Raw genomic sequence first — 114,923 nt, 5'->3', positions numbered from 1 at the left:
TATTACGCGGATTAGAAGGCAGCAGCAAAAACGGCGACTTCTGGTGTGAAACCCCGGGCCACGTTTATTAAATACTGAAATAGGCTTCGTCATAAAATTCATCGGTTGCCCAGTAATTGGTGAAGAAAAAAAAGTCGAAAAAATCGAAATGATCAATTTCGACTACAATATCCGAATACAAATAATATTTTTTGTTTATAGCCAGCGGCTCCGACTTTATTGTCATGTCTGTTTTGTTGTATAAATCGTTTCTCCAATCGAGAGTTTGACTCATGATCACCCTCTCGCCGCCATTGGGAAGTAACTCTTTAAGCAGAATACGCCATTTCGCATAATAGATGTCGTCAGGATCCCTTGTTGTATGAAATTTAGCAACCGCCTTGACTTTGACGTCCCAACTGAAGTAATTAACTTGATACTGGAAATAAGTATCGACGCTTGATTTGATTCCATCGCCATAAACCGAATTGGAAAAAGAAACCAGGAAAAGCGCCATTACGGATACGAAAATCAATAATTTCTTTTTCATGATCCACTGCTCCTATCATGATTTGATGAGTCGGGAAGCGTTGCGGCAGCCTGATTGTTCGAGTCGATCCCGTATAATAGTATGAAATCGATTGTAAAAAAAGACAAAGAAAGTAAATCATTAATTGGAGCGCAGATCGAGTTTCCAACCCATGCATATTTTACCTGGCGGCAGCCCACACTAACCCGAATCCATATTCGGGAAGCGTGGGCTGATTTTATGTGTAACCGCTATACATTAACGGCAGAATTGTCGGACTTGACCGATGAGTTCGCGATCGATCGGGTACAGATCCCTTATAATCGGCGTTACAACATCGCGCCGACCCAGCTCGTTCCCGTTATCGAGAAGATGGGCGGGGGGCGTTGCTTGAACCAGCAGCGCTGGGGGCTCATGCCGTACTGGGGCAAAAGCTCGATCAATACGAGCTTGGAGACCTTGAACGAAAGACCGTATCTAGGAGCCATGCTGAAGAAAAAACGTTGCGTCGTGCCTTGCAGCGGATTTTACATCTGGAAGCAGGAGGGTAAAACCAGGCAAGCATGGCGCGTCATCCACCGCGAGAAGCGGACGTTCGCCATGCCCGGGATTTACGATATATGGCTCGATTCCGAGAAGAATGAATTTCCGATGTGCACGGTCATCACGGCCGGCATGGCGTTCGGGACCGATCACGCGATGCCGATCGTGCTCGATCGTAACGGGATGGACATCTGGTTGAACCCGGTGGAGACGAGCGCGGATGCTTTGATCGCGATGCTTCACTCGCAGCCTAAAGCGGATTTCGATATGTACCCGGTATCGCCGCTCGTTGCCAGTACGGCGCATGAATCGCCGGACTTCATCGCCGAGCTTCGCTCCGATTTTCCGCTGGTAAGAGTGTAAACGGCGCGCTTTAAGCGCATGAATGAAACGGAAGCCGATCGGGGAATGCTGTACGTGGTACGAAATGGCGAATAGGAGTGAAAAGGCGTGTCCGATGTAAAATTGGCGATCATTTACTACAGCTCCACGGGTACGAACTACCAGCTGTCTCAATGGGCGGCCGAAGGCGCGAAGCAAGCCGGCGCCGAGGTCCGAATCTTCCGCGTGCCCGAACTGGCGCCCGAAGCGGCGATCGCCTCGAACCCCGCGTGGAAGGCGCATGTCGACGCGACCAAAGACGTGCCGGTCATTAGCAACGCGGACATGGAGTGGGCCGACGCCTATATATTCTCCGTGCCGACCCGGTTCGGAAATCTGCCGGCGCAGATGAAGCAATTCTTCGATACGTTAGGCGGGCTATGGTTCCAAGGCAAATTGGCGAACAAAGTCGTCAGCGCCATGTCGAGCGCGAGCAATACGCACGGCGGCCATGAGGCGACGATCTTGTCGTTGTACACGACGATGTATCACTGGGGCGCGATCGTCGCAGCCCCGGGGTACACCGACCCGGTCACCTTCGCGGCGGGCGGCAACCCGTACGGCACGAGCGTAACCGTCGATCAGAACGGCGCGATGGTCGAGGACGTCCAAGCGGCGGTCGTTCATCAAGCGAAACGTACGGCAACAGTAGCAAGCTGGGTGAAGAAAGGTTTGCAAGGGTAATCGAATCAGCAAGATACGACAAAGCCCCCCGGTCTAATCGACCGGCGGGGCTTTGCCGTTCCTGTATTACGAATGTTCGGCTAACTTAATTGTATACGGCTTTAAGTTGATAGCTCGATGCGGCCGAGTAATTATAATTGTAAATCGGTTGGCCCAAAGGATTCGTTCCGATAGAAGTCGGCGGATGACCGTATACTTTAATATAGAATTGGGTTGAGCCGGACGTATTGAACGAGACAATGTCAGTACCGCCGGAGCCGCCCTGCGTATAAGTAGCGTTCGTAACCAGCGAAATGACGCCGTCAACTACTTTGAAAACGGCGACGTCGAAATTCAAACACGACACATTCACGTACTCATAATGCGGACCCGTATAAAAGGTCGTGCACGGACTTTTCAACGTGACTTTAACGTTCTTGTTCGTCCCGGTGTTGATTTTGAAGTAATCCGTTTCTAGAGGGACGCCAATTTGGCTGTTTACGGTAGAGCCTATCGCCATAGTAATTGCCGTGCCGGTGGAACCGTTAGGGTTCGTATAGTAGTCAGCAAATGCCGATTGTGCGAATACGATCATCATTACCGTTGCTAACAATACGGATGTTAATTTCTTAACCTTCTTCACGATTAAAGCCTCCATTGTTTAGTGTTTAAAGCTGGCCAGCTCCAAAAACAACCATATTACAAAACAAGCATAATTTAAAATAGTAAATATATACCATCTTTTACTGCAAACAAGTCAAAATATAGGTCAAAAAAACCATTTCGATGTCGAATGATATAAAAATAAATTATTTTTAATATTTTTTACCATTAATGTTTTCGGCGAGGGAAATCTTCGACAAATAACGCGAAGGCGACGAAGATAACGATTGCGGATTTAATGGCACAAACTTTAACGAGCAAGTATAATTGGGCTACGATCATCAACTTTGGAGGGAAACCGTTGGCGCAGTTATATTACAAATACGGCACGATGAACAGCGGCAAATCTTTCGAAATCATCAAAGTCGCCCACAATTACGAGGAACAAGGAAAGCCGGTCATTATTTTTACGCCCGCGATCGATACGAGAGACGGCGTAAATCAGGTAGGATCGCGAGTCGGCATGACGCGTCCGGCGATTCCGGTCGACGCCCAGACGAATTTATTAGAGAGCGTGAAGGGCTATAAGCCGACATCCGGCAACGATCGGATCTATTGCGTGCTCGTAGACGAGGCGCAATTCCTGAACAAGCGCCAAGTGCTCGAGCTGACGCGGATCGTGGACGAGCTCGGCATTCCGGTCATGGCATTCGGGCTGAAGAACGACTTCCAGAATCAACTGTTCGAAGGCAGTTATAACTTGCTCATCCAAGCCGACAAGATCGAAGAGATCAAGACGATTTGCTGGTATTGCGACCGCAAAGCGACGATGGTCATTCGGTTCCGCGACGGCGTCCCCGTCAACGAAGGCGAACAAATCCAGATCGGCGGCAACGAGGATTACAAGCCGGTATGCCGCAGATGTTGGAACAACGCGTTCAAACAGCCATAAAATAACGTCGAGCTGGAGTGATGACCCCGTGCTACTGCAAAAAGGACAAAAGCTATTGTTTATCGGCGATTCCATTACGGACTGCGAACGCGCGAGGCCTGCGGGCGAAGGGTTATTCGGAGCGCTGGGCAGAGGTTACGTCTCGATCGTAGACGCGCTGCTTCAGGCGGTATATCCCGAGCTGGGCATTCGGGTCGTGAATACCGGAATCAGCGGCAATACCGTCGTAAATCTTGAAGCGAGATGGCAGGAGGACGTTCTCGACCGCAAGCCGGATTGGCTGTCGATCATGATCGGAACGAACGACGTCTGGCGGCAGTACGACACGCCTTTCGTGAAAGAGTGGCACGTGTACAAGCCGGAGTATGAAGCGACGCTGCGCAAGCTCGTCGCGGCGACGAAACCCGTTCTAAGCGGAGGTCTCGTGCTGATGACGCCTTTCTATATCGAGAGCAACGAGAACGACGCGATGCGCCGCACGATGGACGAGTACGGCGCGATCGTCCGCCAAGTCGCCGAGGACAGCGGGACGTTGTTCGTGGATACGCAGGCCGCGTTCGACGAGGTGTTGAAGGAACTGTACGCGGCAACGCTGGCATGGGACCGCGTCCATCCGACGCAGGCCGGCCATATGCTGCTCGCGCGGGCGTTTTTGAACAAAATCGGCTTTCAGTGGAATCGTTAGTTCGGTGCCTTATAACGATATCCCCTTCGCTCAGGAGAAGTTGGCGGAGGGGATTTTTGTTCGGGTTTGGGACGCAATAGCGCGATATTATCGGGTTACCTATCGTTCGGCTTAAATCGTTCCAGTTGGCCGAACAATCCTTCGCGGCGAAGAATTTCCGCTTGCTTCGGACCGATGAGGTCGAAGTGCGGGTACGGCGGCCGGTTGTGGATATAGCGGGGGTTTAATCCATTCGCGACGCACCACGAAGAGAGCTTGGCTAAATCGGAGCAGCCGACTTTGGTCACGGTGCGTATGCCGGGGAAACGGGGGTCGAGCCAGTAATGCGTCATATAGGCGATGTCGCCGCGGCTCACCGCCGCTTTCCACGCTTCGAGCTCCGCGCGGGTAATACCGAAAGCCATGAAGCTCATCCTTCGAAAAATTTAGTAGGTTGAATTATTATAGCATGGGGCCGATAATAGATTTACCTAATCCCGCAACGGAAAGTAGACAACATGGACATCTTTTTGCACATTTTATGGAACAACGTACTTCCGCTCTCTTTCGTCATCGGCGTCGGCGTCGTGATGCAACGGATTTTCGATCTTGATATTCGAACGCTTTCGAAGCTTAATTTCTACCTATTCTCGCCGGCGATCATGTTTCAGTTGCTCTACGAGACGGATATCAAATTACATCTGCTAGGACAAGTGCTTGCGTTCTTCGTCGCGTTCATGCTGGCGCAATATGCGATCGTGGAGGCAGTCGTCCGGCTGAGGAAGCACGACAGCGGCAGACGCAGCGCGATGCGCAACAGCGTACTCTTCTACAATAGCGCCAATTACGGCATTCCGATCAACCAGCTCGCGTTCTCGGGCAATCCGTATACGCTGTCGGTGCAGGTCATCATTATGATGATGCAGTCGCTCGTGCCGAATACGTACGGCATCTACAGCGTCAACGCCCACAAGGCCGATTGGCGCAACATTCGCAACGTCATTTTGTCGATGCCGGTTATTTACGTGATTCCGCTCGCGTTTCTAATGAGAGGCTTCGAAGTGCCGCTGCCCCAATCGATCGACATATCCGTCGGTTACTTGGCGAACGCATTCATCGGCACCGCGTTATTTACGTTAGGCGTCCAGCTCGGAAGCATGCGGGGGTCGCTCAATCGCAAGCTGGCCGTCGATGTCGGCATATCCGTGGCGCTTCGGTTGATCGCCGGCCCGCTGCTCGCATGGGGAGTCGTACGGTTGATGGACCTGCATGGACTTCTGGCATCAGCACTGATCGTCTCGTCCGCGGTGCCGACTTCGCTCAGCAGCGTCTTGCTGGCGGTAGAGTTCGACAACGAGAAGGAGTTCGCGTCACAGACCGTGCTCGCGAGCACGATTCTGAGCATCGCGACAGTGACCGTGGTCATCTATTTGCTCAATATATCCTAGTTTCGAATCAATCAGGCTGATCGCGGAAAAGCTTCTCTGCGGTTAGCCTGTTTTTATTTTGTTGACTCACAGTTAAATGCGCTTCGATTTTGTATACTGGTAGTGAAGTTGACTAACGATTAATGATGATACAATGTTGTCGTAAAGCAAACAGTTCCCGAATCGAAGGAGAGTGCATGATGCAAAGCGTCAGAATCGGTATTGTCGGCTTAGGCAACATGGGCACGGGGCATGCGAGTTATTTGATTGAGGGTCAAGTCATCGGCGGGGTTTTGGCGGCGGCGTGCGACGTTAGACCGGAGCGGCTGAGTGAAGCGAAGGCGGAATGGGGCGACCGGGTGAAGCTGTTCGATTCGCCCGAAGCGATGTTTCGTTCGGGTGAAGTGGACGGCGTCATCATCTGCACGCCGCACTACGAGCATCCGAAACAAGCGATCGCGGCGTTCGATCACGGATTGCACGTTCTTGTGGAGAAGCCGGCCGGCGTGTATACGAAACAAGTGCGCGCGATGAACGAGGCAGCGGCGAAGAGCGGCAAAGTATACGGCATGATGTATAACCAGCGAACGAATCCGCTCTATCAGAAGCTGAAGGAGCTGATCGCTTCCGGAGAGCTCGGGGAAATTCGCCGCACGAACTGGATCATTACGAACTGGTACCGCTCGCAAAGCTATTACAATTCAGGCGGTTGGCGCGCGACTTGGGCGGGCGAGGGCGGCGGCGTGTTGATCAACCAAGATCCTCATCAACTGGACTTGTGGCAATGGACGACCGGCTTAATGCCGAAGCGTATCCGGGCGTTCTGCCAATTCGGCAAACACCGCGACATCGAGGTCGAGAACGACGTGACCGCCTACGTGGAATACGAGAACGGCGCCTCGGGCGTATTCGTTACTTCCACCTATGAGACGCCGGGTACGAACCGGTTCGAAATCACGGGAGACCGGGGCAAAATCGTTATCGAGAACGACAATATGACGTTTTGGCGGTTGCGCGAACTTGAGTCCGAGTTCAACGCCCGCAATACGGAGCCTTTCGCCCAGCCGGAGTGCTGGAAGATCGAGGTGCCCGTGTCGCCGAACGCGGCGGAGCACGTGCACATCACGCGAGACTGGACGCAGTCGATCCTGCAAGGAACGCCGCTCATCGCCCCGGGCGAAGAAGGCATTCGCGGCCTTACGATTTCCAACGCGATGCTGCTATCGACGTGGAAGGACAGTTGGGTCGAGCTGCCGATAGACGAGGATCTGTTCGAAGCCAAGCTGCAGGAGCAGATCGATAAGTCGAAAGCGGCCTTGCGGCGATAAGGGAGGACGGAACGGATGTCAAGAGCAAACGGCATGAACTACGCGCCGCAGGGCAAACCGCGGCCGGTGGTCGGCCCCGGCGAATTCGTCTTCGCGGCCATGGCGCTTGATCACGGCCATATCTACGGGATGTGCAACGGACTGAAAGAAGCAGGCGCGTCGCTCAAATGGGTGTACGATCCCGATCCGGAGAAAGTCGAGAGATTCATAGCGACTTACCCGGAAGCTCAAGTCGCGCGGTCGGAGGATCAGATTTTTCAAGACCCCGAGGTGCGGCTCGTCGCGGCGGCGGCTATTCCGTGCGACCGAGGTCCGTTGGGCGTGAAGACGATGCGTCACGGGAAGGACTATTTTACCGACAAAACGCCGTTCACATCGCTCGAGCAGCTTGCGGAAGCTAGAACGGTCGTCGCAGCCACGGGGCGCAAGTACATGGTCTATTACAGCGAGAGGCTGCATGTGGAAAGCGCGGTGTTCGCCGGACAGCTCGTCCAAGACGGCGCGATCGGACGAGTCGTCCAGGTGCTCGGGCTCGGACCGCACCGGCTGAACGCATCCGCGAGACCGGATTGGTTTTTCCGCAAGGCGCAATACGGGGGCATCCTGTGCGATATCGGCAGCCACCAAATCGAGCAGTTTCTGTACTACGCGGGCTGCGGCGACGCCGAGGTGCTGCACAGCAAAGTCGGCAACTACAACAATCCCGAATATCCCGAGCTCGAGGATTACGGCGACGCGACGCTGCTCGGCGACAACGGGGCGACGAACTATTGCCGCGTGGACTGGTTGACGCCTGACGGATTGTCGACTTGGGGAGACGGCCGATTAACGATTCTCGGGACGAACGGATATATCGAGCTGCGCAAATACGTCGATATCGCGAGGGATAACGGCGGCGACCACCTGTACTTAGTCAACGGGGAAGGCGAGTTCCATCTGGAGCTCGGCGGCAAAGTCGGCTTTCCGTATTTCGGAGAGCTGATCCTCGATTGCTTGAACCGCACGGAGAAGGCGATGACGCAAGCGCACGCCTTCAAGGCGGCGGAACTGTGCTTGAAGGCGCAGCTCCAAGCGGTACGTGTTTACAAATGAGGGTGAGTTAGTTCGAGCCCGACGAAGAACCAATTCTATCGAGGGTGAGTTAGTTCGAGCCCGACGAAGAACCAATTCTATCGAGGAGGAAGATGCGATGATGAAGTTATCGATCTTTACGGTCGCGACGCCGGAGCTTGGTCCCGACGAGCTGGCGGTTGCGGCCCGAGCTGCCGGACTGGAGGCAATCGAGTGGCGTTATACCGAGCTGCCGGCGGACGCGGCGAGCCAGCCCTATTCCTTCTGGGGCAACAACATCTGCACGATACAGCCCTCGAAGGGCGAGGCGGAACTCGCGCGGTTCAAGGAAGCGGCCGAGCGCCACGGGCTTCGCACGCTAAGCGTTACGCCTTATCTGAAGGCGGGAGATTTGCAAGCGACGGAACAAGTGCTGCAAGCGGCTAATGCGCTAGACGCGCCGTTCATTCGCCTCGGCGTGCCGGGATATGACCGCAGCAAACCGTTCGACGAGCTGTTCTCGCTCGGTCGCGAGTATTTGCGGGAAGCTTCGCTGCTGTGCGCGAAGTACGGCGTCAAAGGCTTGATCGAGATCCATCATAATACGATCGCGGCAAGCGCTTCGGGAGCGCGCCGCCTGGTCGAGGGGATGGATCCGGCTCATATCGGCGTTCTGTTCGACCCGGGCAACATGGTCTTCGAAGGCTTCGAGAACTATCGCTTGGCTCTCGAGATTCTGGGTCCGTACCTCGCGCACGTGCACGTGAAGAACGCCTGCTGGAAGCCTGCGGGCCATGCGCCCGACGGCAGCGGCAAGTGGGACGGCGAATGGATGCCGATCGATCAAGGAATGGTGCCTTGGCGCCAAGTGATCGAGGATCTGGTCGCGGTAGGCTACGACGGATACCTCGGCGCCGAGGATTTCAGCGGCCAGTTCACGAGTTCTCCGGATATGTTGAAGCATTTTGCCGACTACATCGGCGGGTTGGTGCGGGAGCTGCAGGGCGATGTTCACCTATAGTTACCGTCAGGATTCGCCGGTCGATCCGGCATTCCATTCGCACTCGTTCTACGAGGTTTATTACTTCCACGAGGGCAAATGCAACTATTTGATCGGCGATCAGATTTATACGCTTGCACCAGGGGATCTCATCCTCATGTACGGGATGACGCTCCATTGCGCGAAGGTCGATCCGGCCGTTCCTTATATCCGTACGATCACTCACTTCGATCCTTCGCTGTTGAAGCCGTATCTGCAGCATCCCGGGGCGGTTAACGTGCTGGAGCCGTTCCAGAAGTTCAAGAACTACCGGCTTCGCTTGCGCGGAGAAGACAAGGACGAAGCCGAGCGCATCTTCGCGCTCATGCATCGGCATCAGGAAAGACATGATGAAATCGGAGACAGTCGGCGAATGCTTGCGTTCGCCGACCTGTTGCATTTTGTCTACGATCGCTGCCTGCAGCCTCTTAGGGAGCAACGGGAATTTCCGTCGGAGAAGGAGAAGACGGTCCAAGACGTCGTCGCGCTGCTAGAAACGAAGTTCACCGAGGATCTGCATATGGAGGGGCTTCAGAGAGAGCTCCACCTGAGCAAATCGTATTTGGCCCAAATATTCAAAGAAGTGACGGGCGTTACGATATTCGAGTACGTGTACCGCAAACGGATCAACGAAGCGCGCATCCTGTTCCTGCTCGATGCCGATACGTCCGTGACGGAAGTTTGTTTTCGGCTCGGCTTCAAGCACTTGGCGCATTTCAGCCGCTTGTTCAAGAGGATGACCGGCTTGACGCCGGAGCAATTCAAGAGGCAAGCTAAAGATAAGGCGATAGTAGAGAAGGAAACGGGGTTTAGCGAATGGAAACGATAAAGACGTTAACGCTTGACAATGCGGCCGAAGCGGTCGCGCGCATCGTACGGGAGACGCCGATAACGGATATGCATACGCATTTGTTCGCGGCGGAATTCGGCGAGCTGTGTTTGTGGGAGCTCGACGACCTGCTTACTTACCACTATTTGATATCGGAGACGTTCCGCTGGCTTGATATGCCGTACGAGCGTTTCTGGAGCTTGTCCAAGCGGGAGCAGGCTGATTTGATCTGGCGGACGTTGTTCATCGACCATTCGCCGGTCAGCGAAGCGGCTTCCGGCGTGCTGAACGTGTTCAAGCAGCTCGGACTCGACACGTCGTCCCGCGATTTGGAGACGTATCGGGACGCTTGGGCGACAATGAAGGTGGATACGCATATCGACGAGGTGATGAGGGTTTCGGGCGTGCGCGATATCGTGATGACGAACGATCCTCTCGATCCCGTCGAGCGGGCGACATGGGAACGGGGCGGATACGAAGATTCCCGGTTCCATGCCGCGCTGCGCGTCGATCCGCTCCTGAACGACTGGGATAACGCTTGGCCGCAGTTGGCGGCGCAGGGCTATCGCGTCGGCGCGGAATGGACTTCGGAGACGGTCAGCGAAGTACGGCGTTTCCTGCGCGAGTGGATCGAACGGATGGGCGCGCTGTACTTGGCCGTATCGATGCCGGGCGACTTCGTCTATCCGGCGGCCGACCATCGCACGCGGATGATCGACGAAGCCATGGTGCCGGTGTGCCAAGAAGCGGACATTCCGTTCGCGCTCATGATCGGCGTGCGCCGCCGCGTCAATCCGGAGCTGCGGCTCGCCGGCGACATGAGCATGACATCGGACGTCGGATCGGTGGAGGCGCTATGCCGCGCGTACCCGAACCAGAAGTTCCTTATCACGATGCTGGCGCGGGAGAATCAGCACGAGCTCGCCGTGCTCGCGCGCAAATTCCGCAACTTGATGGTGTTCGGCTGCTGGTGGTTCCTGCACATCGAGTCGATGGTGCGCGAGCTGACGGAGCTTCGCATCGAGCTTCTCGGACTCGCGGTTATTCCGCAGCATTCCGATTGCCGGATTTTCGGACAGCTTCTCTATAAGTGGGAATACTCGAAACGGATTATCGCGGACACGCTGATCCGGAAATACAATCGAGTGCTGGAGACCGGCTGGACGGTGACGGAGGACGACGTTCGCCGGGATTGCGCCGACTTGTTCGGAGGCAATTTCTGGAGGTTCCTTGGCAAAACGAACTCAAAGAAACTTTAATGAACGCAATCAAACATTTTTATAGGTGAATCTAGTAGCACAACGGGACTCGCGGTGTTACACTATATGGCATAATACAAGGCGGAGGGCGAATCGATCGGGATTCGTCCTTGTCTGCAGAAGGAGCTTGCCATGTCATCCGAATTGATGAAATCGTTGCAACGGGAGCAAATCGTAGCCATTATCCGAGGCATCTCCGAAAAGTCGGGGGATGCGACGGCGCAAGCGCTGGCCGACGGGGGGGTCGTGTTCCTCGAAGTGACTTTGAATACGGACGGCGCGCTCGGCATGATCTCGCGTTTCCGCGAGCAGCACGGCCATCGCATGCGCATCGGCGCGGGCACCGTGCTTGATTTGGAGCAAGCCAAAGAAGCGGTCGCAGCGGGTGCGGAATATATCATCTCTCCTAACCTGGACGAGGAAGTCATCGCTTACGGCATTGCGAACGGTGTCGAGGTGTGGCCCGGCACGATGACGCCGACCGAGATGGTTCGCGCATACAAAGCCGGAGCGACTGCGGTCAAAGTGTTCCCGATGGGCTCGCTCGGCGTCAACTACTTGAAGGAAGTCCGTGCGCCTCTCGGCCACATTCCGATGATCGCGACCGGAGGCGTCAACCTGCAGAACATCCGCTCCGTGCTGGACGCGGGGGCTATCGCCGTCGGCCTTGGCGGCAATCTGGTAGACAAGCAGCTCGTGAAGCTCGGCAAGTTCGCGGAGCTGACCGAGCTCGCTAGACACTTTGTGAACGAAGTGCAGGGAGCGAAGTCGGTATGACGAAAGCCGTCGATGTCGTCACGATCGGGGAAAGCATGCTGTCGATGCAGCCGATGAGCGAAGGGGCGCTCGCCTATGCGCCGCTTTTCACGCGAACGATCGCGGGCGCGGAATCGAACGTCTCGATCGGGCTTTCGCGGCTCGGCTATAAGGTCCGCTGGATTAGCCGGCTTGGCGCCGATCCGTTCGGCGACGTGATCCAATCGACGTTGGCGGGCGAAGGAATCGACGTCTCTCACGTCGTTCGGGACGTTCGATATCCAACCGCGCTGTACTTCAAGGAGTTCAAAGGCTACGGCGATCCTAACGTATACTATTACCGCCGAGGCTCGGCGATGAGCCATGTGGCGCCGGAACACGTATCGGACGCGTGGTTCGAAGGCGCGAGTCATCTGCATGTAACGGGCATAACGCCCGCGCTAGGCGAACATTCGGCCGACGCGATCCGCGCGGCGATGAAACGCGCTCGCGAGCTCGGACTGACGGTAAGCTTCGACCCGAATTTGCGCCGCAAGCTGTGGAGCGAGGAAGATGCGCGCCGCACGCTGCTATCGCTTGTTCCGCTATGCGACGTGTTCTTGCCGGGCGACGAGGAGGCCGAGTTTCTGGCCGGCGTGATGTCCGAGGAGGAATACGGCGCGCATTTTCTGGCGATGGGACCGAAGGTTGTCGTGCTGAAGCTCGGCGAGAAGGGTTCGATCGGGTTCGCGAGCGATAAGGCTGTCCGCGCGAAGCCGTATACCGTGAAGCGCGTAGTGGATACGGTAGGCGCCGGAGACGCGTTCGCCGCGGGTTTGCTGTCCGGTCTGGTCGAATTCGGGCCGCTGGATGAAGGCGACAACCTCGCGCGCTCTTTGGAGAGAGCGAACCATATGGGCGCGATCGCCACGCAGTTCAAAGGCGATTGGGAAGGCTTGCCTAAGCGCGAAGAACTGCTGCGGCTGATCGCCGGCGGCAAAGAAGTTACGCGGTAATAGGAAGGGACGACAGAAGGGGGAGTCCTCTTTCGTCGTCCCTTTTCGATGCGCGGTCGGACTAACCCGAATGACAGCGCGCCGACCACTATATTGCGCACGTGCAGTTTGACTAACCGTAACTAAAGCGCGTCGACCGCCCTATTGGGCAGGTGCAGTTCGATCAACCGTAACTACAGCGCGCCGAACTCTAAAATCTCCCGTCGCAGCTGTTCCTTTTCATGCTCCCGTAGGAATGCCGCTTCGACTCCGTTTAGAATGAACCCTTTTATTTCTTGCGGGGTAAACTCGAATCGTTCGGCGAGAACGCGATATTCGTTCGTTAGATTCGTGCCTGATACGCTCGGATTGTCCGTGTTGACCGTCAAGAGCAAGCCTTGTTCGACATAGTCGCGTATCGGGTAGTCGCTCCATCCGCTTACTGCCCTCGTCTGAATGTTGCTCGTGGGGCACAATTCCAGCGGAATACGCCGATCGCGAAGTAGAGCAAGCACCTCGTCGTCTTCCCGCGCGCGTACGCCGTGGCCGATTCTTGCCGCCCCGAGACGTTCGACGGCTTCCGCGATATTATCCGGACCTGCTGCTTCTCCGGCATGGATCGTGATCGGAATGCCATAGCCTTGGGCGCGGGCGAATACGTCGCGGAACAGAGAAGCGGGATAAGCGGCTTCGTTCCCCGCCAAATCGACGGCGACGAGACCGTGACCGCAATAACGGCTAGCGGCTTCAACGACTTCTAAGTTCGCTTCGCCGTCGTGGTGGCGCATGCAGATCGCGATCGCTCTCGCCATGACGCCGAATTGGCGTTCGCCGAGCTTCAAGCCGCGGATGACGTGCCGGATCGCGTCGTCCGCGCTTAACCCTCGCTCGCGATGTAACTGAGGGGCGAACCGAACCTCGATATATTTCGCGCCGTGCTCGGCGGCTTGCCGAACCGTCTCCGTCGCGACGTACGCCAGCGCGTCGGCCGTCTGCAAGAACGGCAGCACGAAATCGAATTTCGCTAAGTATTCAACCAAGCTTCCGCAGCCTTGTTCTCCGATTTGCATATACGGATGTAATTGCGGCGGGTCGTACGTCGGGAGAGGGATCCCCTGATATCGAGCAAGCGCGATTAACGATTCCGGCGAGACGGAGCCGTCCAGATGTACGTGCAAATCCACTTTTGGCAATGCCGATAAAGTCTGTAGCGCATCCATTGTCATCCCTCCCTCACGAAACTATTGTTATATAAAGTAACACAATAATCTGAATATTCAAGGTATTTTAGCTACTGCGTCATTGTTATGTTAGGTATATTTAAGGAGGGGTATGATGGGACTAGGGAGTTTGTTCGATGCCGCTCTGCTTCATGGGAGCTATTCGCCGCGAATATTCGCCTATTATTATAAGCAGTGGAACGGGTATCGAATGGGCTTTCACCGCCACGACTCCATGGAAATCATGTATGTTATCCAAGGGAATTGCGTCGTAGAAATCGAACGGCAGGAGCGAAGCAGCCCGCATGCCGTAAAGCTGCAGAAAGGCGAATTTATCGTGCTGGACGCCAACGTGCCGCATCGTCTGGTCGTCGATCAAAGCTGCAGGATGCTGAATGCGGAGTTCGGATTCGCCGAGCGTGCGGGAGCATTCCCTTCCATTCGGGAATTAGCGGAGGATGAGGAGGCTTTGGCGGCTTTGCTGCGTTCCCCGGCCTTCTACTTCAAGCTGCAAGATCCGGACGACGTCTATTATGCATTAAGAAGCTTGGTCGTCGAGCTGGATAACCGGGGCGGCACCGGCGGAATGCTTGACCGTATGCTGCTCGCGCAGCTGCTGATTCGAATCGGAAGATTGCGCGCGGAAGCGAACGCGCTTCAGAATCAGCCTGCCGAAGTATACGTTAAGCAGTGTACGGCGTATATGCATCAGAATTACGACCGCGACATTCGGGTGAAAGACGTCGCCGCTGCGGTTAATCTGCACCCGGGGTACGTACAACGCATTTTCAAGACGAATACGGGAACGACGTTAATCGAATATTTGACCGCGCTGCGCGTGGACAAGGCGAAAATGCTCCTGCAGAACACCGACATCCCCGTCGCCGACGTTTCCGAATATGTCGGGATCGGGAGCCGGCAATATTTTCACGCGTTGTTCAAGAGACATACCGGACATACCCCGATCGAGTTCCGACAAACCCATCACAAGCAACTGTGGAGCTATGAGAAAAGTGATGATTTCTGACAGGCTGGTCGGCAGAAAGTCATGATATTGATAACGCCGTGACGGAACGCGAGGTTACAATGAAGCCATATTCTACTCTTTGTAACTTTATGACGGAGGGCGGTATCTATGGCTTTCAAAATCGCGTTCATCGGAGCGGGGAGCATCGGATTCACCCGCGGACTGCTGAGGGATTTGCTGAGCGTTCCCGAGTTTCATCAGATCGAAGTGGCTTTTACGGACATTAACGCGAGCAATCTGGAGATGGTCAGGGCGTTATGCCAGCGCGATATCGAAGACAATGGTTTGCGTATTCAAATCGAAGCGACGACCGATCGCCGACAGGCGCTTAGAGGCGCCAACTACGTGATATGCACGATCCGCGTGGGCGGATTGGAAGCGTTCGCGACCGACATCGACATTCCGCTGCAATACGGCGTAGACCAGTGCGTGGGCGATACGTTGTCGGCAGGCGGCATCATGTATGGACAGCGCGGAATCGCGGCCATGCTCGATATTTGCAAGGACATCCGCGAAGTCGCGGCTAAGGACGTGTTGCTGCTCAACTATGCCAACCCGATGGCGATGCTTACATGGGCGTGCAATCAATACGGCGGCGTCCGTACCGTCGGGTTATGCCACGGCGTCCAGGGCGGGCATTGGCAAATTGCCGAGGTGTTCGGTCTTAAGAAAGACGAAGTCGATATCGTATGCGCGGGCATCAACCACCAGACGTGGTACGTGCAAATTCGCCATAAGGGAGAAGACTTGACGGGCAAGCTGCTTGAGGCGTTCGAGAAGCATCCGGATTTCAGCCGTACGGAGAAGGTTCGCATCGACATGCTGCGCCGATTCGGTTACTACAGCACCGAGTCGAACGGACATTTGAGCGAGTACGTACCATGGTATCGGAAAAGGTTGGACGAAATCGAACAATGGATCGATCTCGGCGTCTGGATTAACGGCGAGACGGGCGGGTATTTGCGCGTGTGCACCGAAGGGCGCAATTGGTTCGAGACCGACTTCCCGAATTGGATGAAGGAGCCGTCTTTGGTGTACGCGTCGGAAAACCGGAGCGAGGAACATGGTTCGTACATTATCGAGGGGTTGGAAACCGGGCGCGTATACCGGGGGCACTTCAATGTCGTGAATCAGGGTACGATCGCTAATCTGCCGGACGATGCGATTATCGAAGCGCCGGGCTACGTCGACCGTAACGGCATCTCGATGCCGCGGGTGGGCGAATTGCCGCTTGGACCGGCTGCCGTATGCAACGTGAGCATTAGCGTACAACGTCTTGCCGTGGAAGCGGCGGTGCACGGCGACGACAAGTTGCTTCGCCAAGCGTTCATGATGGATCCGCTCGTCGGCGCGGTGTGCAACCCGAACGAAATTTGGCAGATGGTGGACGAGATGCTCGTCGCGGGCGAGCGCTGGCTGCCGCAATACGGCGCCGCGATCGCCGAAGCGAAGGCGAGGTTGGCGTCCGGCAAGCGCGTTCCGACGAGAGAAGGCTATCGCGGCGCGGCCCGGCTCCAGGTGAAGACGGTCGAAGAGATGCAGCAAGACCGCGAAGCCGCGACGAAGAACGCCGGCGAAGCGGACAAAGGCAAAGAACGGGCGAAGCCGGTTCATTAATCTAAAAGCCGTTTCCCGTGCCGCTATTACGGGCGAATTGGCCGTTGGGACCGGCTGCCGTATGCAACGTGAGCATTAAGCGTACAACGTCTTGCCGTGGAAGCGGCGGTGCACGGCGACGACAAGTTGCTTCGCCAAGCGGTTCATGATGGATCCGCTCGTGGCGGCGGTGTGCAACCCGAACGAAATTTGGCAGAATGGTGGACGAGATGCTCGTCGCGGGCGAGCGCTGGCTGCCGCAATACGGCGCCCGCGATCGCCGAAGCGAAGGCGAGGTTGGCGTCCGGCAAGCGCGTTCCGACGAGAGAAAGGCTATCGCGGCGCGGCCCGGCTCCAGGTGAAGACGGTCGAAGAGATGCAGCAAGACCGCGAAGCCGCGACGAAGAACGCCGGCGAAGCGGACAAAGGCAAAGAACGGGCGAAGCCGGTTCATTAATCTAAAGCCGTTTTCCCGTGCCGCTATTACGGCGTGCGGGAACGGCTTTTTGGGTTTTAGCGTTACCACACAACGTTACTGCGGCGCACCAGGGGACGGAGTTGGATTAGCGTTACCACACAACGTTACTGCGGCGCACCCGGGTGATTGAGTCGGATTAGCGTTACCACACAACGTTACTGCGGCGCACCCAGGGGACGGAGTCGGATTAGCGTTACCACACAACGTTACTGCGGCGCACCCAGGGTGATTGAGTCGGATTAGCGTTACCACACAACGTTACTGCGGCGCACCCAGGGGATTGAGTCGGATTAGCGTTACCACACAACGTTACTGCGGCGCACCCAGGGACGGAGTCGGATTAGCGGTTACCACACAACGTTATCTGCGGCGCACCCGGGTGAATTGAGTCGGATTAGCGTTACCACACAACGTTACTGCCGCGCACCCCGGGGAACGGAGCCGGATTAGCGTTACCACACAACGTTACTGCGGCGCACCCGGGTGATTGAGTCGGATTAGCGTTACCACACAACGTTACTGCGGCGCATCTCCGGGAGAGAGTCGAATTAGCGTTACCACACAACGTTACTGCGGCGCACCCAGGGGACGGAGTCGGATTAGCGTTACCACACAACGTTACTGCGCGGCAATTTCGGAGATAGGCCATCTTTCGATATAATGTGACATTTTATCCATAAGTCTCGTTTATTACACTCATAATTAATTATTTATTGTGTCATAAATAGGATTGTGGTATACATTACTTATGCAAAAAATCGAATGAACTTTCCGGGAGGTTTAAAAAAGATGAAATTTTACTTGGATACTGGTAATGTGGAAGAGATTAAAAGAATCGTGAAACTGGGCTTGGTGGACGGCGTTACGACGAACCCGACGCTGATCGCGAAGGAAGGACGCGTTTTCAAAGACGTGATCCAAGAAATTTGCTCGGTCGTAAGCGGTCCCGTGAGCGCGGAAGTCATCAGTCTCGACGTCGAGGGCATGCTGAAGGAAGCCCGCGAAATCGCGACATGGGCGCCGAACGTCGTCATTAAACTGCCGATGACCGAGGCGGGTTTGGAAGCCACGCACCAACTGTACTTAGAAGGCATCAAAACGAACGTTACGCTCATTTTCAGCGTCGCTCAAGGACTTATGGCGGCTAAAGCAGGGGCGACCTATATTAGCCCGTTCGTCGGCCGGTTGGACGATATCTCCGTCGACGGCATGAAGCTGGTCAGAGAGCTTCGCCAAGTGCTCGATCAATACGGACTGAAATCCGAGATTATCGCGGCGAGCATCCGCAACGTCGGACACTTCGAACAAGCCGCGCTCGCCGGCTCGCACATCGCGACGATTCCAGGCTCCTTGCTGCCTGCGTTATGGAAACATCCGCTTACGGACATCGGAATCGAAAGATTCCTTAAAGATTGGGAGAAAGTGCCGAAGCCTTGAGGCTGCTAGCTTTACGCTTTGCGACAGCGGCTCTCTCCCGAAGGAGGCTACGAGTATCGAACTCACTTCAAGACAGCTGACGATCGTTGAGCTAGTAAAGAAGCATGCGCCCATTACCGGCGAACAAATCGCGGAATCGCTCGGCATTAGCCGTCCGACGATAAGATCGGATTTATCCGTCCTCGTGATGCTGGGCTACATCGACGCGAAGCCGAAAGTCGGTTATTTCCTAGGCAAGGTGATGACGTCCGACGGGCAGCTGAACGAACGGCTTAGACAGTTGAAGGTTAAAGACGTCATGAACCGGCCGGTCGTCATTCAAGAGAACGCGACGGTGAACGACGCGGTTATCGCCTTATTCATGGAGAACACCGGATTTCTAACCGTAACGGACGAGTCGGGAGTGCTATCCGGAATGGTGTCGCTTAAGGATTTGTTGAAAGTTACCCTAGGCAATCCGAGCGCGGCGACGATTCCGATCAGCATGGTCATGACGCGATCGACCCGGATCGTCACGGTGTCGCCCGACGAGTCGGCGCTCGATGCCGCCAAGAAGATGCTCGACCATCAAGTCGGCGGCATGCCCGTCGTCGAGACGGTTAACGGTGACCGTAACCGTTACGAGGTCGTCGGACGGATTACGAAAACCAATATGACGAATATACTGGTGGAGTTGACGTCAGGCTATATGGCCGAGTAGGGGGACGGATCATGCCGGAGGAACGCCAGAAAATCATTATCGTATGCTCCGACGCGATCGGCGAGACGGCTGAAGCCGTAGCTCGGGCGACGACGCGCCAGTTCGCGACGGAACAGGTGAAAATCAAGCGGTACGGCAACATCAAGCACGAGGACGAGATCAAGGCGATCATCGCGGAAGCGGCCATAACCGGAGGCTTCATCGCCTATACGCTCGTGCAGCCGGAGCTGCGCGACACGATGCGCGAGGAGACGATCCGCCACGGCGTGCGCGCCGTAGACGTCATGGGGCCGATGATGCAAGCGTTCATCGATACGTTCAACGATTCCCCGAAGTATAAGCCGGGATTGCTGCACGAGATGGACGACAACTATTATCGCAAAATCGAAGCGATCGAATTCGCGGTGAAGTACGACGACGGGAAGGACGCCCGAGGGCTGCTGCAGGCGCAAGTCGTGCTCGTCGGCGTTTCGCGCACCTCGAAGACGCCGCTAAGCATCTTCCTCGCGCATAAAGGCATCAAGACGGCGAACTATCCGCTAACGATCGAAGTGAAGCCGCCGGAGGAGCTATTCATGAAGTCGAACGGGCTTATCGTCGGATTGACGATGAATCCGGAGCGCCTGCTCAAAATCCGGACGGAGCGGCTGAAAGCGTTGGGTCTCCCCGGCCGCGCGCATTACGCCTCCATGGAACGAATCGTGAAGGAGCTCGCTTTCTCGGACGAGATGATGAACCGGTTGCGATGCCCGGTCATCGACGTCTCGGAGAAGGCGATCGAGGAAACGGCCGGACTTATTATGGATATGTTGGTCTGAATAACGAAAACCCTCCATGCTTATGGAGGGTTTTCGCGTGCCAGCCGTATATTCCGTTACGCCAGCTTCTCTCTGATCATATGGATTTTCCGCCCGGAACAGGATACCCTCTTGGAGGAATCTCCGAAGAAGATGTAAGAATCGCCCATCGAAGAGATGTTGCGGAGGTTCACATAGCAGTCGGACGATACTTTGAAAAACGTAGAGGTGTCGGAGATCAACTGTTTTCTTTCCTCGGCGGACATTCTCTTTTTAATATTATAGTTCCGTCCGTGGAAGCTGATCAGCCCATGAGTCCCGACTTTGAAATACAACGTGTCCGATTGCGGATCGAAGTCCTCGTATACGTTCTTATGCTGCAGTGCTACGGTCATCGTTCCAATCCCCCTTAGAAAGATGTTTGCTTGGTAGCGCTTACAGTATAGCATAGATTAACGGGGATTGGTAGATGTTCTAAGAATAACTATAGGAAATTACAAAGAACCCTCGCCCTGTCCGGCTATTCGTGGAAGGGCGAGGGATTCGATTAGTTCAAGCCGAGACGAATGACGTTCCAGGAAGCTTTGCTTAACGTCGCGGACACTTTAGCACCGTCAGCCGCGGCGTTGCCGCCGTTATGAGGGACGACGCGATTCGGATTCGCGGCATCGTTCACGGCCTTCAGATCTTGATTCTCCAGCACGATATGCTCGATGACGCGGCATTGGCCGAAGCTGCGCAGATCGACCTCGAGCGGGAGCGGATTCGCAAGGTCGCGGTTGACGGCGAATACGGTCACTTCGTTCGCCTCTTCGTTGAAGACGGCGATCGATTCCAAGTAAGGAACGTCCGTAATCCCTTTCGCATCGTACTTCGGCGACTGCACGAGCGGAACGAGCGCTTTGCCGCGGCCGTGCACGGAAGCGTGCATGTACGGATAGAAAATCGTCTGCGCCCAAGCTTGGCCGCCGTTCTCGGTCATGATCGGAGCGATGACGTTAACGAGCTGGGCGAGGCAAGCCATTCTGACGCGGTCGGAGTGTTTGAGCAGCGCGATGAGCAAGCAGCCGACGACGAGCGCGTCCTCCATCGTATACATGTCTTCTAACTGCGGAGGCGCGATTTGCCAAGGCTCCAGCTTTTTGTCGGCGTCGTTGGAATGGAACCAGACGTTCCATTCGTCGAAGCTGAGCATCATCGTTTTCTTGCTGCGCTTCTTCGCCTTGATGTAGTCGCAGGTCGCGGTAACGCTCTTGATGAAATCTTCCATGTGAAGCGACCGGCCGAGGAACGTAGCCGTATCGTTCTCGGGGTTGCCGTAGTAGCTGTGCAGGGAAAGGAATTCGACTTGGTCATAGGTGTGATCGAGAACGGTCGCCTCCCACTCCGGATAAGTCGGCATCTCGCGGCTGGAGCTGCCGCACGCGACGAGTTCGATCGTCGGATCGACGAGCTTCATGACTTTGGCGGATTCATAGGCGATGCGTCCGTATTCGACCGCCGTTTTCTGGCCGATCTGCCACGGGCCGTCCATCTCGTTGCCGAGGCACCACGTCTTAATGGCGTGAGGCTGCCGATAGCCGTGGCTGGTGCGGAGGTCGCTCCAGTAGGAGCCCGCCGGGTGGTTGGCGTATTCGACGACCTGACGGGCGTCTTCGACGCCTTGCGTGCCGAGGTTGATCGCCCACATGACGTCGGTGCCCGCTTGGCGGCTCCAATCGACGAATTCGTTCATTCCGAATTGGTTCGGCTCGATCGTGCGCCAGGCAAGCTCGAGTCTGCGCGGGCGAAGGTGCTTCGGTCCGACCCCGTCTTTCCAGTCGTATCCGGAGACGAAGTTGCCGCCGGGATAGCGGATGATCGGTACTTTCAACTGTTGGATCAGCTTCGTCACGTCTTGCCGGAAGCCGTTCTCGTCTGCTTGCGGGTGCCCGGGCTCATAGATGCCGCCGTACACCGCGCGGCCGAGATGCTCGATGAAGGAGCCGTATAACCGATTGTCGATCGTGCTAATGATGAAGTCTTTGTCTACGATCATGGATGCGGCGTGTTTCATTCGTCGGGATTCTCCTTTAGGATTAATATATTTATTAACTAAATAACAAATCGATACATCCATCCTTATTAAACCCGAAAAGTTGCCCGATTTCAATGAGTAGTTTACGCAAAAGTTGCTTTCTCTTGGATTTATAATTATATTAATCTAAAAGCGAGCCAACGATCGAAGGAGAATCAGCGCATGATTAAAGCGAATACGGACCGGCGATGGCTGCCGCTGTACGAAGCGCTCGCCAGCGACGTCAGGCTGCGCATTATCGAGTTGTTAGCCGGTGCGCCGCTGAACGTGAAAGAAATCGCGGAGCGGATGTCGCTAAGCAGCGCGATCGTGACGATGCACGTACGCAAACTGGAGACCGCCGGACTCGTGCAGACGAAGATGGTGCGCAAAGCGGGCGGCACGCACAAAATGTGCGCGCTCGCCGAAAGCGGAATCGAAATCGCGCTGCCGCAATCCTCTGCCGAGGAGCGGGCTTACCAAGAGCAGCGTATCCAAGTCGGCCATTATACCGCGTTCGAGGTTTATCCGACGTGCGGACTGGCTACTCGCGAGAAGCTGATCGGCCAATACGACGACCCGAGATATTTTCTGAACCCGGAGCGCGTCAACGCATCGATCTTATGGTTCGGCCGAGGATACGTCGAATATACGGTGCCTAATTATTTGTTAACGAGCCAACGTCCGACCGAGCTCGAGATTTCGTTCGAGATCGCTTCCGAGGCGCCGGAAATTAACGAGCAATGGCCATCGGACATTCGATTTTACTTGAACGGAACGCGACTGGGTGAATGGACGAGTCCCGGGGATTTCGGCACGAAATCGAGAGGGCGGTACACGCCGGATTGGTGGGGGGACCGGCTCAATCAGTACGGCTTATGGAAAGTGCTTCGGGTGAACGGTTCCGGCACCTATATGGACGGACAGCGCATCTCGAATACGACGTTGGACGATCTGAGGCTGGAAGAGAGGTTCTGGACGCTGCGGTTCGCCGTCGAGGAGGACGCGGCGCACGTCGGAGGGCTTACATTGTACGGGGCGGGGTTCGGCAATTATAATCAAGATATTCAGTTGCGCGTCTATTACGGCAAGAGGAGAGCAAGCGATGATTAACCGCAAAGTAACGCCGTCCGAGAGCGGCAAGAGGCTGCACCGGTTCCTTCGTAACCTGATGCCGAACATCCCGCTGGGACAAATATACAAGATGATCGACAACGGCAAGGTGAAAGTGAACGGCAAGCGCAAAAATCAAAACTACGAGCTCGCTGCGGGAGACGAGCTGACGATTTACGTCGAGGAAGAGGCATACAAGATCGCCGCCGTCGGCCAGAAAAAGACGAAGTACGTCGGCGTGAACGCGAATATCGACGTCGTATACGAGGACGCGGAATTGCTCGTCGTGAACAAGCCGACCGGCATGCTGACGCATCCGGACCAAGCGGATCAGAAGGATACGCTGATCAACCGCGTGCATGCGTATTTATACCGCAAAGGCGAGCTGGACAGTCCGATGTTCATGCCGGCGACGGCCAATCGGCTGGACCGGAACACGAGCGGACTTGTGCTTGTCGGGAAGACGGCGGGCATGCTGCACCAGCTGAACCAATGGATTCAGAAACACGAGCTGAGCAAATATTACGTGACGATCGTCGAAGGCCATCTGACCGGCGAGGGCGCGTTGTCGGGCGAATTGATTCGCGACGAGAAGTCGAACCGAACGCACGTGGTGCGCAGCGGGGCGGATGCCGAGCGCCACGGCGGCGCCGAACGCGCGAAATCCGCGCTGACCCGTTACCGCGTCCTGCAACCGGGAGCCTCTTACTCGCTAGTCGAGATCGAACTGATCAGCGGCCGCACCCACCAGATCCGCACCCATTTTCAAAGCATCGGCCATCCGCTGCTCGGTGACATCAAATACGGCGGCCGGCGCTACGGCGACGTCAACTACCAACTGCTGCACGCCTGGCGTCTCGTCATGCCGGACGGACGCGAGTACAAGGCCGCTCCGCCGGCCGAGATGAAAGTCGTCGCCGATCGGATCGGATTGCGAATGTAAGCCTTTGTAGGCTGCGGATGAATGTCGTTTGCGTTGCGCGAATGATATAATTAGACTTAACAACCTGCATGACGGGAGGTGCAAGATGGACGATATGGATGCTTTCGAAGTATTCGACCAACAGGAGCCGTACGTCACGAGGGACAGCATTTTGCAGCTTTTCGAGGAAGTCGACAAGGATTTGAACGGGCAACCGTTGATCGAAGTATTCGTCGTTGGTTACTCTGCGATCGTTCTTGCAAGGAAGAACAATCGGGGCTCCAACGATGTCGATATCATTCCGTCCAGATTCTCGCGCGTGTTCTCGGACCATGGCCTTGAAGTTTTCGACGAGCATTACTTTTACCTCCCTAAAGACTATAAAACCAGAGCTAAGGCGGTCGAAAGAGAATATCGGTCTCTTCTCGTAAAGGCCGTCGATCCTCACGATATCTGGTACACCAAATTGGCGGCTTTCCGCAGCAAAGACAAAGTGGATATGATTCAGATGATCCGCGATAAAGTGGTCGATCCGCTCGTTCTGGATACGATGTTCGCCAATTGGAACAAGCATTGGTTCAACGACAGCCCGGAGCTGGAAGCGAACTACGCAGAGGTGAGATACCATGATTCCGAAACTCCTAATCCCTGAACAAGAATACGTGGACGCCTTTCGGAAATACGTGGACGGTTTATGCTTAAAATGGCTAGGGGCTACAGACGATGAAGCGAGCATCGAGGAGGTATTGGAGCGGATTCGAAGCATGGCTAAGGTCAACCATCGCGCGACTTATTTGCGATACCTTCTCCCGCTTGCCCATCCCCGGTATGCATTAACGATGCCTGACAAGCCGTTGACTTCTATGCAGAGGGTCCTTTACGGCATTTACCTTAACGGGATGCCTTACAACGATTTCATGCTGCGCCGTTTCTGCGAGATTATGCTTCGCAATACGGATAAGGCGCGGTTGTTCGCCGAGCCGCTTCCGGAAGACTATAAAGACTTGCAGAAGCTGACGTGGACTTTTATTAATTCCTTCAAGAAGTCCGCGAATGCCCGGTACTCTTACGAACAGGATATCATGTGAAAATTAAGGGGTTCGGCGGAATAGCGAAACCGTCGCGACGATCAATAACGGCAGCACGAAAGCAGCGGTGGCCCACAGCGGATGAATGGCACCGACTGAATTGGACCAGAAGGCTTGTCCGTTTTCGATTTGCAACAGAGATAACAGGAAACAAATTAGCGTCAGCGGGAAAACGAGAATTCGATTGTCCTTGAGGTTGAATAATTTCACGACCGCTAAATTAAGCGCCGCCAAAGAGATGGATGCCTTCATGAAGGAAGCCGTAATCAAAGAAATGCCTACAAAAGACTCGATTCTTTGAAGAACGACGAGCATATCGACGGTGCGGGCGACCTCGAACATGGAGTAGCTCAGCTCTTCCGACATGGGGCCGAACACCATAATCGTGCTTAACGTTACGGCGATCAAGAATAACCCGTTGACGAGCAAGGCCAGATACATGCCTCTATGAAGATGGCCTTGCTTTTTCTTGCGGACGTAAGGGAGAAGCATTGCGATCAGCACGAGCTCGGCATAGGGAAAGCCGTATGCGAAATACGTGCCGAGCGCGATCGGCTTTATGCCGTCAGGCATGAGAGGCAACAGATGCTCAGGCTTGTAGTTCGGATAGGACAGTGCCAGAATGGCGACGATCGATCCGATCACGCTGACGATGGGGATGAAAAACATGCGGGCCATCGTTTCGATTCCGGAGCGTACCGTAAGGGCGACGACAAGAAATACGAAAAACAAAAACAGGATAATCGGAGTTTGCCGCATCATCGTTGTCGTCATAAACAATCCGATGTCCAGAACGATTCCCGACGTCATATGAAACAGAAACGAAACGAATGGGATGGCGAGCAGCGCGGTCATCCACTTGCCGACCAAAGCGTAACTGTACTCGATAAAATCGAGATCGGGATAACGTCGATGCATATACATCACGCAGGCTAGAAGCGCCATCCCTGTAGACAAAGCAAGAGCAAGGGATATCCATGCCCCCATTTTGGCATAGCCGATTAACGGTCCGGGGATGTTGACGATCGACGAGCCTGTCATGAAACAAAAAAAGACGACGGACATTTGTCCGGAACTGATCTGCTCTCTCGCGTGCATCTCGCCACTCCCTCCTGGAAAGCCAATTAAGATGGAACCGTTAATATTTTGACGAGGAACTCGGCGGGTTTGCCTAGCACACTAAAAGCGGCTTCCTCGATAAACGGCCACTTCAAATCCCAAGCGAAATCGATGCCGAGGTAAACCGTAAGCAGAAGCGCTGCCGAATATACCGCCATCTCGCGGCTATGCAGCTTTCTCAGCCTCGCGAGGTCCGCTAATCCGATGACGGCGTATACGATCAGAAGTAACAAAATCTTCCCTGCCACGAACGTTCACCTCTACTTGGAGACGGGCTTGCCAATGGTAGTCCCGCTGCTGTTATTGCGCACCTTAACGACGATATCGAATTTTGCGCGGGCAAAACGATCATCCCAGTCCGATTTCCACTTTTTCCATAACCGCGGGTTCGTTCTATATAAACGGTTACCCAATCCGAGGGCATCGAACTTTTTCAGCTGTAGCCAATCCAGGGTTTCCTCGAGCAGTTCTTTCACCCTCTCCTCAAGTAATGACGCAAATTTCCGTTCGTCTTGGATCGTCTTAATCTCGTTGCAGCCCAGTTCGACTACTGAGACATCCAGCGATACCGAGATTCGGTACCTCATCGAATTCTCCGAGAAGGCGACCGGTTTCGTCGTGCTCTTGAGCGTGCCTACTTCTACCGCTTCGGTCTTTTTGCGCGAGTTTTTGGAGGGTCCGGAACAAGCAATCTCCAGCATCCCGTTCTCGAAGTCGTTCGTCAGCATCTGTAAGCCTTCAACCAACAGAGGCTCCATTCGTCCGACCAATTTTCCCTTTCTTAGCAAAGCGACGCCGGATACCTTGATGACCTTCGGGGTATCTTCGGAGAAGTAAACATAAGGGATAACGGCGTTGCCCAATTCGCTTTCCAATTGCAAGCCCATCGTAAGTAGGTTGGCGAATAACGTCTTCCCGCCCCAAGTACTCACCTTCTCCGCGCTTTGGAACAATTGCTGGCTCGTCGTATTTTCGATAAGCGGCTGGCTTTTTAAATACTGTTCCGCTTTGCCCTGCCCGATCATGACGGAGACCGTCAGCCGAGGTTCGTGGTCTCGATAAAAAAACTCAAGCGTGTCCAAAATATGGCTTTCCCTCGCGAGCTGCTCCCCGACAACGATAAGGTGAATGTGGCTCCACTGGGCTTTGCGGCCGAGAATGATCGGGATGTCGCGGATGGCTCTGGATAACGTTTGGTTAACGGTCGAGATGTTGATATAGGCGGTTTTGGCTTTTCTTGCTCCCGCGGAAACCCCTTGCGACGGTCGGTAAATTTGCGTCGTAATCGCTACTTTGCCGTCGTCGGCTTTATCGATCGCGATCCCCATCACGAACCCTTTCTCCGGAAGCTCCGCCCGGTCCCAGCAGCCTGTCAGCGTAAGAAGCGCCGTTAGGATGAAGCTCGTCCATATTCGCCTGTTCATCGTATACTCCCCTATGCAAGAATCCGCGAAAGCATGGTTAAGGCTTGCGAGACTGCCGCTTCCGCATCGAACGCAGCAGTACTCCATGCGGCGCGCGCACGAACACATCCTTCATCTGTCGCGGAATAAACGGGCCGATCGAGTTCAGATAGGGTTGGCCCAAGCTCCGCAAGTTGGCTAGGTGCAGCCAGATGAGCAGGAAGGCGATCATGATGCCGAATATGCCTAAGAACGCCGCGAAGATCATAAGCGGGAACCGCAATATGCGCAGCGAGATGGCGAAGTTATATTGCGGAATGGCGAAGGACGCGATGCCGGTCAACGAAACGATAATGACCATGATCGGCGATGCGATTCCCGCGGTAATGGCCGCTTCTCCGACGACGAGCGCGCCGACGATGCTGACCGCGGATCCGACCGGACGCGGTAACCGAATGCCCGCCTCCCGTAGCAACTCGAAAAAAAATTCCATGATAAAGGCTTCGAAGATGGCGGGAAACGGAATGCCTTCCCGCGAGTCGATGATCGCGAGCAGGAGCACGGTCGGGATGAGCTCCGTGTGGAAGGTAGAGAAAGCGATATAGAAGCTGGGAAGCGATACGGCGATCAACAAGGCAATCAGCCTGAGAATACGGATCAGGCTGGAAACGACGGTTCGCTGATAGTAGTCTTCGCTGGATTGCAGCAGCTCTACCAACAGTCCGGGGCAGATCAATATCGATCCGGTTCCATTGACCAATACGATGATTTTTCCGTTCAATAATGACGCGGCGGCGACGTCCGTTCTTTCGGTGTATCGATACTGGGGGAACGGTGAGTACACGGAATCTTCGATCAGCTCTTCAATGTACGAAGTTTCCAATATCGTTTCGTTCTCGAGCCAGGCTATTCTTCTCCGAAACTCGGCTAACATATCGGAGTCTACCGTGCCTTCCATGTAACAGAATGCGACCGTGGTTCTTGCATCTCCGCCAGTCTCGAGCTTTTCGACCTTGAATTTCGAGCTTTTGATTCGGCATCTCAGCATACCGAGATTTTTCGATAAATTCTCGACGGTGCCTTCGCGCGGACCAAGAACGACCGGCTCGGTGATCGACTCGGTGACTTGCCTTGTTTCAAGGCCGACAGCCTTATAGCCGAGAGCATTGTTCCAACCGTCGAAGAAAATAACGACAAAGCCTTCAAGCACCCTGTCTACCGCCGTTTCGATATGGTCGATAAGAATGGCGGAGTTTTCGGTAGCGACGTTGTTGCCGAAGTATGTAATGACGTCCTCGGGGGTCACGGAAGTTCCCGGACCGACCAATTGCGTAACGAGATCCTGCAGCGAAGCTTTGAAATAGTTGTGCTCTTTTTTTTGCACGAACGTCTCGGCGTAGATGGAGAAAGCCTCGTGCTTCATCCCGGGACCGTATTGCCAGGGAATAACGACGATGTCGCTGCATCGGTCGAACGTCTGTTGCATCCTTAGCAGGTTATCTCTTAATCGCAGGGATATCGGGTGGGAGGAATTGGCGCCAGTATCCGATAGCCGTCCCATATGCAAAACCGCCTTCCTGAAGATGGTAATATTGTGGCCTGAAAAGCAAAATGATATTCCCGATGGAAGTCCATTGTTCACTTTTCAGACACAGCAATAGCCAAAGCCGCTTGCTATTATGGGAGTATCATTCCATATACATTCGGAGGGCTTGTCGCAATGGGAAATACGACAATCGGGCGATTGCGTGCGATCGGGACGGTTGAGGCGCTTTCGTTTTTGGTTTTGCTCGGAATCGCGATGCCGCTAAAATATTGGGCCGACGTCTCCGAGGCGGTTACGGTCGTAGGAATCGCGCACGGATTTTTCTTCTGTCTCTATCTACTTGCGCTGCTCAACGCTTTGGTCGTTAAGAAGCTGTCTTTCGGCCAGACGTTCGTCGGATTCATCGCCGCGTTCCTGCCGTTCGGACCGTTCGTGTTCGATCGGAAGCTCATCGGCCGGGAATAATGTCTCGGAATCAACATATAATGATGCGCGAATATAAGGAAGCCCAGGCCATCGATAACGGCTTGGGTTTTCTTCGTGTGGCGAGAATGTAAATGATGCGGCTCCCCATGAAGCGAAAACGCCGGCAACGCCGTCTATAAGGTTGGAGGTGATGTTCCCGTGAAGCCGGCCGGCTTATCAGGCAAGGACCAATTCCCGAAAGACCCCGCTCAAGCGCTTGAGCGGCTCATGGACAGCTTCGGCGCGATCGTCATGCGCACCGCCTATTTCTATACGGGCGACCGCCATCTGGCGGAAGATATTAGCCAAGAGGCGTTCCTGCGGGCATACCGCCATTGGACGTCGTTCCGCGGAGACAGCTCGGTTCGAACGTGGCTGACGACGATAACCGTCAACTTATGCAGAGATAAAATGGGCGTCCGAATGTTCTCGGAACAACCGACCGCTCCCGACCGGATCGATGCGGGGCGGACGATCAGCGTCGAGGAAGAAGCGCTGGTCAGACTGGAGAAGACGGAAGTGTTGCGGCATGTACTGCGATTGCCTTTAGCCTATCAAGAAGCGCTGTACTTGTATTATTACTTGGATTTAAGCACGAGGGAGATCGCGGCGGCGACGTCTTCTCCGGAAGGGACCGTACGCAATAGATTACACAGGGCGCGCGAAGCGTTGGCCCGTCAGATGAACGAGGAGGAGATCGGCTGATGACGAACGTAGACAACCGTTTGCGCGAGAGCTTCCGCCATGAGGCGGACAAGACGTTATTCATGCAGATGGATTTGAGCTATGAAATGAAACGTAATATTCGCCGGCAAGCGTCAGCCCTTACGGCGGGCAGACGGCCCGTGCTTCCGAGGACGTGGATAACAGGCGCAGTGGCGCTCGCGGCAGCGATCATGATTATTACGGGTTTTCCGAAGCTGCAGCATCCCGCCATTCCGGCGCCGACGGAGCAGACGGCCGAACCCCCGTCTTCGTCGAATACGGGAGCGACGGGCTCGGAGCTTTCTTCCCTGATCACGACGACGCTAGGTTCTGCCGACGAAGCGAGAGCGGCATTCGGAGACGAATTGCATGTGCCCGCGGCTCTGCCGGACGGGTTTCGATTATCCGAGATCGTGGCGGCAGGCGCGCAAGGAGAACCTGCTAGGGACGTTGTCTTCACTTACGTCTCGGGATCCGAGAGCTTTACGTTCGTGGCGAGCCGCATGGCGGCCGGATTCCCGCAGGAGCTGTTCACGTCCGCGAAGGTCGGCGGAGCGGACGGTTTCGTGTTCGAACAGCCCGAGCTCGTCGAATTGTATTGGTCGCAAGACGGCATTCAGTACTCCATCGTAGGCAACCTTTCCGCGGAACAGGCGATGAATACGGCCGAATCGGCGCAACCGTAATAAGACGCGAGAATGAACGATCTTCATAAGGGAAGAATAGGCATGAAACCAAGCGCGGCCATAGGGCTGCGCTTGGTTGCTTTTTGCAGGGGACGAAACTTCGGGTTTGCGCTTCCGTTCATGTTGCGTTCATAATAGATCTATATGATTATTTTTACATATCGAATCCGGAGATGATGCACGCGTGTTGAAGCTGTTCCGATTTCTTAAGCCTTATCGCTGGCTTGTTGCGCTCGTGTTGCTGTTAATACTGGCGCAATCGCTATGCGAGCTTTACTTGCCGACGCTCATGTCGGATATCGTGGATAATGGCGTAATTCCCGGCAATACGTCTTACATCTGGCGGATAGGCGGGTTCATGCTGCTCGTTACCGCTGTCGGTACGCTTGTCTCGGTCTGGGCGAGTTACGTATCTTCACGCATTGCAACCGGCTTCGGTCGCGACGTCCGCAGCAAGACGTTCAAGCATGTCACGAAATTCTCGTTGCAGGAGTTCGATACGATCGGCACGGCATCGTTGATTACGCGTACGACGAACGATATTACGCAAGTGCAGCAAGTGCTGATCATGATGATCCGCATGATGGTCATGGCGCCGATGATGTGTATTGGCGGCCTTATTATGGCGGTGTCCAAGGACGCGACGCTATCGCTGATTTTCGTCGCCATATTACCGATTCTGGCGTTGACGATTCTGCTCATCGCGCGGCGGGGAATTCCGTATTTCAAAGTCATGCAGAAGAAAATCGACAAGCTGAATCTCGTCCTTCGCGAGAATTTAACCGGTATCCGCGTCATTCGTTCCTTTAACCGAGGAGAGCATGAACGCGAACGGTTCGAGGAAGCGAACGGGGATTTGACGGCTACAGCGGTGAAGGTCAATCAGGTCATGGCGCTGATGATGCCGATGATGATGCTGATTCTGAACTTCTCGCAAATATCGATCATCTGGTTCGGAGGTCTGCGGATCAGCTACGGTGATATGCAGGTCGGCGATCTGATGGCGTTCCTGCAATACGCGATGCAAATCATGTTCTCGCTGATGATGGTGTCGATGATGTTCGTGATGGTGCCGCGAGCGTCCGCGTCGGCCGTCAGGATCAACGAGGTGTTGACGACGGAGCCGGTCGTTCAAGATACGGCGGCCAGCGCGATTGCAAGCGGGGAGAGAGGCGTCGTTCGGTTCGAAGAAGCGACATTCCGTTATCCAGGCGCCGAGAACGCAGCGTTGGAGCAAATCAGCTTTACGGCGAATCCCGGAGAAGTGACGGCCATTATCGGCGGCACGGGTTCCGGCAAAACAACGCTGCTCAGCTTGATCGCGAGATTCTACGATGTCGGAGAGGGTGCGGTCACGATCGACGGACAGGACGTCCGCAAGCTGCCGCTGGAGCAGCTGCGCTCACGGATCGGACTCGTTCCGCAGAAGGCGCTGCTCTTCACGGGCACGATCGCGGACAACATTCGTTTCGGCAAGGAAGACGCGACGGAGGAGGAGATCTCGCACGCGGCAAACGTCGCCCAAGCGACCGAATTCATTGGCGGAATGCCGGACGGATACGACTCGCAGATCGCGCAAGGCGGAACGAACGTCTCGGGCGGTCAACGGCAGCGGCTTTCCATCGCCAGAGCGCTCGTGCGCAAGCCTCGCGTCTATTTGTTCGACGACAGTTTCTCCGCGCTCGATTTCAAGACGGACGCGAAGCTAAGAGCGGCGCTGAAGCCGGAAACCGCGGACGCGACGGTTATTATCGTCGCTCAGCGCGTCAGTACCGTCATGGACGCAGACCGCATTATCGTGCTGGACGAAGGGCGCATTGTCGGCAACGGCACCCACAAAGAGCTGATGGCAACCTCCGAAGTATATCGGGAAATCGCATTGTCTCAGTTGTCGGAGGAGGAGATCGCATGAGCGGGCAACAGCGGCAAGGCGCACCCCAACACGGGGGACCGGGCAGAGGGCCGGGCGGTCCCGGCTTCGGCGGCATGGGCGGAATGGGAATGCCCGTCCAGAAAGCGAAAAATTTCAAAGCGACGCTTCGCAGGTTGTCCCGGTATGTGGCTCCGTTCAAGACGAATTTAATCATCGTGCTGATCACGGCTATACTGGGCACGACGTTCGCGATTTTCAGCCCCAAGCTGCTCGGTCACGCGACGACGCGTCTATTCGAGGGCATGAAGAGCGGGACGGGCATTGACTTCGGGCCGATCGCGGACATTATTTTCCTGTTGATGGGCTTGTACTTGGTAAGCTCTCTGTTCACTTACATTCAGCAATATGTGATGGCCGGCGTAGCGCAGCAAACCGTGTACCGGCTCCGCAACGAAGTGAACGAGAAGCTCGGCAGATTGCCGCTCAAGTATTACGATACGCGGACGAACGGAGAAATTCTGAGCCGCGCCGTCAACGACGTCGATAATATCAGCAACACGCTGCAGCAAAGCTTGACGCAGCTCATTACATCGGTCATCTCGATCATTGGCGTCATCATCATGATGTTCACGATCAGCTTCTGGCTTACGCTGATCGTACTGCTGACGCTGCCGCTGTCTATGATCGTAATCAAAGGGATCGCCAAGAGATCGCAGGAGCATTTCAAGGCGCAGCAGATGGAGCTTGGCAAGCTGAACGGTCACGTCGAAGAGATTTATACCGGCCATCAGGTCGTGAAAGCGTTCGGGCAAGAGGATAAATCCGTCGAGACGTTCGACGAGGTGAACGAGCGGCTGTATACGGCGGGATGGAGAGCGCAGTTCGTATCCGGGATGATCATGCCGCTCATGAACATGGTGAGCAATATCGGTTACGTGTTCATCTCGATCGTCGGCGGCATACTCGTGACGCGGAACGCGATCAAGATCGGCGATATCCAGGCATTCATCCAATATACTCGTCAATTCACGATGCCGCTTGCGCAAACGGCGAACATCGCGAATATTATTCAATCGACAATCGCTTCCGCGGAACGGGTATTCGAGCTGTTGGACGAGGAAGAGGAAATTCCCGAAGCGGCGAACGCGGTCGTCGTGAAATCGCCGAAAGGGGAAGTTGCCTTGCGCGATGTCAGCTTCGGGTACAAGTCGGACGCGCCGCTCATCGAACGGATGAACATCGACGTCCGCAGCGGCCAAACCGTGGCGATCGTCGGGCCGACAGGCGCGGGCAAGACGACGCTGGTCAATTTGCTCATGAGGTTCTACGAAATCAGCGAAGGACACATTACGGTCGACGGCGTTAACATCGCGCATATGAAGCGAGGCGAGCTGCGCAGCCTGTTCGGCATGGTGCTGCAGGATACGTGGCTGTTCAACGGAACGATCCGGGACAACATCGCGTACGGACGGCTTGGCGTGTCCGAGGAGGAGATCGTTCAGGCGGCCAAGGCGGCGCACGCGGACCACTTCATTCGGACGCTGCCGGAAGGCTACGATACGGTACTCAACGAGGAGGCGTCCAACCTGTCGCAAGGCCAGAAGCAACTGCTGACGATCGCCCGCGCGATCTTGGCGGATCCGGCGATCTTGATCCTGGACGAAGCGACGAGCAGCGTCGATACGCGGACGGAAGCGCAAATCCAGAAGGCGATGCACGAGCTGATGAAAGGAAGAACGAGCTTCGTCATCGCGCACCGGCTGTCCACGATCCGGGATGCGGATTTGATCCTGTTCATGAACCAAGGCAGCATCGTCGAGCAAGGCACGCACGAGGAGCTGCTCGCGCGCGGCGGGTTCTACGCGGATTTGTACAATAGCCAATTCGCGGCGGGCGGACTCCGCCGGAGTCCGGCTTGACTCGGACGACTGTAAATCGGACAATGTGAGGGATAGATCGGAGAGGATAGGTAGAGATGGCAGAATTGAATCGCGTGATCCGGGAGAGACGCAGCGTCGGGAGAGTTAAGCCAGATCGTGTTCCGAAGGAACTTATCGAACGAATGTTAGATGCGGCGGTATGGGCGCCTAACCATCACGGCACCGAGCCGTGGCGATTCATCGTCATGACGGGCGAGGGCAGGCGCGTCCTCGGCCAAGCTTACGTCGAATACGCGGCGGATTCGCTTAAGGCGTTCGCGGGCGAAGAGCTTCAGGAGCGGACCGCGAAGGAAATCGCGAAGGCGTATCGCGCGCCGGTCGTGATCGCGGCCATCTGCTCGCCGCCCGGCAACCCGAAGGCGATCCGGGCGGAAGAGCTTGCCGCAACGCACGCCGCCGTGCAGAACCTGCTGCTGACCGCGCACGATCTCGGACTCGCGGCGGTGTGGCGCACGGGCGATCCAGCTTACCATCCGACGATGAAGGCCGCGCTGGAGGTATCCGATCACGAGGAAGTCGTCGGCTTGATCTACGTCGGCTATCCCGAAATCGCGCTGCACGCGGGCAAACGCACGCCGGCCGCAGAGAAGACGCGCTGGATCGAATCTTAATTGACTTCGATTACGAAGGAGCCCGACGACGAGCCGCGCTTCCACCAGGCGGACACTAAGTAATAGTAGACGCCGGGCTCGGTCGGCGCTTGGATGGCGCCGTCCTCGACCGGGACGTCGGTGAAGCTGCCGTCGCCTGAACGACGGACGCTAAGCGTCTTGGGCTTGGAGCCGGAGTAGCGTATGCTGATGTCCGAGCCGGGCTCGACGATCGTCGGTGTCTCGTCCTTCAGTTGATCTTGCGGAGCGGCGTAGTCCGCGCATTTATTGCCCCAGCAGTAGCTGCTTTGCGTAACCGGGATCTTTGTCTTGCCTGCAGCGACTTTAGGCAAAGGCGGATCGCCGAACATGCATCCCGCTACCAACGCTGCAATAGCAACAAGCAAGAATAGGGCTTTCGCCTGTAACCTCACGGAACAACACCTCCGTAAGATTAGACGCGAAAGCCCTTTTTTAGTTGCAAGCGGATGAAAGCACCGCCGTCCCGCCGAATAGCGGAACCTAGTTCCGTTATGCTAGGATCGGTTACTTTTCGCGGGTTATCGCTCCTTTCGTGCATAGATCAATGTCTCCCCTAAGGGAGAGCCTAGACTGTATTTATAAGACGGAGGTAGGGATTTCCACTTCAATGTCGAAATAACATGTTTATACAAGAGGAGGTATGAAAGTGGACCATCAGCCTATCTACAAAGACGTAAACTTCACGCTTACGAAAGACCTGTTCATTACCGGCAGCGCCAGATTCGCCATGGAGCATCTGTCGTCCATCCGATTGGTTAAAAGCAAAAGAGTCGTTCCGTACACGTTATTGGTTCTTGAAGCTGCGCTCATTGTAGGCGGACTGGGGTGGGGGTATAAGTTTCATGACCTCGTCGCGCTGCTCGGGTTTCTCGGCTTGATCGGATCGGCGGCGAATTACTTCCTTCGCAAGCCCGTTCATCGGCTTACCCTCGCGTTTGCCTCGGGAGAACGGGAATCGATCGAATCGACCGACTATACGTATTTGGAGACGCTCGCTAACGCGTTCAGCCGGGCGATGGTCGAGACGAGATATCGAAGTTATGCGGGAGTCGTGTAGTTTGGCGACTACCGGTTCCATACGTGGCGATTCGCCAATATGTAGATAACGCGCTTTATAACCATATCCCCTTCGTTCAGGTGCGTGTCGGTATAGTCATCCGCTTTCGTGAGAAAACTACGCCACGGAGGTGGATTCTCATGGAATTGAACAATCAACGGCAACAAGTGACGGCGGTCCGCAAAAACGGAGACGGCGACATCGTGGAGCTGAAGCTTTCTTCCGGCCAAGTCGTCGGTTATAAGGAAGCGCAGCAGATGGCCAAGGCGGACCAGATCGAGAACGTCAACGTGTTCAAGGGCCGCGACGGTGACGAGCATTTGCGGTCGAATCCCGACGGGCGGGAAGACAACAATCTCGACAATTTGCCGACGTTCTGAGTAGCTCGCTGAACTACCTTGGTTTAGGGTAACCTTCCAAGGTAGTTTTTGTTTGACCGTGCATGAACCCGATTTTCTCGCGCTATTGTGTGCAACCACGTCAGTTGCCACCCAGCAACCCGATATTGTCGCGCTATTGCGTGCATTCCCCTCCCCTGAGCGAAGGGGATATCGATAAGAAGGGGGGATGCAGCGCCTTGCCCGGCTCAACTCGTATGTACAACATTGAAACTTAATTGTACAACGATATTGAAATGCTACAGATACGCATGTAAAATAACAGTGTAAGCATGTACGTACAAGTTGAGCAACTAATCTCATTTCATAGGAGGAACACCGATGCTGCAATTGAAGCCTTATGTATTCTGGTTCGTGACGGGAAGCCAACATTTGTACGGTCCGGAGACGCTCGAAGAGGTGGCCGGGCACTCTAAAGAGATCGCGGAGCAACTGGCGAAGGACGCCGCAATCCCGTTCCCGATCGTATTCAAGCCCGTCGTCAAGACGCCGGACGAAATCCGCCAAGTGTGCATTGACGCGAACTCCGACGAGCTGTGCGCGGGGATTATCACGTGGATGCATACGTTCTCGCCGGCGAAGATGTGGATCGCCGGACTGTCCCAGCTTCGCAAGCCGCTGCTCCATCTGCACACGCAATACAACCGCGACATTCCATGGGATTCAATCGATATGGACTTCATGAACACGAACCAAGCGGCGCACGGCGACCGCGAGTACGGCTTCATCGGCGCGCGCATGGGCATCTCGCGCAAAGTCGTCGTCGGCCACTGGCAAGACTCGCAAGTGCGCGCCCGCATCGGCGGCTGGCAGCGCACGGCCGTCGCGTCGGCGGAAAGCCGCCAACTGAAAGTCGCTCGCTTCGGCGACAACATGCGCCAAGTGGCGGTTACCGAAGGCGACAAAGTCGAAGCGCAGATCAAGTTCGGCTGGGCGGTTAACGGCTACGGAATAGGCGATCTCGTCGAGCGAGTCAACGCGGTTACGCAATCGCAAGTCGATGCGTTGCTCGGGGAATACGCGGAGCAGTACGACATCGTGGAAGAGGGACGCAAGCCGGGCCCGGTGCGCGACGCGATCGCCTACCAGGCGCGCATCGAGATCGCGCTCAAATCGTTCCTCGAAGAAGGCGGCTTCACCGCGTTCACGACGACGTTCGAAGACTTGCACGGCCTCGAGCAGCTTCCGGGCCTCGCGGTTCAACGCCTCATGCAGCAAGGCTACGGCTTCGCGGGCGAAGGCGACTGGAAGACGGCGGCGCTTACCCGTCTCGTCAAAGTGATCGCCGGCGGCGTTGATACGTCGTTCATGGAAGATTACACGTACCATTTCGAGCCGGGCAACGAGCTCGTACTCGGCGCTCACATGCTGGAAGTGTGCCCGACGCTTGCTAGCGGCAAAGCCCGCATCGAGGTGCATCCGCTCGGCATCGGCGGCAAAGCCGATCCGGCTCGTCTCGTATTCGACGGCAAAGGCGGCTCTGCGATCAACGTATCCGTTATCGACATGGGCAACCGTTTCCGCATGATCGTCAACGAAGTGGAAGGCGTGGCCGTCAATAAGCCGATGCCGAAGCTTCCGGTCGCCCGCGTGCTGTGGAAGCCGCAGCCGTCGCTGCAGCAGTCCGCAGAAGCGTGGATTCTTGCAGGGGGCGCGCACCATACGGTGTACTCCTTCGCCGTTACGACCGAGCAAATGCTCGACTTCGCCGAGATCTTCGGCATCGAGTGCGTCGTGATCGACAAGAATACGAACCCGAACCAATTCCGCAACGAGCTGCGCTGGAGCAGCATCGCTTGGAAATAAGCAAGGCCCGATCGCCAAGACCGCCCGCAGGCCGCAAGCCTGACAGGGCGGTCTTTCGTCATAAAGCAATGATTTTCGTCACAGCTAGCGGCAGATCGCGGAAGTTAGGATAGAGCTACGACGACTGGAGGTAGACAGCCATGACCAAAAGACTAGGCATCGTTCAGAAAATGGTAATCGGCATTACGGGCGTTTCGACGATCACATACGCTACGAGCGCGTTTTTCCTGCTCGTCCTCAAAGACAAGCAATCGTTCCTGCCGGGCGGTGCGTTCGTTGCCCTTACGCTTGCGCTCGGTATTTTCTGGACGGGCTTCCTAGGGTACCTTGCGGCGCGATGGTTCATTAAACCGTTGCTGGCGTTGACGGAAGCGGCGCGCGAGGCGGCTTCAGGCAACCTCGAGGTATCCATTGCCGCGACCGACAATCAAGACGAAATTCAAGCGCTTAACCGAGCGTTCTCGCACATGATCCGGCAGCTTCGCGGCACGATCGCCGGGGTTGCGGAGCATTCGCGGGCGACGGACGCCATCGCGGGGGAATTGCAAGGCGCGATCGATCAAGCAACAAGACATATTGTCAGCATGACGGAGGAAGTGAACGCCATCTCCGAGAAGACGGACCGGCAATCCGATGCCGCGGACCAATTGTTCGACTCGGTGAGCTTCATCACGGAGGTCGCGAACAACATGGCCGTCGAGGCGCAGGAGACGAGAACGATCGCCCGAACGATGACGGAGTCGGTACAAAGCGGCGAGACGGTTATTCGTACGCTCATAGATGGCATGCGTCAGTTGGCGGAACTAAACCGCGATTCCTTCAGCACCGTAGCGGAGCTGAACGAGGATGCGGCGAGGATCGGCTCGATCTCCGAAGTTGTCGGCGATTTGGCCGGACAGACCCATTTGCTTGCCCTGAACGCGTCGATCGAAGCGGCGCGAGCCGGCGAAGAGGGCAAAGGGTTCGGCGTCGTGGCGGAATCGGTGAAAGAGTTGGCCGAACGCAGCTCTGCGGCAGCTAAAGATATACGCAAGCTGATCGAACGCATTCAACGGCAAGCCGAACTCGCGACGAGCAGAATGGCCGAACAGCGGGCGTTGTCCGAGCGCGAAGCCGAGAACGGAGAAGTATCCGCCGCGGCTCTGCGCGTCGTAACCGTTGAAGTCGCTAAAGTAAACGGACGCGTAGAGACGATCTCCAATGAGCTCGTCCGGCAAGGAGAGCAAGTGGGGCTCGTATTGCGCGAAGCGCGGGCGATGGCGGCTGCGACGGCAACGATCAAGAGCGGCGCCCGCAACGTATTCGAGTCGGGCCAGCAGCAGACGGCGGTCATGGAGGAAATTGCGGCGACTTCGGATTCGCTGAAGGCAAGCTCGGAGGAGCTGCGTAGGAAAGCGGCGGTATTCGCGCCGAGACAATAAAGATAAAAAAGTCCCTTAACAACGCTTTCCGCATGAGGAAAGCGTTGTATTTTTGTTGTCGAAAAATTTATTTTTGCGGTCGACAATATACTCGTTTTTGTGAGTCGCCATTCCTGCTAATCTGTTCTAAGCGCAAAAAAACCTATCATACATCGATCGGGTCGTGGCGGTTACGTCACGGACTTTCTTGCGACTTTTTTGAAAATGGGGTGAATATTTTCAAACAACTCGCTATAATAAATGTAAGGTTTGTGTAAATTGTAATAAAAGTTAACATCTAGATGACATTAAGCAAACGAATGTTCGTTATAATGCATGTACCACGCCATATTGGTCGGGAGATGACTTCGAATGCAAGCCCGGACGGCATTGCTTTCATTAGAAGATTTGTATTTATTCAATACCGGACAATTGTTTCGAGCTTATCAGACGTTCGGGGCTCATCCGATGACGATCGACGGACAGGAAGGCGTAAGGTTCGTCGTATGGGCGCCTAACGCGTTAGAAGTCTCGGTCGTCTCCGATTCGAACGGTTGGGGCCAGGGCAAACCGGGGTACCTGCTTGAACGGGTTGGTACGACAGGCGTATGGTGCGGATTTTTGACGGAGCTGGGCGAAGGAGATCGTTACAAATACGCGATCTTGAACGCAAACGGCGATCTCGTGCTTAAATCCGATCCCCACTCGATCCATTGCGAGCTTAGGCCGCATACGGCATCGATCGTGACCGCGCTTGACCGGTACCGATGGCAGGATCAATCCTGGATGGCCCGCAAGGAAACGCAGCCGCCGTACGACCGGCCGATGCTCATCTACGAAGTCCATCTCGGCTCCTGGAGAATGGACGCCCCCGAGCAATTCCGAACGTACGAAGAGTTATCGTCAGAGCTTGTCGAGTATGTCAAATCGATGGGCTATACCCATATTGAACTGCTGCCTTTGACCGAACATCCGCTCGACCGATCATGGGGATATCAAGCGACCGGCTATTACGCGGCGACGAGCCGGTACGGCCCGCCGGAAGGGCTGCAGCTGCTCGTCGATCGCTGTCATCAAGCGGGAATCGGAGTGCTGCTCGACTGGGTTCCGGGCCACTTCTGCAAAGACGAACACGGTTTAAGGTTATTCGACGGCACTTCGCTTTACGAAAGTCCTGACAGCCGCTTGGCGGAGAAGACGACTTGGGGAACGCTGGCGTTCGATTTCGCCAAACCCGAAGTGTGCAGCTTCCTCATCTCTAACGCGTTATTCTGGCTAGATCGGTTCCATATCGACGGTTTGCGGGTCGACGCGGTCGCGAGCATGATCGATTTGCATTTCGACAAGTCGGACGACGCCAAAACCTTTAACCGCTACGGCGGAACGGAGTATATCGAAGCTTTAACTTTTCTGCGCAAGCTGAACGAAACCGTCTTCCAACACTACCCCCATACGCTCATGATGGCGGAAGATTCATCCTCCTACCCGCAAGTGACATCGCCTACTTACCTCGGAGGCCTCGGCTTTAATTACAAATGGAACATGGGCTGGATGAACGACATGCTTCGTTACATGGAAACCGATCCGACAGACAGACCCTCCCATCACACCTTGATTACTTTCTCGATGTTATACGCTTTTTCCGAAAATTACGTACTGCCCCTCTCCCACGATGAAGTCGTGCACGGCAAACGCTCGCTTCTGAATAAGATGCCGGGCTCATATGAAGAAAAGTTCGCGAATTTGCGTCTATTCTACGGTTATTGGATGGCGCATCCCGGCAAAAAGCTATTGTTCATGGGCGGCGAGTTCGGACAATTCGACGAGTGGAAGGACTTTGACGGTCTCGATTGGCAAGTGCTGCAATATCCGATGCATGCCGGAATGAACGACTACGTCAAAGATTTGAATGCCACGTATTTAAGCGACGAAGCGTTATGGGAGCAAGACCACTCGAGTTACGGCTTCGAATGGATCGACGTGAACAACGCCGAGCAATGCATGATAAGTTTCCTGCGCATGGGCAGGTTTTCGCCTAATCCGACCGTCGCCGTATGCAACTTTTCCAGACAATCGCATTTCGATTACAGAATCGGCGTGTCGGTGCCCGGGCGGTATCGCTTGCAGTTGAACAGCGACGAACGGCGCTACGGCGGAAGCGGGCAGTTGGTGCCTCTTGTCGCGCTGGCCGAACCTGTTCCGATGCACGGCAAACCTTACAGCATCGTCGTCCCCGTACCTATGCTTTCCTTGCAAATGTGGAAGTCGGAAGCAGATATAGACCGTTTGAACAGCCTGTGAGGCTTGCAACACCAAGTAGGTTTTAATTTGGGGGAGGAGTGAGGAATCATGCGCGCGAATGAATGTATCGCCATGCTGCTTGCGGGCGGCGAAGGGCGTCGTCTAGGCGTCTTGACCAAGGATTTGGCCAAACCGGCCGTGCCGTTCGGCGGCAAATATCGGATTATCGACTTCACGCTAAGCAATTGCGCTCATTCGGGAATCGAGACGGTAGGCGTATTGACGCAGTATCAGCCTCTTGTGCTGACCCAGCATCTGGGAATCGGCACGCCGTGGGGGCTCGACCGCCGGGAAGGCGGCATGCACGTGCTGCCCCCTTACGTTCGTCAAAAAGGCGGCACCTGGTATAAGGGGACGGCGAACGCGATCTATCAAAATATCGGATTCATCGAGCGTTATGATCCGGAGTACGTCCTGATCATCTCGGGCGATCACATCTATAAAATGAACTACGATTTGCTGCTCGAAGCCCATAAGAAAAGCCGCGCGGACGCCACGATCGCGGTTATCAGCGTTCCTTGGGCGGAGGCGAGCCGGTTCGGCATCCTTAGCGTGGACGAAGAAGGACGCATCGTCGACTTCGCGGAGAAGCCGAAGAAGCCTGCCAGCAACCTTGCCTCGATGGGCGTGTATATGTTCTCGTGGCAAGTACTCAAAGACGCGCTCGTTCGCGACGAAGCGGAGAAGGGTTCCTCGAACGATTTCGGCAAAGACATTATTCCGAGGCTCCTCGAGGAAGGGGCTCGCATGTACTCTTATCGTTTCGACGGTTATTGGAAGGACGTCGGCACGATCGACAGCCTGTGGGAATCGAATATGGATCTGCTCGAGGATGAGCCGCAGCTCGAGCTGAACGATCGCGACTGGCGCATTTTCTCCGCAAGTCCGAATCAACCCGCGCAATACATCGCTCCGGGCGCGAGAGTGCAAAGCGCGCTCATTAACGAAGGCTGCGTCGTTGAAGGCGAAGTGACGCGGTCGGTTCTGTTCCCCGGCGTACGGGTCGGAGAAGGGAGCGTCGTTGTGGACTCCGTGCTCATGCCGGGCGCGACCGTCGGCAAGAACGCGAGAATCGTACGCGCGATCGTAGGGGAAAGGGCTCGGGTCGAAGACGGTTGTCAAGTCGGCGCGCCGGATTCGGAAGAGATTGCCGTCGTCGGCGACGGAGAGACGGTTAGAGCCGAAATCGAACTTCAGGAGGTAGAGTCCGCATGAAAATGCCGCTGATGGGCGTCATTAACTTAATTCACGAGGCGGACGAGATGGCGTCGCTGACGGCTAACCGCTGCCTGGCGACAGTACCGTTCGGCGGGCGTTACCGCTTAATCGACTTCGTGCTCTCTTCCATGGTCAATTCCGGCATTCCGAGAGTCGCCGTGTTCGCCCATACGAAATACCGCTCCCTGGTCGATCATCTCGGTTCGGGCAGCAATTGGGATTTGCACCGGAAGCCGGGAGGCCTGTTCGTGCTCCCTCCGTCGTTCGAGGACCAGACGGATTACGGCAAAGGGGATCTCTATCATTTTTTCCGGAACCGCGATTTCTTCGCAAGAAGCCCGGCCGAGTACGTCGTCATCTCGCGCAGCCATATGGTGTGCAACGTCGACTTTACCAAAGTGCTGGAGCAGCATCGGGAATCCGGGGCGGATATAACCGCGGTGTGCTCGAGAGAGCCGGAAGGGCTGCCGGGACTCGCGCGCAAAGCGCGGGTGAACGAAGCCGGGCGGATCGTCGAGATGCAGGACCATTTCGGGCGTCTGAACACCGACGTCGTATCGATGGAGATGTACTTGCTGAGCAGGGAGCTGCTGCTGGACCTCGTGGAAACTTCGCTCGCGCAAGGACGGGATCACTTCGTCCGCCACGCGATACTGTCCAGACTACAACAGTTGCGTGTCCATGCCTACATGCATGAAGGCGTGCTTGGCGTCGTCAACAATATCGCCGCGTACTACCGCCACAGCATGGAGCTGCTGCAGCCCGACGTCTGGCACGAGCTGTTCAACCGCCCCGGCAAAATCTACACGAAGGTTAAGGATGAGCCGCCGACGCATTACCGTACCGGCGCGAACGTCAGCCATTCGCTCGTCGCGAACGGCTGCGATATCGAAGGGACGGTCACGAACAGCATTCTGTTCCGCGGAGTCAAGGTCGGCCCGGGCGCCGTCGTGCGCAATAGCATCGTCATGCAGAACGGCGTCATCGGCGCGGGAGGCGTGCTGGACAATTGCATCTTGGATAAAGAAGTGGAAATCCGCCCGGCGCAGCAGCTTAGAGGAGCGCTCGACTTGCCGTTCCTCGCCGTGAAGCGCAAAGTGATCTAGCTCGCTATTATCTACGACAGGAAGGTGACCACATGAAAGTATTGTTCGCGGCATCGGAAGCGATGCCGCTCGTGAAAACGGGAGGGCTCGCCGACGTCGTCGGCGCGCTTCCCAAGGCGCTTGCCGCCCAAGGGATCGATGTGACGGTCATCCTGCCCAAGTACGGAGAAATCCCGAAGGAAATCGCCGACCGGACGGTTACGCTTGCGGTCATGGACGTTCAGCTCGGGTGGCGCAGGCAATATTGCGGCTTGCAGGAGGTTTACGTAGACGGCGTTCGGTTCCTGCTCGTCGACAACGAGTTTTATTTCAAGCGCGGCTACTTGTACGGGTACGGAGACGAGGCGGAGCGGTTCGCGTTCTTCAGTTTCGCGGTGCTGGAGGCGCTGGCGCATCTCGATGCGCTTCCGGACATTATTCACTGCCACGATTGGCAGACGGGCCTTATTCCGTTCTTGCTTAAGACGCGGTATTCGAATCTGCCCGGATACCGGGACATCCGCACGTTGTTCACGATCCATAATCTGCAGTATCAGGGCGTTTTTTCGAGGGATTTGGTGCAGGATCTGCTGTCCACGGGCGACGAGGCGTTCACGAAGGACGGGCTGGAATTTTACGGCGGGGCGAGCTGCATGAAAGCCGGCTTGCGGTTCGCGGACAAGCTTTCGACCGTAAGCTATACGTACTCTTTCGAAATTCAAGGCGAGGAGTACGGAGAGAAGCTCGACGGCGTCATTCGCCAGCGGGCAGGCGACCTGTGGGGTATCTTGAACGGCATCGATACCGAAGTGTACGATCCGATGACCGATCCGAACGTCGTCGTTCCGTACTCCGATTCGATCCCGGATAAGCGGAAGAACAAAACCGCCCTTCAGCGGGAGCTCGGCCTGATCGTCGACGAGAAGGCGCCGCTTATCGGCATCGTGTCGCGGTTAACCCGGCAGAAAGGCTTCGATCTGATCGGAGAGGTCATCGACGAGATGATGAAGGAGAACGTCCAGCTCGTCGTCCTCGGCACCGGCGAGCAGGGAATCGAGTCGATGCTGTATGGCGCCCAGCAGCGCTATCCGGGGAGAATCGTCGTGTGGTACGGCTTCAACGAATCGTTAGCGCGAAGAATATATGCCGCTTCGGACCTTTATTTAATGCCGTCGCGATTCGAGCCGTGCGGACTTAGCCAACTGATCGCCCTGCGTTACCGCACCGTTCCGATCGTCAGAGAAACGGGAGGACTGAAAGACACCGTCGAGTCTTATAATGAGTTTACCGGAACCGGCAACGGCTTCTCGTTCGGGCCGGCTAGCGCCTACGATTTGCTGTTTACGGTGAAACGGGCTTTAGCTTTTTATCGCAAGCCTAAGCATTGGGAGAAGATCGTGGAGAACGGGGCGGCGCGGGACTACGGCTGGGCATCATCGGCGTTGCTGTACGATAAATTGTATAAAGAGCTAGTCGGATAAGAGAGAGGAGAGGAACCGATATGGCGCGCCATCTGGTCATCGGCAACGGCAAGCTGCTCGTCAACCTGGATAATCACTGCTTTGTAAGAGACGTATATTTCCCTTTCGTAGGGCAGCAGAATCACGTCAATGGGCATGCGTGCCGATTCGGTGTCTGGGTTAACGGCGCATTCGCATGGCTGGACGAACCGGAATGGACGATCGAGCTAGGCTATATCGAGGATTCGCTCGTCACCAACGTCATCGCCAGACATGAGCGGCTTGGCGTCGAGCTTCAGCTTAACGACGGCATTCACCAGCGGGAATGCATTTATCTGAAACGCGTCGTCGTCCGCAATCTCGGCGACTCGCCGAAAGACGTGCGCGTGTTCTTCCATCACGATCTGATGATCGACGGCAACGAAGTCGGGGATACGGCGGCTTTCTATCCCGAGAACCGGACGCTGTTCCACTACAAGCGATCTTCGTACTTCATGTTCAACGGCCGTTCGGAGCATGGCGGGATTTATCAATACTCGACGGGAATCAAACGGTTCCATTCGGCGGAAGGCACGTGGAGGGATGCCGAAGACGGGGAACTCATGGGCAATTCGATCGCCCAAGGCTCCGTAGACAGCACGATCAGCTTTCGGACGACGGTGCCGGTCGGCAACGAGCGGACGATCTACTATTGGATGTCCGTCGGCACGGACATGGAAGAAGTCAAACGGCTCGACCAGTACGTGCAGGAAAGCCACCCGGAGAAGCTGCTCAGCCGGATCGTCATCTATTGGAACCATTGGCTGTCCCGGGTTAGCGGACGATACGGCGATTTGCCGGCGGGCGTCGTTCGCCAGTTCAAACACAGCTTGCTCATCGTCCGGACGCAGATCGACGAGCGCGGAGCGATATTGGCGGCGAACGATACGGACATTCTGCAATACAACCGCGACCATTACAGCTATATGTGGCCGAGAGACGGCGCCTTGATCGCCGACGCGATGTCGCTCGCCGGCTATCACGGCACCGTCGCTCCGTTCTTTCACTTTTGCGCGCGCAACCTGACTCCGGACGGCTACTTGCACCACAAGTACAATCCGGACGGCACCGTCGGCTCCAGTTGGCATCCGTACGTCGTCCAAGGCGTGCCGCGTCTGCCGATCCAGGAGGACGAAACCGCGCTCGTGCTGTACGCCTTATGGAAAGATTACGCCCGGCACGGCGAGATCGAGCTGCCGCAGGCGCTCTACAACACGCTCGTGCGCAAGGCGGCCTCGTTCCTGTGCGAGTACATGGAACACGGCCTGGGCTTGCCGAAGCCGAGTTACGACCTGTGGGAAGAACGGTACGGCATCTGGACGTATACGTCGGCATCGGTCTACGGCGGATTGATGGCGGCCGCTTATTTCGCCGACTTGTTCGGCGATTACGACCGCAGCGACCGGTATCGCAACGTCTCCGAGCAGATCAAGCAAGGCATCGTAACGCATCTGTGGGATGAAGCGTCCGGCAGATTCGCGCGCGGATTGACGTGGCAAGACGGCCAGTGGGTAAAAGACATGACGGTCGAAAGCAGCCTATTCGGCTTGTTCGAGTTCGGCGTCCTGCCGGCGGAAGACGAGCGCGTCGCGAAGACGATGCGCGCCATCGCAGAGAAGCTAAGCGTCCAAACCGACGTCGGCGGCATTGCCAGATATACGAACGACTACTACTTCCGGCAGTCGGACGATATCGACAAAGTGCCGGGCAACCCCTGGATTATCTGCACGCTGTGGGTCGCCAGCTTTCAGATCGAAACCGCGCGCGCGGTCGAAGATTTGGCGGAGCCCAGGCGCACGCTCGAGAAAGTGGCGACGTTCGCGATTCCCGGCGGCAACTTGCCGGAGCAATTGCAGCCGGAGAACGGATCGCCGCTTTCGGTGGCGCCCCTGACTTGGTCGCACGCGACTTACGTGCAGACCGTGTGCAAGTATGTGCGCAAACTGGAGCAATTGTCTTCCTAGCGACAACGCTGCCTCCCGATCCTCGCGCCGGCGCCCGACGGGCATTGGCGCGGGGATTTTGCTATAATAGAATGCAGTTGGCTATAGTTGCCAAGCGCTACTGACGTAAAGGGGATATGAGGAGCATGAAGTATCGTCCATTAGGCAAAACGGGCTTGAACGTTAGCGAAATCAGTTTCGGGACATGGGCCATCGGCGGCTCATGGGGGCAGACGGACGAGAAGGAGTCCCTCAGGTCGCTGGACAAGGCGATGGACGAGGGCGTCAACTTCTTCGATACCGCCGACGTATACGGCGACGGCAGAAGCGAGCGATTGCTCGCGGTCGCGACCAAAGGCAAAGAGGACCGCATTCATATCGCGACGAAGTTCTGCAGAGCCGGGGATATCCACGATCCGAATACATACTCCGGGGAGCAAGTGCGTCAATATTGCGAAGCGAGCCTTTCGCGGCTTCAGCGGGAGACGATCGATCTGTACCAGATCCACTGTCCGCCGCTGTCGATCCTGAAGGACGGCGCGGTGTTCGAAACGCTCGATAAGCTGCAGGCCGAAGGTAAAATCCGGGCCTACGGCGTCAGCGTCGAATCCGTGGAGGAAGGTTTGTTCTGCCTGGAACAGCCGCGCGTCGAAGCGCTTCAGATCATTTTTAATATTTTCCGCCAGAAGCCGATCGCGGAGCTATTGCCTAAAGCGCAGGAGCGCCAAGTCGGACTGCTTGCGAGATTGCCGCTCGCGAGCGGGCTGCTGACCGGCAAGTTCTCGGAAGACGCCTCGTTCGAGGCGGAGGATCATCGCCACTTCAACCGGAACGGCGATGCGTTCAACGTCGGGGAGACGTTCGCGGGCTTGCCGTTCGGCAAAGGCGTCGCCTTGTCGCGGGAGCTGGCCTGGATCGGGGAAGGCCGCGGCAGCATGACGGAAGCAGCATTGCGCTGGATTCTCGATCATCCCGCGATCACTTGCGTCATTCCGGGATTCAAGAACGTTCGCCAAGTCGAGCATAATCTCGCGGCGCAGCACGTTCCGTCCTTCACCGATGCGGAGCTTGCGCGTCTGAAAGCCTTTTACGACCAAGAGGTTCATAGCCATATTCGCGGATCGTATTGATCCAAGGAGCTGATCGGGGTGCGGGGTGAAAGTAAAGGGGTTGTGAACCGTACAATCGTTGACCCGCTGTTCTATATCCTCACCGTGACATCCGTATTGTGCGCGATTTTAGTCTCGTTCCGCGCTTCGCGGGTCGAGTTTATGGACTTGCGTTTTCTGATCTGGAACTTGTTCCTGGCGTGGTTGCCGCTCGTCTTCTCGATGGCCGCCCTCGCATGGACGAGGATCGCGAAGGGCGCCTCGCTCGCCGTCGGGCTATGCGTATGCGGCGTAGCGTGGCTGTTGCTCTTCCCGAACGCGCCTTATTTGATGACGGATTTGATTCATCTGATCTTCGCCGGAAGATGGCTCGATTACGACGTGGATGGATTGCTGCTGTGGTTCGATCTGGTTCTCGTCTTTCTGTTCACGTGGTGCGGGCTGCTGCTCGGCTACGTCTCGATGAATCAGATTCACGCCATCGTGCGGCACTACTGGGACGCCGCCACCGGTTGGGCTTTCGTCTTCGCGACGTCCATGCTCGGCGGCTTCGGCGTCTATCTTGGCCGCATCGTGCGGCTCAATAGCTGGGACGCGCTTCATCCGCTGCGTATCGTCGACGACGTGGCGGGCGCGATCCACTTTAATTCGATCGCCTTCTCGATCCTGTTCGGAACGCTCATCCTGATCGTATACGTATCGCTGTACGCCATTACGCTGCAAAGCCGCAGCAACCCGCAAACGCCTCAAGATTCGCCGCGCTCGCCGCCGCTTTAAGAGGACGGGCCGTGAAGCTTGCGGTACTTCTCGGGCGTCATGCCTTCTTTCTGGCGGAAAGTCGCGATGAAGTGGCTGGCGTCCCTGAAGCCGACCGCTTCTCCGATCTGGCGAACGGTCATCTCCGGCCGCGAAGGCAGCCATTCCTTCGCTTTGCGAAGCCGCAACGTAATGAGATATGCATATGCCGGCTGACCGAACGATTCCTTGAATCGTTCATTCAGCTGCCGCGCGCCGATTCCGAGCTGCGCGGCCATTGCCGCCAATCCCACATCGGGGTTGGCGTATTCTATTTCCAGCCACGCGAGCAACTGCTGCAAACGCTCCAACCGTTTGGACAGAGAGGGGAGCTGGTTGTTCGTCCCGTGCGTCTTCAGCAGCGTCAGGAATCGATACAGTTCGGCTGAATTGCGCCATCCCGCGGGATCTTGGCCGGATTCCGCCAAGTCGAGCACGGATAGAAGCGCGTCGGTCATACCGGTTTCCGACTCGTCCCATTGGAACTTCGCCGACGCATTCCCGAACAAAGCGCTGGCGCACGCGGCGGCCATGCTTCCGGTGAACGTCAAATACGCCGTATGCCAGCGACCGTTGTTAGCGGAATATACGTGGGGTACGTTCGGATAGAGCAGAAACCCGGTCCCTTCGGGAAGCTTCCAGGTCGTGCCCAGCGCGTGCATCTCGCCTTCTCCTTCAATCGTATGAAGCCAATGAAAGCAAGGGTAACCGTCCGGCCGGTTCATGTATTCCTCGTGAGGAGTGAGGCCGACGGTCTCGATCTGCAACGGAAGCTGCTCGGCGGCGATGGGGGCGACGAAACGGCGCAGCATAGGTTACCTCCAGATTGTTATATCCTTGGTCCATTATATTATATAGGACGCGGCATATATAGGGATTATAATCGGAGCTGAGGAGATAAATTATCCTATGGGCGATGAGGTGCGAGATGATTAATAAGGCAAAGCCGAAAATTTGGTACGGCGGCGATTACAATCCCGATCAATGGGAAAAACCGGTCTGGGACGAAGATTTGCGGATGTTCAAGCTGGCCGGTATCGACGTAGCGACATTAAACGTCTTCGCATGGGCGCTTAACCAGCCCGACGAACGAACGTATACGTTCGACTGGCTCGACGAGATGATGGACAAGCTTCATGCGGACGGCGCGGGCGTCTGCTTGGCTACGAGCACGGGAGCGCATCCCGCTTGGATGGCGAAACGATACCCCGACGTGCTTCGCGTGGATTTCGACGGACGCAAGCGCAAGTTCGGCGGACGTCATAACTCGTGCCCGAACAGTCCGACTTACCGCAAGTACTCGGTTCGGATGGCGGAGAAGCTCGCTGAGCGGTACAAGGATCATCCGGCGCTGCTCATCTGGCACGTATCCAACGAATACGGCGGTTACTGCTATTGCGACAATTGCGCGGAAGCCTTCAGGGAATGGCTGAAGGCTCGTTACGGATCGCTGGACGTCGTTAACCGCGTCTGGAATACGCGCTTCTGGGGACATACGTTCTACGATTGGGACGAGATCGTTCCTCCTAACGCGCTCAGCGAGGAATGGCGAGGCTGGAACGGACGTACGGCGACGAACTTCCAAGGAATCTCTCTCGACTATTGCCGATTCCAATCGGACAGTCTACTCGAATGTTATAAGCTCGAGTACGCCGCACTGAAGAAGCATACGCCGGACGTCCCGGTAACGACGAACATGATGGGCGCGTTCAAGGAACTCGACTATCGGAAGTGGGCCCGACATCTCGACGTCGTCTCCTGGGACAACTATCCTTCGCTCGACACTCCTTACAGCTATACGGCGATGATGCACGATCTGATGCGAGGGTTGAAGGACGGTCAACCGTTCATGCTCATGGAGCAAACGCCGAGCCAGCAGAACTGGCAGCCGTACAACTCCTTGAAGCGCCCTGGCGTCATGCGCCTTTGGAGTTACCAAGCGGTCGCCCATGGAGCGGATACGGTCATGTTCTTCCAATTGCGCCGCTCGATCGGTGCGTGCGAGAAGTACCATGGCGCGGTCATCGAACACGTCGGGCACGAGCATACGCGCGTGTTCCGGGAGTGCGCGGAGCTAGGCGCCGAGCTTCATAAACTCGGCGATGCCGTCCTCGATTCGCGGGTGCAAGCCAAAGTGGCGATTCTATTCGATTGGGACAACTGGTGGGCGGTGGAATTGTCCAGCGGACCGACGATCGCGCTCAAATACGTCGAGGAGGCCCATAAGTTTTACGACGCCCTCTACCAAGCGGGCATCTCCGCTGATATGATCGGCGCGGACGCGGACCTCGGTGGCTACGACGTCGTAATCGCGCCGGTATTATACATGGTGAAGCCGGGCGTTGCCGACCGGATCGAGCGTTTCGTGAACGAAGGCGGCAAATTCGTCACGACGTACTTCAGCGGAATCGTCGACGAGAACGACCGGGTGACGCTGGGCGGATATCCCGGCGAGCTTCGCAAGGTGCTCGGCATCTGGTCGGAAGAGATCGACGCGCTGTTGCCTTCGCAAAGCAATCGCATCGTCATGAAGCGGACCGATGGCGGATTGCGGCAGAGCTATGCGGCTTCCATGCTGTGCGACCTCGTTCACTCCGAAGGGGCGGAAGTCGTCGCGGAGTACGGCGAAGACTTCTATAAAGGCATGCCTGCGCTGACCGTTAACAAATGCGGTTCCGGCGAAGCATGGTATTTGGCCACAAGTCCGGAAACGGCCTTCCTCCGCGATTGGCTGCCGGGACTGTGCGCGGATGCCGGCGTTAAGCCTCATCTTCAAGAGGTGCCGAGCGGCGTGGAGACGACGCTGCGCGTCAAAGACGGCAGGCGGTTGTTGTTCGTCCTCAACCATAACGCCGATGCGGTAGACGTCAAGCTCGGCAATGTCGGCGGGACGGATCTGCTGAGCGGCAAGCCGTTAAGCGGAACCGTCTCCCTTGCGGGCCGCGGCGTTTGGATTATCGAACTACAATAAGGAAAGATAACGTAAGGCTGAGCGGACTTTTTTCTGCTTAGCCTTATTTCTATAATTTTGTTAAAATTCGTCTTCGAGCAAGGAATTTCACGATGAATCGGGAATTGTTACCAAGTGAGAGCAAGAGAGATTGTCGAATAATATCCGAATTCAGGGTGAGGACCATTTTATCAAAAGTGCTATCCGACGATCGCAAAAAGCTGTTGGTGCTGAAGACGTTCCTGAATCGGACTTCCGACAGCGTGTTCATAACGGACGAGAAGGGCATCACGCTTGATGCCAATCGGAAATTCGAAGAGCTTTACGGTTGGACGCGCGAGGAGGTTATCGGCACAATGATGCCTATGACGCTAGAGAGCCTTGCGCTCGCCAGCGCGTCTTCCGAACGATCCGAGCTTAGAGACAGCATTGATCTGCAAGGGCTTAAGAGACATCGCAAAGACGGGAGAACCGTTCTTGTCGACGTAGCCGTAGCTCCCGTTCGCGACGATGAAGGAGCCGTATTCGCGTACGTCATCATCGAGACCGACGTCACGGGACAGAGACGCGCGGAGGAGAAGCTGAAAGAGAGCGAGGAACGGTATAGAATATTGATCGATACTTTGCCGGAGCCGATTGTCGTCTATCAAGACAACATGCTCGTATTCGCCAATCCGGCCGCTTACCAATCGATGGGAGCAGAGCATCCAAGCCAACTGCTCGGCCTCGATATCTCTTCCTTCGTGGATGCGGAGGATCTAGAGAGGATTGTCGCCGACGAGATAGATCCCATCAAGCAACCCTCCACGGATAACGTCATTCGGATCGTTCGATTCGACGGTACCGTCATTCAGGTCGAATTCAGCGCCGCGCAAATCGAGTACGAGGGCAAACCTGCCATGCAATTTCTATGTCGCGATATTACGGAGCAGAAGAACGCGGCGGATAAATTGGCAGCCAAGGAAAGGGAGCTGAGCCGCATTCTGAAGCTTTCCCCCGAGCCGATCGTTCTTACGCAGTCCGGCGTCATTACTTTTCTGAACGATAGAGCTATTCAACTATTAAGGGGAACTTGCGCCAGCCAATTCGTCGGCCGGCACATCTTGAGCATCTTCAGCGAGAGCCAACATCAGATTCTGGAGGATAGAATGCGACGCGTCGTCGAATCCGAGGAATATATGGAATTCATCGAATTAAAGCTGCTGCCGCTCGAAGGCGAGGCGATCGACGTCGAGGCGGCTTCCATTTGCGTGCGCAAATATTTGGAGCAGCCGGTCGTGCAGATCGTTATCCGCGATCTCACCGATCGCAAGCGCGCCGAGGAGATGATCCGCAGATCCGAGAAGCTGTCCATCGCGGGAGAGCTTGCCGCCGGAGTGGCGCATGAAATCCGCAATCCGCTTACCGCCTTGAGAGGCTTTATGCAGCTGTTGAGAGCCAGAAATACCGATTACGTCGACATCATGCTGATGGAGATCGACAGAATCAGCTTTATCGTGAACGAGTTTATCGGGATGGCTAAGCCGCAGGCACTGAGATTCGTCGAGTGCGATCTGAAGCAGTTGATCGAAAGCGTGATGACGTTCATGCAGCCGCAGGCGCTCCTATTCAATGTTCAGATGGAGCTGAAGGTCGCAGGGGACATGGATAAGCCTCTCGTCGAGTGCGAACCGAATCAAATGAAGCAGGTCTATATGAACGTTCTCAAGAACGCGATCGAATCGATGCCGCGAGGCGGAAAAATCGAGATCTCCATCGCGGACGATATGGATGGTTATCTTCTGACGCGGATCGTGGATCAAGGCGTTGGCATTCCCGAAGAACGGTTAGGCAAGATCGGGGAGCCGTTCTTCTCGCTCAAGGAGAGCGGCACCGGACTTGGGTTGATGGTGTGCAATCGGATCGTCGAAGCTCACCGGGGGAAGCTCAATATATACAGCGTCGTCGACAAAGGGACGACGATCGAAATCGCTTTGCCGCTGCGTGCGATTTCATGATTTCGCAATAAGATTTCCGAATAAGGAACGACGAGAGCCGGCTTCAAAGTCTTCGCGACTTTGAAGCCGGCTTTTTCTGAAGAGGCTGTTGTATGCCATGCACAGTGCCAAGTTGCGATTATTAGCAACAATCCCTAAAGACAATTGCGTGCATATGTAATATTATATTACATAACGACTCAATTTTTCGTTAATCACGATAATCTACGTTAGTGTATGTAACGTTTACGAACGTATAGCATCGATTTTTCGTCGCATGACGAGATAGGGATGAGTGTCGAGGGGGTTGCACAATGGCCATGCTGCCGCGCAAGGAATCATCTACCGCTAAATCAGCCGCTGAATCTATATTTACAGTGAACGAATTAATGGCCGTTCCGCTCATGAGGGATGCCAAGCTCGTCGCAGGCCAATCCGGCCTAGACCGCGCCATCGCCAGAGTCAGCGCGATGGAGCTGCCTGACATCGAGTCATGGGTCAAGCCGGGGGATTTCTTAATGACGACCGGCCGTCTATTCCAGGATGAGCCCGAACGTTTCCTGCAGCTTGTCCCGGAGCTGGTCAAGCGAGGGGTTGCCGCCATGGGGATCATGGCGAAACCCTATTTAAAGGACATTCCGAGCGAGGTGAAGAAGGAGGCGGATCGGTTCGGATTCGCGCTGGTAGAGCTTCCGCCGGACCTCGAGTTCTCGGATGTGGTCAGGGTGTGCATGGAACGGGTGCTCGCGCTCGAGACGTCCCAGCTCTCCGATCTGCAGAACCGGATTCAGAGCATGACCCGGCTGCTCCTTGAGGGCGGCGGATTATATCCTTTCCTGGACGCATTGGAGGGGATGCTTGGCAATCCGGTCGTCGTCGTGCGGGAGCAGGATAAGTCCTGGCTGTCGACGAGCATACGGAACGCGGACGCCGTGGAAATCTCGTCGCTCCTGCAATCCTTCTCTTTCAAACCGTTCGTACGCGGCGCCGCATACGGCTTCTCGATGCTTCAGAACGGTTGCCGGGTGTACGCGAGCCCGATTCCGTCCCGAAACATGAACCAAGCGTGTCTCGTTCTGTTGGAACGATACCGCGATATCTCGTCTATCGATGCTTTAAGCATCGATAGACTGTCCACCCTGGTCGGCTTGGAGATGGCGAACGTCGAAGCCGTGCGGGAAGTCGAAGGCAAGTACTTGGACCAATTCCTGCAAGATTGGTTGACGGGCAAAATCGTCTCCGATGCCGATTGGAAGCTGCGAGCCGACGTATGCGGGTGCACGATTCCCGAAGGTTCGCGCATGTGCGCCGTATTGGCAGGATGGCGCCAGAAGGAGCCGAATGCCGAGAAGCTTAGGGAAGTCACGCGCCGTCTTCGGTCCGAACGATTGCGTTCGATCGAAGGGTTGTTCGCCGCGCCGATCGGGAACGATCTCGCCTTGGTCCTGCCGCTGGGTAAAGGATCGCTAGGGGATCAACAGGCTGCCGAAGGGATCGATCAGCTGCTCGGCAGATTGTTAGCCGAACTTCGCCCGGTTCTAGACGACAAGGAATTGAAGCTATACGCGGGCCGGGTCGTCGACCGTTACGACGGCTTGCACGGCAGCTGGTCGCAAGCCGGACGGGCGAGGCAAGTCGCGGAAGTATGCGGATTGCCTGGGGAAGTGATCACATACGACCGGCTTGGCGTATATTCGCTGCTGTACCTCATTCCGCCGGGGGAAGAGAGGGAGCAATTCCTGCTGCGGTTCGCCGCTCCGTTGCAGCAAGCCGACCGCAAAGGCGGCGGACGGCTGGTCGAGACGCTCGAGATGTTCTTCCGCTGCAACGGCAACATCAAGCTGACCTCGGAGAAGCTGTATGCGCATTACAATACGATCGTCTACAGGCTCGAGAAAATCCAATCGATACTCGGCGTATCTTTGGACGATCCGGAAGAGCGCCTGCAGTTGCATCTCGCGCTGAAGCTCGGACAGATCGCGACGGACTCCTGAATGTTCAAAAACCTTGCCGACCGCGATCGGCAAGGTTTTCTTATGGTGCGCGACTGCTTACGACTTAATAGCCGGCACGTAGGATGATAACGAGCAGGATGAAGAGAACAAGAACGAAAGCAGCTGTTCCCATAACCCCGTGACCACAGCCAACTGCACCTGCAACCGGATAACTCATCTGTGCAAACCTCCCGCGCTTGTAGTGATGTGATGGCGAATCACAATGTCAGCATATGGCGGGGGGCGTAATGACTCCTGTGCGTTTGTACCGGATCGACCGATAATCCCGATAATTCAGCGAATGCCCGGGTTGTTGAAATGGCGGATATGCAAGACGCGGGTTTGAGCCGTGAGCGGGCCGCCGCAGCCTGCCCGCAGTAAAGCGGACGACGATAAGGCGGTTACGTCGATGCATCCGATTTCGATATCGGGGGAAGGACGATCGATGCGAGTTCCGACGGTAATGCCGGTATGAAGCTGAAGCAGCGGCCTCGTAAACAGCCCGTAAGAGGCGAATCGCACATCGTCGCCTTCATCATTGTTCGCGACGGCTCGCTGCACCGCGATCGCGCGGGATTTCAGGTTCGTTGCGTTGTTGTCCCCGAATTGAGCGACGGACGATGAGCCGACGGTATTGAGCGCGATCGATACGATTCGCGTCGTTCGTTGTCCTTTAGGCATTCGTGTCCTCCTCGGGCAAGCTTGGCAGCGGAGCAAGCGGACCGACGATGACGGACTCCGGCGGCGTATCGAAGAACGAGTAAAGCCGGATCGATTCCGTGTCGCCTAGCAGCATAGAGGCAGAGCTTGAAATCCCGAGAATTCGAATGGAGCCGACTTTGATCGGTCCGTTCGCGACGGTTAGGCTATACGGGGGCGGTATCATCATGGCGGCGATATTTTCCTTTCGGGCGGGGCTATTTTTTGCAAATAGGCGGCGAAGGCGCCGTTAATGTCTCTTGTCGTTTTCGTCTTGATCTCGTCGTCCCAACGGCGCTTCTCCTCATCGGTGCCTTTGTCCGGGTAAGGTTTCATCGTGACGTAATAGCGGACTCTCTCTCTTAATTGCCCTCTTACGTCCTGAACGATTCTCGCGCGGTGAGCGTCGTCGAGGGAGACGCCGTACCGCGATTCGATCGCGATTAGGGCTTGCGTGCCCTCGGAGTCCATATAACGATACATATCGTTCTGCATTCTGCTCAGCGGATCGTCGGCGTCTTGACCGTCGTCATTGGCGGGCGCTTGTTGCACGCTCCAGTTCGCGCTCCCCGGCGTTTCGAGCGATTCGATGTCCGGCATGCCCTGGGGGCTAATCCCGACGTTAAGCGTCCCTTCAAGGCGATTGACCTTCAATTGGTCAAAATGGTATTCGACGTGCAGCGGGGGTTTGCTACGGACGTCGTCGAGCTGCTTTTGCAGAGATTGGAGTTGGGCGGTTATTCGTTGGAGCATTTGCTCGGACGCATAGAACCGTTGCAGCAGAGTCGGCCAATCGCAGATCGGGGAGACCGGTCCTTTGGCCGTCCCCGGGCCCTGATTCGACGGCAGGTACATGGAGGCTGCCTCCTTTATGTCGGATTGGGAAGTGGAACGAGCGAAAGCGACGAGAGCGCCTCTCCGACTTCCCCGATTTCGGGAGCGGGCTCGGTGAAGCCTCCCGTATTGTAAAGCTGGGATAACGATTGGATGCTGCCCGCGCAACCGATCTGCAGCACCGCCGAGTTAGAGACGGCTTCCACGCGCAATTGGCCGATCGTGATCGACTGTTTGACGTTTAAGGTCATCATCCGACGATTCCCCCCGCCCCGGTAGCCGTGTTATCGGATGAATCCTGAAGATCCGTATCGTTGGTGTTCGTCGCGCTTACGGCGTTATTGCTGCGGGATAAATCCCCGGTAAGGAACGACCCTGCTCCCGCGTAAGTTTTGGAAGTGCTGGAGGGTGATACTTGCAGACTGTCGCCGAATTGGACCACGCTGCCAGAGCCGACGCTTAGTATTTTGACGTTGCCGACGATACAAGGCATAGTGTAAGCGACTCCTTTGCTGTGGCGTCTTGCAACAGTGTATGAAGGCGATCGCCCAGAGGTTCATCCTTGAAGCGATCGAGCGGCGCGCACGGCTGGGCTGAATAGGCATATGCTGAATGATAAGCGTCGGTCAGGGAAGGCAGGGTGGGAGATGGGCTCTTTTTTCGACAGCGGGCCGCTTCCGGATTGGAAGATCGTTCAGGAGTGGTTGGGCCGCGATCTGCCGTGGAAGCTCGTGGAGCAATGGGATAAGCAAGGTGATCCCGCGTGGCTGAATACGTACGTGAAAAATATGATGGAGAGAGCTAAGAAAGATGCAAGCGCGAAGACGAAAAACGCGTTGCGGATGGAAGTGCACAAAGACGCCAAGTTCGTTACCGTGTCGATGGCGATGAATTCGGATGCCGAGCTTCGCGGGCTGCAACTATTCGCGACGTCGGACCGGCTGAAGGTGACCGGGATGCCGAATAACGGCAAGCAGACGATCCGGTTGCCTTGCTTTGTCTACCCCCGTACCGGAAGAGCCGCGATTCGCAAAGGAAGGCTGGTCGTACGCTTCAAACGAAGACCCTCGGATAAGAACGAGTACGAATTGTTTATAGAGCCGTAAATCGGTATAATGCTAGAGGAATCTATCTAGCGTACGGACTATTCAATCGATACCTTCCAAGGGGGCAGCTTTGTGAGTTTGGTTAATGTCGAGGACGTCTCGCTCGCGTTGTTCGTTACCGGCGTGATCTTCATTCTGATGATCGGTTCGTTCTTAAGCTTAGGAGTCTTGCGGTTATTCCAGGAGAACAAGCGGCAAGGGTTTCTGTTCTTGGCGCTGTCCGTGGTTTCCGTCGCGGGGTTGGTCTTCACCGTGAATACTTGGTTCGCTTAGCGAGAACAACGCGCAAAGATGAGGGTGCCCTGGAGGGCATCTTCTTTTTTATGCCCGTTGAACCCGCCATGCCATTCCGCCGCTGTAACGGCCTGGGAGACCGTTGTGAAATCCCGATCAGCTAGCCACAATTCCGTCTTTGGGTCTGCATTAGAGGTCAAATCGACCTCTAAACCGACGTTTCTCCGCCAAGTGCCGCAGTAGAGGTCAAATCGACCTCTAAACCGACGTTTCTCCGCCAAGTGCCGCAGTAGAGGTCAAATCGACCTCTAAACCGACGTTTCTCCGCCAAGTGCCGCAGTAGAGGTCAAATCGACCTCTAAACCGACGTTCTTCAGCCAAGTGCCGCAGTAGAGGTCAAATCGACCTCTAAACCGACGTTTCTCCGCCAAATGCCGCAGTAGAGGTCAAATCGACCTCTAAACCGACGTTCTTCAGCCAAGTGCCGCTGTAGAGGTCAAATCGACCTCTAAACCGACGTTTCTCCGCCAAATGCCGCAGTAGAGGTCAAATCGACCTCTAAACCGACGTTTCTCCGCCAAGTGCCGCAGTAGAGGTCAAATCGACCTTTAAACCGACGTTCCTCCGCCAAATGCCGCAGTAGAGGTCAAATCGACCTCTAAACCGACGTTCCTCCGCCAAGTGCCGCAGTAGAGGTCAAATCGACCTCTAAACCGACGTTCTTCCGCCAAGTGCCGCAGTAGAGGTCAAATCGACCTCTAAACCGACGTTTCTCCGCCAAGTGCCGCAGTAGAGGTCAAATCGACCTCTAAACCGACGTTTCTCCGCCAAATGCCGCAGTAGAGGTCAAATCGACCTCTAAACCGACGTTTCTCCGCCAAGTGCCGCAGTAGAGGTCAAATCGACCTCTATTCCGACGCCGCACCCTGAACTTAGCCAACGTTTGACTTCGGTTGCTCTCTCCTGCATAGTTAGAATATACAGCAGCAGGGAGTGAGATCGCGGATGCTTAGACGAACCGTTCAGCTTCCGATCCGGTTCTACCGAAAATTCATCTCGCCGCTAAAGCCGCCGACTTGCCGATTCGCGCCGACCTGCTCGCAATACGCGCTCGAAGCGATCGAAGTCCACGGCGCGGCCAAGGGAACCTACTTAGCCGTCGTTCGCATTTGCAAATGTCATCCGTTCCATCGCGGGGGGTTCGACCCCGTCCCGCCCCGGAAACCTCGGAAGCGAGCGGAATCGGGGTTATAATCTTTCAGGTGTTCCGCGATTTGAAGTTGACAACGCCGCGTCTATTCGGCTATATTGTGGGCAATAACTTGAATAGCTTCATTGATCCGAAGAAGGGATAAGTACTTAGCGTTCGCGCCTATCGCAGAGAGCCGGGGCAGCTGAAAACCGGCATAGGGCAGCTATGGAAAATGGTCCTGGAGGATTCGTCTTCGAGCATCGGCTGAATAGCCTGGTAAGGGGACGACGCGGGTTCGGCGTTAACGGAACGTATTCATGAGCCTCCGCACGGCTACGCTTATACGGTCGGAGGGAAATTGGGTGGTACCACGTGAGTTTTCGCTCTCGTCCCATGCGGACGGGAGTTTTTTGTTTGTTTCATTCGATCAAGCGCGACAAGCGCAAAGGAGCGGGCGACATGCCGGACAACGATAAAACGTTCTATATTACGACGCCGATTTACTATCCAAGCGACAAACTGCATATCGGACATGCGTACACGACGGTGGCAGGCGACGCGATGGCACGCTACAAGCGGCTTCGCGGCTATTCGGTCCGCTATTTGACGGGAACCGACGAGCATGGCCAGAAGATCGAGCGCAAGGCGCAGGAAGCGGGCAAGACGCCGCAGCAGTTCGTGGACGATATCGTCATCGGCATCAAGGAACTATGGGACAAGCTCGAAATTTCGCACGACGATTTCATCCGTACGACGGAAACGCGCCATAAAGCGTCTGTCGAGAAAATTTTCGCGCAGCTACTGAGCCAGGGGGATATCTATAAAGGCGCTTACGAAGGTTGGTACTGTACGCCTTGCGAATCGTTCTTCCTGGAGCGCCAACTCGTGAACGGCAACTGCCCGGATTGCGGGCGTCCGGTGGAGTGGGTGCAGGAGGAATCGTATTTCTTCCGGATGAGCAAGTACGCGGACCGTCTGCTCGCTTTCTACGAAGAGAATCCGGCGTTCATCCAACCGGAATCCCGCCGCAACGAAATGATCAACAACTTCATCAAGCCGGGGCTCGAGGATCTCGCGGTGTCCCGTACGACGTTCGATTGGGGCATTAAAGTTCCCGGCGATCCGAAGCACGTCATCTACGTGTGGATCGACGCGTTGTCCAACTATATCACGGCGCTAGGCTACGCCTCGGACAACGATGAGTTGTATAAGCGCTTCTGGCCTGCGGACGTGCATCTCGTCGGCAAAGAAATCGTTCGCTTCCATACGATCTATTGGCCGATCATGCTGATGGCGCTCGGGTTGCCGCTGCCGAAGAAAGTGTTCGCGCACGGCTGGCTGCTCATGAAGGACGGCAAAATGTCGAAGTCCAAAGGCAACGTCGTCAACCCCGTGTCGCTAATCGAGCATTTCGGCTTAGACGCGGTTCGTTACTACTTGCTGCGCGAAGTTCCGTTCGGTTCGGACGGCGCGTTCACGCCGGAAAACTTCGTTGAGCGCATCAACTACGACTTGGCGAACGATCTCGGCAACCTGCTCAACCGTACCGTAGCGATGATCGATAAATATTTCGGCGGCGAGGTGCCTGCGTTCGAGAGCGGAGCGACGGCGTTCGACGCCGACTTGGAGCAGTTGGCTGCGACGACGGTCGGCAAAGTCGAGGAAGCGATGGATAACATGGAGTTCTCTGTTGCGCTCAGTTCGATCTGGGCGTTCGTCGGCCGAACGAACAAATATATCGACGAAACGCAGCCTTGGGCGCTGGCGAAAGACGAAGCGAATCGCCCTGCGCTCGCCTCCGTCATGGGTCATCTCGCCGAAAGCTTGCGCGTCGTGTCGATTCTCATTCAGCCTTTCCTGACACAGACGCCGCGCAAAATATGGGCTCAGCTCGGCATCGCGGAAGGCGCGCTCACTGCTTGGGGCAGCGTGCGGACGTTCGGCGGATCGCTTGCGGGCACGAAGCTGAACAAAGGCGAGCCGATCTTCCCGCGCCTCGATATGGCGATCGAAGTGCCTTGGATCATCGAGTCGATGGGCGGAGGAGCAAAGGCCGAGGAAACCGCCGCACCGGCGCCTGCCGCGGAAGCCGTGCCGGTCGAAGCTCCCGAGCTGAAGCCGGAGATCGACATCGAAGCTTTCGCTCAAGTGGAGCTTCGCGTCGCGCAAGTCGTCGCCTGCGAGCCGATCCCGAAAGCCGATAAACTGCTGAAGCTGCAGCTCGATCTCGGCTTCGAGAAGCGGCAAGTCGTGTCCGGCATCGCCAAGCATTACAAGCCGGAGGAACTCGTCGGACGCAAAGTCATTTGCGTCACGAACTTGAAGCCGGTCAAGCTTCGCGGCGAGCTGTCTCAAGGCATGATTCTCGCGGCTTCCGCCGGCGACCAGCTTACGCTGGCGACCGTACCGGACAGCATGCCTAACGGAGCGATCGTAAAGTAAGATAAGCAGCCTGTGTCTCTTATGGGGACGCAGGCTTTTTGTTTAGCGCGGCGGAGCCGAGTTACGGAAGCGGAATGGGCGAGACTACGTGAAATAGCGCGGCGGAGCCGAGTTGCTGGGCGATTCCGGCCGCTTGACGTTCTGCAGTTCGACCAACCGAAGCTGCGCGCGGGAATTCTCTTCCCAGAATGGTTGACACACTCTTAAAGCGGCGCTATAATTGCTCATGTTCTTAATAATAAAAATTACGATTAAGAGGTTGTGAGTATATGTTTATAAGCAGGCGCATGGCAATGACGCTGTCGCTCTTCCTTGGACTGTCGATCGCAAGCACCGCGTGCGGAAGCGGAAATTCCGGGAACGTCGAAGGTAAAGTTAACGTCGTGACGACGATTTATCCGCTCTATTATTTCGCGGAGCAGATCGGCGGGGAGCAGGCGCACGTGACGAACATGATCGCCGCCGGCGTAGAGCCGCACGATTGGACGCCCAAGAGCCGGGACTTGTCGGATGCCAGCAACGCGCAGCTGTTCATCTACAACGGCGCGGGATTGGAAAGCTGGCTGAACGACTTCATGCCGGTCATCGAATCGGGAGGCGACGTTCGTACGGTCGAAGCGAGCCATGGCATCGCGCTCATCGACGGCGAGGGCGAAGAAGAAGGCCATGAACACGGCGAAGAGGAAGAAGAAGGCCATTCGCATGAGCATGAAGGAGACGTCGATCCGCACACCTGGATCAGCCCGCGCTCCGCGCTGGCGATGGCCGCCAACATCAAAGACGCTTATATCGCGGTAGACCCGGCGCACCGAGCGGACTATGAAACCCGTTACGAGCAGCTTAACGAACGGCTCAAGCAGCTGGACGCCAAGTTCACGGACGGATTGTCCCCATACGCAGGACGGGACATCGTCGTATCGCACCAAGCGTTCGGCTATTTGTGCAGAGACTACGGCTTGAACCAAATCGCGATTATGGGCTTGTCCCCGGAAGCCGAGCCGCGCGCTCAGGATTTGCTCGAAATCTCCGACTATGTGAAATCGCACGGAATCAAGACGATATTTTTCGAGGAACTCGTATCGGACCGGCTTGCAAAGACGCTGGCGAACGAGGCGAACATCGACACGATGGTGCTTAACCCGCTCGAAGGCTTGACGCCGGAGCAGGAGAAAGCCGGGGACAACTATTTCTCGATCATGGAGCGCAACTTGGAAAACTTGCAGAAGGCACTTCGGTAATCTAACATGAGAGTAGACAACAAGACTCGGGAGGAGGGGACCTATGAGCGAGCAAGCAAGTTTGAAGCAAGCGCAACCGCCCAGCTGCCACCGCGAAATCATTCGATTGGATCAGGTCAGCTACGCTTACGATTCGAAACAAGTGCTGTCGGGCGTTAACTTTACGGTGCAGGAACGGGATTTCGTCGGGCTGATCGGTTCCAACGGCGCCGGCAAAACGACGCTGCTGAAAATGATCGTAGGCTTGCTGCGTCCGCAATCCGGCAGCATCTCGCTGTTCGGAACGCCCGCGAGCCAGTTCAAGGACTGGAGTCTGATCGGCTACGTGCCGCAGCGCAATCACTTCAATCCGCTGTTCCCGGCCACGGTCCGAGAAGTCGTGCAGTCCGGCTTGTACGGGCGCCGCAAGCTGTTCCGCCGCGTAACGAAGGAAGACGTCTCCCGAACCGAGGACGCGCTCAGCACGCTTCGCATCCAGGATCTCGCGGACCAGCGCATCGGAGCGTTGTCCGGAGGACAGCAGCAACGGGTATTCCTGGCGCGGGCCCTCATCAACAACCCTAAGCTGCTCATCCTTGACGAACCGCTGACGGGGATCGACACCGAGACGCAGACGAGCTTTTTCAGCTTGATCAGACATATGCATCAGCACCATAATATTACGTTCCTTATGGTGTCGCACGACATGGAAATGGTTCGTTCTTATCTAGGCGAGACGCCTAAGGAGAAGTCCGGCAAGATCAGTTTCTACGTCCGCCACTCGCACGATCTCGAGGATTGCGTGGAGACGGATCTGCTGCACTCCCTCCGGAAAGAAGGTTAACGACGCTTGTACATTTTGACGGCTGAATTTTTTCAAAAGGCGCTTATCGGAGGCGCTCTTATCGCCATAACCGCGCCGCTAATGGGCTTGTTCCTCGTGCTGCGCAGGCTGGCCATGATCGGGGACACGCTCGCCCACGTCAGCATCGCCGGGGTTGCGCTAGGGTTTCTGATCAACGTGTACCCCGTCGCTGTCGGTCTTCTGTTCGCGATCGTCGCTTCCTTCGGAATCGAAATGCTTCGAAGAACGTACAAGACTTATGCGGAATTATCGATCGCCATTATCATGTCGGGCGGTATCGCCTTAGCTTCGATCCTCTTCACCCTTGGCAAAGGGTTTAACTTGAACGTCAACTCGTACTTATTCGGCAGCATCTACACGCTTACGAACACGGATCTCGCGGTGATCGGCGGCGTAACGGCCATCGTGTTGTCGATCGTGCTGATCCACAAGAAAGAGCTGTTCCTGCTTACGTTCGACGAGGACGCGGCCGCGGTCAGCGGGCTTCCAATCCGTTATTTCAACATTCTGATCAGCATCCTGACCGCTCTTGTGATTAGCGCGGCGATCAAGATCGTCGGCGCGCTGCTCGTCTCCGCGCTGCTCACGATTCCGGCGGCTTGCAGCCTGGCGCTGTCGAGAAGCTTCAGGCAGGCGGTGATCCTCGTCGTTCTCATCGGCGAGCTCGCCGTTCTGGCGGGACTTTGGATCGCCGGGGTATGGAATTTGGCGCCGGGCGGAACGATCGTGCTCTTGCTGATCGGCGTCCTCGCGATCTCGATGATGTCCAAACGAATGTTCCGCGTCTAGCCGGAAGCACCTAAGGAGGCAATCATTTATGTCAGACGTCAATGTAGGGATAGCGTTCGCCGCGGGGTTCGCGTCATTCATCTCGCCCTGTTGTTTGCCGTTATATCCCGCGTACTTATCGTACATAACCGGCGTATCGGTCACCGATATCAAGACGGATACGAGCACGAGCATGCGGATGCGCACGATGACCCACACGTTCTTCTTCATCGTCGGCTTCTCGGTCGTGTTCTTCGCCCTCGGATACGGCACGAACGCTTTCGCGACGTCGTTCCGGGATAACCAAGACCTGATCCGGCAGTTGGCCGCGATCTTTATCGTCTTAATGGGTTTGTTCCTGCTCGGCGCATTCAAGCCGCAGTTGCTCATGCGAGAACGCAAAATGGACATGAAGTGGAAGCCGGCCGGTTACCTCGGGTCCTTCATCTTCGGAATCGGTTTCTCCGCGGGATGGTCGCCTTGCATCGGTCCGATCTTGTTCTCGATTCAAGCGCTTGCGGTGGCCAATCCGGGAACATGGATCGGGATGACGACGGCCTATTCGATCGGATTCGCCGTTCCTTTCTTCGCGGTCGCTTTCTTCCTCGGCTCGACGCGGTGGATTCTCAAGTATTCCAACCTGCTGATGAAGATCGGCGGCGCGCTGATGATCGTCATGGGCATCCTGCTTTTCACGGATCGAATGACGTCGATTACGGTGTGGCTCAACAGCCATACGCCCGAATGGCTCAAGTTCTAAAGCTTGCCCCGTCCTGTACAAAAGGTGTATGATTAGTAGATGTTGACGATTGCAGGAAAGGGGGATCAGCGTTGCCGACCCCGAGTATGGAAGACTACTTGGAGCGAATCTATCGGTTGATCGACGAGAAGGGGTATGCCCGCGTCTCCGATATCGCCGAAGGGCTGGAAGTCCATCCGTCGTCCGTGACGAAGATGATCCAGAAGCTCGATAAAGACAGTTACTTGATTTATGAAAAATACCGCGGTCTCGTGCTTACGAATAAAGGCAAGAAGATGGGCAAACGGCTTGTCGAGCGCCATCACCTGCTGGAATCTTTCCTTCAAGTCATCGGCGTGCAAGAAGAGAACATCTATCGCGACGTCGAAGGCATCGAGCACCATCTGAGTTGGGATTCGATTACGTGCATCGAGACGCTGGTCGAATACTTCAAGCGGGACGAGAACAGAGTCATTGAGCTCTCGCGCATACGCACGGAATTAGAAACGGAATAGTTCGTCGCAATCCGGTTACGGGATCTTCCTCATCTTTACGTGAGGAAGATTTTTTTATCTCTTCCTTTCAAAAATTTATATCATTAACAAAATTCATGTACATTTTACCGTTACTTTGGGATAATCGGGAAATATGGGACTATTTAGGGGGCATCGAATGCATGCAATCATCCGCAGTAACGCTTAAACCCGGACAGACGTTGATGAAAATGCTGAAATGGGCTCGTCGTTACTGGGCGTCCTATCTCGCGGTCAGCGGAATCGTCATCGTTAGTTCTCTTCTGCCTGTCGGTTGGGCCGAAGGGATGAGGCGGTTGTTCGAAGTGACGACCAGCTTAAGCACTGACGGGCTATTAACTACGGGTTTTTGGCTCGCAGGGTTGTTCGTAATCGAGCAGATCGTAACCGTCATTAGGGCATGGCTGTCGCAGAAGCTGTCCAACCGGACGACGCTCGATCTCCAGCACCAGGTGCTCGGAGGCTTGCTTGCGATGAAGATGAAACGATTCACCGGATTGCATACCGGAGATAAGCTGCAGAGAATAAACCAATCAGCCGTAGCGGCGCAGGATGGAATCAATCAGCGGATTCCCGGACTCATACATAATGGCCTGTCGGTTCTGTTCCTTTTCGCGTACTTGACCGTGCTCTCCTGGGAGCTTATGGCCGGCGCGCTGGGGGTAGCGCTGCTCATGCCTTTGCTGAGCAACCTGTTCAGCAAGCCGATTCGCAAATGGAATAAACTTCATAATGAATCGCAGGCCGTTACGAATGCGCGGTTGCTCGACCAATTGCAGGGAGCCGAGGTCGTTCGCAGCTTCGGGCTGCGGCAAGCGTTCGGCACATCGTGGAAGGAAGATTACGATGCCTCTCGGCGGAATTGGCTGCGCGGAGACCTTTATCGCGTAATTACGAATCGGTTTGTCGGTTTGGGCTTTTGGCTTGGCGAAGCCTATATTCTTGGACTCGGAGCGTGGATGGCGAACCGGGGAACTTTGGAGATCGGAGCGATAGCAGCGTTCGTCCTCTCGTATGAACGGCTTATTTTCCCCCTCGCCTACATGGTCAATTTATGGGCGAGCGTACAGGAATCCGTCGCGCATGCCGGCAGGGTCTATGAGGTCTTCGATCCGACCGAATCGTCCGCTTCCGCGAAGAAGCGGGCGAAGGCGAGCGAGGAAAAAGCCGATTTCGACGGCGACATCGTCATGAACGAGGTAACGTTCAACTATCAGGAGCAACCGGCCCTGGATCGGTTCTCGGCGGTGTTCCGGCGCGGTTCAATGACGGCGATCGTAGGACCGAGCGGCGGCGGGAAGAGTACGCTGCTCAAGCTTATTCTCGGTTTGTACGAACCGGATTCGGGAACGATCCGCTGCGGCGAAACGGCTCTCTCCGATGACCTTCTTGCGCAATGGAGGAAACGTATAGCCTATGTGCCGCAGGACGCGGCCGTGTTCGATGCCGCAGTCATGGACAATATCCGCGTGGGACGTCTGGAAGCGGACGACTCGGAAGTCATCGATGCCGCCCGGCTCGCGAACGCCCATTCTTTCATCGACGCGCTGCCTGATAAGTACGAAACGCGAATCGGCGAACGCGGCCAGCGGTTATCGGGCGGGGAGCGACAGCGCTTGGCGCTTGCGAGGGCTTATATACGCAAGCCTGACATTCTGCTGCTGGACGAGCCGACTTCCGCGCTTGATGCGATCAATGAAAAATTGATGCAGGAAGCTTTGCAGCAGATGATGAAAGGCCGTACGGTCATCGTCGCGGCCCACCGGCTCTCTACCGTCAGGGATGCGGATTGCATCCTATTCGTTGAGAACGGAAAGGTATTGGAGTCCGGTACCCACGATGAACTCCTGCGGCTGGGCGGCCGTTATGCGTCCCTTATTCGCTCGGGCGAGTGGGCGAACCATTCTGCAAGGAGGGTGATTCTATGAAGACTTCGATTGCCGCGCAACCGCCGTCCGTCCGCTTGCGCGAAGTGTTCTCATTGTCCTGGGAACGGCTCGGCTCTAAACAAATGTTGCTTCTATTCGCGTGCTTGATGATTTTCACCGACTCCATTATGCAAGTTTTGATACCTATTATGATGGAATGGTATTTCAATTATTTGGGAGACTCCGACCTTCCGCAGATTCGAACGCTATTGGCCGCGTTCACGTTAATCGTGATTGCCGCAAGCGTGTTCAATACGATCGGCTACTATATCAAGCAGAACCTCCTAAGTTCGGTGCATCGCGATCTCGCGGTCGATCTCGCCGACGAGGCGCAGCGGCTGCCGCTGCATACCGCGCAATCCTCGCATACAGCCGATATCGCGCAACGCGTCAATCGTGACTCCGACTTCCCCTGGCTGCTCGGCACGATACTGGATTGGATGGGGAATCAGGCTCTGTTGCTGCTTCTAGCCTCCGCCTACATGCTTCAATTGAACTGGCGGATAGGCATTTGCGTCATGATTCTGTTGCCGCTTGGCGCGCTAGGCAGCCACCTGATGAAGCGCCGTCTTGCTCGCATCGGAAGCGAAACGGCCAATCAGGAGGCGATCGTAGGGCAATGCCAACAGGACGCGCTGCAAGGAATGGAGACGCTTCGGGCGTTCGGGGCCGAGCATTGGATGCTCGGGCGCTTCGTGACGGAGCGGTCCAAGTTGAACAAGATATATATAAAGCGCATGTGGTGGCAACAGTGCGTGAACGGCTTAACGAGCTCGCTGGCGCTGCTCATCAACTGGGGAACGATACTGACCGTTGCTTGGCTGGCCATCCGAGGCAAGATGTCTCTCGGTTCGCTCATGGCGTTCTCCGTTCTCATCTGGAGAATCCAAGGCCCGCTCATTCAGCTGGGCAATGCATGGGGAGAGGTGCAGATCAGGCTGGGGACTACCTATCGGGCGATTACGCTCTTGAGAGCGCCGAAGGAACCCGCATTGGCCGTTGATGCCGGCGTATCGGCCATCGCCGACAAGAAGCCGACGATTCGTCTGCATGACGTTTCATTCCGCTATCGCGAAAATGCCGGATTGATGGATGCGGGTCATTCCGACCCAACCGGCGCGGAGCACGAACCGGTTGGTCCCGAAGCAGCGACGTTGCTTACGCGAGTTTCACTGGATATTCAGCCCGGCTCGTTCACCGCGATTGTCGGGCCGAGCGGGGGAGGCAAATCCACTGTCGCCAAGCTTGCGGCGGGCCTCTTGTTCCCGGACGAAGGCGACGTACGCATCGGAGGGACGAGTACTCTGGCCAACGCCGAATATGCCCGATCGATCGTCTCGTACGTTCCGCAAACGTCCTATCTGTTCTCCGGCACGATCCGAGAAAATTTGCTCAAGGTCAAATCGGACGCATCGGAGGAAGAGCTGATCGCCGCAGCCGCAGCCGCTCAGGCGCACGAATTTATTAGGTCGCTGCCGGAAGGGTATGACACCTCGTTAAAGGAGCACGGCAGTACGTTAAGCGGGGGGCAACGTCAGCGCCTTGCGATCGCGAGAGCGATATTGGCCGATCGGACAATATTGATCCTGGACGAAGCCACCTCCGCCCTGGATATGGATACGGAACGTCGCGTCATGGAGGCGATCCTCTCCCGCACGAGAGAGCAAGGCAGGACGCTGCTCGTCATTGCGCACCGTCTGACGACCGTTCAAGACGCGGACTCCATCCTTGTCATGAGGGAAGGCAAAGTCGTCCAACAAGGCACGCATCGCCAATTGGCGACGATACGGGACGGTCTGTACAGCGAGCTTTGGGTGCAGATGAACGGGACCACCGGATAACGCAAGCGCATCGTAGTCCCCGCCCATTATAGGGTCGGGGACTTTGCGCGTTTACCCTGTCTTGCCTTCCGAAGCCTGTGCTAGAGGATGGATCGGCGGCATAAACATGTGGAGGATGGGGGTTGACGTACTTATCGCGGTTGCGAGGGGGTGCAGTCATGAGCCGGATTACCGTTAACGCCGTCTTTGAAGGCGGCGGCGTTAAAGGAATTGCCCTTGCCGGGGCGGTCAAAGCGGCAACCGACAACGGCGTCTTATTTAATCGCGTGGCGGGAACGTCGTCGGGCAGCATCGTTGCCGCGTTGCTCGCGGCGGGGTATAGCGCCGCCGAGCTTAGGCTGATTATCGAAAGCACGCCGTTCAGCAGCTTTCTTAAGCGCTCCGCGTTGTTTAACGCGAAAGTGGTCGGCCCCGCCATCAGGCTTCTGTTGCGCAAAGGGCTGTATTCCGGCGACGGATTGGAGCAATGGATCTACGGCATTCTGAAAGCGAAAGGAATTCGCGTTTTCGCCGACTTGCCTCCGGGGAAGCTGCAAATTATCGCCTCGGACATTACGAACGGCAAATTGCTCGTCCTGCCCCAGGACATCGCGGTCTACGATATCGATCCGCTGCAGCTGCCGGTCGCCAAGGCGATCCGAATGAGCACGTCCATTCCTTATTTCTTCGATCCTGTCATCATCCGTCAGCCGCAGCGGCTCAAGGAGGCGACGAGGATGAAATCGTCCTATATCGTGGATGGCGGATTGCTGAGCAACTTTCCGCTGTGGCTGTTCGATCGGCAATCGCCCGGAGCTGCCGCCGAGCCCGTGCTCGGATTCCAGACGGTAGGCATATCGGACGTGCAGCCTCACCGCATCGACGGACCGATAACGATGTTCCAAGCGATGTTCGAGACGATGCTCAGCGCTCACGATCAACGCTATATCGAGCAGCACAATCGGGCGCGAACGATTAAAATTCCCGCGATGGGCGTGCGTACGACGCAATTCCATCTGACCCCGGAGCAAAGCGGCGAACTGTACCAGTCCGGCGTGCGGGCGGGGGAGAAGTTTTTCGCCGCGTGGCGGCCTCCCCAAGGAAGAATCACGTTCGGTGCCCGACAATAATAGTAACGCCCTCCGGCGGAAGAGATCGCAGGAGGGCGTTACTATGCGATTAATGATACTTGGGCGGTTCGTCCTCTTTATTCTTGCGCCCTTCGATGACGGTGAACGGGGAAGCGCGGCGCTTGGCGGCCGGCTTGGCGCCGAGCTTCGCGGGTTCTTTGCGATTGAGGCCCTGCGACGCTCCGCGATAGCGAGGCTTCTTAAACCGGCTCGGCGGAAATTTGTACAGCAAGAAGACGATCGCCACAAGCGCGAGCGGGATAATCAGCGTCCCTAACGCGCCGCGGGAGAAGCTATCGGCAATGCCGATTACGGCAAGGGCGATGACGACGAAGAACCAAGGCTCGATTCGTTTTCGCATAGCGTACCTCCGATCAGGATGGACTAACCTGCCGGTCAAGCTCTCTCATGCGGTTGAAAGATGCGATGGATACGGCAACTTGATCGTTGTGCGGTTCTTTGGTCGTGAGCAACTGCAACCATAGCCCGGGAGCGCCAAGCCATTTGAGCACCGGAATATCCCGGAGGGCGTTCGTCCATCTCAACACTTCGTAAGATACTCCAAGCACGACGGGAAGCAAGACGATCCGTTGCAGGATGCGTTCTCCCATCGTGTCCCAATCGAAGAAGGAATAAATGATGACGCCTACGATGACGGTGAAAATGATGAAGCTGCTTCCGCAACGGTAATGCAGACGGCTGAACTTCTGCACGTTGTCTACCGTAAGTTCCGCTCCCGCTTCATAGGCGCTGATTACTTTGTGCTCCGCGCCATGGTATTGAAAAAGACGTTTGATTAACGGCGTCTGGGAGATAAACCAGAGGTAGGCGAGCAGGAAGACGATTTTGATAGCGCCTTCCAGCAGGTTGTGCAATATCTTATTCTCGAATGCTTGTCCAAAGATCATCGTTTCCAAAAAAGTCGGCACTAACGTAAAAATAAGTTTGCCGACCACGAAGGAAAGGACGCCGACAATAGCAACGCCTAGAATCATCGTTAAATTCCAACGTTCTTTAGGCTTGGCTTCGCTCTTCTCTTCCGGTCCGGTTTCGTCCTCGGCGTAAGCCTCGGCGGAATAGGTCAAATGCTGGGAGCCTTTGGCAGCGGATTCGACGATGCCGATCACGCCGCGAAGGAAAGGGATTCTCTTCAGCTTGGGCAATATCCGCTGCGGTTTCTTGGGAACCTCGAAAAACGTGATTTGCTGGTCTTTGCGGCGTACCGCGGTAACGTGTACGTGTTTGCCGGCGAACATAACGCCTTCTATGACCGCCTGTCCGCCGTAAATCGACGTAGGTTGTTGCGACATATCGTACCACCTGCTTCTTTGTATATAAACTTTATATTACTAGATTGGGGTCTAGATTGCCACAGGGAAAGGATGTGGCGCGGAACCGTCGATTAATCGGCGGGACGCGGGGTCATACTATATCGCAGTTTTTCCAATACGACCAAAGGATGATCAGCATGGCGGAGAATCATTCGGCACGAAGAAGAACGGGGCGCGATGACGGTCCGGAAAGCACGATAACGGCGAAAGCGCTGCGGAATACGCTCGTTGTCGGTTTTTACGCCGGCGTGATATGGGGGCTCGCGAGGTGGCTGGCGACCGGACTTAATTTCACGGAAGTGACGCAAGCCTATTTGCTCGATCCGTTCTTACCCAATCGCGCGCTCGGTTCGGGATGGTGGCAGTTCGCCGGATGGCTGGCGTTCATCGCGATGTCGATCGTAGCCGCGATCGTCTATTGGCTCGTGCTCGGAACGCTCCGGGGGCCTTGGCCGGGACTGGCGTTCGGAGCGGCCTGGTGGGGAATATTCTACGCGCTCCTCGGACCGATGATCGGAGCCGTGCAGCCTTTGCGCACGGTCGGTTGGTTGAGCATCGTTACCGATTTGTGCCTCTACCTCGTATGGGGATTGTTCATCGGCTACAGCATCGCCTTCGAACTGCACGACGAATCGGAGCGCGAGCCGGCGAACCAGGCTCCCCAAGGCTCGCCGCAGCCTTCCGCCTGATCCTCGGCATCTCATAGAATCGTTTTCCAACTCCCTTGCCGTATGTTACAATGTCAGGTGAACTTTACCGGCACGACGGCTGACGATCGATCGGACAACGGACGCCGGTAGCGGGAGGAGAACAAGGTTATGCTTAGCATACTCGTTTTGCACGGACCGAATCTCAACATGCTCGGCATTCGCGAGCCGGGCGTATACGGCACGCTGACGCTGGCGCAGATCGAATCGGATTTGACCGTTCTGGCCGAGACGCTCGGCGCGGAGCTTCGTTTCTTTCAATCGAACCACGAAGGCGCATTGCTGGACGAAATCCATGCGGCGTACGGGAAATGCGACGGGATCTTAATCAATCCGGGCGCGCTGACGCATACGAGCTATGCGCTTAGAGACGGCTTGTCCGCCGTTGGACTACCAGCGGTCGAAGTCCATCTATCCAATATCCATAAGCGCGAGGCTTTCCGGCACGTATCCGTCACGGCTCCGGTCGTTATCGGACAAATATCGGGGTTCGGCCCGCTCAGCTACGAGTTGGGGCTTCAAGCCCTTTGCCGACACGTTCAAGCCGAACGACAACGGGGATAAGGCGAGGAGGAAACTACTAATTATGCCAAACCAACGCGTAGCCCGGTTACGGGGGTTGCTGGCGAAGTCGAACGGGGACGCCTTGCTGGTCACCCATCCGGTCAATCGTCGTTACTTATCCGGCTTTACCGGTTCCGCCGGCGTTCTATTAATCGCGCAGAGCCATGCCGCGCTCATTACGGATTTCCGGTATCGCGAACAAGCCCCGCGACAAGCGCTAGGCTTCGAGATCATCGAGCACGGCAAAGCGATGAACGATACGATCGCGGACGTGCTCGCGCAATGGGGCGTGAAGACGCTGCTGTTCGAAGACGCCGATATGACATTCGCCTCTTACCGCGAGCTCGAGAAGTCGATCGAGTTCGCCCGGCTTCAGCCTGCCGGAGCGATCGTGGAGCAGCTTCGCATGGTGAAGGACGAAAGCGAAATCGCGATCATGCAGGAAGCGGCGGATTTGGCCGACCGCGCGTTCGAGCACATTCTCGGATTCATCAAACCCGGCGTTACGGAGGCGCGAATCGCGCTCGAGCTCGAAGTGTTCATGCGTTCGCAGGGAGCGACGAGCTCCTCCTTCGACACGATCGTGGCGAGCGGCGAACGTTCGGCGCTTCCGCACGGCGTCGCCAGCGACAAGACAATCGGGCGGGACGAGTTCGTCAAACTCGATTTCGGCGCATACTATAAAGGTTATTGCTCCGATATTACGCGGACTGTCGTCGTGGGCAAGCCAAGCGACAAGCATCGCGAAATTTACGGCTTCGTTCTAGAGGCGCAGCAATACGCGCTTGAACACCTCGCGCCAGGCATGACCGGCAAAGAAGGAGACGCCTTGACGCGGGATATCATCACAAGGTATGGTTATGGTGAATGTTTCGGCCACGGGACCGGCCATGGACTCGGGATGGAAATCCACGAAGCGCCTCGTCTTTCCCTTACCGGCGATACCGTTTTGACCCCCGGAATGACAGTTACGGTCGAACCCGGCATCTATCTCCCCGGCTTCGGAGGCGTTAGAATCGAGGACGACGTCGTAATGACGGAAACCGGGATCCAAATTCTTACCCGTTCCCCTAAACAATTGATAACTTTGGATTAAGCGGACGGGACGTTTCCACAGGAGGGAATTTTTGCAGTGATTTCCGTAAACGATTTTAAAACAGGCCTTTCCATCGAAGTGGAAGGAGATATTTTCTCCGTAACCGACTTCCAACACGTTAAACCGGGCAAAGGCGCGGCGTTCGTCCGTTCCAAGCTCAAAAACCTGCGCAACGGCAACGTCGTCGAGAAGACGTTCCGCGCCGGCGAGACCGTGGCGCGCGCGCAAATCGAGAACCGCGCGGTACAGTATTTGTACAACTCCGGTTCCGAATACACGTTCATGGACAACGAGACGTTCGATCAGTTCGAGCTGAACAAGAAGCAGCTCGACTGGGAGATCAACTTCCTCATTGAGAACATGAACGTTAACATCACGAGCTATAAAGGCGAGATCATCGGCATCAACATCCCGAACAGCGTGGATTTGAAAGTCGTCGAGACCGAGCCGGGCGTGAAGGGCAATACGGCGCAAGGCGCGACGAAGAGCGCGAAGCTCGAAACCGGCTTTAGCGTTCAAGTGCCGCTCTTCATCAACGAAGGCGACGTGCTGACGATCGACACGCGTGACGGCAAGTACGTCTCCCGCGCGTAAGGCCGCCAATCCATCGACGCGAATCCTTGTTTTTCGCAAACTTTTGCGAAAAACAAGGATTTTATTATTTTTGGGCATTTGTACTTGTGCTATAATATACTGAATGTATCAATAAATAATTTTTCTCATGCTAGGATTTAACTTGAGGAGTGAAGTACGGGTGTCATTGATCGTAATGAAATTCGGCGGCAGCTCCGTCGGCTCTACGGAGCGGATGGGTCGGGTAGCCCAGCGAATCGTCGACAGGAAGCTGCAAGGCAACCGCGTCGTTGTCGTCGTATCGGCCATGGGCGATACAACGGATGATCTGATCGACAAGGCGAACGAGATCAACGCCAATCCGCCTGCTCGCGAGATGGATATGCTGCTCACGACGGGAGAGCAAATATCCGTAGCCTTGCTGTCGATGGCGATTCATAAGCTCGGACATAGCGCGAAGTCGTATACGGGCTGGCAAGCGGGCATCGTTACCGAAGACGTGCATGCCAAAGCCCGCATTAACGATATATCGCCGGATCGTATTTTCAAGGCGTTAGATGAAGAGAACATCGTGATCGTAGCGGGGTTCCAAGGCATGACGGAGAGCGGAGAGATTACGACGCTCGGACGCGGCGGCTCCGATACGACGGCGGTGGCGCTCGCGGCGGCGATCAACGCGGACGTATGCGAAATCTACACGGACGTTGACGGCGTATATTCCACCGACCCCCGGGTCGTGAAATGCGCGCGCAAACTGGATACGATCTCGTACGACGAGATGCTCGAGCTTGCGCACCTCGGCGCAGCCGTGCTGCATCCGCGCGCGGTCGAATACGCGAAGCACAACAAGGTGAATCTTGTCGTGCGTTCCAGCTTCACGAATAACGAAGGCACGTTGGTCAGGGAGGAAGCAGAGATGGAGCAAGGAATGGTTGTACGAGGCATCGCTTACGATAAGAACGTCGTGCGCATCAGCGTGCTTGGCGTAGAGGACGTACCCGGCGTGCTCGCCAGAATGTTCGGCGCGCTCGCGGGCAACGGCATCGATGTCGATATCATCGTTCAAAGCGGCGTGCAAGGCGGCAAAGCGGATTTCTCGTTCACGGTATCGAACGCAGACCGCGCGAAAGCGATCGACGTCCTTGCCAGCATCAAATCGTCCGTGCCGTACCGCGAAGTATCTTACGAGGAAGGCCTCGTGAAAGTATCGATCGTAGGGGCGGGCATGGTGTCGAACCCTGGCGTCGCGGCTACGATGTTCGAAGCGATCTCGAGCGTCGGCGTAAGCATTAAGATGGTCAGCACGTCCGAGATCAAAGTATCCTGCGTCATCGCCGCCGACAAAGTGCAAGACGTCGTGCGCGCGCTTCATACGGCGTACGGATTGGATACGGCGGACAGCGTGTTCGTCGGCGGTCCTCAAGAACGCAGATAAGTTTTTTGCCATACGAAAGAACAACGGCAGTCGGTGCCGTTGTTCTTTTTTTGCTGCAACACTGCTAAAGCGGCGGATTTTATCTTCAGATGTCAACGAAAGACAACACATCGTCCGCGTATCTGCGGAGAGAGCGGATTCGCGGCGCTTCTTCCACGCCTAATCGGAATAAGAAGATTTCGCCCATTCCGGGCGCAATCGGAAACAACGTCACAAAGCGGCTGCGCAACCGTTTCAGCTCGGCGACCATGGAAGGCTGCATGAACCGCTCCTCTCCGTAATGGAACAGTCGAGAGAACATATAGGTCACTACGGATAGCGGCTGGAAGGCCACGTTCTGCTTGGTCGCTTCGAGCCAGGCTCGTTGTACGGCGCGTCCGCCGTTGAAATAATCGATAGGACGGTTGGAGGGCATCGTAATCAGCGCTGCGTTCGATGCGGACGCGAGCATTTTGCGAGGGACTTTCTCCAAGTTCGCGCCGCCTCTCCAATCTCGAATAAGCGCAACGACAGACGGGTCGCTCGTTATTCGGATGCCTGCCCAATCCGTCGTCGTTAATTCCAACGTCGCAAGGTCTACGCCGTCTCTCGTCGCGGTGACTTCTTCATCCGTCCAACGGAGCTCGGATACCATATTGGCATGCGCTTCGGGATGCAAAATTCGCATTCGTTCCGCCGAAGCAATGATTTGTCCGATCTCATCAAGCTGTTCGGCTTTATCTAGCAAGTGCATCTTGGCGCCCTGTATCGATTCCGCGCTTTGCTTGATGCGATCGAGCGACTCGATGGAGATACTCTTCCTTCCGGTTGCTTTGCGGTTGGTTATGCGACGAGGAATGAATTCGGCTAAATAGGCAAATTTATCGTTGGCCCGAGATTTGTCATGGAAAAATTCAAAGCTGCACGCGAATGCCGGGTCGTCTTCGACCGGAAACGGCCGAGAGCGGACTTGCAAGCCGAGCATATAAGCGGCAAGCGTCAAATTCTCCGCCGCCGAGCCAAGCGACATGTAGGCGGCAATGCGGTGCGCGTCCAGGAAAGTATCCGGCTTGGACGGATCAAGGAATAAATGCAATCGCCCCGGTTCATGCACCCATTGCCAGGGTTGGACATTGCCGCCGGATGGAGCCATAACGGCTTGCTCGACAAGATGCCGCACCTGTTCCTTCGATAAGCGGATAGCGCCCGCGTCTACCCGGTCGCACATTCGAATCCTTCGCGTCATCTCATCTATCGACAACGACATCGGCCTCTCCAATGGATGATGTCCCTTTGCGGTTAACAAGAAATTCGGCTCGTGCTCGGGAACTTCCATCGCTTGATCAGGAACCGCCTGCTCAAGATCTACATAGTAGCGACCGGAATGCTGATGTTGGCCGAGAGAGATCCTGCGGCATACGTCCGCTCCTAGCGCGCCTCCGAGCACGACGGCGGAGGCTAATTGCGGCCAAGTGCTGATACTCTTCTCGACTTCGACGAGCGAGGCTTTCATCCGTTTGGATATGGCATCTATTCCGATGATCCTTAAGATATAAGGCACTTTATCTTCGGTGGTTAAACCTTTGAGCATCTGATAATCAAGGTTGCCGATGAGTCCGTGGAGGATCGGGCGAGCCGGATCGAGGTCGAATCGTTCGATATCCAGCAATCCCCGATCGCTCGTATCCATAACGACGGGAATGCGGTGCGCCTTCGCGCGTTGCCGCGCCAATATTTTCATGTCGATGCTATCGCATTCGTCGACCATAATATCCAACTTGCCTCCATCCAGCATAAACCGGTCGATATTCTCCTCATTTACCCCCTCTGTGTAACAAATGACTTTTAAAAATGGATCAATCTCGGCGATCTCCCTGGCGGTGACGATGACTTTGGCCGCCCCGAGATTGTGCACGCCGCTTCGAATTCGGTTCAGGTTGGTTAGCTCCAACGTATCGAAATCTCCCAGACGGATTTCGCCAAACCCGCGTTCCATCGCCATCGTAACGGCAATAGACTGTCCGACGGAGAGTCCGATGATCCCGACTTTTTTGCCGGCGAGCGCTTGCTGTTCTTCGTCCGTAATTTTGTAACGGTTGCGGTTCGTGCGCAGCAGGACGAATTCTTGCTCGTCCAGTAAGTGCGTCAACGTACGCAGCCATGGATAATAGACCCACACTCCGTACTGTTCCATCGGGGTCGCGCCTGCGTGCCGATGAACGGCTACCTTTAGCTCGTCTTCCGTATATTTGCGGTAGGGGTGGCGCGACTTGATTAATTCAGCCAACTGTCCTTCGATTTCGTCTCTAACCTGAATGTCCGAATGCTGCTCGAACAATTCTTGAAGGCGCTTACAATCTTCCTCCGCCTGAAGCCGATAAAATACAGGATGATAAAGCGGCGGGCTTGTTTGGCTCATCTGCCTTCGCCGGGCGATTTCCATCAACAATTCGTCCGACGGATACTTGTTGCGTTCTTTCTGAGTATTCAGTAACTCCCATAGCGCGGTGTACAATGCGGGCATCTCCGAGGCGGGGGGCGCCCGGGCGCCAATAATTGTTGAACTGTATGCGCATCTGCTTCGTTTCTTCACGGTCCTTATGGCTTGCGCCGTCGACGGCCCTTGATTGCACGCCGCAACTTTCAAGAAATCTTCTGACTGCGGGGGTCATGATCAAATAAAACAATTCCACGCGCTCGGCCAGCATACAGCGAATACCTTCAGCCCATAACAACCGAAAGGCTCGTTGCTTCATTCTTAATGCCAATTTGTGCATCTTTATACTTGCGTGATTCCCGACATCCAGAATAGGGTGAAAAGCTAGTCTGCTGACTTCGGCGGTCTGTTTGGGGATTGTGCTTCCTTCCTCGTGCGGCCATGGATACCCGGAATTCATTTCGAAGAGTTCGAAGGATTCTAGACAATCCCCCCATACGACTCTCCAAGTGCCGAGCGCTAATAGCCGATCGCCGATAGACTGATATACGACGAGCGTACGCGCGGAAGGTGTGCTCAACGATTCCATGCTAATGACCTCGGCATAGTCAAAGCCATCGTTCAAGAACCTTGCGTTGTAAGCGTAGTTCACGATACTCAAGACGTTGGCGGCCGAAGACAATGGCAGTTCATCCAGCGGGGCGCATTTCCATTGAGCGGGATCCAGCGTCGCTTCCGCGTCGGCAAGTTCGTCACAAGGCTGCATGAGCTCCTTGTATAACCGTAAGCAAGTTTCATTCTGTGTTACAGCCGCTGAAGACTTATGCAACTCCCTCAGATTTGCGGATGGATCTACAGATGAATGAATCCGATCATTTTTTGAAGTTGTCATCTCGTCACTGACCTCCATTCATGTGATTGAATAACTCGCTCCTTGCGACCAGGCAGCATAACAATAAATTGTCTTTTTGACTTTCCTTTACATTTTAACATAGGTTTGGATCCCTTCCAATACGCAAAGAGGCGTCCCGGAGGTCTATTAAGAGACCAGGGACGCCCCCTTGTTCGGGACGCGAAGTACGGCTAACCGGTCATGAACGAACGAAGCCGATACCGGCTCCACGTCCTACTTCCCGACGAATAACTGGATAACTTTAATGAACAGCGCGGTTAGACCGGCGGCCATGAGCGGACCTACGGGAATGCCGCGCAGGAACAAGATGCCGACGATCGAGCCGATGACGATGCCGACGATCAACTGCGGGTCGACCCGCAGCATCTCCAGGCCGCGGCTGTTCAGGAAGGTTGCGATGGCGCCGCCCATCAAGGCGACCCAGCCGATCCATCCGGAGAAGGCGTTCATAATGTCTTTGGCTTGTACTTTGCCCGAAGCGAACGGGACCAGTACGGCCAGCGTCAGGAACAACAGGCCCAGCTCCATGCCTCTGCGTTCGATGGAAGGCAAATACCGCTCCAGATGGACGAGCTTGACGATCAATAATAAGCAGGCGGCGGTCGTAATAATGGGCGAGCGGCCTATTAGGCCAATGATGATAAGCGCGACGAGCACCAAATCTCCATACATGCAGGCGACACACTCCCACTCCGTATAGCTAGATGGTACACGATATGGAACAAGCCCCGCGTTTAGAACGCGAGGCCTGCCCGTATGCCCGGATTAGATCATGTAATCGGCAATGAAACTTGGACGATGGAGCTCGAACGTATCCGACCGGAGACCTCTTCGCATCGTTTCCAGCGAGAGCACGTCTAAGACGGATACGTTGCCAAGGTTCACGTCCGATCCGAGCGCTTTAAGCAATTGGACTTGCTGATCTTTCAGCGGCGCTTCCCACATGATGCGGTCGAGCTGCGGAACCGCGGTCGCCATGAACCGCAGCTCCTGTTCGCGGCAGTTGCCCCGCTCGTCGAACAAGCCGACGCCGACGCCGGACTCGCGCGCTTCGACCGTCACAAGCTCGGCGCCGCATGCCCAGTCGCGCTCGGCCGTCGCGGCGAATTGCTCGACGTCGATTCGGGATCCGAGCAGTTTTTTCCCATACTCCGTGTACACTTTAAATCCAAGGCTGACGCCGTCGCGAATCAGATTATCGCGATCGATGCGTCCGAGCGATATCGTGCCGTCCGAAACTTCGATGCCATGGAACCCGACGGCCATCGCTTGGCGGAAAAAGGCGGGCACGACATCAAGCTTGATAGCGGCTTCCAGCAAAGTGCCTCCGGGAATAACCGTAATTCCATGTCTCGACGCGAGCTCCACTTTATCTCTCAGAAGACCGAGCGGATAAAGCGCCGACGTGCCGAAGCCGAGCTTAATAATATCGATATACTCCCCGGACGTTTGAATTAAATCGGTATACGCGTGCATGCCTACGCCTTTGTCTATGACCATCGTCAGGCCCTTTGCTCGGGGCTTCGCTTGCCGTAAGCCCGTCGGGTCCGTTAACCGTGCAGGCCACTCGGTGTTCATCGATGTTATCTCCATGCTCAACTCTCCTCGTTGTCGTCAGAGGTGGAATTACAAGCCAATATATGCGATTGCCCAACCCGAGGTGTCACGCGATCCTTCCCGCGCCTTCCCCGTTTCCGTCTGCTTAATCTCACGGAATAGACAAGTTGGCTTATCCATTCGCATAACCATTTAGAAGAAACGATAAGGAGATGAGTTGGTGATGGATAAAGCGGCGTTCAGCATGGCGATGCTGCGGATACTGTCCGGCATGATCGAAGTGACGGCCGCGATCGTCATGCTGCGGCTCAATGATGTACAGAAAGCGCTGGTCGTCAATTCCATGCTCGCGCTTGTCGGACCGTTCGTGCTGATCTCGACGACGACGATCGGATTGATCGGACTTTCGGATAAGCTGTCCCCCGTTAAGCTGATCTGGATTCTAGCAGGCGTCGGTTGTCTATTAATCGGCATCCTCCGCAAGTAGGCAAGGTAGAAGCGGCCAAGCAGGCATATTCCCGGCGTACAAGCATACATATGAAACAGCAAATCACAACTTGTACCGAAAGGGGGGCTCGCGTGAATCCATCTCTATTGACGTTATTCCCGGCAGCTTTGAGAGGAGTGTTGGATCGGTTGCCCGGCGATGCGGTCCAGACGTTGGAAGAAATCCGCGTCCGCGAAAACCGCCCTCTCGAGATCGGGTACGGGAGCCGAAGCGCTTTCGTTCGGCCGGACGGATCGCTTACCGACGATTACCGATCGGCCTATGCTCCCGGCAAAGAGGAAGTCCGGGCGCTTCTGGAGAGAGTTACGAATCATTCTCTATATGCGGTAGAAGAAGAGCTGCGCAGAGGATACGTGACCGTCCCAGGCGGTCATCGCATCGGCCTCGCCGGGAGAGCGGTGCTAGACAAAGGCGCCGTGGCGCATCTTCGGGACATCGCCGGATTCAACGTGCGAATCGCAAGAGCGCGCGTCGGATTCGGGGCTCAGGTGCTTCCGGGGCTGCTCGATCACGGGGCGAGAACGATACGCCATACGCTGATCGTGTCTCCGCCGCAGCAAGGAAAGACGACGCTGATCAGGGATCTTGCTCGCTGTATAAGCGCGGGAGAGTGGCATCACCCCCGGGCGATCGGCTGGCGGGGGCGCAAAGTCGGCATCGTGGACGAGCGCTCGGAAATCGCCGCTTGCGAACGAGGCGTACCGACGTTCGACCTCGGTCCGCGCAGCGACGTGCTCGATGCGTGCCCGAAAGCGGAAGGCATCATGATGATGGTCCGCTCGTTGTCGCCCGAAGTGATCGTCGTCGACGAAATCGGCCGCCCCGAAGACGCCGCGGCGCTGAACGAAGCGATTCACGCCGGCGTCAGGGTGCTGGCGACGGCCCACGCTTCCAATATCGCGGATATATTCGCGCGTCCCGTGCTCTCGCAGCTCGCCGCGGATGGCGTATTCGGCGCGTACGTGCTGCTCTCGAGAAACGCGGGGCTAGTCGGGCATCGAATCGTCTCGGCGGAGGAAGCGGCGCTCGAAGCTTCGGGGCGCGGCCGCATGCGCGCGGGAGCCGTGCCGAGAGACGCTCCGCAGGATGCTCCTCAAGCGGCTCCCGTGACGGTGAAGACGAGGCCGATGCCGGCGATCCGTTCGCCGGATGTCCGTGCGCGAGGAGACGAGGAGCGTGCTTAAGTTCATCGGAATCGCGCTCGTCCTGTTCGCGGGCACGATGATCGGCTTCGTTCAGGCGGCAAGATACGCGGCTCGCCCTAAGCAAATCCGTCATGTGCTCCATGCGCTGCAGCGGTTGGAAACGGAAATCAGCTACGGACAGACGCCGCTCGCGCAAGCGCTAGATCGAATCGCTGGCGCGGTGCCCCCGCCGATCTCGCCTTTGTTCAAAGCGATAGCCCGGGCGCTATCGAACGAGACCGCCCGGACGGGCGAGACGGTGAGGGAAATTTGGGAACGCGAAATCGCGGGCAGGTGGGCGGATACCGCGATGCGCGCTCCCGAACAAGAAGCTTTGCTCCGGCTTGGCTCGACGCTAGGTGCGAGCGGACGCGAAGATCAGTTGAAGCATATCCGGCTCGCCATGTTGCAGCTTCAAGCTGAGGAAGCGACCGCGCGCGACGAACAGCAGCGTTACGAGAAGCTAAGCCGCAGTCTGGGCGCTCTTGGCGCCGCGTTGATCGTTATTCTGATCGTGTAGTAGGGGGACGTATCGATGAACATCGACATCAGCACCATCTTCCAAATCGCCGGTATCGGCATCATCGTGGCGATGATTCATACGGTACTGAAGCAGATGGGCAAAGAAGACATGGCGCACTGGGTAACCGTCATCGGTTTTGTCGTCGTTTTGTTCATGGTCGTTCGATTGCTCAACGATTTGTTTCAAGAGATCAAGACGATATTTCTGTTCCAGTAGGTGAGGCGGGTGGACATTCTTCAGATCGTCGGAATCGGATTTCTGGCCACGGTGCTCATCCTCGTCATCCGGGAGCAGAAGCCGATGTTCGCCTATTTGTTGGCGGCGTTCGTCGGCGTCGCGATCTTCCTGATGCTGATCGGCCAGATCGATAGCGTCATCTCGGTATTGGAGGACTTGGCGGATCGCTCAGGCATTCCTTCGGTCTACTTAAAGACGATGTTGAAAATAATCGGAATCGCCTACATCGCGGAGTTCGGAGCGCAAATCGTCAGAGATGCGGGACTTGAAAGCATCGCCTCGAAAATCGAATTCGCCGGCAAAATGCTCATTCTGGTCATGGCGGTGCCCATCATCAGCGTCATCGTGGAGACGGTGTTGAACTTGCTGCCGGCCTGAAGCGCTTCGCGAAGGATCGGAGGTAACGGATGCGCCGCCATAGGGAAAGAGGCATGAAGCTCGGGTTCGCGATGTTCGTCATCGTCATCGTCATCGGCTTGCTCTTGGGCAACTGCAGTACCGTTCTGGCCGCCGCGCCCGCCGAGATCGGGCAAGCCGATCCGGCAGCCTCCGGCGTTGACATATCGGGCGAGCTTGCCAAGGATCAGAGCGAAGACGTAAACACGCAACAAATCGAGCAATATTGGAACAACCTAAAGCGCGATTACGGCGGATATTTTCCGGATGGGAAACTGCCGGAGCTGCGCGAGCTGATGTTTCCGAGCGGTGAAGGATGGAGCGCGGGGCAAGCGATTGCCGGACTCGCCCGCTTCTTCCTTCACGAGGTGCTCTACAGCGGCAAGCTGCTCGTCACGATCGTGCTGCTGACCGTGTTCACGATGCTGCTCGAAACGATGCAGAACGCTTTCGAACGCAACGCCGTCAGCAAAGTCGCCTACGCGATCGCCTACATGGTGCTGATCATTCTGGCGGTCAACAGCTTCCGAACGGCGACTTCCTTCGCGGGAGACGCGATAAGCGGCATGGTGGAATTCATGCTCGCCATGGTCCCGCTGCTGCTGACGCTGCTCGCCGGTACGGGCGGCATCGCTTCCGCAGCCGTGCTGCATCCGCTGATCGTATTCATGATCCATACGATCGGGACGTTCATCCATCTCGTCGTGTTCCCGCTTTTGTTCTTCTCCGCCGTCCTGCACCTGGTCAGTTCGATCACCGAGCGGTACAAGGTGACGCATCTGGCGAACTTGCTGCGGAACGTCGCGGTCGGACTGCTCGGCGTGATGCTGACGATTTTCCTCGGCGTGTTGTCGGTGCAAGGAGCAACGGGCGCGGTAACGGACGGCGTCGCGCTTCGCACGGCGAAGTTCGTCACCGGCAACTTCGTGCCGGTCGTCGGCCGCATGTTCTCGGACGCCGCGGACACGGTCATGTCGGCAAGCCTGCTCGTCAAGAACGCGGTCGGCATCGCAGGCGTCATCATCTTGCTGTTCCTCTGCGCTTTCCCCGCGCTGAAGGTGCTGACGCTCGCCCTGATCTACCGCTTGGCGGGCGCGATCATGCAGCCGCTCGGGGACACGCCGATCGTGCACTGCCTGCAGACGATCGGCAAGACGCTCATCTACGTGTTCGCGGCGCTGGCGTCGGTAGGGCTGATGTTCTTCCTGGCCGTGACGATCATCCTGACGGCTGGCAACGCGGCGCTCATGATTCGATAACGCGAGGGGGCTAAGGCGGATGGGGCTGATGGATGGGCTGTCGGGCTGGCTGCGTCAGATCATCGCGGTGCTCCTGCTGGCTTCGATCATCGACCTGCTGCTTCCCAACCGCACGATGCAGCGCTACGTCAGGCTTGTCGCGGGACTGTTCGTCCTGCTGACGGTCGCGACGCCGGTGCTGAACTGGATGAAAGGCGATTTCGCCGGCAAGCTTGCGGAAGGGATGGACGCCGTCGTGAAATCGCCGCAAGGAGCGCCGGACCAGCTGGCGACGATCGAAGCGGAGGGCGAGAGGCTTCGCGGCAAGCAGTCGCAGCAAGCGGCGAATCTCGTCTCCGTGCGGCTGGCCGCGGCGATACGGTCCGACATCGAGCTCGGCGAGGAGCGCGCGGTAAGAAGCGTGGACGTGCGAACCGCGCAGGGCAAAGACGGGAATTGGGCGATTACGGGCGTTAAAGTCGTGCTCGAAGGCGAAGACGGCGGCGAAGCGGGTGCGCCGCGTGGTTCTATCGCGGCGATGAGCGACATCGATCCGATTGCCGACGTCGATATCCGCGTCGAGATTGGCGGCGAGCGGGGGCTTGGCCGCGAATCGGGCGGCGAGGACGAGGCGCTTCAAGCGACGGTTGAGGAGAACCGGCTCGACCGCGAGACGGAGAACAGGGTCGTATCGCTCGTGTCGAATAAATTCGGCATCGCCTCCGGGTTAATAGAAGTATCGCAAATATCGGATTCGCGGCCTGCGGCGTCGACCGGCAAGGCAAGGAGGTGAGAGGATGGCCAATTGGCTGCAGCGGGTGGAAGCGTTCATCGGGGGAGGCAAAGGCGATGCCGGCGGTCCGGGAGGCCCGCGCAGAATCAAAGCTTTTCGCTGGCTGGTGCTCGTGGGTCTGATCGGCGCGGCGCTGCTGCTCGCCGCCTCCTTGTTGAATATTAAGCCGGTCGATCCCGGCGGCGGAACGGATTTGTCGCCGCCTAGGGACGAGGACGTTCCCCAGCAGGAAGCGTTCATCGGCGGAGGCGACAGCAAGTCCGAAGATCCGTTCACCGACATCGAGAGCCAGCTCGAGAGCAGGCTGAAGGAATTGCTGGAATCGATCGTCGGCGTCGGCACGGCCCAAGTGCTCGTGACCGTCGAATCGACGGAAGAGACGGTGCTGGGTCTGAACGAGAAAAGGACGCAGCAAATTACCGAGGAGTCCGACCGCAACGGCGCGAACCGGCACATTACGGAAGTCACGAACGACGGCCAAGTCGTGCTGTACGAAGTGAACGAAGGACAATCGCCGATCGTCGTGAAGAAGCTGAAACCCAAAGTCAGAGGCGTTATCATCGTGGCCAAAGGCGCGGAGAACGCGACGGTCCATAAACTGATCGCCGAAGCGGTATCACGCGGCCTGGACGTCCCTTTGCATAAAATTTCCGTAGTCCCGCGCAAGACGTGAACAGGAGCAGTCGCTTGAGTCCGCAAGACGAACGTTATTCACGCAAGATGAACCTAATTATTGGGAGGAATGGAGCAATGAACAACAAACGTCAAACGATTTGGCTGGTCTCGATGCTGAGCCTGATGGTGATCCTGTCCGCGTACTACTTATTCACGGAGGACGTTACCCCGACCGACAACGCCAGCGGCATTACCGAACAGACGAATTTGACCGACGCGACCAAGGCGTCGGGGGACGGGTTCGAGATCACCGAAGTGGATACGCTCACGGGCGAGGTTAGCATCACGGGCAAAGACGCCGGCGCTGCTCCGTCGGACGATGCTTCGTCCGGTCTGCCGGAAGAAGACCAAGCCGTGCTTAAGGAGTACAACAATCTGACAGGCGCCGAGCTGCTGGATCAAATCCAACTGCAAAGACGCGAGAAAGTCGATAGGGAAGCGGACGATCTGTCCGCGATCATGGCCGATACGAAGAACCGTTCGCCGGAGGAAGCCCAGCAAGCGTCCGAACAGCTTAGACGAATCGAAGATACGGACTACCGCATTACGGGTCTCGAGGAAAAACTGCTTCTCGAGTTCGAGAACGCGGTCGTCGAGGAAGTCGATCTGAACAACTACAAGGTCATCGTGCTCAGCGATAAGCTGGAGAGGAAGCAGGCGGTCAACATCGTGGACCTCGCGACCAAAGAGCTGAACGTATCTCCGGACCACGTCAGCGTGCAGGTGGTTCAGCAATAATCATGCTCCGGCGCATGGCAGTAACGAATAAAGGGATGCTCCTCCGATACGCGGCGGGGCATCCCTTCGCGCTTTCGCGCTCCGCGCGCTAGGCGGATGGCCCTTTCCATTTTATTCGTTTATGATATAATAAGTCCGTTATGGCAACGTACGAGCTTTCTTTATACGGGATATCCCGATTTCAAGGAGTGACCGACATGTTTAAGCTTAGCGAGATCAAAGAATTAATTAAACTAGTAGATCAAACCTCTGTTCAAGAGCTGGAAATCGAGAACGAAGGAGCGCGCATCGCGATCCGCAAGCCCGGCCGCACGGAAGTCGTCAACGTGCAAACCGCACCTCTTTCCCATACATACGTGCCCGCACCCGTTCATGCGCCTGCCGCAGCACCTGCCGCGCCTGCGCCTGCCGCCGCGGAAACCAAGCCTGCAGCGGATCAATCCCATCTGCACAAAATCGTATCCCCGATGGTCGGCACGTTCTATCGCGCGCCGTCGCCGGATGCGGCGGTGTTCGTCAACATAGGCGACAGAGTGAACGACAAGACCGTCGTTTGCATCCTGGAAGCGATGAAACTTATGAATCCTTTGGAAGCAGAAGTCAAAGGCGAGATCGTGGAAATTCTCGTTGAGAACGGTCAACTCGTCGAATTCGGCCAACCGCTGTTCCTCGTGAAGCCGGAATAATCCGAAGGAGGATTTCAACTTGAAATTTCAGAAGATACTGGTCGCCAATCGCGGTGAAATCGCGGTTCGCATCATCCGCGCCTGCCGGGAGCTCGGTATTACGGCCGTTGCCGTCTATTCCGAAGCCGACCGCGAATCTTTGCACGTGCGTCTGGCCGACGAAGCGTATTGCATCGGGCCCACGGCGTCCAAAGACAGCTATCTCAACCTTACGAACATTATGAGCGTCGCGACGTTAACGGATTGCGACGCCATTCATCCCGGCTACGGGTTTTTGTCCGAGAACGCGGACTTCGCGGACATCTGCGAGACATGCAACATCACCTTCATCGGTCCTTCCTCCGAAGCGATCAGCCGCATGGGCGACAAATCCGTCGCCAAGCAGACGATGAAGGAAGCCGACGTGCCCGTCATTCCCGGCTCCGACGGTTTGATCGAAGATTTGGACGACGCGATTCGCGTCGCTCGCGGGATCGGATATCCGGTCATCATCAAGGCGACCGCCGGCGGCGGGGGCAGAGGCATTCGGCTCGCGGAGAACGAGGAAATGCTCGTCCGCGAGATCACGACCGCCCAGCAGGAAGCCCAGAAAGCATTCGGCAACGCGGGCGTTTACTTGGAGAAGTACTTGACGGGCATGAAGCACGTCGAAATTCAAATTATCGCCGACAAACACGGCAACGTCGTGTACCTCGGAGAACGGGACTGCTCCGTGCAGCGCCGCCGCCAGAAGCTCGTAGAGGAAGCGCCGTGCCCTGTCATGACGCCGGCTCTTCGCGAGCGCATGGGGCAAGCGTCCGTTCGCGCGGCGAAAGCCGTCAACTATTCCGGCGCGGGGACGATCGAGTATCTGCTCGGTCCGGACGGTCAATTTTATTTCATGGAAATGAATACCCGCATTCAAGTCGAACATCCCGTCACGGAGATGATCACGGGTATCGATCTGATCAAAGAGATGATCTCGGTCGCCGAAGGCGCTCCGCTGTCCTTCACGCAGGAACAAGTGAAATTCGACGGATGGTCCATCGAATGCCGCATTAACGCGGAAGATTCCGAACGCGGGTTTCTCCCGTCGCCGGGCCGAATCGGTTTCTACTTGCCGCCGGGCGGACCGGGCGTGCGGGTTGACAGCGGCGCGTATTCGCAATATATGATTTCGCCTCATTACGACTCGATGATTGCCAAGCTGATCGTATGGGCGCCGACCCGCGACGAAGCGATCGCGAGAATGCGCAGAGCGCTTAGCGAGTTCATGATCGAGGGCGTAAAGACAACGATTCCGTTCCATTTGAAGTTGCTCAACCATCCGATTTTCAACCGGGGAACGTTCGATATCAAATTCCTCGAGGAGCATGACGTGAACGGCGATCCGGAGCCTTCCCGCGAGCAGGTTCAAATTTAGGCGACGAGCCAAGCGTTTGTCATAATTATCCGCGGATGCTATATTTATTAGTAGTGAAGGCGAATGCTCGGACTTCTGAAATGCTGAAAGCTTGGCATTGGCCGGGCACATGGAGGTGGAACCAAGCATGGAGACGATAGCACCGGAATATGAACGCACGGATCTTGGAACGATCGAGATCGCTCCCGAGGTCATCGAAGTCATTGCCGGCCTTGCGACGGTTGAAGTCGACGGCGTGGCGGGCATGAGCGGCGGTCTTTCCTCGGGAATCGCCGAACTGCTCGGACGCAAGAACTTGTCCAAAGGCGTGAAGGTGGAAGTCGGTCAGCGCGAAGCGGCGATCGACGTGTCGATCATCGTACAATTCGGCAAGCGGATCCCGGATATCTCGACGGAAATTCAACGCAACGTGAAGCACTCGATCGAGACGATGACCGGATTGAATGTCGTAGAAGTCAACGTACACGTACACGACGTGCATTTCAAACAGGGCGATAAGCCCGGCGAAGAAGATTTGCACGCTCGTGTCAGATAAACCCGTCACGGCGCTGCATGAAGCGCCGTGACGGAGCCTTTCCGGTATGCGGATGACGGCCCTCTGACGAGTAGATCCTGCAGGGATTCTCGCTAGAGGCCTTTTCGCTATCATTCAGCTTTTTCCGATACCAACAGCCTATGGAGAATAGGGAGGACGCTACCGTTGATTAAATTGTTGGACAGGCTGCTGCTTTTCTTGTATAGCATCGCGATCGGAATCGTCTCGGTCTTTGCGATCATCGCTGCCAGCGGCGGATTGAACGAGAAGGGCCTTCACGATTGGCTCGATAATATGACCGGCGAATCGCAAGCCGTTCAAGTCACCGTTATCTGCGTTGCGATCGCTTTGCTGCTCGTCAGCATACGTTTCTTCATCGTATCCTTTAGCCGCGGCGGAAGCGCGGCGCCTTCCATTAACCAACGCACGGAGCACGGTGACATTAAGATTTCCGTCGAGACGGTGGAGAACCTTGCGCTTAAAGCGGCTTCGCGCTCGCGCGGCGTCAAGGATCTGAGAGCCCGCGTTCGCGTTTCCGAGTCCGGATTGGAAATTCAAATCCGCGCTTTCGTGGACGGCGACAGCTCCATCCCTTCTTTATCGGAAGACATGCAACGAACCGTAGCGCAGCAAGTTGAAGAGACGACGGGAATTCCCGTCTCCGAGGTGTCCGTATTCATCGCGAACTTGACGCAAGCACCAACGACCTTCAAAAGCCGCGTGGAATAGGAGGCGCCGCCATGTGGAAATACGCGTGGGAAAATTACGGCGGGCGAATCTCCGGAGTCGCAGCGGGGTTATTATTCGGAATCATCTATTTATTCGCCGGTTTTTGGGACATGCTCTTCTGCGCGCTGATCGTCGGAATCGGCTTTTGGGCAGGCAAGCAGAAAGACGAGGGCAAAGGGCCGATCCTTCCGTGGGAACGACTGACGGAGTGGTTGACGGATCGTTGGCCGCGCTCGAGATAAAAGCTGCGATTATTGGCTTGAACGGCGACGGTAAGCTTCGGCTTTGCGTCGCCTTAGGTTTTTTCTGCTCGCGAGGGCATCATACTACTTTTACGGGTATCAGTTACAGTTAAGAGCGGGGGATTCGGTAGAACTCATGAAACGCAGACTGGCAAGGGAAATCGCGGTACAAAGCTTGTACCTGATGGAAATGAACGGAGTATCAAGCGACGAGGCCGTGAACGTCATTATGGACGAGGCTCGCCAAGAGAACGAAATCGGGGCGGAAGTCGGCGAATTAGCCAAGATCGACGCCTTTACGCGCGAGCTTGTGGAAGGGGTAACGGGCAACCGCGACAGCATCGATCGTCAGCTTGCCGTCTATCTTACCGGCTGGCAAGTCGATCGCTTGTCCCGCGTAGACCGTCAGGTGTTGCGCCTAGCGGCGTACGAGATGGATTATCGCGACGACGTTCCGGCCAAAGTCGCGATCAACGAAGCGATCGAACTGGCCAAGCATTTCGGCTTGGCGGAGAACGGCAAGTTCGTCAACGGCGTTCTCGGCCGCATGTTGAGAGAGAAGGAAGAGAACAAGCAGGGGGAAGAACGATAATGAGCGCTCGAATCATCGATGGCAAAAATATTTCCGACGACATTCGCGTGGAACTCCGACAAGAAGTCGAGCAATTGAAAAAGCAAGGAGTAACGCCGGGCTTGGTCGTCATACTCGTCGGCGAAGATCCGGCCTCGCAAGTGTACGTGAACAACAAAGCGAAAGCCTGCGAACAGCTCGGTTACTATTCCGAGGTCGTGCGCCTGCCGGCGGAAACTTCGCAGCAAGCGCTTCTGGATTTGATCGACCAATACAATCGCAACGCCAATATACACGGTATTCTCGTGCAGTTGCCGCTTCCGAAGCATATCGAAGAGAAAGCGGTCATCGACGCGATCGCGGTCGAGAAAGACGTCGACGGCTTCCATCCGGTTAGCGTCGGAAACCTAATGATCGGCGACGATGCGCTGCTTCCTTGCACGCCGTCGGGGGTCATCGAGCTGCTGAAACGCACGGGCAATTCGCCGGCAGGCAAGCATGCCGTCGTGATCGGCCGCAGCAATATCGTAGGCAAACCGGTATCGATGCTGCTTCTTCGCGAGAACGCGACGGTTACGATGTGCCATTCTCGCACGCCGAATTTGCCGGAAATGGCTAGACAAGCCGATATTCTCGTCGTTGCCGTCGGCGTAGCCAAGCTGGTCAAGAAAGAATGGGTGAAACCGGGCGCCGTCGTGATCGACGTCGGGATGAACCGTCTTCCCGACGGCAAGCTGTGCGGCGACGTAGACTTCGACGACGTGCTGGATACGGCCGGTTGGGTTACGCCGGTGCCGCGCGGGGTCGGTCCGATGACGATTACGATGCTTATGGCGAACACGCTCAAATCCGCCAAGCGGGCGAACGGTTTAGCGTAGTCTGGACATAGAGCGCCGCGCATGGAAGGAGCCGGTACCGATGGAACCGACAAAGGTCATCACCATTCGCGATATTAACCGTCTGATCAAGATGAAGCTGGAGGGCGACGCGAGTCTTCAGGATATATGGCTGAAAGGCGAAATATCCAACTTCACGCGGCATTCCAGCGGACATATGTACTTTACGCTTAAGGACGAAGGCGGTCGCTTGAAATGCATTATGTTTGCCTCCTACAACCAACGTCTTCCGTTCGCTCCGAAGGACGGAATGAAGGTGTTGGCTCGCGGAGGCATCTCCGTTTATGAGCGCGATGGACAGTATCAATTTTACGCGACGGCGATGCAGCCGGACGGAATCGGCAGCTTGTATTTGGCGTTCGAGCAGCTCAAGCGGAAGCTCGAAGCCGAGGGGCTGTTCTCCGAGAGGCTCAAACGGCCGATCCCAAGCTATCCTCGAACCGTAGGCGTCATTACGTCTCCGACCGGAGCCGCCGTTCGGGATATTATCATCACGATACAACGCCGGAACCCTGCGGTGAACGTGCTGTTATATCCCGTATCCGTTCAAGGAACGCAGGCGGCGCCTTCGATCGTGAAGGCGATCGCGGCGATGAACGCGCTCGGCGAAGCGGACGTGCTTATCGTAGGACGCGGCGGCGGCTCGCTGGAGGAACTGTGGGCGTTCAACGAGGAAGCGGTCGCGAGAGCCGTGCGAGGATCTCGCATTCCGGTCATCTCGGCCGTCGGCCACGAGACGGATTTCACGATCGCGGATTTCGCCGCCGACCTGCGCGCGCCGACGCCTACGGCCGCCGCTGAGCTGGCGGTCCCGCATGCGGCGGAGCTGAGACAGCGGATCGCTTATATGCGCGGGCAGCTCGTGCGCTCGTTGCGGAATGCGTTGGAACGCTCGCGGGAGCGGTTAAGCCGGGCGAGACAATCGCCGATCTTCATGCAGCCGAAGCGAAGCTTGCTCGTTCAGGCCGAGCGCCTCGATCGGATAAGGGAGAGGCTCGACTACAGAATGAACGCGCAGCTTGCGCGCCAATCGGACAAACTGGCGAGGCTCACGGCAAATCTAAAAGCGAAGAGTCCCGAACAGCAAGCTTTGCTTGCCAGACAGAGATTGGATACGAACCGGCGAAGCTTGACGCTCGCGATGAACGGTCTCGCGCGAACGAACGCGAATCGCTGGAGCTCCCTGGTACGTCATCTGGATGCGCTAAGTCCGCTTAAGGTCATGGCTCGCGGATACAGTCTCGTCTACGACGAACGGGAACGGTCGCTCGTCAGATCGATCGAAAGCGTTCAGCCGGGAGATTTGGTTCGCGTGAAGCTGACGGACGGGAAGCTAAGCTGTCAAGTATGGGGAATCGAAGGGGAGGATGTTCAGGATGGCTAGTAAAGACGAGCTGAACGTTGCCGCAACGGAGGAACAAGCGAGCATCACTTTCGAGCAGGCGATGGAATCATTGGAGTCGATCGTGTCGAAGCTGGAAAGCGGAGACGTGCCTCTCGAAACGGCGATCGAGCTGTTCCAGGAAGGCATGCGGTTATCGAGCCTGTGCGGACAGAAGTTAGAGCAGGTCGAACGGCGGATCGAGATTCTAGTCGAAGGCGAAAGCGGCCTCGGGCGCAAGCCGTTCGTGCCGGCGCAAAGCGACAGTTAGGAATAGGGGAAATCGCGTGACGATGTCAGAAAGCTTGCATACCTATTTACAATCGCAACGAGATAAAGTGGAACAGGCATTATTGTCCGTATATCCGCAGCAATGGGAAATTCCCTCGAAGCTGAAAGAAGCGATGGACTATTCGCTGCTCGCGGGCGGCAAACGGCTGCGCCCGATATTCGTGCTTGCGTCCGCCGAAGCGGTTGCGGGGGACGAAGCGGCTTCGGCAAGAGCGATGCCGTTCGCGGCGGCGATCGAGATGATCCATACGTATTCGCTTATTCATGACGATCTGCCCGCGATGGACGACGACGATTATCGCCGCGGGCGGCTTACGAACCATAAAGCGCACGGCGAGGCGATGGCGATATTAGCCGGTGACGGTTTGCTGACGCATGCGTTTCATGTCGCTTCGGGAGCCGTCAGGCACGGCGTTCCCGCCGACCGCGCGCTCTCCGTCGTCGCGGAACTGTCCCGATTCGCGGGACTGGCGGGGATGGTAGGCGGCCAAGTCGCGGACATGCTCGGCGAGCAAGGCGTAACGACGCTGGACCAGCTGGAGTTCATTCATCTCCATAAGACAAGCGATCTGATCGCGTTCAGCTTAAGAGCCGGCGGCCATGCCGCCGAAGCCAGCGACAGTCAGCTCGACGCGCTCGAGCTGTTCGGGCGTAACGTCGGGCTGGCGTTCCAAATCCAAGACGATATATTGGATTTGACCGGGGATGAGGCCAAGCTGGGTAAACCGGTCAAAAGCGACGAGCGCCAACAGAAAGTGACGTATCCGTATTTGATCGGCCTGGATGCGAGCCGCGAACGCGTGGCAATGCTGACGAGAGAAGCGAACGATGCGCTTGGCGGCGCCGGACTGGCGATGCCGGACAGGCTGCGTCAGATCGCGGATTATTTATTGTCGCGCGATCACTAGCCGTTAAGAGGTATCCCTGAGTCGAATCGACCCGAGGGACGCCTCTTTTTTTTTGATCATCGAAATCCACCAGGCCAATGCGGCGTCATTACTCGGCACTAACTGCATGAATGGCAGATATCCAGTGGAAGGGATACTCCTTGACCTGTAAACGGTACGAAGCGCAGGTATTTGGGTGGAAAACGAGAGTACTGACGGTTTCGACAATTATGAGATGCATTCAATGCAGGTATTCAGTAGATAAATGACGATATTGCGATAGCTAGCCGTACTCCATGCAGTTGAGGTTGAGGCGGAAATCGGGTGTAGGCGTTCTTCTAAGGTATGGGAATTTAATCGCTTTCGGCACAGCTCCTTCGTCATGACGTTCGCGCTTCGCGCTCGACGATTGTCAGAACGGGTTTGGGCATTGTTTGGCGTTATGGTATAATAGTCGTATTACCCATCCGAGGAAAGCGGGGAACAGATTTGCTGCTCGACACAATCGACAGTCCGTCACATCTTAAGAATTTGGCGTTGCCCGAACTTCCTCAACTGGCGGAAGAGATTCGGCATTTTCTCATTCAAAAATTGTCCGCGACCGGCGGACATCTCGCTCCGAATCTAGGGGTCGTTGAGCTTACGCTCGCCCTGCATTATCGATATAATAGCCCGGTAGACAAATTGATTTTCGACGTGGGGCACCAAGCCTACGTGCATAAGATGTTGACCGGTCGCAAGCACCGGTTCGATACGCTCCGTCAGAAAGACGGCTTGTGCGGGTTCGTGAAACGCAACGAAAGCGAACACGACGTCTGGGAAGCGGGCCATAGCAGCACCTCGTTGTCCGCAGCCATGGGGATGGCTTTGGCGCGCGATCTGAAGGGCGAGTCGAACAAAGTCATCGCGATTATCGGAGACGGCGCTCTCACCGGCGGCATGGCGCTCGAAGCTCTTAACCATATCGGCGACGAGAAACGCCAACTGATGGTCGTCTTGAACGACAACGAAATGTCGATCGCTCCGAACGTCGGCGCCATTCATAATTATTTGGGCAAAGTTCGTTCGGAGAAAATATATCGCAAAGCGAAAGACGAGCTCGATTGGCTGCTTCGCAAAATTCCGGCGATCGGCGGGAAGCTCGCGAGAACGGCCGAGCGCGTCAAGGACAGCCTTAAATACTTGATTACGCCCGACGGCATGCTGTTCGAGGAATTCGGTCTCAAATATTTCGGGCCGGTCGACGGCCACGACATTCCGAAGCTGCTCGAGACGTTCAAACAGGCGGATAGCGTGAACGGCCCCGTGCTCGTCCACGTGCTGACGACGAAGGGCAAAGGCTATTCGCCCGCGGAAGCAGACTCGCATGCGTGGCACGGCGTATCCGGCGCATACAAGATCGAATCCGGTCAAGTCGTGAAGCCTGTCGGACCGCCGATGTATACCGAGGTGTTCGGCAATACGCTGATCGAGCTTGCGGAGCAGGACGAACGGATCGTGGCGGTTACCCCGGCTATGCCGGGAGGTTCCGGACTGTTGAAGTTCGCCAAGAAGTTTCCGGATCGCATGTTCGACGTCGGCATCGCCGAGCAGCATGCGGCAACGATGTCGGCTGCGCTTGCGATGGAAGGGGTAAAGCCGGTATTCGCGGTATACTCGACTTTCCTGCAACGCGCGTACGATCAAGTCGTGCACGATATTTGCCGGCAGAATTTGAACGTGATCTTCGCGATCGACCGGGCGGGATTGGTCGGGGCGGATGGCGAAACGCATCAAGGCGTATACGATATCGCGTTCCTAAGACATATTCCGAACATGGTTATCATGATGCCGAAAGACGAGCAGGAGCTTCGCAATATGATGAAGACGGCCGTCGATTACGAACGGGGGCCGATAGCCGTTCGTTATCCCCGCATTCAAGGCACGGGAGCTCCCGTCGACGCGCCGCTTGTTCCGATCGAGATCGGAACTTGGGAGACGGTGCGCGAAGGCGACTATGCGGCGATCATCGCCATCGGACCGATGGTGCAGGCGGCCGAAGAAGCGGCTGAGCTGTTGCGCCGCGAAGGATTGAACATCCGCGTCATTAATGCCAGATTCATTAAACCGCTCGACGAGACGATGCTGCTAGCGTTAGCGAAGGAGCATATGCCGCTGCTCGTGCTTGAAGAAGGCTCGATGCAAGGCGGATTAGGCAGCGCCGTTATGGAATTTTACGCGCAGAACAACGTGCATTCCGTGCAGGTCCATCTTGCCGGCGTTCCTGACCTGTTCATCGAGCATGCATCGATTAAAGAACAGCGCGCGCAATGCGGCTTAACCGCTGAAGCCGTCGCAAGACAACTAAGCACGCTCGCCGTGCGCCAAAGGCAGCGTGCGACCTGATGGAGAAGACGACCGCGACCAAAGAGCGGCTGGACGTGCTGCTGCTCGAGCTCGGATACTTCGACAGCAGGGAGAAAGCGAAGGCGGCCATCATGGCAGGCCTCGTCTACATCGGTACCGAACGCGTCGATAAAGCGGGCACCAAGGTACCTCGCGATTCCGCGCTAACGGTGAAAGGTGCGCCTCATCCGTACGTGAGCCGCGGCGGGTTAAAGCTCGAGAAGGCGATTCGTACCTTCGGGTTGGATTTGAAGGACGCCGTGATGCTGGATATCGGCTCTTCGACGGGCGGCTTTACGGATTGCGCGCTCCAGCACGGAGCGAAGCTCGTGTACGCCATCGACGTCGGGTACAACCAACTCGATTGGTCGCTGAGGCAAGACGAACGAGTGCGCGTCATGGAGCGGGTGAATTTCCGGCACATGACGTTGGATCAGCTGGACGCGGATCGGCCCGGCTTCGCGTCGATCGACGTCAGCTTCATTTCCCTGAAGCTGATTCTGCCGGTGCTTGCGCAAATGCTCGAGACGGGCGGAACGACGGTAGCCCTGATCAAGCCGCAGTTCGAGGCCGGCAGGGAACATGTCGGCAAGTCGGGCGTCATCCGCGATTCGTCCGTTCATGCGAACGTGCTGCGCGAGGTGCTCTCGTTCGCGTACGAGCTTGGTTTCCGGTTGGAGGGACTCACCTTCTCTCCGATTACCGGCGGAGAAGGCAATATCGAATTTCTGGCGCTGTGGCGCAGCGCGGGCCAAGCAACCATGAATGAGGACAGGAGCCGATTCCTCGAGGTCGAGATGCCCTCTCTCATTCAGAAGACCGTAGAGGAAGCCGCAACGAATTTTCGTCGCGGGGAAGCCTGAACTTGAACGTTTCGTCCGGTTCACCCGGAGCTGCCGAAGAACGGCCGGAGTATACGGACCGGTTCGTTCTGAGCCGCTTCGGGTTTTTGATATGTTCGCCGATTGGAGGAATTAGGCTGTCGGATCGCGAAAATTACATAGTACCAATTATCGATCCGGCATCAGCATCGCTTCCTGCTTAACGTAGTCGGTCAAGGGGGAACGCGGGGTTGGCGAAGTTCGGAGACGGTCTGATTATGGCCATTGCGGCAGGCATTATGGTGTGGTGGATATGGCGGCGGTTGAATCGGTGGCTGTACGAGCCTCCCGGCGCCAGGTTAAGGAAGCTCGCCAATGCCGGAGGCGTAGAGCCGGATGCCGCGGTAGAGCTGCTGAGACAGCAAGGGTATGACGTGTTATCCGGGAAGCATCGCGTCCCGCTCGGAGTGAAGGTGGACGACGGACCCGTTCAGCCCACCCGTCTATATTTCGATTATTTGGTCTCCAAGGAACATAAGTACTACCTGGTAAAGCTGGAACGCGCGCGGCAGCCGACCGAGTGGACGGCGAGCGGGCTGCGCGAGCGATTACTCGTCTACGCGTTGCTTTTTCCCGAATGCGAAGGGATTATCGTCGCGGATCCGGGCGAACGGCTAGTAAGAACGGTAAGATTCAAAGTGGAGGATGGCGACGGATGAAGGGACAACGGCAGCGCAAAATTCGCGAAATCATCGGTTCGAGCGAAATCGAAACGCAAGAGGATTTGGTGGAAGCGCTCGGCGCTGAAGGGATGCAGGTTACGCAAGCGACCGTGTCGCGGGACATTAAAGAGATGCAGCTGATCAAAGTGCCGCTGGAGGACGGGCGATACAAATATTCGATGCCGCAAGACCAGCGGTTTAATCCCGCGCACAAGCTGAAGCGCGCATTGCTCGATCATTTCGTGAGCGCGGATGCCGCCGAGAACCTGGTCGTACTGAAATGCCTGCCCGGCACTTCCGGAACGATCGCTTCGTTGATCGACGGCATGGACTGGCCCGAGATCGTCGGCACGATCGGCGGAGACGATACGACGCTCGTCATCTGCAGATCCAAAGCGCTCGGGGAAGATCTGACGCGGCGCATTTACGAAATGATGGAATAGATCCGGTTATTACATGCTTTCATCCTTGCGACTAGCGGTACATGGAGGGACTCATACGTATGCTGCGTGAGCTTACGATTCGGAATTTGGCTGTCATATCGCAAGTAACGGTCCGGTTTCATGGCGGATTCCATGTGTTGACGGGGGAGACGGGCGCAGGCAAATCGATCGTTATCGACGCGCTCGCGCTGGCGTCGGGCAGCCGCGGTTCGGCCGAGATGATCCGGCACGGCAACGACCGCGCAGACGTCGAAGCGCTGTTCGACGTATCGCCGAACCATCCCGTGTGGGAGACGCTTAACCGGCTCGGCATCGAAGCAGAACGAGAGGAGACGCTGATCGTTCGCAGGGAGCTGCAGGCGCACGGCAAATCTTCCGCCCGGATTAACGGGCAGAGCGTCACGCTGTCGATGCTGCGAGAAGTCGGAGAACATCTCGTGAACATCCACGGCCAGCACGAGCCGCAGTCGCTGCTGCGGACGGACCGCCATCTCGAATGGCTGGACTTGTTCGCCGGGGAACAGATCGCTTCCGAGAAGGAACAATATTCGAAGCTGTATCGTCAATACATCGCCGTCGGCAAGGAACGGCGCGACTTGGAATCGAAGTCCAGGCAAGGCATGCAAATGCTCGATCTGTACCGCTATCAGATCGAAGAGATCGAGCAGGCGAAGCTGAAGCCGGGGGAAGACGAATCCCTGCAAGACGAGAAGCGCAAACTAACGCATGCCGAGAAATTGGCGGAAGCGGTAGCCGAATCCCATGAGCTGCTGTACGGTAACAAAGGCATGGGCGCAATATCGCGCGCGCTAAACCGGCTGCGCGACGTTGCCAAAGTCGATCCCGCCGTGCTGGAGCCGCTCGTCGAGCAGCTGCAATCGGCTTATTACGGCGTAGAAGACGCCGCTTACCAGTTGCGGGATTACAGAGAGACGATCGAATTCAACGCCGACCGTCTCGAGGCGATCGAGGAGCGGCTGGATCTGATCCATTCCCTGAAACGCAAATACGGAGAGACGATCGAGCAAGTCGTCGCTTATATGGAACGAAGCCAATCGGAAGCGTCTCAACTGGAGAACAGCGACGAGCTGCTGAAGTCGCTCGCCGAACAAGAGGAAGCTTTGCTCGCGGAGCTGCGGACCCGCGCCGATACGCTGTCGGCTATCCGCCGCGACGCATCCCGCGTGCTTGCCGCCGCGATCGGGGAAGAGCTGGCGGCGCTGCAAATGAACCGCTCGGTGTTCGAAGTGAAGCTAGCCGCCGGTCCGTTGACCGCGTCGGGCATCGACACGGCGGAATTTCTGCTTTCCTCGAACCCTGGGGAACCGCCGAAGTCGCTGGCCAAGATCGCGTCCGGCGGCGAGATGTCCCGCGTCATGCTGGCGCTTAAAGCGATCTTCGCCCGCATCGACGAAGTGCCGGTGCTCGTCTTCGACGAAGTCGACACCGGCGTAAGCGGACGCGCCGCGCAGGCGATCGCGGAGAAGCTGTCGCTGCTCTCGCGCAATTGCCAAGTGTTCGCGATCACTCACTTGCCGCAAGTCGCTTGCATGGCGGATCATCAATACGAGATCTCCAAGCAGGTGACGGACGATTCGCGCACGATTACGTCCGTTACCGAATTGTCTAAGGCGCAGCGCGTGGAAGAACTGGCGCGAATGCTCGGCGGCGTGGAAGTAACGGAAAAAACACGTCATCATGCTCAAGAAATGCTTGCTTTGGCCGAAACCCGAAAAAACGCGTAGCGACGGCACAATTGAATGACGTAGGAAGCTTTTCGGGAACATAAAAGCGGGGGGGCACGGTTACCTTATAGGTACGTCATCGGCACGAATCATGAATGATTGGTGAACGCCGGTTAACCTGTAAGGGAGCGTGAGAACTTGTACCAGCAACCGTCCAGAAAACGCCGGATGGGACTTGTCATCGTTCTAATCCTCTGTATCGTCGTCTGTTCCGCGCCCGTTCAGCATTTCGCGGCATTTCCGAGCAAGCTGAGAATGTTCCAAGGACAAGCGTTATCCCTTCATTACGAAATGCCGGTTTACGCGGAAGGCTTGCTTGATCCGCGCGTGGCCGGCATTAACGGAAGCGATAACGGCAAAGTTCCCGTAGATCTTCGCCGGCCTTTATCCATCCAGCCTAAGCATAGCGGCAATACAGAGCTGAAGCTTCGGTTGTTCGGCAAGATCCCTTTCAAGACCGTACAATTGCAAGTCATTCCCGATTTGCGGGTGATCCCCGGAGGCCAGACGATCGGCGTAAAAGTGAAATCGGCCGGCATTATGGTCGTCGGACACCATTTGGTTAAAGCATCGGCGAACAAGAAAATATCGCCGGGCGAGGAAGCTAAGCTTCGGCTTGGCGATCTGATCGTCGAAATCAACGGCGAGCCCTGCAACGACATTACGAAAATCGCCGCGTTCGCGGAGTCTGCCGGACGGAATCGCTCGCCTATGCGAATGCTCGTTCAGCGGGGCAAGGATCGGTTTCGGACGACATTAACGCCGGCTTACGATGTAGAAGACAAAGCGTGGCGTCTCGGATTGTACATTCGCGATTCCGCGGCGGGCGTAGGCACGTTGACTTTCTACGCGCCTGATCAAGGAGTCTACGGAGCTTTGGGCCACGTTATTACCGATATGGATACGCAGACGCCGATCGTGGTCGGAAGCGGAGAAATCCTGCAATCCAAAGTGACGTCGATATCCAAAAGCCAGAACGGCGAGCCGGGCGAGAAGAGGGCCAGCTTCATTAAAGAAGGCCGCACGCTGGGAAGCGTGGAACGCAACACGTCGTTCGGCATATTCGGCCGGATGAAAGCATTGCCGGATCACGCTTATCATGCCGATCCGATTCCGGTAGCGTTCGCGGAAGAAGTCGAGGAAGGACCGGCGCAAATCTTAACCGTCGTGAACGGCCAGAAGGTGGAGCGCTTCAATATCGAGATCGCGCATGTATCCAGACAGTCCGCGCCGGCAACGAAAGGCATGGTCATACGCATCACGGATCCGAAATTACTGGAGCGTACGGGCGGAATCGTTCAGGGAATGAGCGGTAGTCCGATCATCCAGAAAGGGAAGTTGGTCGGGGCCGTCACCCACGTGTTCGTCAACGATCCAACCTCAGGATATGGGTGTTTTATCGAGTGGATGCTACAAGATGCGGGAATCATGTTGAATTCTACACAGGAGCAATCAACGTCTAAGGCGGTTTAACGCCTTAGATTTTGCTTATTTTCCGCACATCTAAATCCGAACATTTGTCGAAAAAGAAAGAATTAAATCGTCATTTGACGTAAATTAATAATTATATTCTATAACATCAAAAAAATAAAGAAAAAGTTTAAACTCGAAGAAGGATTTGCTAAACGCCATGTCGAAATCGGATTAACAGGGAAACGATAATATGCGTTTTTCAGAATAAAATCTCGCATAGAGAAAGGGAGGACCAGACATTGCAGCGGATTGAAGTGTTCCTTGCAGACGACAACCGAGAATTTACGAATTTACTTTCAGAGTACATCCAAGAACAGGATGATATGACGGTCATCGGAGTGGCGTACAACGGAGAAGAGGTCATTCGTCAGCTTGAGGAAACCCGTAGAGTTCCGGATGTCATGATCCTCGATATTATTATGCCGCATTTAGACGGCCTGGGCGTACTGGAGAAATTGCGGGATATGAATTTATCGCCGATGCCTAAAATCATTATGCTGACGGCATTCGGCCAAGAGAACATTACGCAAAGAGCGGTGCAACTCGGAGCATCCTACTACATATTGAAACCGTTCGACATGGACGTTCTCGCTAACCGGATTCGTCAACTGGCCGGCGTGTCATCCCCGGTATCCGTGTCGTCCTCCGCTTCTTCGGCGGCAGGAAGCGCGATTCGCTCGAATATCGTGCCGATCGGCAAACCGAAAAATCTCGATGCCAACATTACGAGCATCATCCACGAGATCGGCGTTCCCGCGCATATTAAAGTGTATCAATATTTGCGCGAAGCGATCACGATGGTGTATAACAACATCGAAATTCTCGGAGCGATCACGAAGACGCTGTACCCGGCGATCGCCGAGAAATTCAAGACGACGCCAAGCCGAGTCGAACGCGCGATCCGCCATGCGATCGAAGTCGCTTGGACGCGCGGCAACATCGACAGCATCAGCCACCTGTTCGGCTACACGATCAACATCGCGAAGTCGAAGCCGACGAACTCCGAGTTCATCGCCATGGTAGCCGACAAGCTCCGCATCGAGCACAAGGTGAGCTAGGAGGCTCAGGGTAAGGATTACAGCTAGACTAAAAACCGCCGATAGGCGGTTTTTTTATGCTCTAGTAGCCGGTTCATTGTTCATGGCTAGCGACCGCGAACACATTAACAGCAAATCGATAGTTATTTTTAGGAAATCGGGTGTTCTGGGGAAAATAACAACAGATCGACTGTTAATTGGACATCAACGCTGGAGTTGTAGCTTTTGGCTGGAAACTAACTGCAAATCGTTGTTATTCAACTATTTTGATCAGGAAGCAGACGAAATAACTGCAAATTGTTGTAAAATAACTGCTCTTTTTTTCGTCGTTATTTTTCATCTTGTTTTAATGTACGATCTCGAAAATCTGATATAGTAGGGAGGTTAGTTTTTTTAAATAAGAGGTGAGTCAGTTCGAGCCCGACGAAGATTCACTACTATTGAGGAGGCAACATCGCAATGAACGAATGGAATAAAGAGCAAGCGAACGCGCCGGAGAGCGACAATCGCGATCACGCGGAGACGCTTGACTTGGAGACGGAACGGGAAGAGAATGAAGCATTGCTGAGCGCCGACCCTGTACAACAAGCGCCTAATGCCCCTAAATCGGCGATGCCGGCTTGGCCTTGGATCGTCGTGTCGGTTGTCGCGGTCGCCGCGCTGGCCGTCGTGCTCATTATCAATCCGATGGGCGGTTCGAAAGAGAAGCTCGTGAAGTACGACGGAGGCGCGTTATCGAAAGCCGACTTCTACGAAGGAATGGAAGACATGCTGTTCGGGGATCAGATTTCCCAGATGGTAGACTCCGTCGCGGAGAACAAGCTGGTTAAGCAGCTGGCTGACAAAGCCGGCATTGCCGTAACGGACGACCAGTTGGATAAAGAAGTCACTGATTTTGCAGGCAACTTCGGCGGTATGGAAGCGCTGCAGCAAGCGCTCGATCAACAAGGCATTTCGATGGATGAATTGAAACAGAAACAAGTCGCGCCTACTCTGCTGAGGAAGTTGCTTTACCAGAACCAGAACCCGGCAACGGACGCGGTGATCCAAGCGTACGCGGACGAGAATAAAGATGCGATCGCGGCGCAGAAAAAGGTAAGAGCTTCTCACATCCTCGTGGCAACGAAAGAGGAAGCGGACGCGATCGAGGCTGATTTGAAAGCAGGACAAGACTTCGCGGAACTGGCGAAATCGAAGTCTACCGATACGGGTTCGGCCGTTAACGGCGGCGATCTGGACTACTTCGGTTCCGGCCAGATGGTTCCGGAATTCGAGGAAGCCGCCTTCAAGCTTAAAGTCGGAGAGGTCAGCGAACCGGTCAAATCGGATTTCGGCTACCACATCATCAAGGTTACGGACATCCAGGAGCCGGACGTTCAGACGTTGTACTGGCAAGAACAGTTGAACACGAACGGCACGACGTGGATGGACAAGCTTAAAGCGGACAACCATTGGGAGAAAATCGGCGAGAAGAAAGATGCGCAAGCTTCTCCGTCCGTATCGCCTGAAGCTTCGCCGTCGGCTTCGGCATCGGCAACGACCGAATAAGCCGCGGAACAACGACGAAGGCTCCTGTGCCCGATTGGGCGCAGGAGCCTCTTTGGTATGCAATCCGTTTATCATTCCGCTTGGTTGTCTTCGGGCGCTGGTTGAGGACGCGGCGGCCGTTTGGGACGAAAGCGCGGGGCCAAATAATTGCGCTTGCGGTCGCGATAGAACACCCATCCGCCGATAAAGGCGATCCCTAGCAGAAACAAGAACGCTCCGAGAACGAAAGATCCCCAGGCGAAGTTCGGAGTAATCTTCACGTCGCCCATATCCGCGAAGTAATCGAAGAGGGCGTCTTTCATAAGCAGGAACCCTTTGGCGGCCGACAGGCCGGGAATAACGAGAAGCAGAATGGCGATGAGCCTCTGAATAATTAATTTCATAGGATGATAAGGGCCCTCCTTCCACTTCTATAATCATAACGATTCCAGGGTTTATTGTCTATGAAAGCGTCACATTGGCACATTTTCCCGGGGGTTTTGTTCCTAGCGGCAAAACGATGTACAATAGAGAGCGAGCAACTATACGGAGGGGAAACGCAATGCCAATCGAAGTCGATGTCGCCATTATCGGCGGCGGGCCGGGAGGCTACACCGCGGCGGTCAGGGCGGCGCAAGCCGGACGCAGCGTCGTCATCATCGAGCAAGACAAGCTTGGCGGCACGTGTCTGCATCGCGGCTGCATTCCGAGCAAATCGCTGCTGCGAAGCGCGGAAGTATATGCTACGACTGTGGCAGCATCAGCCTACGGCGTGCAGGTTCCGGACGGGGAGATTCGCGTCGATTGGACGACTGTGCTATCGCGCAAAACCGGAATCGTCGAGCAATTACATAAAGGTTTGCAAGCGCTCATGAATCAGCATCGCATTCAGGTGCTGCACGGGAGCGGCAATATTATCGGTCCTAATATTTTCTCTCCGCGCAGCGGATCGGTGTTCGTCGCGCTCGATAACGGCGAGACCGAAACCATCGTGCCGAAGAACGTCATCATCGCGACGGGATCGCGGCCACGCCGGTTAGACGGATTGCCGTACGACGGAACGACGGTCGTCACGAGCGACGAGGCGTTCGGCTGGCCGAGACTGCCGAAGTCGATCGTCATCGTCGGAGGAGGCGTCATCGGCGTGGAATGGGCTTCGATGCTGAGCGACTTCGGCGCGGAAGTGACGATCGTAGAGGCTGCGGACCGGCTCGTGCCGGGCGAGGACAGAGACGTCAGCTCGGAGCTGGCCAAAGCGCTTAAGAAGAGAGGCGTCAGCGTGCTGACCGGCGCCGCGCTTCGGATCGAGTCGTGCCGGGTTGACGAAGGCGGCGTGCATGCGGACGTCGTTCTCGGCGATAAGACGCATTCGCTGAGCGCGGAGAAGATGCTCGTGTCGGTAGGCCGTCAAGGCAACGTCGAGCATCTGACGTTGGAGAATACGGACGTGAAGACGGATAGAGGGTTTGTCGTCGTCGATGCGAAGACGCTGCAGACGGGAGAGTCCCACATCTACGCGATCGGCGATTGCATCGGAGGCGTTCAACTGGCTCATGCAGCCATGCACGAGGCCGCGGTTGCGGTCGATCATATGCTGGGTACGAAACTGCCGCGTTCGGCTGACCGGGATATTCCGCGCTGTATTTATTCAAGGCCGGAAGCCGCGTCGATCGGCTATTCCGAAGCTGACGCGAAGGCGAACGGCCATGCCGTGAAGACGGCCAAAATTCCGTTGCGAATTCTCGGCAAAGCGCTCGTGTACGGCGAAGCCGAAGGGTTCGCGAAGGTCGTCGCGGATGAGAAGAGCGGAGACTTGCTCGGCGTTCATCTCGTCGGCGCGCACGCGACCGATCTGATCGCCGAAGCGTCGCTCGCAAAGCTGCTGGATGCCGTGCCTTGGGAGATCGGCCGCGCGGTCCATCCGCATCCGACGCTCTCCGAAGCTTTGCAAGAAGTCATGCTGGCGTTGGACGGAGGAGCCGGACACGCTTAACCATACCGAAACCGCGGCATGCCGCATCGTCCCTGCACAGCTCCAGGCGCGCCGAAGCGTGCTTGGAAACCTTGTGTAGTTGGACGTTTCTTTTTGTTACCAAGGAGAGTATAATAGGGATTAAGTTCAAGTATTAAGACCAGGTTATAATACAAAGTGAAAGCTAGGAGGACGCGCCTATGAAACAGTCCGGTTCCGTCCAGCAAACTTCAAGGCATGCCCGGTTAGGCTTATCCGACGAGCGAGTCGTCGAGATGTACAGAATGATGCAGCTTGCTCGAAAGTACGACGAGCGAGGCCAATTGCTTAAGCTCGCGGGCAAAGTGAATTTTCATATTTCGGGCATTACGCAAGAGCCGTCGCAAGTCGCCATGGCGTTCGCGATGGATACGACGACCGACTGGTTCTTGCCTTACTACCGGGATTACGGCTTCGTGCTTTCCGTCGGCATGACGGTCAAAGACCTGATGCTGGCCCTGTTCGCTAAAGAGGAAGATCCGAACAGCGCGGGACGCCAGATGCCGGGTCACTTCGGTTCCAAGCGCCTGCGCATCGTAACGGGCTCGAGTCCCGTAACGACGCAAGTGCCGCATGCGACCGGCATCGCGCTCGCCGCGAAGATGCGCGGGGAGAAATCCGTGTCTATCGTCTCGTTCGGAGACGGATCGAGCAACCAAGGCGATTTTCATGAAGGCTGCAACTTTGCCGGCGTGCATAAGCTGCCTGTTATTTTCGTTTGTCAGAACAACCAATACGCGATTTCCGTTCCTTTGTCGAAGCAGACGCGGGGCAACATTTACGAGCGCGCGATCGGATACGGGTTTCCGGGCATCCGGGTGGACGGCAACGATCCGCTCGAAGTGTACCGCGTCGTGAAAGAAGCGCGCGAGCGGGCGATCGCCGGCGAAGGGCCGACGCTCGTCGAGATTATTTCGTACCGCGTGACGGGACACTCCACGACGGACAACGATTTGGATTATCGGACGAAGGAAGAAGTCGAGCCGTTTAAGCAGAACGACCCGATCGACGGCTTCAGAAATTATCTCGTCGAAGCCGGGTTATGGTCCGACGAACAGGAAACGAAGCTGCTGGCGGAGTTTCGCGCGATCATCGACGAAGCGACCCAGTACGCGGAGCGTGCCCCGTTCCAGCCCGCGGAAGATTCGGAACGGTACGTCTTTGCGGATTCAAGCGAGGTGAAGAGCTGATGGCGGTCATCGAATATATCGAAGCGATTCGTCTGGCCATGAAGGAAGAGATGGAACGCGACGGCAGCGTATTCGTCCTCGGCGAGGACGTCGGCAAGAAGGGCGGCGTATTCGGCACGACCAAAGGCCTCTACCAGCAATTCGGCGAGGAGCGGGCGATCGATACTCCGCTCGCGGAATCCGCGATCGCCGGCGTAGCGATCGGTGCGGCGATGGTCGGAATGAGACCGGTCGCGGAGATGCAATACTCCGACTTCATGTTCCCGGCAACGAATCAAATAATTAGCGAAGCGGCGAAGATCCGTTATCGCTCCAATAACGATTGGGATTGTCCGATCGTCATCCGCGCGCCGATCGGCGGCGGGATTTTCGGCGGATTGTACCATTCCCAATGTCCGGAGTCGGTGTTTTTCGGCACGCCGGGCCTTAAGATCGTAGCTCCGGCAACGGCTTACGACGCGAAAGGCTTGCTGAAGGCGGCCATCCGCGACCCGGATCCTGTGCTGTTCTTCGAGAACAAGAAGTGCTATCGTCTCATCTCGGACGAAGTGCCGGACGAAGACTACATCGTTCCGATCGGCAAAGCGAACGTCATGAGAGAAGGCAGCGACATTACGGTTATCGGATATAGCATGCCGCTGCATTTTGCCATGCAGGCGGCAGAAGAGCTGGCGCGGGACGAAGGCGTCGAAGCGCATATTCTCGATTTGCGCACGATTCAACCGCTCGATCGGGAAGCGATTCTCGAAGCCGCTGCGAAGACGGGCAAAGTTCTTATCATACACGAAGATAACAAGACCGGCGGAGTCGGCGCGGAAGTCGCCGCGATGATCGCCGAAGAGCTGCTTTACGATCTTGATGCGCCGATCCGCAGGCTGTGCGGCCCGGACATTCCGGCAATGGCGATTAACCCGCCGGGAGAGAAGCATTTTCTGCTCAACAAAGAGAAAGTCAAATCGGCCATGCTTGAGTTGGCGCGGTACTAGAAGACCGGCAGCCGGTTGCAGGAAGGAGATTGTTTATGGCAAAACAAATCGTCGAAGTAACGATGCCGCAGCTCGGCGAATCGCTCGTATCCGCAACGATCGATCAATGGTTGAAGCAGCCGGGGGACAGCGTGGATATGTACGAGCCGCTTTGCGAGCTCATCACCGATAAAGTGAACGCGGAGCTCCCTTCCACGGTGAAAGGAACTCTCGTCAAAATTTTGGCCGGGGCGGGCGAGACGATCGAGGTTGGCGCCGCGATCTGTCTCGTCGAGACGGAGGCGGAGGCGGAGGATACGCCTGCCGCGACGTCTGCTCCGACTATCCAACAACCCGTGCAGTCGCAGACGAACGCGCGGCCTACCGGCGTCGCGGCAGCAGCCGCGGCGGGGTTCGATGCGAACGCACCGATGAGAGCCCGCTATTCGCCGGCTGTGCAGAGAATCGCTGCCGAACGCGGCATCGACTTAGGCTTGGTGACGGGCACGGGCGAAGGCGGACGCATTACGCGTAAGGACGTGCTTGAATACAAGCCCGGGGCAGCGGCGCAATCGCGTGTCGCACCGGCAGCGCCGATCCGTGCGCCTCGCATCGCCGAGACGTCGGACCTCCCGACCGTCGTCGTCGAAGGCGCGACGGCACCGGGACGCGAATACTACATCGACGTTACCCCGATCCGCAATACGATCGCTAAGAATATGCGACAGAGCATGAACGAGATCCCGCATGCTTGGACGATGATCGAGGTCGATCTGACGAACCTCGTTCAACTGCGTTCCAAGCTTAAGGACGACTTCATGAAGAACGAAGGCATTAACCTTACGTATATGCCGTTCCTGATGAACGCGGTCGTATCGGCGATCAAAGAGTTCCCGATCATGAACTCCGTCTGGGCGACGGACAAAATTACGGTCAAGCGCGATATTAACATCTCGATGGCCGTCGGTACGGAAGGCTCCGTACTGACTCCGGTGATCCGCAACGCCGACCAGAAGAATATCGTCGGGCTCGCTCACGAGATCAACGACTTGGCGAAACGGACCCGCGAGGGCAAGCTTAAGCTGAACGACGTGCAAGGCGGTACGTTCACGCTCAACAACACCGGCACGTTCGGATCGGTCCTGTCCTATCCGATCATCAACTTCCCGCAGGCTGCCATTCTCACGTTCGAGGCGATCGTGAAGCGTCCCGTCGTCATCGGCGACATGATCGGCGTACGGTCCATGGTTAACTTATGCTTGTCGTTCGACCACCGGATTCTGGACGGAGTCATTTGCGGTATGTTCCATCAGCGGATCAAGGCCATCCTTGAAAGCTACAATATGGACACGAAGCTGTATTAATAGAGTAATCCCGACTGCAAGAGGGCTGTTCCGTCCGGTCATCTCGGACCGAGGGACAGCCTCTTGACGTCTGTATGCGCCAACGAATTGAGTCGGCGTTTTTATTGCGTTACAATGGATAATGTCACGCAGGGAGGAGGCCCGGTCATCGTTATGAGAACGATATCGACGCAATGGTTATCCATGATCGACTACGGCGAAGCTTGGGAGTTGCAGAAGAATCTCGTGCGGGAGATCGATCGCGAGGAACGGGGCGAGACGCTGCTGCTGCTAGAGCATCCGCCGACGTACACGATCGGTTCCGACCGTCATCCGGAGCATCTGCTATACGGCGCGGAGGAGCTCGACAGGCGAGGGATTTCCCTATACGAGATCGACCGCGGCGGAGATATTACGTATCACGGCCCCGGGCAGCTTGTCGGATACCCGCTGTTGTATTTGGACGCGGCAGGACTTGATTTACATAAGTATTTGCGGACGCTTGAGGAAGCGATTATTCGTCTGCTGGCCGAATTCGGTATCGAAGGCGGAAGGAAGCCGGAGTATACCGGCGTCTGGGTCGGGGACGTTAAGATCGCCGCGATCGGCGTCAAATTCAACAAAGCCCGTTCCCGGCGAGGTTTCGTCACCAGTCACGGGTTTGCTTTGAACGTCAAGCGCAACGTAGAGCAAGACGGGTTTCAGGGGATCATTCCTTGCGGGATTGCCCAATACGGCGTAACTTCGATCGAAGCGCTCACCGGATTGACGCTAAGCGTTGAGGAAATCGGACGCCGGATCATCCCGCACTTCATGGACGCGTTCGAGAGCGAGCACGCAGAGGAAGGCGCTATTGAAACAGAAATCCAAGGCTCATGACGATCGTCGATACCACCATGGTAACTAAAACGGCGTAGACGACGATTTTCATTAGGCGGTTGTTCATCGGTAAAGTCCCTCTTTTCGATCGGTTGTCTCTTTATTATAAAATAGGCGCGTTCAGGAGGAAAGATAATGGTACAGAGAGAACGTTTAATTTCCGAGTTCATGGAGCTCGTTCGGATCGACAGCGAGACGAAATACGAAACCGAAATCAGCAAGGTGCTGCGCGGCAAGTTCGAGGCGCTCGGCCTTGAAGTGACCGAAGACGACGTAGGCGCCAAAATCGGTCATGGCGCGAATAATTTATTCGCATGGCTGCCGGCGAGCGCGGGACAAGAGAACGTGCCTGCGCTGCTGTTCACCTCCCATATGGATACGGTATCGCCGGGCAAAGGCATTAAGCCGCGCCTCGACGACGACGGTTATATCCGCGGCGACGGCACGACGATTCTAGGCTCCGACGATAAAGCCGGGTTGGCGGCAATGCTCGAGGCGGTCCGTCTATTGAAGGAGAACAACATCCCTCACGGGCCGATCCAGTTCGTCATTACCGTCGGCGAAGAGTCCGGCTTGCTCGGCTCGCGGGCGATGGACGGCTCGCGCCTTCGCGCGAAATTCGGCTATGCGCTCGATTCGAACGGCGAAGTCGGCGCGATCGCGGTCGCCGCGCCGACGAACTCGCGTCAATTCATTACGATCAAAGGCAAAGCCGCGCATGCCGGCGTGAACCCGGAAGACGGCATCAGCGCCGTTCAAGTCGCCTCCAAAGCGGTATCTCTGATGAGACTGGGCCGCATCGACAGCCAGACGACGGCGAATATCGGCCGGTTCGAGGGCGGCGGCGAGGTGAACATCGTCGTGGATACGATCAAAATTTACGCCGAAGCCCGCAGCCAAGTGCAGGAGAAGATGGAGCGCCAAGTCGAGTCGATGCGCGAAGCGGTCGCCGCAGCGGCGAAAGAGTACGGCGCGGAATTCGACTTCCAGACGATCACGATTTACCCGGCGTACAACTATGGCGACGAAGACGAAGTCGTGCAGGTTGCCAAAGCCGCGAT

At 56.1% G+C, this 114,923-nt stretch carries 118 protein-coding genes and 1 pseudogene (2 of these 119 running past the window's edge); 93 read left to right on the top strand and 26 right to left on the bottom strand.

All coding sequences use genetic code 11. The annotated features are described in order from the left end of the window. Positions 1–15 carry the 3' portion of a DegV family protein gene (locus COHPA_RS0105245; protein ID WP_027085151.1) on the top strand. The gene continues 825 nt to the left of window position 1, outside the view, so 15 of the gene's 840 nt are visible here — the last part of the coding sequence; its start codon lies off the left edge, out of view; it ends in the stop codon at positions 13–15. Between the two features lie 52 nt (positions 16–67). Here the strand turns inward: COHPA_RS0105245 and COHPA_RS0105240 are convergent, their stop codons facing one another. After that, positions 68–529 carry a hypothetical protein gene (locus COHPA_RS0105240; protein ID WP_027085150.1) on the bottom strand — a complete coding sequence of 154 codons (462 nt, stop codon included), beginning with the start codon at positions 527–529 and terminating at the stop codon, positions 68–70. Between the two features lie 219 nt (positions 530–748). Here COHPA_RS0105240 and COHPA_RS0105235 point away from each other — a divergent pair, with 219 nt between their 5' ends. Further along, positions 749–1,414, top strand: a complete 666-nt coding sequence (locus tag COHPA_RS0105235) for an SOS response-associated peptidase (protein ID WP_027085149.1) — start codon at positions 749–751, stop codon at positions 1,412–1,414. 87 nt (positions 1,415–1,501) lie between these two features. Then, positions 1,502–2,116 (top strand): NAD(P)H:quinone oxidoreductase, encoded by a 615-nt coding sequence (gene wrbA, locus COHPA_RS0105230; protein ID WP_027085148.1) that lies wholly within the window; start codon positions 1,502–1,504, stop codon positions 2,114–2,116. A gap of 85 nt (positions 2,117–2,201) precedes the next feature. On the opposite strand, the gene COHPA_RS0105225 is transcribed toward wrbA, so the two are convergent. Then, positions 2,202–2,738 carry a hypothetical protein gene (locus COHPA_RS0105225; protein ID WP_027085147.1) on the bottom strand — a complete coding sequence of 179 codons (537 nt, stop codon included), beginning with the start codon at positions 2,736–2,738 and terminating at the stop codon, positions 2,202–2,204. A gap of 321 nt (positions 2,739–3,059) precedes the next feature. On the opposite strand from COHPA_RS0105225, the gene COHPA_RS0105220 reads away from it, so the two are divergent. Beyond that, positions 3,060–3,650 carry a thymidine kinase gene (locus COHPA_RS0105220; protein WP_027085146.1) on the top strand — a complete coding sequence of 197 codons (591 nt, stop codon included), beginning with the start codon at positions 3,060–3,062 and terminating at the stop codon, positions 3,648–3,650. A 28-nt stretch (positions 3,651–3,678) separates the two neighbouring features. Beyond that, on the top strand, positions 3,679–4,335 hold the full coding sequence (locus tag COHPA_RS0105215; protein ID WP_027085145.1) for an SGNH/GDSL hydrolase family protein: 657 nt from the start codon (positions 3,679–3,681) through the stop codon (positions 4,333–4,335). 95 nt (positions 4,336–4,430) lie between these two features. Here COHPA_RS0105215 and COHPA_RS0105210 read toward each other — a convergent pair whose 3' ends face one another. Then, positions 4,431–4,739 carry a hypothetical protein gene (locus COHPA_RS0105210; RefSeq protein ID WP_027085144.1) on the bottom strand — a complete coding sequence of 103 codons (309 nt, stop codon included), beginning with the start codon at positions 4,737–4,739 and terminating at the stop codon, positions 4,431–4,433. A gap of 93 nt (positions 4,740–4,832) precedes the next feature. Here COHPA_RS0105210 and COHPA_RS0105205 point away from each other — a divergent pair, with 93 nt between their 5' ends. From COHPA_RS0105205 to COHPA_RS0105170, 8 genes are all read left to right on the top strand, one after another. Next, positions 4,833–5,762: an AEC family transporter gene (locus tag COHPA_RS0105205; protein ID WP_027085143.1), complete on the top strand. Its 930-nt coding sequence runs from the start codon at positions 4,833–4,835 to the stop codon at positions 5,760–5,762. 179 nt (positions 5,763–5,941) lie between these two features. Next, entirely contained in the window at positions 5,942–7,069 is a 1,128-nt protein-coding gene (locus tag COHPA_RS0105200) for a Gfo/Idh/MocA family protein (protein WP_027085142.1), read from the top strand. 15 nt (positions 7,070–7,084) lie between these two features. Continuing rightward, positions 7,085–8,161, top strand: a complete 1,077-nt coding sequence (locus tag COHPA_RS0105195) for a Gfo/Idh/MocA family protein (RefSeq protein WP_027085141.1) — start codon at positions 7,085–7,087, stop codon at positions 8,159–8,161. Between the two features lie 100 nt (positions 8,162–8,261). Continuing rightward, positions 8,262–9,140 (top strand): sugar phosphate isomerase/epimerase family protein, encoded by an 879-nt coding sequence (locus COHPA_RS0105190; protein WP_035120090.1) that lies wholly within the window; start codon positions 8,262–8,264, stop codon positions 9,138–9,140. Further along, entirely contained in the window at positions 9,127–9,987 is an 861-nt protein-coding gene (locus COHPA_RS0105185) for an AraC family transcriptional regulator (RefSeq protein WP_027085139.1), read from the top strand. The genes COHPA_RS0105190 and COHPA_RS0105185 overlap by 14 nt, the downstream gene beginning before the upstream one ends. Further along, positions 9,975–11,246, top strand: a complete 1,272-nt coding sequence (locus COHPA_RS0105180) for a hypothetical protein (protein WP_027085138.1) — start codon at positions 9,975–9,977, stop codon at positions 11,244–11,246. The genes COHPA_RS0105185 and COHPA_RS0105180 overlap by 13 nt, the downstream gene beginning before the upstream one ends. Before the next feature lie 132 nt (positions 11,247–11,378). Beyond that, complete coding sequence (locus COHPA_RS0105175; protein WP_027085137.1) at positions 11,379–12,023, top strand: bifunctional 4-hydroxy-2-oxoglutarate aldolase/2-dehydro-3-deoxy-phosphogluconate aldolase; 645 nt, start codon at positions 11,379–11,381, stop codon at positions 12,021–12,023. Continuing rightward, positions 12,020–12,997 carry a sugar kinase gene (locus COHPA_RS0105170; RefSeq protein ID WP_027085136.1) on the top strand — a complete coding sequence of 326 codons (978 nt, stop codon included), beginning with the start codon at positions 12,020–12,022 and terminating at the stop codon, positions 12,995–12,997. Before COHPA_RS0105175 ends, COHPA_RS0105170 begins: the two co-directional genes overlap by 4 nt. Positions 12,998–13,170: 173 nt before the next feature. Here COHPA_RS0105170 and add read toward each other — a convergent pair whose 3' ends face one another. Beyond that, entirely contained in the window at positions 13,171–14,196 is a 1,026-nt protein-coding gene (gene add / locus COHPA_RS0105165) for an adenosine deaminase (RefSeq protein WP_027085135.1), read from the bottom strand. A 115-nt stretch (positions 14,197–14,311) separates the two neighbouring features. On the opposite strand from add, the gene COHPA_RS0105160 reads away from it, so the two are divergent. From COHPA_RS0105160 to COHPA_RS0105130, 6 genes and pseudogenes are all read left to right on the top strand, one after another. After that, positions 14,312–15,223, top strand: coding sequence for a helix-turn-helix transcriptional regulator (locus COHPA_RS0105160; RefSeq protein WP_027085134.1), 912 nt, complete (start codon positions 14,312–14,314; stop codon positions 15,221–15,223). 108 nt (positions 15,224–15,331) lie between these two features. Further along, entirely contained in the window at positions 15,332–16,840 is a 1,509-nt protein-coding gene (melA, locus tag COHPA_RS0105155; protein ID WP_027085133.1) for an alpha-glucosidase/alpha-galactosidase, read from the top strand. 41 nt (positions 16,841–16,881) lie between these two features. Continuing rightward, positions 16,882–17,276: pseudogene (locus COHPA_RS25440) on the top strand (family 4 glycosyl hydrolase); the annotation flags it as partial. Between the two features lie 810 nt (positions 17,277–18,086). Next, entirely contained in the window at positions 18,087–18,734 is a 648-nt protein-coding gene (gene fsa, locus COHPA_RS0105140; protein WP_027085132.1) for a fructose-6-phosphate aldolase, read from the top strand. Between the two features lie 55 nt (positions 18,735–18,789). Continuing rightward, the gene (locus tag COHPA_RS0105135; RefSeq protein ID WP_342667816.1) at positions 18,790–19,434 is read left to right on the top strand and encodes a helix-turn-helix transcriptional regulator; all 645 of its coding nucleotides are present in this window, start codon (positions 18,790–18,792) and stop codon (positions 19,432–19,434) included. Positions 19,435–19,445: 11 nt separating this feature from the next. After that, positions 19,446–20,252, top strand: coding sequence for a pyruvate, water dikinase regulatory protein (locus tag COHPA_RS0105130; RefSeq protein WP_027085130.1), 807 nt, complete (start codon positions 19,446–19,448; stop codon positions 20,250–20,252). Positions 20,253–20,308: 56 nt separating this feature from the next. Here the strand turns inward: COHPA_RS0105130 and COHPA_RS0105125 are convergent, their stop codons facing one another. Beyond that, positions 20,309–20,626, bottom strand: coding sequence for a hypothetical protein (locus tag COHPA_RS0105125; RefSeq protein WP_027085129.1), 318 nt, complete (start codon positions 20,624–20,626; stop codon positions 20,309–20,311). A 152-nt stretch (positions 20,627–20,778) separates the two neighbouring features. Continuing rightward, a complete protein-coding gene (gene arfA, locus COHPA_RS0105120) occupies positions 20,779–22,287 on the bottom strand; it encodes an arabinosylfuranosidase ArfA (RefSeq protein WP_027085128.1) in 1,509 nt (502 codons plus the stop codon). A gap of 183 nt (positions 22,288–22,470) precedes the next feature. Between arfA and COHPA_RS0105115 the strand changes: the two genes are divergently transcribed. The 4 genes from COHPA_RS0105115 to COHPA_RS0105100 all read left to right on the top strand — a co-directional run bounded on the left by COHPA_RS0105115 (position 22,471) and on the right by COHPA_RS0105100 (position 25,410). After that, complete coding sequence (locus COHPA_RS0105115; RefSeq protein ID WP_027085127.1) at positions 22,471–23,400, top strand: ArsR/SmtB family transcription factor; 930 nt, start codon at positions 22,471–22,473, stop codon at positions 23,398–23,400. Further along, entirely contained in the window at positions 23,393–24,343 is a 951-nt protein-coding gene (locus COHPA_RS0105110; protein ID WP_027085126.1) for an RluA family pseudouridine synthase, read from the top strand. Before COHPA_RS0105115 ends, COHPA_RS0105110 begins: the two co-directional genes overlap by 8 nt. An 85-nt stretch (positions 24,344–24,428) precedes the next feature. Next, on the top strand, positions 24,429–24,974 hold the full coding sequence (locus COHPA_RS0105105) for a DUF6036 family nucleotidyltransferase (RefSeq protein WP_027085125.1): 546 nt from the start codon (positions 24,429–24,431) through the stop codon (positions 24,972–24,974). Positions 24,975–25,086: 112 nt separating this feature from the next. Further along, the gene (locus tag COHPA_RS0105100; RefSeq protein WP_156926598.1) at positions 25,087–25,410 is read left to right on the top strand and encodes a hypothetical protein; all 324 of its coding nucleotides are present in this window, start codon (positions 25,087–25,089) and stop codon (positions 25,408–25,410) included. A gap of 3 nt (positions 25,411–25,413) precedes the next feature. Here the strand turns inward: COHPA_RS0105100 and COHPA_RS0105095 are convergent, their stop codons facing one another. Genes COHPA_RS0105095 through COHPA_RS0105080 form a run of 4 tightly spaced genes read right to left on the bottom strand, consistent with a single transcriptional unit; the run spans position 25,414 to position 29,493 of the window. Next, on the bottom strand, positions 25,414–26,508 hold the full coding sequence (locus COHPA_RS0105095; RefSeq protein ID WP_027085123.1) for a GerAB/ArcD/ProY family transporter: 1,095 nt from the start codon (positions 26,506–26,508) through the stop codon (positions 25,414–25,416). Positions 26,509–26,534: 26 nt separating this feature from the next. Beyond that, positions 26,535–26,777 (bottom strand): hypothetical protein, encoded by a 243-nt coding sequence (locus COHPA_RS0105090; protein ID WP_027085122.1) that lies wholly within the window; start codon positions 26,775–26,777, stop codon positions 26,535–26,537. A gap of 12 nt (positions 26,778–26,789) precedes the next feature. Then, positions 26,790–27,953, bottom strand: a complete 1,164-nt coding sequence (locus COHPA_RS0105085; protein WP_027085121.1) for a Ger(x)C family spore germination protein — start codon at positions 27,951–27,953, stop codon at positions 26,790–26,792. 37 nt (positions 27,954–27,990) lie between these two features. Then, positions 27,991–29,493, bottom strand: coding sequence for a spore germination protein (locus tag COHPA_RS0105080; protein ID WP_035119375.1), 1,503 nt, complete (start codon positions 29,491–29,493; stop codon positions 27,991–27,993). A 159-nt stretch (positions 29,494–29,652) separates the two neighbouring features. On the opposite strand from COHPA_RS0105080, the gene COHPA_RS0105075 reads away from it, so the two are divergent. The 6 genes from COHPA_RS0105075 to COHPA_RS0105050 all read left to right on the top strand — a co-directional run bounded on the left by COHPA_RS0105075 (position 29,653) and on the right by COHPA_RS0105050 (position 35,758). Further along, positions 29,653–29,943 (top strand): DUF3817 domain-containing protein, encoded by a 291-nt coding sequence (locus COHPA_RS0105075; RefSeq protein ID WP_027085119.1) that lies wholly within the window; start codon positions 29,653–29,655, stop codon positions 29,941–29,943. A gap of 159 nt (positions 29,944–30,102) precedes the next feature. Continuing rightward, a complete protein-coding gene (locus COHPA_RS0105070; protein WP_027085118.1) occupies positions 30,103–30,648 on the top strand; it encodes a sigma-70 family RNA polymerase sigma factor in 546 nt (181 codons plus the stop codon). Then, positions 30,648–31,334 (top strand): hypothetical protein, encoded by a 687-nt coding sequence (locus COHPA_RS0105065; protein WP_027085117.1) that lies wholly within the window; start codon positions 30,648–30,650, stop codon positions 31,332–31,334. Before COHPA_RS0105070 ends, COHPA_RS0105065 begins: the two co-directional genes overlap by 1 nt. Before the next feature lie 184 nt (positions 31,335–31,518). Next, positions 31,519–33,246 (top strand): ABC transporter ATP-binding protein, encoded by a 1,728-nt coding sequence (locus tag COHPA_RS0105060; protein WP_027085116.1) that lies wholly within the window; start codon positions 31,519–31,521, stop codon positions 33,244–33,246. Beyond that, positions 33,243–35,126, top strand: coding sequence for an ABC transporter ATP-binding protein (locus COHPA_RS0105055; protein WP_027085115.1), 1,884 nt, complete (start codon positions 33,243–33,245; stop codon positions 35,124–35,126). Before COHPA_RS0105060 ends, COHPA_RS0105055 begins: the two co-directional genes overlap by 4 nt. 56 nt (positions 35,127–35,182) lie before the next feature. Continuing rightward, positions 35,183–35,758: a nitroreductase family protein gene (locus COHPA_RS0105050; protein ID WP_027085114.1), complete on the top strand. Its 576-nt coding sequence runs from the start codon at positions 35,183–35,185 to the stop codon at positions 35,756–35,758. Here COHPA_RS0105050 and COHPA_RS0105045 read toward each other — a convergent pair. Further along, on the bottom strand, positions 35,755–36,171 hold the full coding sequence (locus tag COHPA_RS0105045) for a hypothetical protein (RefSeq protein WP_027085113.1): 417 nt from the start codon (positions 36,169–36,171) through the stop codon (positions 35,755–35,757). The genes COHPA_RS0105050 and COHPA_RS0105045 overlap by 4 nt on opposite strands. Before the next feature lie 254 nt (positions 36,172–36,425). On the opposite strand from COHPA_RS0105045, the gene COHPA_RS0105040 reads away from it, so the two are divergent. From COHPA_RS0105040 to COHPA_RS22985, 11 genes are all read left to right on the top strand, one after another. Further along, the gene (locus COHPA_RS0105040) at positions 36,426–36,836 is read left to right on the top strand and encodes a DUF6232 family protein (protein ID WP_027085112.1); all 411 of its coding nucleotides are present in this window, start codon (positions 36,426–36,428) and stop codon (positions 36,834–36,836) included. Positions 36,837–36,976: 140 nt separating this feature from the next. Continuing rightward, a complete protein-coding gene (locus COHPA_RS0105035; RefSeq protein ID WP_027085111.1) occupies positions 36,977–37,216 on the top strand; it encodes a DUF3892 domain-containing protein in 240 nt (79 codons plus the stop codon). 339 nt (positions 37,217–37,555) lie between these two features. Further along, the gene (gene araA / locus COHPA_RS0105030; RefSeq protein WP_027085110.1) at positions 37,556–39,040 is read left to right on the top strand and encodes an L-arabinose isomerase; all 1,485 of its coding nucleotides are present in this window, start codon (positions 37,556–37,558) and stop codon (positions 39,038–39,040) included. A 140-nt stretch (positions 39,041–39,180) separates the two neighbouring features. Continuing rightward, positions 39,181–40,461, top strand: coding sequence for a methyl-accepting chemotaxis protein (locus COHPA_RS0105025; protein ID WP_027085109.1), 1,281 nt, complete (start codon positions 39,181–39,183; stop codon positions 40,459–40,461). Between the two features lie 351 nt (positions 40,462–40,812). Then, entirely contained in the window at positions 40,813–42,741 is a 1,929-nt protein-coding gene (glgB, locus tag COHPA_RS0105020) for a 1,4-alpha-glucan branching protein GlgB (RefSeq protein ID WP_027085108.1), read from the top strand. A gap of 48 nt (positions 42,742–42,789) precedes the next feature. Further along, positions 42,790–43,956, top strand: a complete 1,167-nt coding sequence (locus COHPA_RS0105015) for a glucose-1-phosphate adenylyltransferase (RefSeq protein ID WP_027085107.1) — start codon at positions 42,790–42,792, stop codon at positions 43,954–43,956. Further along, on the top strand, positions 43,953–45,065 hold the full coding sequence (gene glgD / locus COHPA_RS0105010; RefSeq protein ID WP_027085106.1) for a glucose-1-phosphate adenylyltransferase subunit GlgD: 1,113 nt from the start codon (positions 43,953–43,955) through the stop codon (positions 45,063–45,065). The genes COHPA_RS0105015 and glgD overlap by 4 nt, the downstream gene beginning before the upstream one ends. Before the next feature lie 32 nt (positions 45,066–45,097). Beyond that, positions 45,098–46,525: a glycogen synthase GlgA gene (glgA, locus tag COHPA_RS0105005; RefSeq protein WP_027085105.1), complete on the top strand. Its 1,428-nt coding sequence runs from the start codon at positions 45,098–45,100 to the stop codon at positions 46,523–46,525. 20 nt (positions 46,526–46,545) lie between these two features. Next, positions 46,546–48,507, top strand: coding sequence for a glycoside hydrolase family 15 protein (locus COHPA_RS0105000; protein ID WP_027085104.1), 1,962 nt, complete (start codon positions 46,546–46,548; stop codon positions 48,505–48,507). Between the two features lie 125 nt (positions 48,508–48,632). After that, the gene (locus tag COHPA_RS0104995; protein WP_027085103.1) at positions 48,633–49,616 is read left to right on the top strand and encodes an aldo/keto reductase; all 984 of its coding nucleotides are present in this window, start codon (positions 48,633–48,635) and stop codon (positions 49,614–49,616) included. A gap of 42 nt (positions 49,617–49,658) precedes the next feature. Then, positions 49,659–50,372: a DUF1361 domain-containing protein gene (locus COHPA_RS22985; protein WP_027085102.1), complete on the top strand. Its 714-nt coding sequence runs from the start codon at positions 49,659–49,661 to the stop codon at positions 50,370–50,372. Here COHPA_RS22985 and COHPA_RS0104985 read toward each other — a convergent pair. Then, on the bottom strand, positions 50,369–51,202 hold the full coding sequence (locus COHPA_RS0104985; protein WP_027085101.1) for an AraC family transcriptional regulator: 834 nt from the start codon (positions 51,200–51,202) through the stop codon (positions 50,369–50,371). The two genes, COHPA_RS22985 and COHPA_RS0104985, sit on opposite strands and share 4 nt — an antisense overlap. Before the next feature lie 116 nt (positions 51,203–51,318). On the opposite strand from COHPA_RS0104985, the gene COHPA_RS0104980 reads away from it, so the two are divergent. The 3 genes from COHPA_RS0104980 (at position 51,319) to COHPA_RS0104970 (ending at position 57,310) form a co-directional block, all read left to right on the top strand. Then, positions 51,319–53,361 (top strand): beta-galactosidase, encoded by a 2,043-nt coding sequence (locus COHPA_RS0104980; RefSeq protein WP_027085100.1) that lies wholly within the window; start codon positions 51,319–51,321, stop codon positions 53,359–53,361. A gap of 176 nt (positions 53,362–53,537) precedes the next feature. Continuing rightward, entirely contained in the window at positions 53,538–55,337 is a 1,800-nt protein-coding gene (locus COHPA_RS0104975; protein WP_027085099.1) for a PAS domain-containing sensor histidine kinase, read from the top strand. 293 nt (positions 55,338–55,630) lie between these two features. Beyond that, positions 55,631–57,310, top strand: a complete 1,680-nt coding sequence (locus tag COHPA_RS0104970; RefSeq protein WP_027085098.1) for a PucR family transcriptional regulator — start codon at positions 55,631–55,633, stop codon at positions 57,308–57,310. Between the two features lie 64 nt (positions 57,311–57,374). On the opposite strand, the gene COHPA_RS24965 is transcribed toward COHPA_RS0104970, so the two are convergent. The 6 genes from COHPA_RS24965 to COHPA_RS0104940 form a co-directional block, all read right to left on the bottom strand. After that, positions 57,375–57,488 carry a sporulation protein YjcZ gene (locus COHPA_RS24965; protein WP_084760361.1) on the bottom strand — a complete coding sequence of 38 codons (114 nt, stop codon included), beginning with the start codon at positions 57,486–57,488 and terminating at the stop codon, positions 57,375–57,377. A 116-nt stretch (positions 57,489–57,604) separates the two neighbouring features. Beyond that, positions 57,605–57,991 (bottom strand): spore germination protein GerPE, encoded by a 387-nt coding sequence (locus COHPA_RS0104960; RefSeq protein WP_027085097.1) that lies wholly within the window; start codon positions 57,989–57,991, stop codon positions 57,605–57,607. Next, entirely contained in the window at positions 57,984–58,199 is a 216-nt protein-coding gene (locus COHPA_RS0104955; protein ID WP_027085096.1) for a hypothetical protein, read from the bottom strand. Before COHPA_RS0104955 ends, COHPA_RS0104960 begins: the two co-directional genes overlap by 8 nt. Beyond that, positions 58,196–58,864 (bottom strand): spore germination protein GerPC, encoded by a 669-nt coding sequence (gene gerPC, locus COHPA_RS0104950; RefSeq protein WP_027085095.1) that lies wholly within the window; start codon positions 58,862–58,864, stop codon positions 58,196–58,198. Before gerPC ends, COHPA_RS0104955 begins: the two co-directional genes overlap by 4 nt. Positions 58,865–58,878: 14 nt before the next feature. Next, on the bottom strand, positions 58,879–59,094 hold the full coding sequence (locus tag COHPA_RS0104945; RefSeq protein ID WP_035120082.1) for a spore germination protein GerPB: 216 nt from the start codon (positions 59,092–59,094) through the stop codon (positions 58,879–58,881). Next, positions 59,094–59,336 carry a spore germination protein gene (locus tag COHPA_RS0104940; RefSeq protein ID WP_027085093.1) on the bottom strand — a complete coding sequence of 81 codons (243 nt, stop codon included), beginning with the start codon at positions 59,334–59,336 and terminating at the stop codon, positions 59,094–59,096. The genes COHPA_RS0104945 and COHPA_RS0104940 overlap by 1 nt, the downstream gene beginning before the upstream one ends. 154 nt (positions 59,337–59,490) lie before the next feature. Between COHPA_RS0104940 and COHPA_RS0104935 the strand changes: the two genes are divergently transcribed. From COHPA_RS0104935 to COHPA_RS0104880, 12 genes are all read left to right on the top strand, one after another. Then, a complete protein-coding gene (locus COHPA_RS0104935; protein ID WP_027085092.1) occupies positions 59,491–59,949 on the top strand; it encodes a hypothetical protein in 459 nt (152 codons plus the stop codon). Between the two features lie 72 nt (positions 59,950–60,021). Further along, a complete protein-coding gene (locus tag COHPA_RS0104930; RefSeq protein WP_027085091.1) occupies positions 60,022–60,222 on the top strand; it encodes a hypothetical protein in 201 nt (66 codons plus the stop codon). 966 nt (positions 60,223–61,188) lie between these two features. Further along, positions 61,189–61,437: a membrane protein insertion efficiency factor YidD gene (gene yidD / locus COHPA_RS0104925; RefSeq protein WP_027085090.1), complete on the top strand. Its 249-nt coding sequence runs from the start codon at positions 61,189–61,191 to the stop codon at positions 61,435–61,437. 397 nt (positions 61,438–61,834) lie between these two features. Next, positions 61,835–63,817: a methionine--tRNA ligase gene (metG, locus tag COHPA_RS0104920; RefSeq protein WP_035120081.1), complete on the top strand. Its 1,983-nt coding sequence runs from the start codon at positions 61,835–61,837 to the stop codon at positions 63,815–63,817. Between the two features lie 269 nt (positions 63,818–64,086). Continuing rightward, positions 64,087–65,055 carry a metal ABC transporter solute-binding protein, Zn/Mn family gene (locus COHPA_RS0104915; RefSeq protein WP_027085088.1) on the top strand — a complete coding sequence of 323 codons (969 nt, stop codon included), beginning with the start codon at positions 64,087–64,089 and terminating at the stop codon, positions 65,053–65,055. 43 nt (positions 65,056–65,098) lie between these two features. Further along, positions 65,099–65,878, top strand: a complete 780-nt coding sequence (locus COHPA_RS0104910) for a metal ABC transporter ATP-binding protein (protein ID WP_027085087.1) — start codon at positions 65,099–65,101, stop codon at positions 65,876–65,878. Positions 65,879–65,884: 6 nt separating this feature from the next. Next, entirely contained in the window at positions 65,885–66,688 is an 804-nt protein-coding gene (locus tag COHPA_RS0104905) for a metal ABC transporter permease (RefSeq protein ID WP_027085086.1), read from the top strand. 28 nt (positions 66,689–66,716) lie between these two features. Next, positions 66,717–67,427: a cytochrome c biogenesis CcdA family protein gene (locus COHPA_RS0104900; protein ID WP_027085085.1), complete on the top strand. Its 711-nt coding sequence runs from the start codon at positions 66,717–66,719 to the stop codon at positions 67,425–67,427. A 71-nt stretch (positions 67,428–67,498) separates the two neighbouring features. Continuing rightward, the gene (mntR, locus tag COHPA_RS0104895; RefSeq protein WP_035119374.1) at positions 67,499–67,921 is read left to right on the top strand and encodes a transcriptional regulator MntR; all 423 of its coding nucleotides are present in this window, start codon (positions 67,499–67,501) and stop codon (positions 67,919–67,921) included. Between the two features lie 161 nt (positions 67,922–68,082). Next, positions 68,083–69,867, top strand: coding sequence for an ABC transporter ATP-binding protein (locus COHPA_RS22980; RefSeq protein ID WP_027085083.1), 1,785 nt, complete (start codon positions 68,083–68,085; stop codon positions 69,865–69,867). Beyond that, complete coding sequence (locus COHPA_RS24200; protein ID WP_027085082.1) at positions 69,864–71,708, top strand: ABC transporter ATP-binding protein; 1,845 nt, start codon at positions 69,864–69,866, stop codon at positions 71,706–71,708. Before COHPA_RS22980 ends, COHPA_RS24200 begins: the two co-directional genes overlap by 4 nt. A 167-nt stretch (positions 71,709–71,875) precedes the next feature. Continuing rightward, on the top strand, positions 71,876–72,817 hold the full coding sequence (locus COHPA_RS0104880; RefSeq protein WP_035120077.1) for a patatin-like phospholipase family protein: 942 nt from the start codon (positions 71,876–71,878) through the stop codon (positions 72,815–72,817). Positions 72,818–72,866: 49 nt separating this feature from the next. Here the strand turns inward: COHPA_RS0104880 and COHPA_RS0104875 are convergent, their stop codons facing one another. Both COHPA_RS0104875 and COHPA_RS0104870 read right to left on the bottom strand, forming a co-directional pair. Beyond that, the gene (locus COHPA_RS0104875; RefSeq protein WP_027085080.1) at positions 72,867–73,178 is read right to left on the bottom strand and encodes a hypothetical protein; all 312 of its coding nucleotides are present in this window, start codon (positions 73,176–73,178) and stop codon (positions 72,867–72,869) included. Positions 73,179–73,191: 13 nt separating this feature from the next. Beyond that, entirely contained in the window at positions 73,192–74,127 is a 936-nt protein-coding gene (locus COHPA_RS0104870) for a DUF1385 domain-containing protein (protein ID WP_027085079.1), read from the bottom strand. Positions 74,128–74,285: 158 nt separating this feature from the next. Between COHPA_RS0104870 and COHPA_RS22970 the strand changes: the two genes are divergently transcribed. The 5 genes from COHPA_RS22970 (at position 74,286) to COHPA_RS0104845 (ending at position 78,523) form a co-directional block, all read left to right on the top strand. Next, complete coding sequence (locus COHPA_RS22970; RefSeq protein ID WP_027085078.1) at positions 74,286–74,837, top strand: YqhR family membrane protein; 552 nt, start codon at positions 74,286–74,288, stop codon at positions 74,835–74,837. 129 nt (positions 74,838–74,966) lie between these two features. Continuing rightward, the gene (gene aroQ / locus COHPA_RS0104860) at positions 74,967–75,419 is read left to right on the top strand and encodes a type II 3-dehydroquinate dehydratase (RefSeq protein WP_027085077.1); all 453 of its coding nucleotides are present in this window, start codon (positions 74,967–74,969) and stop codon (positions 75,417–75,419) included. A gap of 22 nt (positions 75,420–75,441) precedes the next feature. Continuing rightward, the gene (locus tag COHPA_RS0104855) at positions 75,442–76,515 is read left to right on the top strand and encodes a M24 family metallopeptidase (RefSeq protein WP_027085076.1); all 1,074 of its coding nucleotides are present in this window, start codon (positions 75,442–75,444) and stop codon (positions 76,513–76,515) included. Positions 76,516–76,551: 36 nt separating this feature from the next. Beyond that, a complete protein-coding gene (gene efp / locus COHPA_RS0104850) occupies positions 76,552–77,109 on the top strand; it encodes an elongation factor P (protein ID WP_027085075.1) in 558 nt (185 codons plus the stop codon). A gap of 160 nt (positions 77,110–77,269) precedes the next feature. Continuing rightward, positions 77,270–78,523, top strand: coding sequence for an aspartate kinase (locus tag COHPA_RS0104845; RefSeq protein WP_027085074.1), 1,254 nt, complete (start codon positions 77,270–77,272; stop codon positions 78,521–78,523). 85 nt (positions 78,524–78,608) lie between these two features. Here the strand turns inward: COHPA_RS0104845 and COHPA_RS24790 are convergent, their stop codons facing one another. The 4 genes from COHPA_RS24790 to comA all read right to left on the bottom strand — a co-directional run bounded on the left by COHPA_RS24790 (position 78,609) and on the right by comA (position 83,445). Next, positions 78,609–80,921, bottom strand: a complete 2,313-nt coding sequence (locus COHPA_RS24790; RefSeq protein ID WP_169733247.1) for an Rv1355c family protein — start codon at positions 80,919–80,921, stop codon at positions 78,609–78,611. Then, the gene (locus COHPA_RS25790) at positions 80,854–81,831 is read right to left on the bottom strand and encodes a hypothetical protein (protein WP_027085072.1); all 978 of its coding nucleotides are present in this window, start codon (positions 81,829–81,831) and stop codon (positions 80,854–80,856) included. Before COHPA_RS25790 ends, COHPA_RS24790 begins: the two co-directional genes overlap by 68 nt. Positions 81,832–82,065: 234 nt before the next feature. Then, positions 82,066–82,524, bottom strand: a complete 459-nt coding sequence (locus COHPA_RS0104830) for a DUF441 domain-containing protein (protein WP_027085071.1) — start codon at positions 82,522–82,524, stop codon at positions 82,066–82,068. 93 nt (positions 82,525–82,617) lie between these two features. Continuing rightward, the gene (gene comA / locus COHPA_RS0104825; protein WP_027085070.1) at positions 82,618–83,445 is read right to left on the bottom strand and encodes a phosphosulfolactate synthase; all 828 of its coding nucleotides are present in this window, start codon (positions 83,443–83,445) and stop codon (positions 82,618–82,620) included. Between the two features lie 187 nt (positions 83,446–83,632). Between comA and COHPA_RS0104820 the strand changes: the two genes are divergently transcribed. From COHPA_RS0104820 to COHPA_RS26025, 27 genes are all read left to right on the top strand, one after another. Next, positions 83,633–83,896, top strand: coding sequence for a YqhV family protein (locus tag COHPA_RS0104820; protein ID WP_027085069.1), 264 nt, complete (start codon positions 83,633–83,635; stop codon positions 83,894–83,896). 92 nt (positions 83,897–83,988) lie between these two features. Then, complete coding sequence (spoIIIAA, locus tag COHPA_RS22965) at positions 83,989–85,101, top strand: stage III sporulation protein AA (protein ID WP_084760353.1); 1,113 nt, start codon at positions 83,989–83,991, stop codon at positions 85,099–85,101. Continuing rightward, the gene (gene spoIIIAB / locus COHPA_RS0104810) at positions 85,094–85,621 is read left to right on the top strand and encodes a stage III sporulation protein SpoIIIAB (protein WP_027085067.1); all 528 of its coding nucleotides are present in this window, start codon (positions 85,094–85,096) and stop codon (positions 85,619–85,621) included. The genes spoIIIAA and spoIIIAB overlap by 8 nt, the downstream gene beginning before the upstream one ends. 15 nt (positions 85,622–85,636) lie before the next feature. Further along, entirely contained in the window at positions 85,637–85,840 is a 204-nt protein-coding gene (gene spoIIIAC, locus COHPA_RS0104805) for a stage III sporulation protein AC (protein WP_027085066.1), read from the top strand. 9 nt (positions 85,841–85,849) lie between these two features. Continuing rightward, a complete protein-coding gene (gene spoIIIAD, locus COHPA_RS0104800; RefSeq protein WP_027085065.1) occupies positions 85,850–86,239 on the top strand; it encodes a stage III sporulation protein AD in 390 nt (129 codons plus the stop codon). A 29-nt stretch (positions 86,240–86,268) separates the two neighbouring features. After that, positions 86,269–87,516 (top strand): stage III sporulation protein AE, encoded by a 1,248-nt coding sequence (spoIIIAE, locus tag COHPA_RS0104795; RefSeq protein WP_027085064.1) that lies wholly within the window; start codon positions 86,269–86,271, stop codon positions 87,514–87,516. 19 nt (positions 87,517–87,535) lie between these two features. Continuing rightward, positions 87,536–88,288 (top strand): stage III sporulation protein AF, encoded by a 753-nt coding sequence (locus tag COHPA_RS24190; protein WP_027085063.1) that lies wholly within the window; start codon positions 87,536–87,538, stop codon positions 88,286–88,288. Between the two features lie 4 nt (positions 88,289–88,292). Then, the gene (gene spoIIIAG, locus COHPA_RS0104785; protein ID WP_027085062.1) at positions 88,293–88,961 is read left to right on the top strand and encodes a stage III sporulation protein AG; all 669 of its coding nucleotides are present in this window, start codon (positions 88,293–88,295) and stop codon (positions 88,959–88,961) included. A 77-nt stretch (positions 88,962–89,038) separates the two neighbouring features. Continuing rightward, the gene (locus tag COHPA_RS0104780; RefSeq protein WP_027085061.1) at positions 89,039–89,701 is read left to right on the top strand and encodes a SpoIIIAH-like family protein; all 663 of its coding nucleotides are present in this window, start codon (positions 89,039–89,041) and stop codon (positions 89,699–89,701) included. Between the two features lie 197 nt (positions 89,702–89,898). Further along, positions 89,899–90,387 (top strand): acetyl-CoA carboxylase biotin carboxyl carrier protein, encoded by a 489-nt coding sequence (accB, locus tag COHPA_RS0104775; RefSeq protein WP_027085060.1) that lies wholly within the window; start codon positions 89,899–89,901, stop codon positions 90,385–90,387. A 19-nt stretch (positions 90,388–90,406) separates the two neighbouring features. After that, the gene (accC, locus tag COHPA_RS0104770) at positions 90,407–91,789 is read left to right on the top strand and encodes an acetyl-CoA carboxylase biotin carboxylase subunit (RefSeq protein ID WP_027085059.1); all 1,383 of its coding nucleotides are present in this window, start codon (positions 90,407–90,409) and stop codon (positions 91,787–91,789) included. Positions 91,790–91,916: 127 nt separating this feature from the next. Next, positions 91,917–92,324: an Asp23/Gls24 family envelope stress response protein gene (locus COHPA_RS0104765; protein WP_027085058.1), complete on the top strand. Its 408-nt coding sequence runs from the start codon at positions 91,917–91,919 to the stop codon at positions 92,322–92,324. 165 nt (positions 92,325–92,489) lie between these two features. Continuing rightward, entirely contained in the window at positions 92,490–93,053 is a 564-nt protein-coding gene (gene amaP / locus COHPA_RS0104760) for an alkaline shock response membrane anchor protein AmaP (protein ID WP_027085057.1), read from the top strand. Between the two features lie 11 nt (positions 93,054–93,064). Further along, complete coding sequence (locus COHPA_RS0104755) at positions 93,065–93,295, top strand: DUF2273 domain-containing protein (protein ID WP_027085056.1); 231 nt, start codon at positions 93,065–93,067, stop codon at positions 93,293–93,295. Between the two features lie 136 nt (positions 93,296–93,431). Further along, the gene (gene nusB / locus COHPA_RS0104750; RefSeq protein WP_027085055.1) at positions 93,432–93,887 is read left to right on the top strand and encodes a transcription antitermination factor NusB; all 456 of its coding nucleotides are present in this window, start codon (positions 93,432–93,434) and stop codon (positions 93,885–93,887) included. Continuing rightward, positions 93,887–94,744: a bifunctional methylenetetrahydrofolate dehydrogenase/methenyltetrahydrofolate cyclohydrolase FolD gene (gene folD / locus COHPA_RS0104745; RefSeq protein WP_027085054.1), complete on the top strand. Its 858-nt coding sequence runs from the start codon at positions 93,887–93,889 to the stop codon at positions 94,742–94,744. The genes nusB and folD overlap by 1 nt, the downstream gene beginning before the upstream one ends. A 40-nt stretch (positions 94,745–94,784) precedes the next feature. After that, the gene (gene xseA, locus COHPA_RS0104740; RefSeq protein ID WP_027085053.1) at positions 94,785–96,146 is read left to right on the top strand and encodes an exodeoxyribonuclease VII large subunit; all 1,362 of its coding nucleotides are present in this window, start codon (positions 94,785–94,787) and stop codon (positions 96,144–96,146) included. Further along, positions 96,139–96,414 (top strand): exodeoxyribonuclease VII small subunit, encoded by a 276-nt coding sequence (gene xseB / locus COHPA_RS0104735; protein ID WP_027085052.1) that lies wholly within the window; start codon positions 96,139–96,141, stop codon positions 96,412–96,414. Before xseA ends, xseB begins: the two co-directional genes overlap by 8 nt. Positions 96,415–96,430: 16 nt before the next feature. After that, positions 96,431–97,342 (top strand): polyprenyl synthetase family protein, encoded by a 912-nt coding sequence (locus COHPA_RS0104730; RefSeq protein WP_425393677.1) that lies wholly within the window; start codon positions 96,431–96,433, stop codon positions 97,340–97,342. Positions 97,343–97,810: 468 nt separating this feature from the next. After that, positions 97,811–99,706, top strand: coding sequence for a 1-deoxy-D-xylulose-5-phosphate synthase (gene dxs / locus COHPA_RS0104725; protein WP_027085050.1), 1,896 nt, complete (start codon positions 97,811–97,813; stop codon positions 99,704–99,706). Beyond that, positions 99,706–100,569, top strand: a complete 864-nt coding sequence (locus COHPA_RS0104720; protein WP_027085049.1) for a TlyA family RNA methyltransferase — start codon at positions 99,706–99,708, stop codon at positions 100,567–100,569. The genes dxs and COHPA_RS0104720 overlap by 1 nt, the downstream gene beginning before the upstream one ends. A gap of 209 nt (positions 100,570–100,778) precedes the next feature. After that, on the top strand, positions 100,779–101,246 hold the full coding sequence (locus COHPA_RS0104715; protein WP_027085048.1) for a hypothetical protein: 468 nt from the start codon (positions 100,779–100,781) through the stop codon (positions 101,244–101,246). Then, positions 101,243–101,692, top strand: a complete 450-nt coding sequence (gene ahrC / locus COHPA_RS0104710) for a transcriptional regulator AhrC/ArgR (protein ID WP_027085047.1) — start codon at positions 101,243–101,245, stop codon at positions 101,690–101,692. Before COHPA_RS0104715 ends, ahrC begins: the two co-directional genes overlap by 4 nt. Positions 101,693–101,751: 59 nt before the next feature. Then, the gene (gene recN / locus COHPA_RS0104705) at positions 101,752–103,437 is read left to right on the top strand and encodes a DNA repair protein RecN (protein ID WP_027085046.1); all 1,686 of its coding nucleotides are present in this window, start codon (positions 101,752–101,754) and stop codon (positions 103,435–103,437) included. A gap of 168 nt (positions 103,438–103,605) precedes the next feature. Continuing rightward, positions 103,606–104,910: a SpoIVB peptidase gene (gene spoIVB, locus COHPA_RS0104700; RefSeq protein ID WP_035120067.1), complete on the top strand. Its 1,305-nt coding sequence runs from the start codon at positions 103,606–103,608 to the stop codon at positions 104,908–104,910. 239 nt (positions 104,911–105,149) lie between these two features. Beyond that, on the top strand, positions 105,150–105,968 hold the full coding sequence (gene spo0A, locus COHPA_RS0104695) for a sporulation transcription factor Spo0A (protein ID WP_027085044.1): 819 nt from the start codon (positions 105,150–105,152) through the stop codon (positions 105,966–105,968). 438 nt (positions 105,969–106,406) lie between these two features. Then, positions 106,407–107,495: a foldase protein PrsA gene (locus tag COHPA_RS26025; protein ID WP_027085043.1), complete on the top strand. Its 1,089-nt coding sequence runs from the start codon at positions 106,407–106,409 to the stop codon at positions 107,493–107,495. Positions 107,496–107,566: 71 nt separating this feature from the next. On the opposite strand, the gene COHPA_RS0104685 is transcribed toward COHPA_RS26025, so the two are convergent. Then, positions 107,567–107,878, bottom strand: a complete 312-nt coding sequence (locus tag COHPA_RS0104685; protein WP_027085042.1) for a DUF2627 domain-containing protein — start codon at positions 107,876–107,878, stop codon at positions 107,567–107,569. Between the two features lie 158 nt (positions 107,879–108,036). On the opposite strand from COHPA_RS0104685, the gene lpdA reads away from it, so the two are divergent. The 5 genes from lpdA to lipB all read left to right on the top strand — a co-directional run bounded on the left by lpdA (position 108,037) and on the right by lipB (position 113,862). Beyond that, positions 108,037–109,467, top strand: a complete 1,431-nt coding sequence (lpdA, locus tag COHPA_RS0104680; protein ID WP_027085041.1) for a dihydrolipoyl dehydrogenase — start codon at positions 108,037–108,039, stop codon at positions 109,465–109,467. Positions 109,468–109,646: 179 nt separating this feature from the next. Beyond that, positions 109,647–110,675: a thiamine pyrophosphate-dependent dehydrogenase E1 component subunit alpha gene (locus tag COHPA_RS0104675; protein WP_027085040.1), complete on the top strand. Its 1,029-nt coding sequence runs from the start codon at positions 109,647–109,649 to the stop codon at positions 110,673–110,675. Then, positions 110,675–111,661: an alpha-ketoacid dehydrogenase subunit beta gene (locus tag COHPA_RS0104670; RefSeq protein WP_027085039.1), complete on the top strand. Its 987-nt coding sequence runs from the start codon at positions 110,675–110,677 to the stop codon at positions 111,659–111,661. Before COHPA_RS0104675 ends, COHPA_RS0104670 begins: the two co-directional genes overlap by 1 nt. 35 nt (positions 111,662–111,696) lie before the next feature. Continuing rightward, a complete protein-coding gene (locus COHPA_RS0104665) occupies positions 111,697–113,004 on the top strand; it encodes a dihydrolipoamide acetyltransferase family protein (protein WP_027085038.1) in 1,308 nt (435 codons plus the stop codon). A 153-nt stretch (positions 113,005–113,157) separates the two neighbouring features. Continuing rightward, positions 113,158–113,862: a lipoyl(octanoyl) transferase LipB gene (gene lipB / locus COHPA_RS0104660; RefSeq protein ID WP_027085037.1), complete on the top strand. Its 705-nt coding sequence runs from the start codon at positions 113,158–113,160 to the stop codon at positions 113,860–113,862. On the opposite strand, the gene COHPA_RS26405 is transcribed toward lipB, so the two are convergent. After that, positions 113,834–113,914 carry a hypothetical protein gene (locus tag COHPA_RS26405; RefSeq protein WP_425393702.1) on the bottom strand — a complete coding sequence of 27 codons (81 nt, stop codon included), beginning with the start codon at positions 113,912–113,914 and terminating at the stop codon, positions 113,834–113,836. The genes lipB and COHPA_RS26405 overlap by 29 nt on opposite strands. An 83-nt stretch (positions 113,915–113,997) precedes the next feature. On the opposite strand from COHPA_RS26405, the gene COHPA_RS0104655 reads away from it, so the two are divergent. Further along, positions 113,998–114,923: the 5' portion of a M20/M25/M40 family metallo-hydrolase gene (locus COHPA_RS0104655; RefSeq protein WP_027085036.1), read on the top strand. Its footprint extends 208 nt past the window's final position; only the first 926 of its 1,134 coding nucleotides appear in the window; it begins with the start codon at positions 113,998–114,000; the stop codon falls past the right edge of the window.

It is taken from the genome of Cohnella panacarvi Gsoil 349, assembly GCF_000515335.1.
Lineage (GTDB): Bacteria > Bacillota > Bacilli > Paenibacillales > Paenibacillaceae > Cohnella > Cohnella panacarvi.
The sequence above is the reverse complement of the archived record's forward strand: the minus strand, read 5'-3'. Positions and strand labels throughout refer to the sequence as shown.

Excerpts from the sequence above, each read along its gene's own strand:
- COHPA_RS0105240 (WP_027085150.1), bottom strand. The coding sequence starts at position 529 with ATGAAAAAGAAATTATTGATTTTCGTATCCGTAATGGCGCTTTTCCTG.
- COHPA_RS0105160 (WP_027085134.1), top strand. The coding sequence starts at position 14,312 with ATGGGACTAGGGAGTTTGTTCGATGCCGCTCTGCTTCATGGGAGCTAT.
- COHPA_RS24965 (WP_084760361.1), bottom strand. The coding sequence starts at position 57,488 with ATGAGTTATCCGGTTGCAGGTGCAGTTGGCTGTGGTCACGGGGTTATG.
- folD (WP_027085054.1), top strand. The coding sequence starts at position 93,887 with ATGAGCGCTCGAATCATCGATGGCAAAAATATTTCCGACGACATTCGC.
- gerPC (WP_027085095.1), bottom strand. The coding sequence starts at position 58,864 with ATGTACCTGCCGTCGAATCAGGGCCCGGGGACGGCCAAAGGACCGGTC.
- COHPA_RS0104995 (WP_027085103.1), top strand. The coding sequence starts at position 48,633 with ATGAAGTATCGTCCATTAGGCAAAACGGGCTTGAACGTTAGCGAAATC.
- COHPA_RS0104820 (WP_027085069.1), top strand. The coding sequence starts at position 83,633 with ATGGATAAAGCGGCGTTCAGCATGGCGATGCTGCGGATACTGTCCGGC.
- COHPA_RS0105210 (WP_027085144.1), bottom strand. The coding sequence starts at position 4,739 with ATGGCTTTCGGTATTACCCGCGCGGAGCTCGAAGCGTGGAAAGCGGCG.
- COHPA_RS0105185 (WP_027085139.1), top strand. The coding sequence starts at position 9,127 with ATGTTCACCTATAGTTACCGTCAGGATTCGCCGGTCGATCCGGCATTC.
- COHPA_RS0105080 (WP_035119375.1), bottom strand. The coding sequence starts at position 29,493 with ATGGGACGGCTATCGGATACTGGCGCCAATTCCTCCCACCCGATATCC.
- spoIVB (WP_035120067.1), top strand. The coding sequence starts at position 103,606 with ATGGGACTTGTCATCGTTCTAATCCTCTGTATCGTCGTCTGTTCCGCG.
- COHPA_RS24200 (WP_027085082.1), top strand. The coding sequence starts at position 69,864 with ATGAAGACTTCGATTGCCGCGCAACCGCCGTCCGTCCGCTTGCGCGAA.
- COHPA_RS0105115 (WP_027085127.1), top strand. The coding sequence starts at position 22,471 with ATGATTAAAGCGAATACGGACCGGCGATGGCTGCCGCTGTACGAAGCG.
- recN (WP_027085046.1), top strand. The coding sequence starts at position 101,752 with ATGCTGCGTGAGCTTACGATTCGGAATTTGGCTGTCATATCGCAAGTA.
- xseA (WP_027085053.1), top strand. The coding sequence starts at position 94,785 with ATGGAACCGACAAAGGTCATCACCATTCGCGATATTAACCGTCTGATC.
- ahrC (WP_027085047.1), top strand. The coding sequence starts at position 101,243 with ATGAAGGGACAACGGCAGCGCAAAATTCGCGAAATCATCGGTTCGAGC.
- COHPA_RS0105015 (WP_027085107.1), top strand. The coding sequence starts at position 42,790 with ATGCGCGCGAATGAATGTATCGCCATGCTGCTTGCGGGCGGCGAAGGG.
- COHPA_RS22980 (WP_027085083.1), top strand. The coding sequence starts at position 68,083 with ATGCAATCATCCGCAGTAACGCTTAAACCCGGACAGACGTTGATGAAA.
- COHPA_RS26405 (WP_425393702.1), bottom strand. The coding sequence starts at position 113,914 with ATGAAAATCGTCGTCTACGCCGTTTTAGTTACCATGGTGGTATCGACG.
- spoIIIAC (WP_027085066.1), top strand. The coding sequence starts at position 85,637 with ATGAACATCGACATCAGCACCATCTTCCAAATCGCCGGTATCGGCATC.
- COHPA_RS25790 (WP_027085072.1), bottom strand. The coding sequence starts at position 81,831 with ATGACAACTTCAAAAAATGATCGGATTCATTCATCTGTAGATCCATCC.
- fsa (WP_027085132.1), top strand. The coding sequence starts at position 18,087 with ATGAAATTTTACTTGGATACTGGTAATGTGGAAGAGATTAAAAGAATC.
- COHPA_RS0104935 (WP_027085092.1), top strand. The coding sequence starts at position 59,491 with ATGGGCTCTTTTTTCGACAGCGGGCCGCTTCCGGATTGGAAGATCGTT.
- COHPA_RS0104945 (WP_035120082.1), bottom strand. The coding sequence starts at position 59,094 with ATGACCTTAAACGTCAAACAGTCGATCACGATCGGCCAATTGCGCGTG.
- arfA (WP_027085128.1), bottom strand. The coding sequence starts at position 22,287 with ATGAAACACGCCGCATCCATGATCGTAGACAAAGACTTCATCATTAGC.
- COHPA_RS0105065 (WP_027085117.1), top strand. The coding sequence starts at position 30,648 with ATGACGAACGTAGACAACCGTTTGCGCGAGAGCTTCCGCCATGAGGCG.
- COHPA_RS0105035 (WP_027085111.1), top strand. The coding sequence starts at position 36,977 with ATGGAATTGAACAATCAACGGCAACAAGTGACGGCGGTCCGCAAAAAC.
- COHPA_RS0105050 (WP_027085114.1), top strand. The coding sequence starts at position 35,183 with ATGGCAGAATTGAATCGCGTGATCCGGGAGAGACGCAGCGTCGGGAGA.
- COHPA_RS0104675 (WP_027085040.1), top strand. The coding sequence starts at position 109,647 with ATGAAACAGTCCGGTTCCGTCCAGCAAACTTCAAGGCATGCCCGGTTA.
- glgA (WP_027085105.1), top strand. The coding sequence starts at position 45,098 with ATGAAAGTATTGTTCGCGGCATCGGAAGCGATGCCGCTCGTGAAAACG.
- COHPA_RS0104955 (WP_027085096.1), bottom strand. The coding sequence starts at position 58,199 with ATGATGATACCGCCCCCGTATAGCCTAACCGTCGCGAACGGACCGATC.
- COHPA_RS22970 (WP_027085078.1), top strand. The coding sequence starts at position 74,286 with ATGGCGGAGAATCATTCGGCACGAAGAAGAACGGGGCGCGATGACGGT.
- COHPA_RS0104670 (WP_027085039.1), top strand. The coding sequence starts at position 110,675 with ATGGCGGTCATCGAATATATCGAAGCGATTCGTCTGGCCATGAAGGAA.
- COHPA_RS0104910 (WP_027085087.1), top strand. The coding sequence starts at position 65,099 with ATGAGCGAGCAAGCAAGTTTGAAGCAAGCGCAACCGCCCAGCTGCCAC.
- COHPA_RS0105130 (WP_027085130.1), top strand. The coding sequence starts at position 19,446 with ATGCCGGAGGAACGCCAGAAAATCATTATCGTATGCTCCGACGCGATC.
- COHPA_RS0105125 (WP_027085129.1), bottom strand. The coding sequence starts at position 20,626 with ATGACCGTAGCACTGCAGCATAAGAACGTATACGAGGACTTCGATCCG.
- COHPA_RS0105055 (WP_027085115.1), top strand. The coding sequence starts at position 33,243 with ATGAGCGGGCAACAGCGGCAAGGCGCACCCCAACACGGGGGACCGGGC.
- COHPA_RS0104665 (WP_027085038.1), top strand. The coding sequence starts at position 111,697 with ATGGCAAAACAAATCGTCGAAGTAACGATGCCGCAGCTCGGCGAATCG.
- COHPA_RS0105200 (WP_027085142.1), top strand. The coding sequence starts at position 5,942 with ATGCAAAGCGTCAGAATCGGTATTGTCGGCTTAGGCAACATGGGCACG.
- COHPA_RS0105235 (WP_027085149.1), top strand. The coding sequence starts at position 749 with ATGTGTAACCGCTATACATTAACGGCAGAATTGTCGGACTTGACCGAT.
- COHPA_RS0105110 (WP_027085126.1), top strand. The coding sequence starts at position 23,393 with ATGATTAACCGCAAAGTAACGCCGTCCGAGAGCGGCAAGAGGCTGCAC.
- COHPA_RS0105180 (WP_027085138.1), top strand. The coding sequence starts at position 9,975 with ATGGAAACGATAAAGACGTTAACGCTTGACAATGCGGCCGAAGCGGTC.
- COHPA_RS0104780 (WP_027085061.1), top strand. The coding sequence starts at position 89,039 with ATGAACAACAAACGTCAAACGATTTGGCTGGTCTCGATGCTGAGCCTG.
- COHPA_RS0104970 (WP_027085098.1), top strand. The coding sequence starts at position 55,631 with ATGGCCATGCTGCCGCGCAAGGAATCATCTACCGCTAAATCAGCCGCT.
- comA (WP_027085070.1), bottom strand. The coding sequence starts at position 83,445 with ATGGAGATAACATCGATGAACACCGAGTGGCCTGCACGGTTAACGGAC.
- COHPA_RS0105095 (WP_027085123.1), bottom strand. The coding sequence starts at position 26,508 with ATGCACGCGAGAGAGCAGATCAGTTCCGGACAAATGTCCGTCGTCTTT.
- COHPA_RS24190 (WP_027085063.1), top strand. The coding sequence starts at position 87,536 with ATGGGGCTGATGGATGGGCTGTCGGGCTGGCTGCGTCAGATCATCGCG.
- COHPA_RS24790 (WP_169733247.1), bottom strand. The coding sequence starts at position 80,921 with ATGAGCCAAACAAGCCCGCCGCTTTATCATCCTGTATTTTATCGGCTT.
- COHPA_RS0105025 (WP_027085109.1), top strand. The coding sequence starts at position 39,181 with ATGACCAAAAGACTAGGCATCGTTCAGAAAATGGTAATCGGCATTACG.
- COHPA_RS0104870 (WP_027085079.1), bottom strand. The coding sequence starts at position 74,127 with ATGTCGCAACAACCTACGTCGATTTACGGCGGACAGGCGGTCATAGAA.
- glgB (WP_027085108.1), top strand. The coding sequence starts at position 40,813 with ATGCAAGCCCGGACGGCATTGCTTTCATTAGAAGATTTGTATTTATTC.
- COHPA_RS0104980 (WP_027085100.1), top strand. The coding sequence starts at position 51,319 with ATGATTAATAAGGCAAAGCCGAAAATTTGGTACGGCGGCGATTACAAT.
- accB (WP_027085060.1), top strand. The coding sequence starts at position 89,899 with ATGTTTAAGCTTAGCGAGATCAAAGAATTAATTAAACTAGTAGATCAA.
- COHPA_RS0104765 (WP_027085058.1), top strand. The coding sequence starts at position 91,917 with ATGGAGACGATAGCACCGGAATATGAACGCACGGATCTTGGAACGATC.
- COHPA_RS0105000 (WP_027085104.1), top strand. The coding sequence starts at position 46,546 with ATGGCGCGCCATCTGGTCATCGGCAACGGCAAGCTGCTCGTCAACCTG.
- COHPA_RS0104960 (WP_027085097.1), bottom strand. The coding sequence starts at position 57,991 with ATGCCTAAAGGACAACGAACGACGCGAATCGTATCGATCGCGCTCAAT.
- glgD (WP_027085106.1), top strand. The coding sequence starts at position 43,953 with ATGAAAATGCCGCTGATGGGCGTCATTAACTTAATTCACGAGGCGGAC.
- COHPA_RS0105085 (WP_027085121.1), bottom strand. The coding sequence starts at position 27,953 with ATGAACAGGCGAATATGGACGAGCTTCATCCTAACGGCGCTTCTTACG.
- COHPA_RS0104875 (WP_027085080.1), bottom strand. The coding sequence starts at position 73,178 with ATGCGAAAACGAATCGAGCCTTGGTTCTTCGTCGTCATCGCCCTTGCC.
- COHPA_RS0105170 (WP_027085136.1), top strand. The coding sequence starts at position 12,020 with ATGACGAAAGCCGTCGATGTCGTCACGATCGGGGAAAGCATGCTGTCG.
- COHPA_RS0105075 (WP_027085119.1), top strand. The coding sequence starts at position 29,653 with ATGGGAAATACGACAATCGGGCGATTGCGTGCGATCGGGACGGTTGAG.
- COHPA_RS0105100 (WP_156926598.1), top strand. The coding sequence starts at position 25,087 with ATGGCTAAGGTCAACCATCGCGCGACTTATTTGCGATACCTTCTCCCG.
- COHPA_RS0104915 (WP_027085088.1), top strand. The coding sequence starts at position 64,087 with ATGTTTATAAGCAGGCGCATGGCAATGACGCTGTCGCTCTTCCTTGGA.
- yidD (WP_027085090.1), top strand. The coding sequence starts at position 61,189 with ATGCTTAGACGAACCGTTCAGCTTCCGATCCGGTTCTACCGAAAATTC.
- COHPA_RS0105190 (WP_035120090.1), top strand. The coding sequence starts at position 8,262 with ATGAAGTTATCGATCTTTACGGTCGCGACGCCGGAGCTTGGTCCCGAC.
- melA (WP_027085133.1), top strand. The coding sequence starts at position 15,332 with ATGGCTTTCAAAATCGCGTTCATCGGAGCGGGGAGCATCGGATTCACC.
- xseB (WP_027085052.1), top strand. The coding sequence starts at position 96,139 with ATGGCTAGTAAAGACGAGCTGAACGTTGCCGCAACGGAGGAACAAGCG.
- spoIIIAE (WP_027085064.1), top strand. The coding sequence starts at position 86,269 with ATGCGCCGCCATAGGGAAAGAGGCATGAAGCTCGGGTTCGCGATGTTC.
- spoIIIAG (WP_027085062.1), top strand. The coding sequence starts at position 88,293 with ATGGCCAATTGGCTGCAGCGGGTGGAAGCGTTCATCGGGGGAGGCAAA.
- aroQ (WP_027085077.1), top strand. The coding sequence starts at position 74,967 with ATGCTTAGCATACTCGTTTTGCACGGACCGAATCTCAACATGCTCGGC.
- araA (WP_027085110.1), top strand. The coding sequence starts at position 37,556 with ATGCTGCAATTGAAGCCTTATGTATTCTGGTTCGTGACGGGAAGCCAA.
- nusB (WP_027085055.1), top strand. The coding sequence starts at position 93,432 with ATGAAACGCAGACTGGCAAGGGAAATCGCGGTACAAAGCTTGTACCTG.
- COHPA_RS0104720 (WP_027085049.1), top strand. The coding sequence starts at position 99,706 with ATGGAGAAGACGACCGCGACCAAAGAGCGGCTGGACGTGCTGCTGCTC.
- COHPA_RS0105105 (WP_027085125.1), top strand. The coding sequence starts at position 24,429 with ATGGACGATATGGATGCTTTCGAAGTATTCGACCAACAGGAGCCGTAC.
- COHPA_RS0104830 (WP_027085071.1), bottom strand. The coding sequence starts at position 82,524 with ATGTATGGAGATTTGGTGCTCGTCGCGCTTATCATCATTGGCCTAATA.
- COHPA_RS0104940 (WP_027085093.1), bottom strand. The coding sequence starts at position 59,336 with ATGCCTTGTATCGTCGGCAACGTCAAAATACTAAGCGTCGGCTCTGGC.
- COHPA_RS0104900 (WP_027085085.1), top strand. The coding sequence starts at position 66,717 with ATGTCAGACGTCAATGTAGGGATAGCGTTCGCCGCGGGGTTCGCGTCA.
- lipB (WP_027085037.1), top strand. The coding sequence starts at position 113,158 with ATGAGAACGATATCGACGCAATGGTTATCCATGATCGACTACGGCGAA.
- lpdA (WP_027085041.1), top strand. The coding sequence starts at position 108,037 with ATGCCAATCGAAGTCGATGTCGCCATTATCGGCGGCGGGCCGGGAGGC.
- COHPA_RS26025 (WP_027085043.1), top strand. The coding sequence starts at position 106,407 with ATGAACGAATGGAATAAAGAGCAAGCGAACGCGCCGGAGAGCGACAAT.
- COHPA_RS0104985 (WP_027085101.1), bottom strand. The coding sequence starts at position 51,202 with ATGCTGCGCCGTTTCGTCGCCCCCATCGCCGCCGAGCAGCTTCCGTTG.
- COHPA_RS0105195 (WP_027085141.1), top strand. The coding sequence starts at position 7,085 with ATGTCAAGAGCAAACGGCATGAACTACGCGCCGCAGGGCAAACCGCGG.
- COHPA_RS0105175 (WP_027085137.1), top strand. The coding sequence starts at position 11,379 with ATGTCATCCGAATTGATGAAATCGTTGCAACGGGAGCAAATCGTAGCC.
- COHPA_RS0104855 (WP_027085076.1), top strand. The coding sequence starts at position 75,442 with ATGCCAAACCAACGCGTAGCCCGGTTACGGGGGTTGCTGGCGAAGTCG.
- COHPA_RS0105205 (WP_027085143.1), top strand. The coding sequence starts at position 4,833 with ATGGACATCTTTTTGCACATTTTATGGAACAACGTACTTCCGCTCTCT.
- COHPA_RS0104685 (WP_027085042.1), bottom strand. The coding sequence starts at position 107,878 with ATGAAATTAATTATTCAGAGGCTCATCGCCATTCTGCTTCTCGTTATT.
- COHPA_RS0104755 (WP_027085056.1), top strand. The coding sequence starts at position 93,065 with ATGTGGAAATACGCGTGGGAAAATTACGGCGGGCGAATCTCCGGAGTC.
- add (WP_027085135.1), bottom strand. The coding sequence starts at position 14,196 with ATGGATGCGCTACAGACTTTATCGGCATTGCCAAAAGTGGATTTGCAC.
- metG (WP_035120081.1), top strand. The coding sequence starts at position 61,835 with ATGCCGGACAACGATAAAACGTTCTATATTACGACGCCGATTTACTAT.